The sequence below is a fragment of the Bradyrhizobium sp. 197 genome (assembly GCF_023073375.1).
Lineage (GTDB): Bacteria > Pseudomonadota > Alphaproteobacteria > Rhizobiales > Xanthobacteraceae > Bradyrhizobium.
In genome coordinates, this window is record NZ_JADPJJ010000092.1 from 120,001 (window position 1) to 232,502 (window position 112,502).

Sequence of the window (112,502 nt, forward strand, 5' to 3'; positions counted from 1 at the left end):
TCCTGACTGGTTCCGATTGTCTTTGATGTATCACTGGCCTGGTCCGCGTTCGCTCGCCACTACTAACGGAGTCTCTGTTGATGTCCTTTCCTCCAGGTACTTAGATGTTTCAGTTCCCTGGGTTTGCTTGAAACCTCCTATGTATTCAGAAGTCTCATACCTTCTCTTGATAACCGGAAATCCAAAACCTCTTCGATCGAAATCTAAAGGTCTAGGCATCTCACATTTCTGTTCGAACCCCACACCGATGTCTTTCGACAAAGGTCTTGGAGTTCCGGCTATCGAAGGTGGGTTTCCCCATTCGGAAATCCATGGATCAAAGCTTCTTCGCAGCTCCCCACGGCTTATCGCAGCGTAGCACGTCCTTCATCGCCTCTCAGCGCCAAGGCATCCACCGAACACCCTTAAGGCACTTGATTGCTCTCATTATCAATGTCCACACACTCGGCAGAATGTTGTCTGTACGATTGCCTTGCGGCGCGCGCCCTCGATGAACGCTACGTACAGCCGGACAATGATTAGAAAGACCAGCTTGCTTCGTAAGATCGTTCCGATAGCGAGGCGGTCAAGCTTCGCTAAAAGGATCATTTACAACTCGCTTGTCTTTCAATGCAGCCTTGTGAGCTACCTTGGAAGACGCACGAGCGCCGAAATGATCCGGAGATAATGGAGTACCGCGCAGAAATCTTCTGCACGATCCAACTCGGATCGATCTCCTCTTTACGATGTCAGAAATCACGCACGTCACTGTCCATCCGGACTAGTGGGTGCGAAGTGATGTTTCGCGGACGACGGTTGAGTTGTCGGTGATCAAACCATCTGGTGGAGCCAGACGGGATCGAACCGACGACCTCATGCTTGCAAAGCACGCGCTCTCCCAGCTGAGCTATGGCCCCGTAACCAGAAGACGAATGCTCACTCGATGAGTGTGGTGGGCCTGGGAAGACTTGAACTTCCGACCTCACGCTTATCAAGCGCGCGCTCTAACCAACTGAGCTACAAGCCCCTAACGCATATCCAGTTAAGGACCGGGATCCTGCAACCATGCAGGCCCAGCGCGTGTTCGTCCGCGAAGAAAGAGAAACGAAGACGGCGAAATCCCGCCAATGCAGCTCAACGATCCTGACGACCGTTGGCCACTGATGTTTCTAAAACGATCCGATAGTTAGCCGAAGCTAAACTGAAGGATCATCCTTAGAAAGGAGGTGATCCAGCCGCAGGTTCCCCTACGGCTACCTTGTTACGACTTCACCCCAGTCGCTGACCCTACCGTGGCCGGCTGCCTCCATTGCTGGTTAGCGCACCGTCTTCAGGTAAAACCAACTCCCATGGTGTGACGGGCGGTGTGTACAAGGCCCGGGAACGTATTCACCGTGGCGTGCTGATCCACGATTACTAGCGATTCCAACTTCATGGGCTCGAGTTGCAGAGCCCAATCCGAACTGAGACGGCTTTTTGAGATTTGCGAAGGGTTGCCCCTTAGCGTCCCATTGTCACCGCCATTGTAGCACGTGTGTAGCCCAGCCCGTAAGGGCCATGAGGACTTGACGTCATCCCCACCTTCCTCGCGGCTTATCACCGGCAGTCTCCCTAGAGTGCTCAACTAAATGGTAGCAACTAAGGACGGGGGTTGCGCTCGTTGCGGGACTTAACCCAACATCTCACGACACGAGCTGACGACAGCCATGCAGCACCTGTGTTCCAGGCTCCGAAGAGAAGGTCACATCTCTGCGACCGGTCCTGGACATGTCAAGGGCTGGTAAGGTTCTGCGCGTTGCGTCGAATTAAACCACATGCTCCACCGCTTGTGCGGGCCCCCGTCAATTCCTTTGAGTTTTAATCTTGCGACCGTACTCCCCAGGCGGAATGCTTAAAGCGTTAGCTGCGCCACTAGTGAGTAAACCCACTAACGGCTGGCATTCATCGTTTACGGCGTGGACTACCAGGGTATCTAATCCTGTTTGCTCCCCACGCTTTCGTGCCTCAGCGTCAGTATCGGGCCAGTGAGCCGCCTTCGCCACTGGTGTTCTTGCGAATATCTACGAATTTCACCTCTACACTCGCAGTTCCACTCACCTCTCCCGAACTCAAGATCCTCAGTATCAAAGGCAGTTCTGGAGTTGAGCTCCAGGATTTCACCCCTGACTTAAAGACCCGCCTACGCACCCTTTACGCCCAGTGATTCCGAGCAACGCTAGCCCCCTTCGTATTACCGCGGCTGCTGGCACGAAGTTAGCCGGGGCTTATTCTTGCGGTACCGTCATTATCTTCCCGCACAAAAGAGCTTTACAACCCTAGGGCCTTCATCACTCACGCGGCATGGCTGGATCAGGGTTGCCCCCATTGTCCAATATTCCCCACTGCTGCCTCCCGTAGGAGTTTGGGCCGTGTCTCAGTCCCAATGTGGCTGATCATCCTCTCAGACCAGCTACTGATCGTCGCCTTGGTGAGCCATTACCTCACCAACTAGCTAATCAGACGCGGGCCAATCTTTCGGCGATAAATCTTTCCCCGTAAGGGCTTATCCGGTATTAGCACAAGTTTCCCTGTGTTGTTCCGAACCAAAAGGTATGTTCCCACGCGTTACTCACCCGTCTGCCGCTGACGTATTGCTACGCCCGCTCGACTTGCATGTGTTAAGCCTGCCGCCAGCGTTCGCTCTGAGCCAGGATCAAACTCTCAAGTTGGACTTGAACTTTGAACCGGCTGATCACAACGTTTTGACGAGGTCCCACCATTTTTCATCGACCGAAGTCGATGAGCTGCCCGCGATTCACATCGCTGGCAACGATGGTGTAACCTTAAAACGTGTACCGCCGAAGTCTTTCGTCCGGTCCCGATCCAAAAAGCCGAAGCTCTTTAAATGCGAGACCCGCAAGGACTCCGCCGTCCACGTTTCTCTTTCTTCATCTTCACTTGTCAAACAGCCCAGGACCCAGGAGGCCCCAACCTTCCGCAGAGGAAGGGTTCCGACACCCTTACCGACGATGAATGAACTCCAATCGACTTACGTCGACTGTTGTGTCACTCAACAAGGTGAGGAGCATCAGTGGCGCGTTCGCTCGCCTTGGTCAGTGACCCGGCGGCGCCGCGCTCAGTGGTCGGGTTATAGGCCCCACCCATCGGAGTTGTCAACGACCATTGTCAGAAAATCGTCGCACGGTGGATTGTTCAAAAAAATCGCGTGATTCCATTGGGTTACAGGGGCGTGGGGCGAACGGGTTGGATCGGCGCGGTGAAAAAACCCAAAAAAGTTTGGGCCCGAGGGGGTCCGGAGGCCGCCTGCAGCGCCTCTCCAGGCACGTCCCTCGCGCCGGGCCGTTCAGGAAACTTTTCCATATTAGGCGCCGTACTTGAGCCACATTCCCGCGGCGTTCTGGTACAGGCAGAGCTTGAATCGCAGGAATGCCAGTGGGGGCTGCCGGCGGTTTGCTTGGGGTCAGAGGAAGGCGATCATAGGATGAAGCGGCCTTCTTCAGACGTTCGCGAGACATCGAGAGATCTTTTCCGCTTAGCTGTTCGTAGTTTCGGCCGGCTCGTCATCAGGGCCTTCTGACCGCGGACGCCTATGCGGCTTGCCCTTTTCGAGCGGTGCCCCTGAAGAGGGCGGCGTAAGAAGGGGCTCGAAACCGGCTCTTGGATCGTTGATTGGGGGATTTGGGTTGAACCAAAGGACGTCACGCGGCGCTTACGGGCGTGAGACCGGGATCATCGATCTCGGCCACGAGCCGCCGCTGTCCGTTGATGGTTCGGAAGCCGCGGTCATCGATCGCCGCCGTGTCTCGGTGCAATGGTTCAGCGGGACGATCTTGACCGGACTCTGCGGCGCAGCCCTGATCGGCGGCGCCGTTTTCGCATCGCTCGACGGCGAAATGACCTTCGCCAAGGTGCCGGAGCGGGTCGAAGGCGCGCTGCGCGGCGCATTCGGTGCGGCTGACCGCGCCGCCACGCTGCACAAGAGCGACCGCCTGCCACCGCCCAACGAATCCACGGCCTCGCGCAACATCGTGCGCGTCTCGACCGTCGCCCGCGTCGGTAGCCGCGACGTGATGCGGGTGCGCCCCTTCATCCGGATTGCCGGCAATCTGTCGATGACGACGAGCGACCTGTCGGCGAAGATCCCGCCGTTCAACGCCCAGCGCCTTCTCACCGATGTCGGCTCCGATCCGAAGACCGCATCCGACGATCCCAACAATCCGGAAGCGGTCGAACCCGACGCCGAGGTCTCCTTCGTCACCAAGGACCTGTCGCCGGTGCTGCCGAAGGCCAAGATTTCCGCAGTGGTGGCGCTCGACGACATCCTGATGCGGGTGCGCGATGCCGCCAACTGGCGCGGCAATGGCGGGGTGCGCTACGCCACGCTCGCCAATGCCGCCACCGACGTCTCCGGCGCGACCGGCCCGTCCGACATCAGAAGCGCCTACGCCACCGAAGTGTCGCCGTCCGATCCCTATGCCGGCTTCGAGACGCGCGTGGTGCCGGAAAACGTCACGCTGCTGCCGAAGACCAAGGAGCAGATCACCGGGGGCAATCCCAACGGCGAACGCGTCCACATGGTCAAGAAGGGCGACAGCGTCGCTGGCGTGCTGCGCGATCTCGGCGCCACGGCCGACGAGATCAAGGCGATTGCCGCGACGCTCGGGCCCCGCGGCCGCGACGGCGGCCTGAAGGAAGGCGAGAAGCTGCGCATCCTGATGGCGCCTGCAAGCCCTGGCGCCCGTCTGCAACCCTACCGCGTCGTCGTCGCCAACGAGACCATGGTTGAGGCGATCGCGGCGCTGTCCGATCTCGGCAAGTACGTCGCGGTCGACGTCTCCAGCATGAACACCGTCGCCGACGCTGGAGCCAACGCCAACAGCGACGACGATGACGACGATGACGGCACTGGCGTGCGGCTCTACCAGAGCATCTACGAGACCGCGATGCGCAACAAAGTGCCGATGCCCGTCATCGACGACATGATCAAGATCTACTCCTACGACGTCGATTTCCAGCGCAAGGTGGCGCCGGGCGATTCATTCGACGTGTTCTACGCCGGCGAAGACGAGGGCGTGACCGCGAGCGAAAAGAACGACGTGCTGTTCGCTTCGCTCACGCTCGGCGGCGAGACCAAGAAATACTACCGCTACCAGAGCCCTGACGACGGCGTCGTCGACTACTACGACGAGACCGGCAAGAGCGCGAAGAAATTCCTGGTGCGCAAGCCCGTCAACAACGCCATCATGCGCTCCGGCTTCGGCGGCCGCCGCCACCCGATCCTCGGCTATGTGAAGATGCACACCGGCGTCGACTGGGCCACCTCTTACGGAACCCCGATCTTCGCCTCCGGCAACGGCGTGATCGAGAAGGCCGGCCCCGAGGGCGGTTACGGCAAGTACATCCGCATCAAGCATAACAACGGCTACGAGACCGCCTACGGCCACATGTCGGCCTTCGCCAAGGGCATGGAGCCCGGCAAGAAGGTGCGGCAGGGCCAGGTGATCGGCTTCGTCGGTTCGACCGGCGCGTCGACAGGCCCTCACGTCCACTACGAAATCCTCGTCAACGGCCGCTTCGTCGATCCGCTGCGCGTAAAGTTGCCGCGCGGCCGTTCCCTGGAAGGCCCGATGCTGGCCGGCTTCGAGAAGGAGCGCGACCGGCTCGACGGCATGATGAGCGGCCGCGCCGGCGCCATCGCGAGGATGTCGGATGCGACGGGCGGGCCGTTGCAGGTCACCAACCGGTAGCCCACGGTCGTCGCCAATCGTCAGAGAACCGACCGGCGCCCGCCGGGCGTCGGCTCCAGAACCTTCCGTTCTGGAGTCGATTTGCGTTCTGCATCCGGTTTGGTTGGAACCGGCTGGGGCGCGAACCGGTTGGTTTCCCACTAGGCAGGGGCTGAATGGAGGATGTTATGGACAATTGGACGAACGCAAAGCTGTGCGACGTCGCCAACCTGATCCTCGGCGCATTCCTGTTCTTCTCGCCGTGGATCTTCGGCTTCGACGCCGGAAGGCCCTCCCAGAACGCACATATCGCGGGCATCGTGATCGCAATTTTGGCCATCGCGGCGCTTGCCGCCTTCGCAGTATGGGAAGAATGGCTGAACCTGATCGTCGGCCTGTGGACTCTCATTGCGCCTTGGGTCCTCGGATTCGAGGGGGCCAAGACGGCGATGACGATCCACGTCGTGGTCGGCATCGCAGTCGCCGTGCTTGCCGCCATCGAGCTCTGGATCATGTCACAGAACCCGCCGCGGCTGACCGCAGGCCGCTAGTAGACTGCCCCGCCCCACGCACGGGCGGGGCCACGATTGGAGCGGCGCTACGGCAACGCAGCTGCGCGCACGATCACGAAGACGATCCCTATCGCCGTAAGACCAAACGAGACGGCCATGAGCGGCAGCAGGACATCGATCGCGGCATCGGTGCCGTGAAGCGTTGCACCCCAAACCTTGAAGTCGCCGGCTTCCCAATCATGCAATGAGGGCTGCTGTGGATGCGGCTTATCGGACACGTGGTGCCTCCAGACCCGCGACAATATCCACGGAATGCCCGCCGCGACCAGGAACAACAGGCTGACAAACGCAAGCAACAGGCTGACATCGCTGCTGCGATCGAACAGTACCCAAGCCATCAGCGCGAACCAGGCGACAAGGACGACCGCGGCACCATAGATCTTTGGATGAAGCTCGTCGAAGGCCGGTCGGTTGCGGGAGACAAGATCCTTGTTCATGGCGATACCCCACATTTGCGGGATTCGCCGGGAACCCATGGCAAGTGCCTTAGCAGCCGACAAGAACTATCAGACGCGACGTCGGTCAGCTCCGACGCCGGATTGGTGCGTCCAACCGACGGATCCATGTGGGGGCAACCTGGCCCGGTCGCAGCAGTTTCATTAAATATTCCCAACTCGAGCCAGAGCGGGCGAGATGCTTCTGTTAGCGGAACCAACCAATGGTCACCACGATTGGTTTTGGTGGCGGTTTCCTGCCTGTTCAGTCAAGAGGAGGACAATCCATGCAGCGCCTCTCACGTGACGACGTGATCAAGGCCGTCAGCGGAGCTGACGACGTCACGATTGCACAGATCATCGGAACCGGCGCGACAGTCGAGGAGCTTGCCGAGGCCCAGGCATGGCTCGCCAACGACGAGCCCATGATCAACGACCTCCGTCCGCTGGCGCAGGGCCGGGTGCGCGAGCTCGTGGATATCCTTTCGGAGCTTGAACAAGAAGGCGACGAGGAAGGTCCGGCCGATCCCGGCTCTGCGCCCGCAGTCAGTTAGCAAGCCGACCGAGTTGACCAAACATTTCGCCCCGGAGAGGCATCGCCTTCCGGGACGTTTTTCATTTTGCGGTGAGCGCCAGGTTCAGTTGAGCTTGCGCTTCGACACGGGCACGTCGAACTGGGCGATTTCCGCAGTCTGCGCCGCCTTGCCGTTGAAGGTCAGCACGTTGCCTGCCGATGAAATCGCAACCGCATCGCCGTCCCTGACGTCGCCGCCGAGGATCATCTCGGCGAGCGGATCCTGGACGTAGCGCTGGATCACCCGCTTCAGCGGCCTGGCGCCATAGGCGGGATCCCAGCCCTTTTCCGCGAGCCAATCGCGCGCCTTGCCATCCAGCGTCAACACGATCTTGCGATCGGTCAACAGGTTCTGGAGCCGCGCGAACTGGATCTCGACGATCCGGCCCATCTCGCTCTTCTGCAAACGATGGAACAGGATGATTTCGTCGACGCGGTTGAGGAATTCGGGGCGGAAATGTCCGCGCACCGTCGCCATCACGTGCTCACGCACGGCGGAGGTATCCTCGCCCTCCGGTTGATTCACCAGAAACTCCGAACCGAGGTTCGAGGTCATGACGATCAGCGTGTTGCGGAAATCGACGGTACGGCCCTGGCCGTCAGTCAGGCGGCCGTCGTCGAGCACCTGCAACAGGACGTTGAACACGTCCGGATGCGCCTTCTCGACTTCGTCGAACAGCACCACCTGGTAAGGCCGGCGCCGCACCGCTTCGGTGAGTGCGCCGCCCTCGTCGTAGCCGACATAGCCCGGGGGCGCGCCGATCAGCCGCGACACCGAATGCTTCTCCATGTATTCGGACATGTCGAGGCGGACCATCGCGGTCTCGTCGTTGAAGAGATACTCCGCGAGCGCCTTGGTCAGCTCGGTCTTGCCGACGCCGGTCGGACCCAAGAACATGAACGAGCCCATCGGCCGGTTCGGATCCTGAAGGCCTGCGCGCGAGCGGCGCACGGCGGTCGCGACCGCACGCACGGCCTCAGCCTGCCCGACGACGCGTTGTCCGAGCTGCGCCTCCATCCTCAGGAGCTTCTCCTTCTCGCCTTCCAGCATCTTGTCGACGGGCACGCCGGTCCAGCGCGAGACCACCTGCGCGATATGATTGGCGGTAACCGCCTCCTCCATCATCTCGCCGGAGCTCTGCGTTGTATTTTCCTTGGCCTCGATATCCGCAAGCTGCCTCTCGAGCTCCGGAATTCGGCCATAGGCCAGCTCACCTGCGCGCTGGAATTCGCCGCGCCGCTGGGCGTCGGCGAGATCGACACGCAAGCTGTCGAGTTCAGCCTTCAGCTTCTGGGCGTTGGAGAGCTTGTTCTTCTCCGCGCTCCAGCGCGCTGTCAGCGCCGCAGACTTCTCCTCAAGCTCGGCCAGCTCCTTCTGCAGCGCTTCAAGACGGGACTTGGAGCCGAGGTCGCTTTCCTTCTTGAGCGCTTCCTGCTCGATCTTGAGCCGGATGATCTCGCGGTCGAGCGAATCCAGCTCTTCCGGCTTGGAATCGACCTGCATCTTCAGCCGCGCGGCCGCCTCGTCCATGAGATCGATAGCCTTGTCCGGGAGGAAGCGGTCGGTGATGTAGCGGTTGGACAGCGTCGTCGCCGCCACGAGTGCGGAATCGGCGATCCGCACACCATGGTGCTGCTCGTATTTGTCCTTCAGCCCGCGCAGGATCGAGATCGTATCCTCGACCGTGGGCTCACTGACGAAGATCGGCTGGAAGCGCCGCGCCAGTGCCGCATCCTTCTCGACATGCTTGCGATACTCGTCAAGCGTGGTCGCGCCGATGCAATGCAGCTCGCCGCGCGCAAGCGCGGGCTTGAGCAGGTTCGATGCGTCCATCGCGCCATCGCCCTTGCCCGCGCCAATCAGCGTGTGCATCTCGTCAATGAACAGGACGAAATTGCCGTCGCTCGCGGTCACCTCCTGAAGCACGGCCTTCAACCGCTCCTCGAACTCGCCGCGATATTTCGCGCCGGCGATCAGCGAACCGAGGTCCAGCGACAGCAGCTTCTTGTCCTTCAGGCTCTCCGGCACGTCGCCATTGACAATGCGCAGCGCCAGGCCCTCGGCGATGGCGGTTTTGCCGACGCCGGGCTCGCCGATCAGGACAGGATTGTTCTTGGTCCGGCGCGACAGCACCTGGATCGTACGGCGGATCTCCTCGTCGCGGCCGATGACCGGATCGAGCTTGCCGTCGCGCGCCGCCTGGGTCAGGTCGCGCGCATATTTCTTCAGCGCGTCATAGGCGTTCTCGGCGGTCGCGGAATCCGCGGTCCGGCCCTTGCGCAGCGCCTCGATCGCCGCATTGAGGTTTTGCGGAGTGACGCCGCCCTTGGCGAGGATCGCGCCGGCCTCGCTGGTCTTCTCCAGCGCGAGGCCAAGCAGCAGCCGCTCGACGGTGACAAAGCTGTCGCCGGCCTTCTCGCCGGCCTTTTCGGCGGCGTCGAAGGTGCGGGCGAGCTCGGGCGCCAGATAGATCTGGCCGGCGCCGCCGCCAGAGACCTTCGGCACCTTGTTAAGAGCGTCCTCGGTCGCCCTCAGAATTGCGCGGGAATTGCCGCCGGCACGGTCGATCAGGCCGGCAGCGAGGCCTTCATTGTCGTCCAGCAGCACCTTCAGCAGGTGCAGGGTCGAAAACTGCTGGTGCCCTTCGCGCACCGCAAGCGATTGCGCGGACTGGACGAAGCCCCTGGAGCGTTCGGTATATTTGTCGATGTTCATTTATCTTCTTTCCCTCGGCCTGCCCCAGGAGCCCTCTAAGGCACTCCAAACGGCATCTTCATTGGGTTTCCGATGACCGCATTGACGTTTCTCAACCGGTAACGGTCGTTATCAGCCGGCGCTGGCGCCGGCCTGACCCAGATGTGGGAAGCGTGCCCTTGGACCGGAAGAGGCGAGTTCACAATTTCGTGCGCGGATCTGCCAGCTTGGCACCGGTGGGTCGAATCCCCTAAGTAGCGGCATGACAGCTAGCGCAATGACAGCCAACCAGATCGCCGAGATCACCGGCCTCTACCGTTATCCAATTAAAGGCCTGACGCCGGAGTCCCTGCCCCGGATCTCACTGCGATCCGGCCAGACCCTGCCCGCCGACCGCCGCTACGCCATCGAGAACGGCCCGAGCGGGTTCGACCCTGATGCGCCCCAATGGAAGCCGAAAATCCAGTTCCTGATGCTGGCGCGCAATGAGCGGCTGGCTTCCCTCGACAGCCGTTTCGAGGACGCGACCAACCGCCTGACTATCCGCAAGGACGGCCAAATCGTCGCCAGCGGCGATCTCGAGACCGCGGCCGGGCGCGCCGCCATCGAGGGCTATTTCAGCGAGAACTTTCAACCGGAGTTGAAGGGCCCGCCCAAGGTCCTGTCCGGCCGCGACCACAGCTTTTCCGACGTCGCTCGCAAGGTCGTGTCCATCATCAATCTCGACAGCGTCCGCGCGCTCGAGACTATGCTCGGCGCCGCGGTCCACCCTCTGCGTTTCCGCGCCAATCTCTACGCGAAGGGCTGGCCGGCCTGGTCCGAGCTCGACCTCGTCGGCCAGACGCTCGCGATCGGGCGGGCCCGGCTGGAAGTGGTCAAGCGCATCAAGCGCTGCCCGGCCACCAATGTCGACCCTGATACCGCAAGGCGCGATCTCGAAATCCCGGCCACGCTCTCAAGCAATCTCGGCCACATGGACTGCGGCATCTATGCCGAGGTGATCGCCGACGGCGAGATCGGCGTCGGCGATCAGATCGCGGTGGAAGAGCCGAAGCTGGTGTGACGCGGCGCCGGCTCCACGTACTCCGTCATTGCGAGCGCAGCGAAGCAATCCAAATATCTATCTGTTGAGGCAGTCTGGATTGCTTCGTCGCTTCGCTCCTCGCAATGACGGGGCAGAACCTCAGTTCGGCATCACATAGGCATAGATCCGGCCGCGCGAGATCGGCGCTTCGCGGACGCGGTTGCCGTTGTTGCCGGAGATCATGATCGGATTTCCCTGCGCATCGACGCCGGTGATGATGCCGACATGGCCGCCGCCGCGACCGCGCGACATGACCGCGATGGCGCCGACCTGCGGGCCCGAGACGCGCGTGCCATAGCGCGCAAACGAACTCGCCATGTCGGAGCCCGTGCCGCGATGGCCAGTATGCTCGAGCACCATGTTCATGAAACGCGCGCACCACAGGCTGCCGCGGCCGGTCGGATTGCCGCCGACATAGCGGCGTGCCTCGGACACGAGGCCCGACCCGCCGCCGCCGCTGCTCATCGCCACGCCTTCGCCGCTCGCGGCCACTCCACCGCTACGGCTCATGGCCATCCGACGGCTAACGCGCGGGGTCGTTCCACCGCCACCGCTCATGGCAATGCCGCCGCTGTTGGCGTTCGGATCATAGCTGGCGAAGGCGTTGCCGAAGCCGCTCGCCTGCAATTGCGCCGCGCCGCGCTCGAAGCGCGAACTGCGTGCATGATGCCGATAATGATGATGTCTGCTGGCGTGATGCGCGTAAGCGTGCCGCTCTGCGCTATGACGATGAGACCGTGCTGACGCCGGAGAGGAGAACGCGGCGACCGCCGCGAAGAAAACAGCCAGCGCGACGACACAACGCGACAGGCGAGACGCAAACAACTCGAACATTCTTCATCCTTTTGACACCCCCACTTCCCAATCGGCCTGTGCGGTGGCCGACATCCGCCGGCTGTATCAGTATCCCGATGTGGCGAGAACAAGACGGGGTCGCGAAGATTTTGGACGATGATTAACGAGTGTTAGGGTGCATGCGCTGACCGCAGAGCGGCATTCCAATGCCGCAACCACCTCAGGGAGAAACCGGATGCCGTACGCCCTCACGAAGGACAACCACCGTCTCTATTTCGAAGAAGCAGGCGCGGGCACGCCGATTATTTTTCTGCACGAATTCGCGGCCGACTACACCAATTGGGAGCCGCAGATGCGCTACTTCTCGCGCGGCCATCGCTGCATCACCTATTCGGCGCGCGGCTACACGCCATCGGACGTGCCTGATGGCGAAGTCTACAGCTACATGCATTTCTACACCGATGCGCTCGCGGTGCTCGATCATCTCAAGATCGAACGCGCGCACCTCGTAGGACTGTCGATGGGCGCCTATTCGTCGCTCCAGATCGGGCTGAACGCACCGCAGCGCGCGCTATCGATGACGCTCGCCGGCGTCGGCTCCGGCTCGGAGGTCGAGAACCTCGACGCCTGGCGCAAGCAGTGCCGCGCCAACGCGGAGCAATTCGAGACGCTCGGCTCCGCGGAAGTCGCGAAAGTCACGCGCGAAGCGCCAAGCCGGATTCCCTTCCTGATGAAGGACCCGCGCGGCCACGCCGATTTCTACGCCGCACTGGCACGCCACGACGCCAAGGGATCGGCGCGCACGATGCGCGGCTTCCAGGGCGGCCGCCCCTCGATCTTTGCGATGACGGACGCGATCAGAGGCGCCGCGACGCCGGCACTCATCATCTGCGGCGACGAGGACGATCCGTGCATCGCGCCGAGCCTGTTCCTGAAGAAGCATCTGCCTGCGGCAGGGCTCGCGATGTTTCCGAAGTCCGGCCACGTGCTCAATCTCGAAGAGCCGGCGCTGTTCAACGAAACGGTGGAACGGTTCGTCACGCTGGTCGAAACGGGAAGATGGCCGGCGCGCGATCCGAGGTCGCTGGCGGCGCATTAGAGCAAGGGCGTCACCACACGCTCCGTCATTGCGAGCGCAGGCGAAGCAATCCAGAATCCCTCCGCGGAAAGACTCTGGATTGCTTCGCTACGCTCGCAATGACGAAAACTACTTCCTGCCGCCCCGCGTCAGCAGAAACACGCCCTGCTCGCCGAACAGATTCCACACCCACCACGGCATCCGCAGCCGCAGCGGGCGGCCGTAGAGGTCGAGCGCCTCGGCACGTTCCATCTTGACGTCGATCGCGTCGCAGAGCTCGACGAAATCCTTGATGGTGCAGAAATGAATGTTGGCGGTGTCATACCAGCTTGCGGGCAGATTTTCCGTGCGCGGCATGTGGCCTCCAATCAGGAGCTGGAGCCGCATCTTCCAGAAGCCGAAATTCGGGAACGACACGATGGCGCGGCGGCCGATGCGCAGGAGGTTCTCCAGCACGACCTTGGGCTGCCGCGTCGCCTGCAGCGTCTGCGACAGGATCACGTAGTCGAAGGCGTCGTCGGGATAATTGATGAGGTCGGTGTCGGCATCGCCCTGCACCACCGCGAGCCCCTTGGCGACGCAGCGGTTGACGCCCTCGCGCGACAGCTCGATGCCGCGTCCGTCGATGCCGCGGGTCTCCAGCAGCTGCAGCAGGTCACCCTCGCCGCAGCCGACGTCGAGCACCTTCGAACCCGGCTTGACCATCTCCGCGACCAGCAGATGGTCGGCGCGAAACTGACCGGATTGCCCGGTGGCAAGACCGCCCAGCGGCAACGCTTCCTGTACAGACATGGCTATCCGTCCCTGAGGGTGAGTCCGCGGGCCTTGCCTGCCGATTGCAGGAAGGCGCGGGAGATATCAAGGAATTCGGGCACGTCGAGCAAGAAGGCGTCGTGGCCGCGATCGGTCTCGATCTCGGCGAACGACACCCGCGCGCTCGATGCGTTCAGCGCATGTACCAGCGCGCGCGATTCCGAGGTCGGGAACAGCCAGTCGCTGGTGAAGGAAACCACGCAGAAGCGGGTCTGGATTGCCGCGAACGCCTTCGCCAGCACGCCGCCATGGTCGCCGGCGATGTCGAAATAATCCATCGCCCGCGTCAGATAAAGATAGGAATTGGCGTCGAAGCGCTCGACGAAGGACGAGCCCTGGTAACGCAGATAGGACTCGACCTGGAAGTCGGCATCGAACGAGAAGGTCGGCAGTTCGCGGTCCTGCATGCGCCTGCCGAATTTGCGATGCAGCGCGGCGTCCGAGAGATAGGTGATGTGCGCCGCCATCCGCGCCACAGCGAGGCCGCGATGCGGATGGAGGCCGTGCTCGGCATAGCCGCCACTGTGCCAATCGGGATCGGCCATCACGGCCTGCCGGCCAAGCTCGTGGAACGCGATGTTCTGCGCCGAGTGCCGCGTCGAGCAGGCAATCGCCAGCGCGGAGAACACGCGGCTCGGATACGCCGCGGTCCATTGCAGCACTTGCATGCCACCCATCGAGCCGCCGACCACCGCGAACAGCGTGTCGATGCCGAGCCGGTCAATCAGCATGGCCTGCGCGCGCACCATGTCGGGGATGGTGATGACAGGAAAATCGAGGCCCCAGACCTTGCCGGCCGCGGGATTGATCGAAGCCGGACCGGTCGAGCCCATGCAACCGCCGATCACGTTGGAGCAGATGATGAAGTAGTGTTGAGGATCGATCGGTCGGCCGGGGCCGACCAAGGTGTCCCACCAGCCGGGTTTGCCGGTGACGGGATGGACGTTGGCAACATGCTGGTCGCCGGTCAGCGCATGGCAGAGCAGAACAGCGTTGGAGCGATCGGCGTTGAGCACGCCATAGGTTTGATAGGCGATCTGGAACGGGCTGAGATCGACACCGCAATCGAGCCGCAGCGGCTGCTCCGTGCCGAACTGCGCGACCTGCGAGCTCGGATGATCCACCTCGTGCGACCGCTCGTCGGCAGTGATCGCGGGACTCGGAATTGACTGGACGCCAACCATCTGACCATCGACCTTGTTTGCGATCGTAGTGGTGACCGCATTGACATCAGGCCATAAAAAACCCGGCCTGAACGATAGGTTCGGCCGGGATCGAAAGGGTCCCCGGCCTGTTTAGCGAGTTTTTTAACGTGGCTGCAAGCCGGCCGGCTCAAATGACCACGGAACGCGTAAAAGCTACCGTCTTGGACGGTTTTCGTCAAGTCGCGGCCCGGATCAACCAAATTCGCCTGTCGCGCCATCGGCGGAACGGGTCCCATTTCCCTTTGCATTTCTCTTTGCTTTCGCGGCCCTGACTGCCTAATCAGGACAGATAGCAGCGGTGTCGGCTCGACTGATCCGCATTGGAACGCCCTCAACAACGCCTGTCAGACATGTCCCAACGTCCGCCCGCGCCACCATCTCTCCAGGAATTGCGCAAGGAGATCGACGCGATCGACGAGGGCATGCACCGTCTGTTGATGCAGCGCGGCGACATCATCGATCGCCTGATCCAGGTGAAGCAGACCCAGGAGGTCGGCTCGGCGTTCCGTCCGGCGCGCGAGGCTTCCATGATGCGTGACCTCGTCCAGCGTCATCGCGGCATCCTGCCGCTCGACACGGTCGAGAGCATCTGGCGCGTCATCATCGCGACCTTCACCTATGTCCAGGCGCCGTTCTCGGTGCACGCCGACATCTCGGCAAGCGAGCCGGCCATGCGCGATTCCGCGCGATTCCATTTCGGCTTCACCGTGCCTTACGTCGCGCATTTCAGCGCGCAGGCGGCGGTCGAGGCCGTCGCGAAGTCCAAGGGCGATCTGGCACTGGTCTCGGCGACCTCGAGCCGCACGCCATGGTGGCTGTCGCTGGAAGAAGCCGGTGCGCCAAAGATCATCGCGCGGCTGCCCTTCGTCGAACGCGCGGACCATCCGGCGGCGTTGCCCGTGTTTGCGGTCTCGCGCGTCGCCGACAGCGCCCTGGTGACGGAGGTCGAGACCTTCAGCGTGCGCGTGTCGGGGTGGAACGCCGAGGTCGCGCGCGCCCTGTCGCCGCTCGCCGAGATCGTGGCCGTGCCCGATACCGCCTTCGATGGCGCCGCGCTGCTGGTCTCGGTCACCGCGACGAGCAGCCTCGACAAAATCAAGACTGCCCTGATCGAGGCGGGGGCCTCGGTGCGCTCCACGGCCCTCGTCGGCAGCCATGCAACGCGCTATACGGTGCCCCCGACCGGGTCGAAATCGTAAGTCGCGAACCGCCTAAGCCACTCCGGAGTTGAAGATGTCCCGCCCCGTGCCGAATCCCGGCATTCTCGATATTGCGCCCTACACGCCCGGCAAGAGCCCGGTGGCAGAGCCGGGCCGCAAGGTCTTCAAGCTCTCGGCCAACGAGACGCCGTTCGGGCCGTCGCCGAAGGCGATCGAGGCGTTCAAGCACGTTGCGGATCATCTGGAAGACTATCCTGAAGGAACCTCGCGCGTGCTGCGCGAAGCGATCGGGCGCACCTTCGGGCTCGATCCCAATCGCATCATCTGCGGCGCCGGCTCGGACGAGATCCTCAATCTGCTCGCCCACACCTATCTCAGCCAAGGCGACGAGGCGATCTCCACCACGCACGGCTTTCTGGTCTACCCGATCGCGACCATGGCGGTCGGCGCCAGGAACGTCGTTGCAGCGGAGAAGAACCTCACCTCCGACGTCGACGCCATTCTCAAGGCCGTGACGCCGCGGACAAAACTGGTCTGGCTCGCCAACCCCAACAACCCGACCGGCACCTATCTCCCGTTCGACGAGGTCAAGCGCCTGCGCGCCGGCCTGCCCTCGCACGTGCTGCTGGTGCTGGACGCAGCCTATTGCGACTACGTCTCGCGCAATGATTACGAGATGGGGATCGAGCTCGTCGCCACCACCGAGAACACGGTCGTGACGCACACCTTCTCCAAGATCCATGGTCTTGCGGCGCTGCGCATCGGCTGGATGTTCGGCCCCGAGCACATCATCGACGCGGTCAACCGCATCCGCGGGCCCTTCAACGTGTCGACGCCGGCGATGTACGCTGCCGTTGCCGCGATCGAGGACACCGGCCACCAAGCCATGTCGAAGCAATTCACCGAGGCCTGGCGCAACTGGCTAACCGAGGAGATTGGCAAGCTCGGGCTGAAGGTGACGCCGAGCGTCGCCAATTTCGTGCTGATCCACTTTTCGACCCAGGGCAAGACCTCGGACGCGGCCGACGCCTTCCTCACCAAGCGCGGGCTGGTGCTGCGCGGGTTAAAAAACTACGGCCTGCCGCATTCGCTGCGCATGACCATCGGCACCGAGGAGGCCAATCGTCTCGTCGTCGAGGGCCTGCGCGACTTCATGGCCGGCAGATGAGCGCGACCCCGCACTTCCAGCGCGTCGCGCTGATCGGCTTCGGCCTGATCGGCGGCTCGATCGCCCGCGCCGCGAAGCTCCAGGGCCTGGCCGGCGAAATCGTCACCACCGCGCGCTCGGAGAAGACGCGTGCACGCGTGATGGAGCTCGGCATCGTCGACCAGGTCGTTGCGACCAATGCGGAAGCGGTGAAGGACGCCGATCTGGTCATCCTTTGCATTCCCGTCGGCGCCTGCGGGCCGGTGGCGCAGGAGATCGCCGCGCACCTCAAGCCCGGCGCGATCATCTCCGACGTCGGCTCGGTCAAGGGCGCCATCGTCAGGGACATGGCGCCGCATTTGCCGAAAGGCATCCATTTCGTGCCGGCGCATCCCGTCGCAGGCACCGAGCATTCGGGCCCCGATTCAGGCTTCGCCGAGCTCTTCATCAATCGCTGGTGCATCCTGACGCCGCCGGAAGGCGTTGATGCCGCTGCCACCGATCGCCTGCGCGCGTTCTGGACGGCGATGGGTGCCAAGGTCGAGGTCATGACGCCGGATCATCATGATCTCGTGCTTGCGATCACCAGCCATCTGCCGCATCTGATCGCCTACACCATCGTCGGCACCGCCGACGAGCTCCAGCAGGTGACGGAGTCCGAGGTCATCAAGTTCTCCGCCGGCGGCTTTCGCGATTTCACCCGCATCGCCGCGTCCGATCCGACGATGTGGCGCGACGTGTTCCTCGCCAACAAGGAAGCCGTGCTGGAGATGCTCGGCACCTTCACCGAGGACCTCGCCAAGCTGACGCGTGCAATCCGCCGCGGCGACGGCGAGGCGCTGTTCGACCATTTCACCCGCACCCGCGCCATCCGCCGCGGCATCGTCGAAATCGGCCAGGATTCGGCCGCGCCCGACTTCGGCCGGCCGCATGCGGCGCTGAAAAAGCCGTAGCCACGCTCTCACCTCCTTATTGCGAGGAGCGCAGCGACGAAGCAATCCAGACTGTTTCCGAGGAGAAAGTCTGGATTGCTTCGCTTCGCTCGCAACGACGGAGGAATCAATACAGCGGCGGGATCTGGCCGACCTTGATCGGGCCGAGCAGCACAGCGCCGTCGACGAATTTCAGCGGGAAGCTGCGGGCCTTCTTGCCTTCCAGCGTGCTCTCGGTGCCGATCGAATTGATGCCGACGGCAACGCCGGCATTGGCGTTCTGCTTGATGACCTTGCCGAGCCCGGGAACGGCACGGTCGAGTGCACCGAACAGATTGTTGAGGTCCTGCGACTTCACGCCGGGGGCGACGCGATCGAGAGTGGCCTGCGGCACACCCTCCTCCAGCATCTTCTCGATGCCGAGCGCGGGGATCACGCGCTCGAGGCCCGTCACCGTCATCTGCAATTCACCGTCGAGTCGGCCATTGGCCGAGAGCCCGAGCGTGCCGGCCGCGACCGCGATCATCTCGCCCTGCTGGATCCGCGACTGCACGATCTCGATATGGCCGCCGGCGGCCTGGATCTCGCGGAAGCGCTGCGGCCACGGCTTTGGCGTGAGGTCGGACAGACCGGTGATCTTCGCGCGCGTGTCGGCCTCGAACGGCTCGGCGAGCAGCGGATGAACGCCCTGGATGCTGCCCTGCGCGATCTGAAACACGGTCTCGATCACGGGATGATCGGACGGCGATCCGTCCGCGAGGCGTCCATGCAGCTCGACCTGTTTTGCGCGCGCGAGCGGCACCTGCACCGTGCGGTCGAGCCGGTTGACGGTGGGATCCTCGAACACGACGGAGGCGCGCTCGGGCACGGCGGGCAGGCCGACCACGCTGCTGCGGCCCTTGCTCCAGTTCACCACGAAAGTGCTTTGCGTGACGCCGTCGGTGAGCGTTGCCGGCGCAGAGAACTCGGCGATGATGCGCTTGGGATCGTAGACCTGGGCGACGACCAGGATGTTGTCGAGCTTCGCCGTGAACGGCGTCTTGCTGGCGTTCTGCGATACCAGAGCGACGCTGGCGCCGGAACATTGGACCTCGAAGCGGAACGGGAAGCCTGCGATCGAGCGCTTGGCGCAATCATAGATGCGGCCGGATTTGGCCTCCTGCGCGCGCCAGGCGTCGGCGGCGATTTCGGCCTGCGACGCGGCATAGAACCAGAAGCCGCTCCACGCGACGGCGAGGATCAGGAGGATAACGGGGGCAATGAAAAGGCCCCAACGGGAGCGCCGGCCTGCGGCAACGGTCATATCGGACATGCGGCGATCCCTTTGACCCCTGATTTTGTCAAATGTAAGCGAGGTACAGCCACGACGAAAGACGGAGAATTCGCTTCGCTTGCGAGCGCGGTTCTGGTAGCCGTGCCCGAAATGTCGGAAATCACCCTTCCCTCCGTCACCGCAGCCAAAGGCGACCTCTGGGTGTTCGGCTACGGCTCGCTAATATGGCGGCCGGGCTTCGAATTCGAGGAACGCGTCCCGGCGCGGCTGGTCGGCGAGCATCGCGCGCTCTGCGTCTATTCATTCGTGCACCGTGGTACGCCCGAAAAGCCGGGTCTGGTGCTTGGGCTCGACCGCGGCGGCGCCTGCCGCGGCATCGCCTTCCGTGTTGCCGAGAAGAGCCGCGTCGATGTGGTCGCCTATTTGCGCGCGCGCGAGCAGGTGACGTCGGTCTATCGCGAAGTCATGCGCTCGGTGTGGCTGGAGAACGACGCGCGGCAGCGCGTCTCCGCGCTCGCCTATGTCGTCGACCGCGGCCACGTGCAATATGCCGGTCGGCTGTCGCTCACCGACCAGCATCGCCACGTGCTCCAGGGCCACGGCCAGTCCGGCGCCAACCGCGACTACGTGACCGCGACGGTGAAAGCAATTGAGGCCGAAGGCTTTCGCGACACGCAGCTGCACCAGCTCGCGACCATGCTGCATGGTGATGCGCATTCCCCGCACGCGCCGGCTCCCACAGAAGATCGAGAGAGCCGCTAATTCTCCGACGGCGCATAGCTCGGCGAATTGCCCATCAACTGCTCCTGCTCCTTGCGGCCCGCTTCGACGAGGCGGCCGGTCGCGTCTTCGATCGCCGTTTGCACGCGGGAGAGAAACTCGTCCTTCCGCAGGCCCGGCGGCAGCGGATCGAGGAACTCCACCACCAGCGTGCCGGGATAGCGCATGAAGGTGCGGCGCGGCCAGAACAGGCCTGAATTGAGCGCGATCGGCAGGCACTGCGCGCCGCAGGACGAATAGATCTGCGCAAAGCCGGTCTTGTAGTCCGGTGGCGCGCCCGGTGCGCGGCGCGTGCCTTCGGGAAAGATCACGAGCTGCGCGCCGCTGCGCACCGCCTCGCGCGCCCGCCGCGTCATGTCCAGCAGCGCCTTGACGCCGGCGTTGCGGTCGATCGCGATCATCCCGGTCTTGACCAGGAACTGGCCGAACACCGGGATCTGCATGAGCTGACGCTTGAGGATGAAGATCGGGCGATCGAAGAAGCCGGGCAAGACGAACGTCTCCCAGAACGACTGGTGCTTCGCCACGATCACCAATGGCCCCGTCGGGATCTTCTCGACGCCGCGGAATTCCACCTTGATGTTGCAGACCGCCCGCATCAGGAACAGCGTCGCCTTCGCCCACCATTGCGCGACCGTGAGCATGGCGCGCGGCGGCAATGCGAAGGTCGGCAGCGCAACGATCGCGAGGCACACCAGCACGGTGTAGAACAGCACGTTGAACACGAGCGATCGCAGGAAAATCAAGAACATCGAAGATCCAATCAATTGCCGATCAATTGGCCTGTGCGGTGGCGGGACGCTTCGGCTGCAGCCCGGGAGGCTGCTCCGACATCTCGGGCGAAAGGTCAATCCCGAAATCCTCCAGCCGCACCCTGAGCTCGGCCGCGATGTACTTGACATATTCGGACAGCAGCAGCCGCAAGGTGGACGCCGAGGTCCACCACGGCTCCTCGCGCCATTTTTCGCCGACCACCACGAACGGGATCAATGTAGTCTCCGGCATCGCATGCGAGAATTCCACCAGCGCGCGGGGCATGTGATAGTTCGAGGTGACCACGATCAGCGATTTGAAGCCGCGCCCCTCGGCCCAGCGCCGCGCTTCCGCGGCATTGCCGCGGGTCGAGACCGCGGTGCGGTCGAGATCGACGCAGCAACGCATGAAGGACTGGCTCTCCGGCAACGTCCGGGAGATGTCGCTCGCCGTCGAGGTCGGGTGCACGCCGGAGATCAGGAGCCTCCTGCCGTAGCCGGCAGCGAGCAGCTCCATCGCATCCGAGACCCGCGAGGAGCCGCCGGTCAGCACCACGATCCCGTCCGCCTTGCGGTCCGGCGCGATCTCGGCGCCGCGCAATTGCGACAGGAACGCGACGAAGCCCGCCGCCGCGCCGACGAAGGCGAGCGCAATCGTCGACATCACGGCCGCGCGCAGCCAACCGCGCGGCAGTTTCGGCGATCGATCGTCGGTCGGCGCGGTCATGCGATGTCGGTGGTCCCTTCCCCGAATGATTTTAGGACGTTTTGAGGCGAAGTGGAGTCCGGTTTATCGGCCTCAATCGACATCGTTCAGTGTCGCGAAGAGTGTCTGGCGCGAGGCGACTGCGGTGATGGCGCCGATCAGCACGGCCTGCACCGCGAGCACGATGTAACCCGACGGTCGTAGCGAGAAGGTGCCGAGCAGCGCGGCGAACTGGTCGCCGACGGGGGTGCCGGAAAACCAGCCTGCAATCGACTCGGAGAAGCCGAACACCAGCATGGCGGCGCCGCCGCCGATGACGCCGCCCTCCAGGCCCAGCCTGAGGAAATGGCGCAGGAAGCGGTTGGCGATATAACGGTCGCTGGCACCGACGAAATGCAGCACCTCGACGATCGGACGATTCGCCGCCATGGCGCCGCGGGTCGCGAACGACACCGAGATGATGGTGGCGATGATGACGAGCGCGAGGATGCCGAGGCCGGCGAGCACGGTGGCGTTGGTCATCGAGCGCATGCGCTCGATCCAGGCGCGGTGATCGTCGACGCTGGCGCTTGGCGCCACCTGGGTCACGCGGGCGCGCAAGGCGCCGAGATCGAGCGGCGTGCCGGGTTGCACGCGCGCGATGATCATGCGCGGCACCGGCAGATCGTCCAGCGACAGGCCGGTGCCGAGCCAGGGCTCGAGCAGCTTGCCGCTCTCGTCCTTGGTGAACGGCTTGACCTCGACGATGCCGGCTTGCGCGCGCATGGCCTCGGTCACCGCCGCGGTGTCGCGTTCAAGATCGCGTCCCGTCTGCGGCCGGACCTGGATGGTGATTTCGCTTGCAACGTCCGACTGCCATTCGGCGGCGGAGGCGCTCACCAGCAGCACCGTGCCGGTCGTCATCGACGCCAGGAAGGTCATGATGGCGACGACGGCGACCAGCGCGCGGCCATGGATCGAGGCGCGCGGCACGATCGGCGACATGTTGCGCGCCTTGGCCGGCAGCTGCGGACGCTCCTGCCCGAGGTCGACCAGCACGCCACGCTCGTCGGGCCTACTCATAGACGTGCAGCCGTCCCTGGTGCAGCACGAAGCGGCGCGCCTCGTACTGGTCCATCAGGGCGATATCGTGGGTGGCGATGATGACGGCGGTGCCCGATTTGTTGAGCTCGATGAACAGCCGCAGCAGGCGGCGGCCGAGCGTCGGATCGACGCTGCCGGTCGGCTCGTCTGCCAGCAGCAGCTGCGGCCGCGAGATCACGGCGCGCGCGATCGCCGCGCGCTGCTTCTCGCCGCCGGATAGGATCGGCGGCAGCGCGTCCATGCGCTCGCCAAGCCCGACCCATTTCAGGAGGTCGATGACCTCCTTGCGGTAGCTCGATTCGCTGCGGCCCATGACGCGGAACGGCAGCGCGACGTTCTCATATGTCGTCATGTGGTCGAGCAAGCGGAAATCCTGGAGCACGATGCCGATGCGCTTGCGCAGATCCGCGACCTCGTCCTTGCCGAGTTGCGAGATGTCGTGGCCGAACAGATTGACGAGGCCGCGCGTCGGTCGATGCGAGAGGAACAACAGGCGCAGCAGCGAGGTTTTGCCGGCGCCGGACGGGCCGGTGAGAAATTGAAAGGAATGCGCCGGGATATGGAAGCTGAGGTCGCGCAGGACCTCGGGCCCCAGGCCGTAACGCAGTCCGACATTTTCGAACCGAACCAAGTTCAGCTCCGTTCGAGAGAGGGCGCGGGCGGCGCGGCTGTGCTCCGCCACACGCGATCAACGGGTTTTGCGACCGTTATGGTTTCCGGTTCGTTAACGGTCGCCCTGTAGCATAATTGGCAGCATTCCTGCCCCTCGGTTCTGCGCGACCGTGTCATCGTCAAGTCCCGTCCATGCATCAAGGCTCGTCCATGCATATCGTCTGCCCTCATTGTACGACATCCTACGCCATCAAGCTTGCGAGCCTCGGGGTGAACGGACGGACGGTCCGCTGCTCCCGTTGCAAGGAGACCTGGGTTGCCCATGCCGAGGATGCCATCGAGGAGGCGTCCATCCCGGCAATGGCCGCGGCCAGCCAGGCCGACGACCAGTCCGATCTCGCCGAGCAGTGGAACTCCTATGCCCGGGACGACGGCGCCGCCGATGCGCCCGTTGTCGACAGCCCCTCGATCGCCAGTGGCTGGCCGGACGAGGAGGCGAGGGACACTGAGGACGAATGGTCGGCGGCGGCCCGGTCCGCCGAGGAGGAAGTCGTCGGCGAACAGCACCAATCCTGGTTCCGCGGCCTGTTCGGCCGCCGGCGCGGCGCGCGGGTGAGCCGTCCGGTCGCCGTCACGGCGCCGCGAAAATCCCATTTCGGCGTGCCGACAGCCTGCGCCGCCATGGGCGCGCTGGTGCTGGCGCTGGTGATCTGGCGCGGCGACATGGTGCGGCTGCTGCCGCAGACAGCCGCATTCTACAAGATAGTCGGCCTCGAGATTAACCTGCGCGGCCTGGCCTTCAAGGACGTCAAGCTCTCCAGCGAGACCGTGGACGGTAAGCAGGTGCTGGTGATCGAGGGCGTGATCGTGGGCCAGGGCAAGAAGGCGCTCGACATTCCCAGGCTGCGCTTCGCGGTGCGCGACGCGCAAGGCGCTGAGATCTACGCTTGGAACACGGTTCTGGAGCAGACCGTGCTACAGCCCGGTGAGCGCGCCTTCTTCCGCTCGCGCCTGGCCTCGCCGCCGCCGGAGGGCCGCAATATCGACGTTCGCTTCTTCAACCGGCGCGACATCACCGGCGGCAGCGTATAATCGATTTCGCAGGTCTCGCAGGAAGAGCTGGTCGCGAGGTTGGTCCCAAGGTTGGTCTCAAGGTTGGTCTCAAGGTTGGTCTCAAGGTTGGTCTCATGCCCAAAATCCTGATCGCCGACGACGAGGATTCGATGCGCCAGCTGGTGGCGCGCGCCATCGCCATGGACGGCCATGAGATCGTCACCGCGCAGGACGGCGCCGAGGCGCTTGAAATCCTGACCCGCGCGGACGGCGCATTCGACCTGCTGCTCACCGACATCCAGATGCCGGTGATGGACGGCATCGCGTTGGCGCTTTCCGTCGCACGCGATTTCCCCGACCTGACCATTCTGCTGATGACCGGCTTTGCCGACCAGCGCGAACGCGCCTCGAACCTCAACGCGCTGGTGCATGACGTCGTGACCAAGCCGTTCTCGGTCGCCGACATCCGCACGGCGGTGGCAGATGCGCTGGCGGCGAAGAAAGCATAGCGGCGGGCAGGATTGTAGCCCGCATGAGCACAGCGACATGCGGGACCGGCGGCCCCGGATATCGCTGCGCTCATCCGCGCGACGAAAGCTGCGGCAGCCTCTAAAAATCCTTCAGCAGCCGCTCGATATAGTCGAGCTCGATCTGCGGGCGCGAGCTATCCCCCAAGCGGCGGCGGAGCTCTTCGAGGATGCGGCGGACGCGCTGGGCGTCGATCTCGCCGGGAATCTTCACCGTGTAGTCGTCGCTCAGATCGCGGCCGTGAAGGGGGCGACCGAGCGGATCGGTCTGATTGCCGCCGCTCTGCTGGCGACCGGCACGATTGCCGGGACCATCGCCCTGCCCGTCGCCATCGCCCTGCTGCATCGCCTCGGCCATCTTCTGCGCGCCCTTGCGCAAGGCGTCGAGAGCTTTCCCTTGCGCGTCCACGGCACCGTCGGAATTGCCCTCGCCGAGCTGCGAGCCGGCATCGCCCATGGCCCCGTCGGCGGCGTCCAGACTGCCGTCGTCATCACCCTGGTCGCCGTCCTGATCGCCATCCTGGCCCGGCTGTCCCTGCTCACCTTGCTGACCCTTCTGGCCTTTCTGATTCTGACCCTTCTGCCCCTTCTGCGTGAGGCCGCGCTTGGCGAGCTCGTCCTGCAGCTTCTTCAGGCGGTCGCGCAGCGACTGCTGATCCTGCTGGAGGTCCGACATCGACTGGTCGCCCTGCTGCTTGCCGCGCGAGCGCTCACGCCGGGAGTCCTGGCCCTGCTTGAAAGTCTTGTCGCGCAATTGCTGCTGCTTGCGGATCATGTCGCTGAGCTCGTTGAGCGCCTGCTCCATGTCGCTGTCGCCGGATTGCCCGGGCTGCGCCATCTGGAGATTTTCCATGATCTGCGCGAGCTGCTCGAGCATGCGCTGGGCCGCCTCGCGATTGCCTTCGCGCGCCGCCTTCTCGATCTGTTTCAAGAGCTCGTCCAGGTCGCGTTGCGTGATGACGGAACGATCGCGATTGGAGGATTGGCTTTTTTCCGTCGCGCGCTTGTAGTCCTCGAGCTTCTGAATCGCATCGGATTGGTTGTTCAGGCTGCGTCCGGACTCCTTTTGCCTGAGACTGTCGCCGGACTCCTGCATCGCCTTTTCCGCGCTGTCGAGCAGCGCGTCGGGATCCTGATCCTGCTGCGCCGAGACCGCAGCGGGAAAGCCTCCCAGGAGGAGGGCGAGACAGGCGATCGACATCGCCTTCAAGGCTGGCACGCGCGCTAGCTTCCGCATTTCCGGTCCCGCGTAAACTGATTGGCCCCGTCCTCGCCCCCCTTCGCCCGGCTGCCCGCCGACTTCCGATAGGCCTGCAGCTGCTGGCGCAAGACGTCCTGCTGCTGCGCCAGCTCTTCGAGCTGCTCGGGCGTGGCATGCTGGGTCTTTTGTCGCAGCTCGACCGACTTGTCGAGAATGAGCTGAACCTCTGCGGGGAACGGCTGCCGGGGTCCAAGCGGATTCTGCTCGGCGCGCCGCGCGAGATCCCGCACCTTGCCGGCCATCGCCTCGCGCAGCTTTTGCGTCAGCGCCTTGATCTCCTCCTCGCTGGCGCCGCGTTCCAGCGCCCGCTTGAGCGCATCCTGCGCGGAGCGCAGCGCGGCGTTGACGCTGCCGGCGACACCGTCGTCCTCGATGGTGACCGCAAACGCCCACATGCTTCCCACCACCTCGCGCAGCGCGTCGTCGGTGCGGGCGGCTTCCACCTGGAGCGCCAGGCTGCGCAGGCCGAGATAGCAGCCTGCATCCGGCGTGAACAATTCGGGCGCGATCATCAGCGCGTCGAGCGCGGCATAGACATCCGAGTTCTTGTTGGCGTCGAGCGCGAGGATGCGGCGCTGCTCGATCAGCGCGCGCGCGAGCGAGTTGGTGAACAGCCGCTCGGGCAGGCGCATGTTGAAGGGTTCGCTTTTGGCCTCGTTGCCGGCCTCGTCCTTGGCGGTGAGGGTCAGCGTGACGTCGGCGCCGGCATAGGGGTCCTCGCTGAGGTCCTTCACCGTCTGGCCGACGCCGTTGCGGGTGCGCGCATTCGGCAGTACGAGCGGGAATTGCGGCGGCTGGAATAGCGGCCGCGCGGCGACCTTGGTGTCGGCTTCCTTGGTGTCGGCGTCCTTGCTGCCGTCTTTGGCTTCGGCGGGGCGCAGGCCGATTTGCGCGGCGGCGCCGGTGACGCCGTAATCGTCCTCGATCTTGTAGGAGAGCTGGAGCCCACCGCGGGCCTGACGCTCGGGATCCTTCGCAAGGGCGATCGTCGGCGCGCGGTCCGGCGTTGCCGCAAACGCCCATTGCGGCTGCCCGGAGGGCGCGCGGACATGCGCGGTGCCGTCACCGGTGATGGCAAAATGCTTCTCGTTGGTGCCCTTGGGCGTGGCTTCAGCGGGGGCGACCTCCTTGAGGCCGCCGGAGATCACGACATCGAGGCTGCCGCCGGAGGAGCGCACGATCAGGGTCGAGCCGGCGGGAACGGCAAGCGGGCCGCTGGCGGGCAGCGCCGCGGCCTCCTTGTTGGCGGCCGACAGGATGACCGGCGGCTTGCCGGTGTAGAGCGGCGGCGTGACCCAGGCGTCAACGCGAACGTTGGTCGGCGCCAGCACGCCGTTCCAGTCGAAGGCTGCGCCCAGCCGCATCGCACGCTCGTCGCCGGCGGCGAAGAAGGTCGCTACCAGCATCACCATGACCAGCGCGCGGAGCGCCCAGGGATCATGCAGAGCGAGCCGCGGGTTCGGCAGACCGGCGCGGATGCGCTTGATCGAAGCCAGCGTGCGCTCGCGCTGTGCCTGCCACAACGCCTGCGCAACCGGATCCCGCGAGCTCAACGTGTCCGTGAGGGTGGTGGCCGGCCGATGACGGATGCCGGAGCCGCGGTCGAGCCGGGCAAGCGCCTCCTCGCGGCTCGGCCAGCGGAAGCGACGCACCGGGAACAGGACGGCAATCGCCATTCCGGCGAAAACGACGAGACCGATAGCGCGGGCAACGAACGGCAGCACCAGCCAGAGGCCGGCCCAGGACACCACCAGGAACAGGCCGACGACGGTGAGAAGCCGTGCCAGATTCGGCCAGCCACGCTCCCACGCGATGGCATAAGTGGCCCGCTTCAGGGCCTGCGCCAGCTTCAGCCGCGACAGAGCGTCGCCATCGCGGATCGGGTCTGACGGCTCGGGGATGACGCCGTTCAATCAACTCTCCAGGTTGCCCGGTAGAGAAGCTACCACAACGGCAGCACTGAGGCATCCGTTCCTGTGCGGGAGACACCCCTTTTCCCGCATAACACGAGGACGTGACTGCCCCGCCGCAACCCCCTAATTTCCGCGCCGCCATCCAAGGAACCGAAGGAAACGCCATGGACAAGATGCACGACAAGGGCCTGGAAGTCCGCAAAGCGGTGCTGGGCGAGGCGTATGTCAACAACGCCCTGAAGAGCGTCGATGATTTCAACCGTCCGTTCCAGGAGATGCTCAACGAATATTGCTGGGGCACGGTGTGGGGCCGCGAGGAGCTGCCGCGCAAGACCCGCAGCATGCTCAACATCGCGATGATCGCGATCCTCAACCGCCAGCACGAATTCCGCGCCCATCTGAAGGGCGCACTGACCAACGGCGTCTCCCGCGACGAGATCCGCGAAATTCTGATGCAGGTCGCAATCTATGGCGGCATGCCGGCAGCAGTCGACAGCTTTCGCATCGCGCGCGAGGTGTTCGCGGACATCGATGGGAAGGCGTGAGCTAGACTAAACCGCTCTCAACTCTATTGCTCCGTCGTTGCGAGCGAAGCGAAGCTTCGTCGCTTCGCTCCTCGCAATGACGACGGGAAGGAAAACACCATGGACATCGGATTCATCGGCCTCGGAAACATGGGTTTCTCGATGGCGCGGCGGCTGATCGAGGCGGGACACAAGCTGATCGTGTTCGACACGCGCCAAGAGGTTCTCGACAAGCTGGTGGCGCGCGGCGCCAGCGCTGCGACATCACCGAAAGACGTGGCCGACCAGGTCGAGACAGTCATGGCCAGCCTGCCCTCGCTGCAGGCTTCGCTCGCGGTTGCGACGGGACCGAACGGCGTGATCGAGGGAAGCCGCGTAAAACGCTTCATCGATCTCTCCACCGTCGGCTCGCAGATGGCGGCGAAGATTCACGGCCTGCTCGCCAAGCATGACATCGTGCAGATCGACTGCCCTGTCTCCGGCGGCGTCGGTGGTGCCGAGAAGGGCACGCTGGCGGTGATGGTCTCGGGGCCGAAAGCAGACTTCGAACTGCTCAAGCCCGCGCTCGACGTCATCGGGAAGGTGTTCTTCATCGGCGAGAAGCCAGGCGCGGCGCAGACCATGAAGCTCGCCAACAACTTCCTATCGGCAACCGCGATGGTGGCGACGTCGGAAGCCGTCGTGATGGGCGTGAAAGCCGGGCTCGATCCCGCCGTGATGATCGACGTCATCAATGCCGGGTCCGGCATGAACACCGCGAGCCGCGACAAATTTCCGCGCGCGGTGCTACCGCGAACGTTCGACTTCGGTTTCGCCACCGGACTGATGGTGAAGGACGTGCGGCTGGCGCTGGAGGAGATGAAGCAGCTCGGCCTGTCGATGGAGGTCGCCGATGCGGTCGGCCGGTTGTGGGAGACCGTGATCAGCGCCGAAGGCGCAGAGTCCGATTTCACCGCGGCGATCAAGCCGATCGAGAAGAAGGCGGGTGTTGTGGTTGGCGGGACAATTGCCCGCAGCTAGCACCGGCGCAAGCGCAGCGCTGGTGACTGGCACTGCGCTGCGCTGCTTGGCTCGGTCGATCGAGCGTGGAAGGAAGCCTATGTGTGGGCCGGGCATAGTGTGCGCCTGCGCCCGGGTCCGATATCTTACGAAGATGCGGTTCAAGCCTTGGCGAGGTAGGGAATCGTGCCGGCCAGATCGGTGTCGTCGATCAGCTGGAAGCGGCTCTCGCTGCCGCCCCGGCGCGCCGCGGCGAAGCGGCCATAGGCCGGATCGGTCACGAAGGATTCCGCTGCCTTCGCCGTGGGAAACGACATGATAGCAATCAGGGAGGTGTCGAGGGGAGCACCTTCGAGGGTTTTCACGTTGCCGCTGCGGGAAAGATATTTGCCGCCGTGCTTGTGCACCAGTTCGTGGACGGACGCCGCGTAATCCGGCACCCACTTTCCGTCAGTCACTTTAATGTCCGCGATCAGATACGCTGTCATGTCGTGTCTCCTGGCTCGAGTTCAGCTCCGCCTTGATAGGGGCGGGCATGACTTGGGTGCCAGAACACGGCGGCGGCTCGCCAGTACGGGAACTGTAGCGGGGCGATACAAATACTGAATCGAGCCGCCCTGCATCAGCTCGCCAGCTTGCGTTCCTTGGCGAACGGGCTGAGGCCCAGCCAGCTTTGCATGGCTGCGGCAAGCTGCCTTTCGCCGGTAAGCAGCATCCGCCGGCTGGCGATGGCCGCGCGCACGGTATCGAGCCCCATCCAGATCGCCGTCATGGTGCGCAGATCAACCGACACGTAAAGATCGACGTCGAAACCGGGATCAATCGAGCAGAGGTCGACGCTGTCGTCGGGATCGACAATCAGCCACCACAATCGCTGCGTTGAAGGCAATTCCGGATAGGCGAACTGCAGCACGCTGCGGTGGCTCGGCATCGGAGTCGTGTTCAGATTCCGCCGCATGTCCCACATCAACAGCTGGACATCGAGATGCTGAAGCGACAGATCCGATTCGATGCGGCGCTGCCCCCAGATGCCGAACGCCTCGACGATGGGACCGAGTTCGCGTCCGGCGGCGGTCAGCTGATACTCGATCACGCCGCGCTCGGAAGCCGACGGCTGGCGGATGACGATGCCTGCGGCTTCGAGCTCCTTCAGGCGCTGCGAAAGCAGCGCAGGCGACATGCGCGGAACGCCGCGGCGCAACTCGTTGAACCGGGTCGAGCCGGCGACGAGCTCACGTAGCAGCACGACGGTCCAGCGCGTGCATAATATCTCGGCCGCCATCGCGACCGGACAGAACTGCCTGTAGCTGCCGATGGTCATGCGGGCCTCCGTGACAAGCGAGAGCGGAACCTTAGGGCCGATGCGCGCGGCTTCCTAGTTCAGATTCTGTATTGCGCTCGGTTCATTTGCTGAACTGGCCGCGGGCGGCGGACATCGTCTATCCGACCGGCATTGCAAGCCAGACCGGCCGCCGTCGCGGTCCATCAGACAACGGAGATTGATATGAAGAAGCACGTTTCAGCGGCGTTCAGACCCCTTGCCTCGCTAAACAAGGCGGCGATTTGCGTGATCGGCCTCGGCGCCGGCGTGATGCCGGCTTCCGCAGCCAACCTGACGCGCAGCATTGAGGTCAGCGGCGCAGCGGCCGAGGTGTGGTCTGTCATCGGTCCATTCTGCGCGATCAAGGACTGGCTGCCGCCGGTCGGCATGTGCATCGAGGACGGCAAATCGCCGCCGACCCGAACGCTCGTGACCAAGGACGGAAAGGCCGCGTTCGTCGAGGCGCAGACCGGGCGCGACGACAGAAGCTACAGCTATTCCTACGCGTTCCTAACCAGCCCGTTGCCGGTGAGCCAGTACAAGTCGACCATCAAAGTCACCGCGAGGGGCGAGGCGGTATCGGTGGTGACCTGGACCGGAATCTACACGCCCGTTCCCGGCAAGGAGAAGGACGCGATCGACGCTTTGAGCGGCGTCTACGATTCCGGCCTCGCCTCGATCAGGGACAAGTTCAAGAAGTAGGCCGGACACCCGACCGGCTGGATGAGCGCGGACGGTGTCTGCGCTCATCGGGCGCAAGGCGCCGACGTGATGCTCACAGCCACGGCGCCGGCGTATCCATCGCGATCAGCTGCTCGACCTCGATGCGCGGACGCACGACCGCATACTGGTCGCCCTTCACCAGCACCTCGGGCACCAGCGGCCGCGTGTTGTAGGTGCCGGCCTGCACCGCGCCGTAGGCGCCTGCGGTCATGATGGCGAGGAGATCGCCAGGCTTCGGCGTCGGCAAAGTGCGATCGAGGGCGATGTAGTCGCCGGTCTCACAGACCGGGCCGACGACGTCAGCCGCGATCGTGGCCGCGCCCTTCGCCGGCTGTGTCACCGGCAAAATGTCGTGATGGGCTTCATACAGTGTCGGACGGATCAAATCGTTCATGGCGGCGTCGATGATGACGAAGTTCTTGCCGTCACCGTGCTTCACATAAATGACCTTGGCGACGAGGATGCCGGCATTGCCGACGATCATCCGGCCCGGCTCGAACATCAGCGTGCAGCCGAGATTGTGGCTGACGCGCTTGACCATGGCGGCATAGACGTCCGGCGCCGGCGGCGCCTCGCGATCCATGTAATAAGGAATGCCGAGACCGCCGCCGAAATCGACATGCGAGATGTTGTGGCCGTCTGCGCGCAGCGTCTGCACGAATTCGGAGAGGATGCGGAACGCGATCTCCATCTTGGAGAGGTCGGTGATCTGGCTGCCGATATGCACGTCGGTGCCTGTGACCTCGATGCCCGGCAGCTTCGCGGCGCGCGCATAGACCTCGCGGGCATAGGCGATGGGGATGCCGAACTTGTTCTCGGACTTGCCGGTCGAAATCTTTGCGTGCGTGCCGGCATCGACATCAGGATTGACGCGGATCGAGATGCGCGCGGTCTTGCCCGCCTCGGTCGCGAGCCGCGACAGCAGCTCGAGCTCGGGCTCGGATTCGACGTTGAGGCAGAGGATGTTGGCGGCCAGCGCCGCTCGCAGCTCGTCTTCCGTCTTGCCGACGCCGGAGAACAGGATCTTGCTTGCCGGGATGCCGGCGGCCAGCGCGCGCTTCAATTCGCCGCCGGAGACCACGTCCGCGCCGGCCCCCAGCTTGGCCAGCGTGCGCAGCACCGACTGGTTGGAGTTCGCCTTCATGGCGTAACAGACCAGCACCTTCTCGCCGGCGAAGGCGTCGGTGAAAACGCGATAGTGCCGCTCAAGCGTTGCGGTCGAATAGCAATAGAACGGCGTGCCGACGGTTGCAGCCAGCTCGGACAGGTTAACCGCCTCGGCGTGCAGCACGCCGTTGCGATAGTCGAAATGGTTCATGGTGTTGGCTCGGTTGCCCCAGCCTATCGGCTGGGTCTTTCGTCCAGGAGCGGGTCGAGGATGAACGGTCTCTTTTTGCCCTTGGTCGCCGCCGGTGCGGCGTCCGCGCCGTAGGTGGGATTGAACACGCTCGGCGTCTTCTGGGCTTCGGTCTCGGTGTCGGTCGGCGGCGCGACGTTGGCCGTGGACGCGCTGGAGGCGGTCGGCGGCAGATCCAGCGGGCCCTTGCGGCCACAGCCGGCAAGCGCGAGCGCCATCAGGCTCAAGACAATGATGGCCCACCCCGAGCCGGCCGGGCGAAACTTTGACGTCACGACGAAATCCCCACTATGCGGCGCACCATACAGAGATTGGCGCGCTCTGGCGAGAGCCGGATGACCATGAAACATAAGCGAAATTTTGCCCCTCAGCCCAATTTTCGCTCTTTTTCCAACCGCCTCAGCCAGGCCTTGGCCTGCGATGCCACGTTCTTCGGCGCGGTGCCGCCAAAGCTGGTCCGGCTCTTCACCGACGATTCGACCGAGAGCACGCCGAGCACGTCCTTTGTGATGTCAGGTTCGATCGCCTGCATCTCCCTCAGCGGCAGCTCGTGCAGTGCCACGCCGCCCTCGGCGGCTTTCGCGACGATGTGGCCGGTGACGTGGTGGGCCTCGCGGAACGGCATCTTCAGCGTCCGCACCAGCCAGTCGGCAAGGTCGGTCGCGGTGGCGTAGCCTTCGCCTGCAGCAAGCTTCATCTTCGCTTCATCGGGGACGAGATCGCGGACCATGCCGGTCATGGCGCGGATCGCGAGCGACAGCGCGGCGAAGCCTTCCATGGCGCCCTGCTTGTCCTCCTGCATATCCTTTTGATAGGCGAGCGGCAGACCCTTCATCACGATCAGCAGGCCGTTGAGCGCGCCGATGACGCGGCCGGTCTTGGCACGCACCAGCTCGGCGGCGTCAGGATTCCGCTTCTGCGGCATGATCGAAGATCCGGTGGTGAACTTGTCGCTGAGGCGGATCATGCCCACCAGCGGCGAGGTCCAGATCACGATCTCCTCGGCAAAGCGCGACATGTGCACGGCGCAGATCGAGGCCGCCGACAGCGTCTCCAGCACGAAGTCGCGATCGGAAACCGCATCGAGCGAGTTCGCCATCGGACGATCAAAACCGAGCGCCTTCGCCGTGGCGTGCCGATCGATCGGGAATGAGGTGCCGGCGAGCGCGGCAGCTCCGAGCGGAGATTCGTTCAGCCGCTTGCGCGCATCCTGGAAACGGCCGCGATCGCGCGCGGCCATCTCGACATAAGCGAGCAGATGATGACCGAAGGTCACGGGCTGCGCGGTCTGCAGATGAGTGAAGCCGGGCATGACCGTTCCGGCATGCTCCAGCGCGCGCTCCACCAGCGCCTGTTGGAACGCGGCGAGCGCGGCGTCGGTCGCATCGAGAACATCGCGGACATAGAGACGGAAATCGGTCGCGACCTGATCGTTGCGCGAGCGCGCGGTGTGGAGACGGCCGGCGGCCGGGCCAATCAGCTCGGACAGGCGGCTCTCGACATTCATGTGAATGTCCTCGAGCGCACGCTTGAATTCGAAGCTGCCCTTGCCGATCTCTGACAAAATCGTGTCTAGACCCTTGCCGATATTTTTCGCATCAGAGGCCGTGATGATGCCCTGTGCGGCAAGCATCGCGGCGTGGGCCTTGGACGCGGCAATGTCCTGGGCAAAGAGGTGACGATCGACGTCGATGGAAACGTTGATCTCTTCCATGATCTCATCGGGACGTTCCGAGAACCGGCCGCCCCACATCTTGTTGCTCATGATCGCCTGCTCACGCCTTGCCTGTCGCCGCCGCACGTTTGCTGACGGCTGCCAGCCGTATTAAGAGGCCTCTGATAGCCATATCTGCGACCGGATGACAAACGATATGCTCGACCCCAACGACATGCTCGACCCAAGGAAAGCGCGGTTAGCCACGCGCCGGATCCCCGTCGTCATCGCCACCGTGGTGGTCGGGGGCCTGGCAGGCTTTGCTGCGCTGTACGGGCTGGGCCTGAGCCGGGCTCCATCCGGCGATCCGGCCTGCCGGGCGGCCGTGGCGACGGCCTCGAGGATCGCCCCCCTCGCCCATGGCGAGCTGGCGGCCCTGACCATGGCGAGCGCGCCGTTGAAGCTGCCGGACCTCGCCTTCGAGGACGCCGACGGCAAGCCGAAGAAGCTGTCCGACTTCCGCGGCAAGACGCTTCTGGTAAATCTCTGGGCCACCTGGTGTGTGCCCTGCCGCAAGGAGATGCGGGCGCTGGACGAGCTTCAGGGCAAGCTTTCAGGCCCCAATTTCGAGGTGGTGGCGATCAATATCGACACCCGCGACTCCGAGAAGCCCAAGACCTTCCTGAAAGAGGCCAGCCTGACCCGGCTCGGCTATTTCAACGATCAGAAAGCCAAGGTTTTTCAGGATCTTAAGGCGATAGGCCGGGCGCTGGGCATGCCCACCTCGGTGTTGGTCGACCCGCAAGGTTGCGAGATCGCGACGATCGCGGGACCTGCGGAATGGGCAAGCGAGGACGCGCTCAAGCTGATCCGGGCTGCGACAGGCAAAGCCGCCGCGGCGTTCTAGGCGGAAATATTGAGATTGCCGCCGACGCCGGCACCGACATTGGCGAGCGAAGGTTGTCCGGCGCCGAGCAGCGTCAGGACGGTGGATTTCTCCGCATCCGCGCTCTGCTTCATCAGCGTCGCCGAGATATTCGACTGCAGCGCGCCTTGCTGAGCGGCCAGCATGCTGCTGACCATCGCCATCATGTCCATTACGCGAACCCTCGTACTGGGCGTAACCTAGAGGCGAGCGGTTAACGCGACATGAATTGTCACGAAGCGGATGCAGGCAGGATGGGCGGTGCCCGCGTCCCGGACGCGGCGCGGCATGCTATGACGCGACGCAGAGCCGGGATCCATGCTTCAGCCTGCACGCGGCCTCTGGGCTCCCGGCCTGCAGCGGTTCGTGCTGCGTCCGGGGCACAAGACCCCTCTACCTTGTCGGAACCGGCTTAGCGCCGCGGTAGTCGTAGAAGCCGCGCTGGGTCTTGCGGCCGAGCCAGCCCGCCTCGACGTATTTCACCAGCAGCGGGCACGGACGATATTTGGAGTCGGCGAGACCCTCGTGCAGCACCTGCATGATGGACAGACAGGTATCGAGGCCGATGAAATCGGCGAGCTCCAGCGGGCCCATCGGATGATGCGCCCCGAGCTTCATCGCCGCGTCGATCGCCTCGACGTTACCCACGCCTTCGTACAGCGTGTAAATCGCCTCGTTGATCATCGGCAGCAGGATGCGGTTGACGATGAAGGCCGGGAAATCCTCGGAGACCGCGACCTGCTTGCCGAGCTTGGCGACGAATTCCTTGGACGCCTCGAAGGTGTGGTCGTCGGTGGCGATGCCGCGGATCAGCTCCACCAGCTCCATCAGCGGCACCGGATTCATGAAGTGAATGCCGATGAAGCGCTCGGGCCGGTCGGTGGCGGCGGCAAGCCGCGTGATCGAGATCGAGGAGGTATCGGAGGCGACGATCGCCTCCGGCTTCAACACCGCACAGAGCTCGTGGAAAATCTTGCGCTTGACCTCTTCCTTCTCGACCGCGGTCTCGATCACGAGATCGCAGTCCGCGAGATCGTCCAGCTTCTCGCCGGCCACGATACGCGCCATCGCCGTGGCTTTGTCGTCCTCGCTGACGGCCTTCTTGGAGACCTGGCGCGCCAAATTGCCGTTGATCGTGGCCATGCCTGACTTGAGGCGGTCGGCCGAAATGTCGTTGAGCACGACGTCGAAACCGGCCAGCGCAGCGACATGCGCGATGCCACTGCCCATCTGCCCAGCGCCGATCACGCCGACCTTCTTGATTACTGCCGCCATAATATCATCCACCGGAACGGCGCGCTGCTAACCGCGCCTGCCTATCCCCTGAGCCGGGAAGTCTGATTTAATCAGAAACTCGATTAGATCAGAATCCTGCCTCGAAACCTAGATTGGATCGCTTCGAAGGCGTGCCCCACGCCAAAGAAAACGCCTCAAAAAGCAACACCGGCCGGAGTTTATACCTCCGGCCGGTGTTTTTACGCGTTTTACTTGCCGAGCTTGCCGAGTTCGGCCGTCAGCTCCGGAACCGCCTGGTAGAGGTCAGCGACCAGGCCGTAATCGGCAACCTGGAAGATTGGCGCGTCCTCGTCCTTGTTGATCGCGACGATCACCTTGGAGTCTTTCATACCGGCCAGATGCTGGATCGCGCCTGAAATGCCGATCGCGACATAAAGCTCGGGGGCCACGACCTTGCCGGTCTGGCCGACCTGCCAGTCGTTGGGCGCATAGCCGGCATCCACCGCCGCCCGCGAAGCGCCGACGCCGGCGCCGAGCTTGTCGGCGAGCGGCTCGATGTACTTTGCGAAGTTCTCACGGCTCTGCATGGCACGACCACCGGAAACGATGATCTTGGCCGAGGTCAGCTCCGGACGGTCGCTCTTGGCGACTTCCTCGCCGACGAAGGACGACAGGCCCGGATCGGCGGCCGCTGCGACGCTTTCGACCGACGCGTTGCCGCCTTCACCCGCCGCAGCGAAGGTGGAGGTGCGCACCGTGATGACCTTCTTGGCGTCCTTCGACTTCACCGTCTGGATGGCGTTGCCGGCATAGATCGGGCGCTCATAGGTGTCGGGGGCGACCACCTTGGTGATCTCCGAGACCTGCATGACGTCGAGCAGCGCGGCGACGCGCGGCATCACGTTCTTGAAGCGCGAAGTCGCGGGAGCGACGAACGCGTCATAGGACGGGGCCAGCGAGACGATCAGGGCGGCCAGCGGCTCGGCAAGATCGTGCGCGTAGAGGTCGCCCTCGGCGACGAGCACCTTGGCGACTCCGGCAAGCTTCGCGGCAGTATCCGCCGCAGCCTTGGTGCCCTGCCCGCCGCCGGCAACCAGCACGTGGACGTCACCGCCGAGCTGGGAAGCTGCGGTCAGCGCCTTGTTGGTGGAGTCCTTGAGGACCTCCTGTTCGTTTTCGGCAATCAGCAACGTCGTCATCAGAGCACCCCGGCTTCGTTCTTGAGCTTCGACACCAGCTCGGCGACGTCCTTGACCTTGACGCCGGCCTTGCGGCCCGCGGGCTCCGTCGTCTTGAGAACTTCGAGGCGTGCGGTGACGTCGACGCCGTAGTCGGCAACGCTCTTGTCCGCGATCGGCTTCTTCTTGGCCTTCATAATGTTGGGCAGCGAGGCGTAGCGCGGCTCGTTGAGACGGAGATCGGTGGTGACGATCGCCGGTCCCTTCAGCTTCACTGTCTGCAAGCCGCCGTCGACTTCGCGGGTGACCTTGAAGTCAGAACCATCGACCTCGAGCTTCGATGCAAAGGTCGCCTGTGACCAGCCGAGCAGCGCGGCCAGCATCTGGCCGGTCTGGTTGCTGTCGTCGTCGATCGCCTGCTTGCCGAGAATGATCAGGCCCGGCTGCTCTTCGTCTGCGATCTTCTTCAGTATCTTGGCGACCGCGAGCGGCTCGACCGCGCCGTCGGCCTTCACCAGGATGCCGCGATCGGCGCCCATGGCGAGACCGGTGCGGATCGTTTCCGACGCCTGCGCCGGTCCGATGGAGACCACCACGACTTCGGTCGCCTTGCCGGCTTCCTTCAGGCGCAGCGCTTCCTCGACTGCGATTTCGTCGAACGGGTTCATCGACATTTTGACGTTGGCGAGTTCAACGCCCGATCCATCGCTCTTGACGCGAACCTTGACGTTGTAATCGACCACCCGCTTTACCGGCACCAAGACCTTCATCGATCCTCTTTCACTCAATTCAGGAGGGGGTTATCAACTGGCGCGGAACCTAAAGGCCTGATCAGGCCCGGTCAACGCGCGAAGGGGGCTAATTTTGCCCCCAGAAGTATGCCCCTCAATGGGTCAGCGATTCTGCCCGGGAACCCAGAGCACGTCGCCGGCGCCGTCATGGTTGGCAGCACGGCTGGCCACGAACAGAAAGTCGGACAAACGGTTCATATACTGGATGCCAGCCGCGCCGACGGGCTCGCCGGGCCGGGCTGCCAGTTCCACCATCACGCGTTCCGCCCTGCGGCAAATCGTACGGGCGACGTGTAGGTAGGCGGCGACCGGCGTCCCGCCCGGCAGCACGAAGGAAGTCAGCGGCATCAGCTTGTCGTTGAGCGCGTCGATGTCGCGCTCCAGCCGCTCAACCTGGCTCGCCACCACCCGCAGCCGCTCGGCTTTGCCTTCACGCTCCGGGACCGCAAGGTCGGCGCCGAGATCGAACAAATCGTTCTGGATCCGCCCGAGCATCGCGTCGAGCTCGGACGCGTCCTTTGTGTACAGACGAACGACGCCGATCGCAGCATTGGTCTCGTCGACCGTGCCATAGGCCTCGATGCGCAGATCGTATTTCGGCCGGCGCTCGCCCGAGCCGAGCGCTGTCGTGCCGTCGTCACCGGTTTTCGTATAGATGCGGTTGAGCACGACCATGTTAACGCCCCATCGCCCACACGGCGAGCATCGCGATGACGATCGCCACGAACTGAAGCAGCACGCGCCAGCGCATCAGCTTCTGCGAGGTGTTGGGCGAGCCGCCGCGCATCATGTTGATGAGACCGAGCAGCAGCACCAACGCCACGGCGCCGACCGCGATCGGCAGGATGAAAGTACTCAGGAGGGATGCCATCCGAGGGTAGATAACACCCTGCGCGCCGGTCCGCCATGGCGTTCCCGATCTGGCTTTTAAGCCAATAATATCAGAAGCTAGCTGGATGAATCTGGATTTGCGCGAATTGCCCATCCTCCTCGCCGATCCCCGCTTGCGGGGCGAGGCCGGAATGCGCTCCCCGCGCGCGGCAAGAAGAAGTGGCAACAGCAGTGTAGGTGGCGCGTGAAGGCGATCCGCACCATCTACGTCGTCGTGATGGACGCGTTCTACACGTTCCTGGCCGACGATGGCTGGGCGATCGCGAGCCACATCGCACTGTCGACGCTGATGGCGCTGTTCCCGTTCCTGATCGTGCTGACCTCGCTGGCCGGCTTCTTCGGCTCCAAGGAACTCGCGGACCAGGCCGCAAGCCTGATGCTTCAGGTCTGGCCCAAGCAAGTCTCCGATTCGATCTCGGGCGAGGTGCACGACGTTCTCACCACGACCCGCTCCGGCGTACTGACCGTCGGCGCAGTGCTGTCGGTCTACTTCGCGTCGAACGGCGTCGAGGCACTCAGGGTCGCGTTGAACCGCGCCTATGCGGTGGTCGAGATGCGGCGCTGGTACTGGCTACGTCTGGAGTCGATCGGCTACACGCTGGTCGCCGCCTTCACAGCACTTGCCATGGCGTTCCTGATCGTGCTCGGCCCGCTCCTCATCGAGGCGGCGCGGCGCCACATTCCGCTGTTCGTCGAGTCCAACGAGAGCATCCTCACCTGGCTGCGCTACGGCATCACCGTGGGCGCGCTGGTGGTGGCGCTGCTCATCCTGCACGCCTGGCTGCCGGCGGGGCGGCGCGGCTTCCTCCAGATCCTGCCCGGCATCGTGTTCACCATCGTGGCGTCGCTGATATCAGGCATCGTGTTCGGGCAATATCTGGCGCGCTTCGCCAACAATTACGTGACGATGTATGCGGGGCTCGCCTCGGTGATCATCGCGCTGGTGTTCCTGTACTTCATCGCCGCGATCTTCGTTTTCGGCGGCGAGCTCAACGCCGCGATCATCAAGTCGCGGCTTCCTCACGGCGTGTCGCTTCAAGCAGCGCAGTCGCTAAAGCCCGCGGAGACACAGGCTTGACCAGAAAAGCGTCGGCGCCGGCCTCGCGTGAGGCGACTTCGTCCTCGCCGCGACCGGACACCCCGATGATGGGGATCTGAGCCAGCGGCGTTGCCATGGTGCGGATCCGTCTGATCGCCTCGACGCCATTGATGCCAGGCAACACCATATCCATCAGCACCGCGTCGAACGCACCCTGCGCGAGCCGGTTCACCGCGTCTTCGCCGCGCCCGATGAATTCGGCATGATGGCCGAGCTCTGTCAAAATGGTGTTGAGCACGACGCGGCCGAACGGATTATCCTCGACGCTGAGCACGCGCAGCGCCGCGACCGCATCCGCCTCGGCTTCGCCCTTCGATTTGCGGGGCTTGCCCGATCCCGTCGCGTCCAGTGACATCGTCAGCGTGAAGGTGGCGCCGCCACCACGACGTGGGGCGACGGTGATGTCGCCGCCCATCGCGCGCGCCAGTTGCTTCACCGAGGACAGGCCCAAGCCCGCGCCGCCGAAGCGCGAGGCGATGGTGACATTGGCCTGGGTGAACGGGCGGAACAGCCGCTTGATCTCGGCCATGGTGAGGCCGATGCCGCTGTCGGACACCGCGAAGGCGACACCGACCCTGCCTTTGCCCTTTGTTTTGCCCTTGCTCTTGTCCTTGCTCTTGGCGGAACGCCAAGGCGCGACCGCGAGCGCCACGCCGCCGTGCTCGGTGAATTTCACGGCATTGTCGATCAGATTCTCGAGTGCTGCCCGAAGGCGGACGGGATCACCGACCACCAGCCCCGGCAGCTTCTCGGAGATGTCGACCTCGGCCTGGAGGCCCTTGGCCGCAGCGCGACCGGCCAGCGAATCGCCGGCGTTGCGGGCCAGCGTCCGCAGGTCGAACAAATCCTGCCGCAGCGTGCTTCCACCCCCGACCCCCTTGCCGGCCCCCTTGCTGGATCTGGCCGCATCCACGAACAGAGTGGCAAGGCTGGCCAGATGCTCGGCACCGGCCTTGATCGTGTCGGCCCAGCGCCGTTCCCGCTCGCCGAGATCGGAGGTCGCGAGCAGGTCGCTGATCGCGAGAATACCGGTCAGGGGGGTGCGGACTTCATGGGCAAAGGCGGCAAGCGCGGCCTGGACTACGTCCGGCTTGGCCGCCTTGGTGCTGCGCTTAGGCAGCCGGGCGGCCGGCCCTGACCGCTTCCGAGCCACTCGCTTGGACGTCCGCGTAGTGCGCGCTGCGCGCGTTTTCGCCGCCATAACTCCCCTTCGAAGTATCCCCTTCGAACCCCGGGCCGTCGCGCGAGCATGGCATGGCGGCACGCCCGGAGTCACGGCGGCGTTTGGCTAACCCCCAGAGAAACTTAACCTAATCCCACCAACCGGCGGATACCGGCCGGCGTGACGTCTGCCGCGCGCAACTCGCGCAGACCGGTCGCCCGGGTCGATTTCGACAGCTTCCGCCCCATCTCGTCGCAAATCAGCCGGTGATGGTGGTAGGCGGGCTCCGGCAGGCTGAGCAGTATCTGAAGCAGGCGGTGCACCGAGGTGGAGTGAAACAGGTCCTGGCCCCGTACGATCTCGCTGACGCCCTGGAGCGCGTCGTCGACGACCACCGACAGATGGTAGCTGGTCGGGGTCTCCTTGCGGGCCAGAATGACGTCGCCCCAGGCTTCTGGCCGCGCCGGGACGATGCCGCGCTCACCATCGGGCCCCACGCCCAGCTCGTTCCAGGTCAGGCCGGCGGCGCGGCGGCAGGCGGCCGCCATGTCGAGCCGAAGCGCATAAGGCGCACCGATGTCGATGAGCCGCTCGCGCTCGCCGGCGGACAGCGATTTTCCGTCGCCGGGATAGAGCGGCGCGCCGTCGGGATCGCGCGGCCATGGCCCATCCGCTTCGCGGGCCGCAACCCGCCTTGCGATCTCGGCGCGGCTTTCGAAGGCGGGATAGACCACGCCGAGCGCCGAGAGCCTGTCCAGCGCCGCGCGATACTCGCCGAGATGCTCCGACTGCCGCCGCACCGGCGTCTCCCAGGCGATGTCGAGCCAGGCGAGGTCCTCGTAGATCGCCGTCTCGAACTCCGGCCGGCAGCGCGTCGCATCGATATCCTCGATCCGCAGCAACAGCCGCCCGCCGGCGTCGCGCGCGCGGTCGGAATTCAACAGCGCCGAATAGGCGTGGCCGAGGTGCAGGTAGCCGTTCGGACTGGGGGCAAATCGGAAAACGGGTGGCGACATATGCACAGATCTCGTCATGGCCGGGCTTACCCGATCATCCATCTTCCAAGACTCTGTTACGATAGGAGATGGATGCGCGGGTCAAGCCCGCGCATGACGAGTTGAGCAAGCAATGACCATCCACCTCGAAACCCAGTCCGATCTCGAAGAGGCCGTCCACGCTCTGATCAAGCGCGATCCGCGGCTCAAGCCGGTGCTCGCGACGGCCGGCATGCCGGCATTGCGGCGGCGCGAGCCGGGTTTTGCCGGGATCGCGCATATCATCTGCGGGCAGCAGCTCTCGACCGCGAGCGCCGCGGCGATCTGGGGGCGGCTGTCCACAGCGTTTGATCCGTTCGATCATGAGGCGGTGCGCCGCGCCCGCACCGACCGGCTAGGGCGGCTCGGTCTGTCCGCCGCCAAGATCAAGACGCTGAAACATCTTGCGCGCGAGATCATCGCGGAGCGCGTGAACCTCGACGTGCTGGCGGAGGAAGATGCCGACGCCGCGCATCACACGCTGATTTCGCTGCCCGGCATCGGCCCCTGGACCGCAGACGTCTATCTGCTGTTCTGCCTCGGCCATGGCGACGCCTGGCCGGCCGGCGACCTCGCCGTGCAGGAAGGCATCCGCATCGGGCTGGGTTTGCCGGCGCGGCCGACGGAGAAGCAGATGGTGCCGCTCGCCGAACCCTGGCGTCCCCTGCGCGGCGCCGCCGCGCATCTGTGGTGGAGCTACTACCGTGCGGTGAAAAAGCGCGAGGGCGTGCTGACGGCCTGAGCAGCCGAACGGCGTTTTAAACTATGTTGCTGTTGCAAAAGCATCATCGGTGAATGATGAGATGCCGACGAACAGAGCCGGGATCAAAGCCATGACATCGATCGACTTCGTCGTTGCGAAAGATGACCTCGACCAGTGCAAGGTGATCGCGACCGAGCTTCCCGGCGCGGATGCGCTGCCGCCTGACGCCCTGCTCGTGAAGGTCGAGCGCTTCGCCTTCACCGCCAACAACATTACTTATGCGGTGATGGGCGACGAGTTGAAATACTGGCAGCTCTTTCCCGCGCCGAACGGTTTTGGCAACATTCCGGTGTGGGGCTTTGGCGAGGTGATTGCCTCCAGGCATCCGAACGTCGCCGTGGGCGAGCGGCTGTTCGGCTATTTCCCGATGGCGACGCATCTCGTCATTGAGGCCGCGGACGTCAACAAGCGCGCTCTTCGTGACGGCGCCGAGCATCGCAAGCAGGTGTCGCCGGTCTACAATCTCTATTCCCGCGTTACGGGCGATCCTGCCTTTGCCGGCCATCAGGGCGACCTTCAGGCGCTGCTGCGGCCGCTATTCATGCTGTCGTTCCTGGTCGACGATTTTCTCGCCGAGAACGACGATTTCGGCGCGCGGACCGTGCTGCTGTCGAGCGCTTCAAGCAAGACCGCGTTCGGGCTCGCACATCTCCTGCACACGCGCGGCCGTAGGGTGATCGGACTGACCTCGGCCGGGAACACGGACTTTGTCACGTCGCTCGGCCGCTATGACCAGATCGTCACCTATGACCGCGTGACGTCGCTGCCGCCGGACGTTCCCGTCGCCTTTGTCGACATGGCCGGCAACAGTGCGTTGCGCGCCGGACTGCACCGACATTTCGGTGAGCGGATGAAATGCTCGGTGCGCGTCGGATTGACGCATCGCGCCACTGACGCCGACGAAGGCGAATTACCCGGTGCCAAACCGCGCTGGTTCTTCGCGCCCGACCAGATCCGCAAGCGCGCCAAGGAATGGGGCCCGGGCGGCATCGAGCAACGTTTTGGTACGGCATGGTCCGGCTTTGCGTCGCTCCTGGAGAGAAGCCTGACCGTGGTCGATAGCCACGGCCCCGAGGCGGTGCGACAAATCTACCTCGACACGCTGAAGGGCCGTATTCCGCCTGAGCAGGGCCACATGCTCTCGCTGCTCGGGTAAAGCGCTTTTGGCGTAGGCTTATCCAGTATAGCGTCGACCTCAGAGGAAACGCCGCGAAGACGGCAAGAGGTCGCGCATGCTCGACAAGACCAAGGATATTTATGCATCTGCGCAAGCCTGGCTTGATCAGTTCGAGCGCACGCTGGGTGAGGCCGGCACGCTGGATGGGCTGTTCCTGGTCGAAAGCTATTGGCGCGACGTGCTGGCACTGAGCTGGAACCTGCAAACTATCGCCGGCCGCGACTCGATCAAGCGGGAGCTGACAACGCTTGCGGCAAAGGTCGCGCCGGGCAGCTTCAAGATCGCACCGAACCGTGCGCCGCCGCGCTGGGTGACGCGCGCCGGCACCAGCAATATCGAAGCAATCTTCAATTTCGAAACCGTACTGGGACGCGGCAGCGGCATCGTCAGGCTTATGCCCGACGCTGCCGACGGCGACCGGTTGAAAGCGTGGACGCTGCTCACCGCGCTCGACGAGCTCAAAGGGTTCGAGGAACAGCTCGGCACCTCGCGGCCGCGCGGCCAGGCCTATTCGCGCGACTTCCGCGGGCCGAACTGGCTCGACCTGCGCAACGCCTCGTGTGACTACACTAATCGCGATCCCATCGTGCTGGTGGTCGGCGGCGGCCAGGCCGGCCTTGCGATTGCGGCAAGGTTGAAGCAGTTGGGGGTCGACACCCTGATCGTCGATCGCGAGGCGCGGATCGGGGACAATTGGCGCAAGCGCTATCACGCGCTGACCCTGCATAACCAGGTGCAGGTCAATCATTTGCCCTACATGCCGTTTCCGCCGAGCTGGCCGACCTATATCCCCAAGGACAAACTCGCCAACTGGTTCGAAGCTTACGTCGATGCGATGGAGCTGAACTTCTGGACCGGCACCGAATTCGAGGGCGGCGCCTACGACGATGCAAAAGGCCACTGGACGGTCACACTGCGGCACGCCAACGGCAGCAAGCGCATCATGCATCCGCGCCATGTGGTGATGGCGACCGGCGTCAGCGGCATCGCAAATGTGCCTGTTATTCCGACCCTCGATAACTTCAAGGGCACGCTGCTGCATTCGAGCCGCTACGAGGACGGCGAGAACTGGACAGGCAGGCGCGCCATCGTCATCGGCACCGGCAATAGCGGCCACGACATCGCGCAGGATCTTCATTCCAGTGGCGCGGAAGTAACGCTGGTGCAGCGTTCACCCACGCTCGTCACCAATATCGAGCCGTCGGCCCAACTTGCTTATGCCACCTACAACGAAGGCACGCTCGAGGACAATGATCTGATCGCGACCTCGATGCCGACGCCGCTCGCGAAGAAGACCCATGTGATGCTGACGGAGCAGTCGAAGGAGCTCGACAAGGAGCTGCTCGACGGACTCTCCCGCGTCGGCTTCAGGCTCGATTTCGGCGAGGCCGGCACCGGCTGGCAGTTCAAATACCTCACCCGCGGCGGCGGCTATTACTTCAACGTCGGATGCTCCAACCTGATCGCCGAAGGCGCGATCAAGCTCAGGCAGTTTTCCGATATCGAGGGTTTCGTCACCGAGGGCGCGCGAATGAAGGATGGCACGACCCTTCCGGCCGACCTGATCGTGCTCTCGACCGGTTACAAGACGCAGGAATATCTGGTGCGGAAACTGTTCGGCGACGACGTCGCCGACCGGGTCGGCCCGATCTGGGGCTTTGGCGACGGCCTCGAGCTGCGCAACATGTATGCGCGCACCAGGCAGCCCGGCCTCTGGTTCATCGCCGGCAGCCTCGCACAATGCCGGATCAACTCGAAATATCTCGCACTCCAGATCAAGGCGATCGAGGAAGGGATTTTGGCGCGTGAGGCGGGCGCAACTTGAGCCTCTCCGTCATTGCGGATGCAAACGAGCACGACAGAAATAGCTATAGGAAGGGACCACCCATGCCAGCCATTCTCGGCACCGGCGAACACCGCTACCGCGTCGTCGAAAATTTCGCGAAACTTCCCGACGGATGGCAGCTCACCGACGTCGCTTCGGTCGCGGTCGACAGCAAGGACCGCGTCTACGTCTTCAATCGCGGGGCCCATCCGATGGTCGTACTGGACCGCGAGGGCAGTTTTCTCGGCAGTTGGGGCGAAGGTCTGTTCTCGCGCGCCCATGGCCTGCACATCGATGCCGACGACAATCTCTATTGCACCGACGACGGCGACCACACCGTGCGCAAATGCACCACCGACGGCAAGGTGCTCCTGACGATCGGCATTCCCGAAAAACCATCACCGTTCATGAGCGGCGATCCCTTCCACCGCTGCACCCACACCGCGCTGTCGCCGAAGGGCGAAATCTATGTCTCCGACGGCTATGGCAATGCGCGCGTGCACAAGTTCACGCCCGATGGCAAGCTGATGAAGAGCTGGGGTGAGCCCGGCACCGATCCCGGCCAGTTCAATATCGTGCACAACATCGCCACCGACTCCGACGGTTTTGTCTATGTCGCCGACCGTGAGAACCACCGCGTGCAGGTGTTCGACGGCAACGGCAGGTACGAGACGCAGTGGAACAATCTGCACCGCCCCTGCGCGCTGTGCTGTTGCGGCGGCGGCAAAACCCCGACCTTCGTCATCGGGGAACTCGGCCCCGGCCTCGCCGTCAACCGCAAGGTGCCCAATCTCGGCCCGCGGCTGTCAATCGTGGATGCGAAGGGCAACCGCATCGCGCGGCTCGGCGGCGAGGAAGGCCCCGGCGTTGCGAGCGGAAAGTTCTTGGCCCCGCACGGCATCGCGCTGGATTCTAGAGGCGACATCTATGTCGGCGAGGTCGGCGTCACCGACTGGAAGACCAGCTTTCCGGACGAGGAGATGCCGGCGGCGGTGCGCGGGACGCGATGTTTGCAGAAGCTGGAGCGGGTGCGGGAGTAGCTGCCCCAGCAACGCCGCGACGCGCTGTCAGGAAGACGCCGGCTCCCCCGACGTCGTCCTCATTCCCGCAAATCACGGCGTTTTTGAGCGCTTTGCCACTTCCCGGCCGCATTGCTTTGCGCCGGAATAACTCGCTCAACGGGCTTCACAATCCCGTCACGCTGCATGTAGTATGTCAGTACATGCTGCTTCGCAGCGTACATTGGAGGCCAGGAGCGTTACTTGAACGCACATGTCTCGCAAGGTCATTGGCCGGTGTTGGTGCTGAATGCGGACTTCCGGCCGCTGAGTTACTATCCACTGTCTTTGTGGTCGTGGCAGGACGCGATCAAGGCGGTGTTCCTCGACCGCGTCAACATCGTCGCGCATTACGATCAGGCGGTGCATAGTCCCACGCTGCAAATGCAGCTGCCGAGCGTCGTCTCACTCAAATCCTTCGTCAAGCCGACCACCCACCCCGCCTTCACCCGGTTCAACGTCTTCCTGCGCGATCGCTTCAACTGCCAATATTGCGGCTCGCCCGAAGACCTCACCTTCGACCACATCATCCCGCGCAGCAAAGGCGGCCAGACCACTTGGGAGAACGTGGTCGCGGCCTGCTCGCCTTGTAATTTGCGCAAGGGCAATCTCACGCCGGTCCAGGCAAAAATGTTTCCGCGCCAGCACGCCTTCGCGCCGACCGTGCACCAGCTCCACCGCAACGGCCGGCTGTTTCCGCCAAACTATCTGCATGATAGCTGGCTGGATTATCTCTACTGGGACACGGAGCTGGATCCGTAGGGTTCAGAGGCAGCGCCTCACACCCCGATCGCATTCCTTGCCACCACGTCGCGATAGAACGCCGCACTGAGTTTGGGCACGCCCGCCTGCGTTTCGAAATCGACCCGGTACATCGGAACGGGCAAGAGCAGCCCCGCGACCGTGCACCAATTCGGGAGCGCAGTGCGCAGGCGCGACCCACATTTCCGTGCGCTTAAAAAAAGAAGCCACGGCCATGGACAGGGTCTAGCGGGGCGAGCGCCGGGGGACGGAACCCGAAGCGCCGGCATCCGTTCAGAGTCGAGGCTGGATGTCTTGCGAGCGCCGACTGTCCGCGACAGACATAGGCGGCTTCGCCACAGCAAAAGGGGAGAATGGTTATGCCTACAAGCGAGACGGATCACGTCTACAAAATCCTGGAACTGGTCGGATCGTCGGAGACCTCGATCGAGGATGCGATCAAGAACGCGATCAGCCGTGCCGCCAAGACTCTTCGCGAGATGAAATGGTTCGAGGTGGTGCAGACGCGCGGCCACATCGAGAACGGTGCCGTGCGCCACTACCAGGTCACACTACGCGTCGGCTTCACGCTGGATGGATGATACGGCAACGGGCGAAGCCGTCACGCCCCGGCGGCGTAGCGAATGAACGCCGCCTCAAGCGATTATCAGCGCCGTACCCCCCGGCCTCACGCCAGATGGCACGCCACAAAATGCCCGCCTGCGCCTTCCCTCAGCTCAGGGGCGCTCTCCGAACAGCGCGGCTGGGCGATCGGACAGCGGGTGTGGAAGTGGCAGCCTGACGGCGGCTTCATCGGACTCGGGACGTCGCCCTTGAGACGGATGCGCTCGCGCTTGAGCCTGGGATCGGGCACTGGCACCGCGGACAACAGCGCCCTGGTGTAGGGATGCTGCGGGTTACGATAGAGGTCGCTGGCCTTGGCAAGCTCGACGATGCGGCCGAGATACATCACCGCGACGCGGTCGGAGATGTGCTCGACCACCGACAAATCATGCGCGACGAAGAGATAGGTGAGGTTCAACTCGGCCTGAAGATCTTCCAGCAGGTTGATGACCTGGGCCTGAATCGACACGTCGAGCGCCGACACCGGTTCGTCGCAGACGATCAGCTTCGGCTCGACCGCGAGCGCACGCGCGATCACGATGCGCTGGCGCTGGCCGCCGGAGAATTCGTGCGGATAGCGGCGCATATGCTCGGCTTTGAGCCCGACCTTCACCAGCAGGCTCGCGACGCGATCCTCACGCTCCTTGGCCGATGAGCCAAGCTTATGGATGATCAGCGCCTCGCCGAGGATCGCGCCGATCGTCATGCGCGGGTTGAGTGAGGCGAAGGGATCCTGGAACACGAGCTGCATGTTCCGCCGCATCGCGCGCAAATTGGTGCCGCCGAGCTGGCGGACGTCCTGGCCGTCGAACACCACCTCGCCGTCGGTCGGCTCGATCAGGCGCAGCACGCAGCGTCCCGTCGTCGACTTGCCGCAGCCGGATTCGCCGACGAGGCCGAGCGTCTCGCCGCGATTGACCGAGAACGAGACGCCGTCGACCGCGTAGACGCTGCCGACCTGGCGCGACAACAGCCCGCCGTGTACGGGGAAATATTTCTTCAGGCCGCTGACGCGCAGCAGGGGTTCGCTCATGCCGCACCTTCCAACTGCGTATCGCCGAGATGACAGGCCATGCGGTGGCCGGGCGCGATCTGGCGCAGCAGCGGCTCCTTCTCGGTGCAGACGTTCATGGCGTGGCGGCAGCGCGGGGCGAAGCGGCAGCCGACCGGCGGATTGATCAGGATCGGCACCGAGCCGCCAATCGCCTCCAGGCGCGTCTTGTGCTCGCTGTCGAGATCGATGCGCGGGATCGAGCGGATGAGTCCTTGCGTATAGGGATGGCCGGGATTGCTGAAGAGGTCGTCGACAGGCGCCTCCTCCACCACCTTGCCGGCATACATCACGACGACCCGCTGCGCGGTCTCGGCGACGACGCCCATCGCATGGGTGATCAGCATCACCGCCATGCCGAAGCGTTCCTTCATATCCTGGAGCAGGTCGAGGATCTGCGCCTGGATGGTGACGTCGAGGGCCGTGGTGGGCTCGTCGGCGATGATCAGCTTCGGCTTGCAGGCGAGCGCCATCGCGATCATCACGCGCTGGCGCATGCCGCCGGAGAACTGGTGCGGATAGTTGTGCACGCGGCCTTCGGCGTTGGGAATCTGCACCAGCTTCAACATCTCGATGGTGCGCTCGAGCGCCTGCTTCCTGGTCACCGCTTCGTGGCGGCGCAGGCTCTCGGCGATCTGCTCGCCGATGGTGAGCACCGGATTGAGCGAAGTCATCGGCTCCTGGAAGATGAAGCCGATTTCCTTGGCGCGGATCTCGTCGAGCTGGCGGCTCGTCAGCGGCACCAGATCGCGGCCCTCGAAGATGATCTCGCCCGCAGCGATGCGGCCCGGCGGCATCGCGATCAGCTTCAGGATCGACATCGCGGTGACGGTCTTGCCGCAGCCGGATTCGCCGACGACACAAAGCGTCTCGCCCCTGTTGATGGAGATGTCGACGCCGTCGACGGCCTGGAGGATGCCGTCGTCGGTCGAGAAGTGGGTCTTCAGTCCCTTGATCTCGAGCAGCGGCGCCATCAGATCACCCGCCGCGCATCGAGCGCATCACGCAGGCCATCGCCGATGAAGTTGATGGCGACCACCGCGATGAAGATCGCGCCGCCCGGAAACAGAGCCCAGTGCGGCCCGATGTCGAGGAAATCCTTGGCGTCATAGAGCAGCCGACCCCAGGTCGGTGTATCCGGAGGGAAGCCGAGGCCGAGGAAGGACAGTGTCGATTCCGCGATGATGGCGGCGGCGACGTCGATGGTGCCGGCGATGATCACCGGACCGAGCGCATTGGGCAGGATGTGGCGGACCACTTGCCGCACCGGGCTCGCCCCGAGCGCGCGCGCGGCTTCGACGAATTCCTTCTCACGGATCGACAGGAACTGCGCGCGAACGAGCCGGGCGACCGGCATCCAGCGCAAGCCACCGATCACGAGCACGATCAGGATGAAAATGCCGCCCTCCGGGCCGAACGCGGCCTTTAGCCCGTCGCGGAACAGATAGATCAGCAACAACAGCAGGGGCAATTGCGGCAGTGACAAAAAGAGATCGGTGAGCCACATCAGCCCATGGCCGAGCGCACCGCGCGACATGCCGGCAAGCGAGCCGATCAGCACACCGACAAAGACCGAGACCAGCATCGCGGCGAGGCCGACCGCGAGCGAGATGCGCCCGCCATAGATCATGCGGGCGAGGATGTCCTGTCCGAGATCGTCGGTGCCGAAGGGATGGACCAGCGACGGCCCCTGCATGCCCGCCACGATATCGATGTCGTCGATCTTGACCCGCCAGACAAAGGGGCCGGCCACCACCGCCAGGATCAGAATGAGGAGCAGGAACGCACTGACCACGGCAAGCTTGTGGCGGCTATAGCGCCGCCACGTCTCGCGCCAGGGCGAGTAGACCCGCCGCTCAGCGGAGGGAGATGCGAGGGTCAAGCCAGCCATAAAGAACGTCCGCGATGAGATTGAACAGCACGACGAGGCACGCAAAGACGAAGGTGACGGCCATCACCACCGGCGTGTCGTTTGAAAGGATGGAGGAGATCAGCAGCGAGCCGATGCCGGGGATGCGGAAAATCTGCTCGGTGACGATGGCGCCGCCGAACACCGCCGGGATTTGTAACGCGATGAGCGTGACGACCGGGATCATCGCGTTGCGCATCACGTGCTTGACGATCACCCGTCGCTGGCCGATGCCCTTGGCGCGCGCGGTGGTGACGTAATCCAGCCGGATCACGTCGAGCATCGCCGAGCGCACGAAGCGCGTCATCGACGCAGCCTGGAACAGGCCGAGCACCGCTACCGGCATGATCGCCTGACGGATCATCTCCAGCACCCAGTGAATCCCCGTACCCTTGATATCGGTCGTGTAGACGAAAGGCAGCCAGTCCAGCGTGACCGAGAAGATCAGGATGAACAGGATGCCGGTGAAGAAGGTCGGCAGCGAGAAGCCGACAAAGGCGAGCGTGTTGGCGACCTGGTCGAACAGCGAATAAGGTTTCGTCGCGGCATAGACCCCGACCGGGATCGCGATCAGGAGCGCCAGAATCTGCGCCGAGCCGATTACGTAAAGCGTCGTAGGCAGTCGCTGGAGAATGAGCGTGTCGACGTTCATCCGGCTGACGAAGGAGAAACCCCAGTCGCCGTGCAGCATGGCGTTGAGCCAGTGCAGGTAACGAAGGTAGATCGGATCGTCGAGGCCGAACCTCGCCCGAAGCGCGGCTTGCACTTCGGGCGGCACGTTCGGATTGGTCGCCAGTTCCGAGAACGGATCGCCCGGCGCTAGTGCGAGCACGACGAAGAGCACGAGCGAAATTCCGAGCAGGCTCGGAATCGCGATCAGGAGGCGACGCAGGACATACTGACTCATGAGAGAAGGACCCGCTCTAGGCGCGCGTGATCATTCCTCGCGATACCAGTCGAACAAATTGTCGGTCTCGTTGGCCCAGCCGGAAATGACCGGGCGCAGATTGGTGGCGGCCGCCTCGACCTTCAGGCGGTGCTGCACCGGGATGAACACGGTGTCCTGGTACATGAGGTCATTGGCCTTGATGTAGAGCGCCGCGCGCTTGACCGGATCCATCTCGCCGTCGGCGGCCTGGATGGTCGCGTCGTAGTCCTTGTTGACCCAGCGCGGGAAGTTGGTGCCCTGCCACTTGTTCTCCTTGGTGGCGACAAGGTTCGAAAGGTAGCGACGCATGTGTTGCGACGGATCGGGCTGGCTCAGCGGGATCTGGAACATCTCCATGTCGGCGTAGAACTTGGAGTAGGTATCGGGATTGCCGACGTCGGAGGAGAAGAACACGGAGGCGACGACCGATTTCAGCTCGACTTCGATGCCCGCCTTCTGGCAGGCCTGCTTGACGATCGCCTGGGTCTTCTGGCGCGGGCCGTTGATCGAGGTCTGGTAGACGAGCTTCAGCTTCTTGCCGTCCTTCTCGCGGATGCCGTCGGCGCCCGGCTTCCAGCCGGCATCGTCGAGGATCTTCGAGGCCTTCTCCACGCTGAACTCCCATGAGGTGTTCTTGGAGACGAATTTTTCCGGCCCGTTGAGGAAGTTGGCGGAGGTGCGGCCGGCGCGGCCGTAGATCGCCTTCTTGACCGACTCGCGATCGATCAGCAACGAGAGCGCCTTGCGCACCGCCGGATCGGAAAACAGCGGGTGCTTGGTCTTCATCGAAGAGCGTTCGCCATCGACCTCGGTGTTGGGATCGGTGAAGTTCAGTGCGATGAATTCAGTGTCGCCGCCGACTGCGTAGACGGTCTTTCCCTTGCCGCCCTTCTCCAGGCGCAGCAGCACGTCGTCCTCGACCTGAATGTTCCAGCCGAAATCATACTCGCCGGTCTGGATCACCGCGCGCGCGGCAGAGACGGCATCGCCGCCGCCCTTCATCTCGATCGAATCGAAATAGGGGCGGTTCGCCATGTGATAATCGGGATTGATCACGCCGCGGACAACATCGCCCGGCTTGAACTCGACGAACTTGTAGGGGCCGGTGCCGACCGGCGAGAGGTTGCTCGGCGCCTCCCGCGATTTGGACCCCATATAGTCCTTGAACAGATGTTTCGGGATGAGGGTATTGGGAGCCCCGACAAAGGCGTCGGCCCAGAACGGCGTCGGCTTGTTGAAGACGATGCGGACCGTGAGGTCGTCCACCTTCTCGACCGTGATGTCGCGGAGCGTCCCGATCGTCAGCGCGGAGGTCGCCGGATCCTTGCCATATTCCCAGTTGAACACGACGTCGTCGGCTGTGAACGGCGTGCCGTCATGCCATTTGACGCCGGGTTTGAGCTTCCAGGTCACCGACTTGCCGTCGGCGGCGAGGCCGCCGTTCTGGATCGAGGGAATTTCGGCGGCCAGAACCAGCTTCATGTTGCCGTCGGGATCCCAACAGGCGAGCGGCTCGTAGAACAGGCGCGCGCCGTCCTGGTCCTTGGTGCCGGTGGCAAAATGCGGATTGAGCAGGGTCGGCCCCTGCCACCACAGCAGCTTGAGCGCACCACCGCCGCCGCGCTTGGTCGGCTTGTAGGTCGAGACGCCCTCAGCCATCGCGACACCGCCAAGCGCGAGAATCTGGTTGGCCAGAGGCGCGGTGAGACCCACGGCAGCCAGGCGCTGAATGAAGCCGCGGCGATCCATCCGCCCGTCCTTCACGTCACCGATCATCGAACGTAGTTCTTTATCCAGCATGGTTGTCCCCCGTCTGGTTCCCGTATGGATGCAGGCGGTCGCGCGAGGCGACCACCGGGCTTGGCTGGCGGTAGATGGCACACCGAATGGGGTGCGCGTCAACAGCGAGCGTGTGTATGCAAACGGTCTTCTGACTGTCTGTTGGGCAAAACCATATTCCGCAGCCCATCCGTTCGGCAATCCAGCATCAAAACAAGCTGGATTCCGCGCTGCACTGCAGAAAATTTGTTCGCCGGATCAGACGAAGTATCGAGGCGAAATTCTACGCCACGGACATGTCGAGCGGTGGCGCGATGTGGTCCGGCAGCGGACAGACGTAAGGCGTCTTGGCCGTCCGCTTCTCGAGGTCAGCCTTGGCGGCCTTGATCAGCTCCGGCTCCGTCAACGCCTTGATGCCGATGCCGGCCATCGCCTTGGCGGCCTGCACCATGGCCTTGTGCGCATGCGCGCTCTTGCCCTGCGCAACCACCTGCCAGGTATGGAAAGGCGTGCCGATTGCAACCGTGGGTGAATGGACCTGCACGGTCGGCACCACCCAGCTCACATCACCCACATCGGTCGAGCCGACCTGCGGGTTACGCTTGGCATCGAGCGGCACCAGGAAGTCGGCCAGCGGCCGATCGGTCGGCTCCATGCCGATCGCATAATAGACCGCGGCGATGTCCTTGTCGCTCAGCGTCGCGCGGATTTGGGTCGCGAAGGTCTTGTCGGCGTCGTCGAAATGCGGCGGGCCGAGCTCTTCCATGACCCGGTGCAGCGCCTGCTCCAAGGGAGCATTGGGCAGGATGTTGGAGACCGCGGAAATGACCTTCATCTCCATCTTGGTCTCTGTCATCAGGGCTGCGCCCTGCGCGATCTTGTTCACGCGCCCGACCAGCTCGTTCATGCCGGACAGGTCGCGGGCGCGGATCGAATAGCGCACACGCGCGTGGGCCTGCACCACGTTCGGCGCGATCCCGCCGGTATCGAGCACCGCGTAGTGGACGCGAGCATCGCTCGGCATGTGCTCGCGCATATAGTTCACGCCGACATTCATCAGCTCCACCGCGTCGAGCGCGGAGCGGCCGAGATGCGGCGAGGCTGCCGCATGCGAGGTACGGCCGGTGAAGATGAAATCGGCGCGCGTGTTAGCGAGGGACGGCGTCACCGCCACCTCCCATAAGCTGCTCGGGTGCCAGGTGATGGCGACATCAGCGTCCTCGAACGCGCCGGAGCGGACCATGAATGCTTTTGCTGCGCCGCCTTCTTCCGCCGGGCAGCCGTAATAACGCACGCGGCCTGGCAACTTGTTCTCGGCGAGCCAGTCCTTCACCGCGGTCGCGGCCAGCAGCGCCGCCGAGCCGAGCAGATTATGACCGCAGCCATGGCCATGGCCACCGGTCTCAATTGGCCGATGTTCCGCGACGCCCGCCTCCTGGCTCAGGCCCGGCAGCGCGTCATATTCCCCCATGAAGGCAATGACCGGTCCGCCCTCACCCCACTCGCCCAACACCGCGGTCGGAATGTCCGCGACGTTCTCGGTGATGCGAAAGCCCTGATGACGCAACTCGGCGAGATGCTCTGCGGCTGACCGCGCCTCGGTGTAGCACACCTCGGGCATGCCCCAGACTTTGTCGCTGAGGTCGATGAAACGCGCCTTGATCGTGTCGATGCCACGCCAGATGTCGCTGCGGTTGTCCATGCTTCGGTCCGTGATCCCTGCGTCAAACGAAGCGGCAATGGTTAGCAGCTTCATTGTACCGCGCCTAGCACCTCGCCGAACAGCAGCCATGCGGCCAATGCCGGAGGCCGCCCTGCCGACCGAGCATGAACCGTTCCATTGCCGTTCAAAGATTTCACACGGCGTTCTCCGGAATTGTTGGGGAACGAGGCTTTCAAGACGGCCTCCTCCAGCCTAAATTATGCGTGCTTCGCGCGCCGTTCCGCTAGCCACGGCGGAGCAATGCTCTCAGCCAGGAGAACTCGATGCCCGCCCTGACCGAATGGAGAGTACCGCTGGCCAATCAGCCGCGTGCGAGCGATTATGGTTTCGATCTCGACCGCGCGCTCGCGTCCGTGGTCGGCCTGCATGCCATCATCCCGCCGGACGCCTTCAGCGCCGAGACACTGGGCACCGAACGCGCCGGCAACGGCGTCGTGATCGACGACGGGCTGGTGCTCACCATCGGTTATCTGATCACCGAAGCAGAGTCCGTGTGGCTGCATGTCGGAGACGGGCGCGTGGTGGAGGGACATGTGCTCGGCTTCGATGCTGTCACTGGCTTTGGCCTGGTGCAGGCGCTCGGCCAACTCGACGTCGAACCCTTGCCGCTGGGTATCTCGGCCGAGACCCGGCTCGGCGACCGCGTCGTGGTCGGCGGCGCCGGTGGACGCACGCGTTCGGTTGCGAGCCAGATCGTGGCCAAGCAGGAGTTCGCCGGCTATTGGGAATATCTGCTGGACGAGGCCATCTTCACCCTTCCCGCACACCCGAACTGGGGCGGCACGGCGCTTCTCAACGAGCGCGGCGAGCTGATCGGCATCGGCTCGCTCCAGCTCGAACGCGAGCGCGACGGCAAAGCCGAGCACGTCAACATGATCGTGCCGATCGACCTGTTGAAACCGATCGTGGACGATTTGCGCAAGTTCGGCCGCGTCAACAAGCCGCCACGGCCATGGCTCGGGCTCTATTCGACAGAGATCGACAACCGCGTGGTGGTGATCGGGATCTCCGCCAACGGCCCGGCCGCCCGTGCCGAGCTCAAGACCGGCGACGTCATCCTTGCCGTGGACGGCGAGAAGGTCACGAGCCAGACCGGCTTCTACAACAAGATGTGGGGGCTGGGCGCAGCCGGCGTCGACGTGCCGCTGACTGTCCATCATGAAGGCGTCACCTTCGACGTTACGGTGACCTCGACCGATCGCTTCAAGCTCTTGAAGGCGCCGAAGCTGCACTGACAAACCGAACTCAAGCAAGGAAGCGACGATGACCGAGGCCGTCGTTGACGACATCGTGGCCGTGTTGCCGCCGCTGCTCAACGCGCTGGAAGCACTCGGCTTCTTCCAGCGACATTTGCACCCGCCGGCCTTTGCCACCGTGATGAATGCGATCGGCGCGCCGGATGAGGCGCTGCAATCAGCCCGCGCGGCGATCAACGCCTGGCCGGAACAGTTCACAGGACTGTGCGAGCGGCTCGATCGTGCCTGCGACGAGACGCTCGCCGCCTTTGCCGGAATACGCGAGGTCGAGCGCGGCAATGGCGATTTCGTCGCGGTCTTCCGCGCGCTACGCCATGTGCCGCGCGCGCAGGAGGCACTTTATCCGCTGACGGCGCAGTTTCCGCCGGTGAGCGGCTTCTTCCTCAACGCCGCCAATCGCGAGAATGTGGACCTGTTGTCGCGGCTGGAAGCCGGCGCGGGCGAGCACACCGGCATCATCCACGACCACAACGAGCCCGGCAGCCGCGGCGGCTTTTCGGTCTACGTGCCCGAATATTACACGCCCGACCGCGCCATGCCGCTGGTGATGGCGCTGCACGGCGGCAGCGGCAACGGCCGCGGCTTTCTATGGAGCTGGCTGCGCGACGCCCGCAGTCTTGGTGCGATCCTGGTGGCGCCGACCGCGACGGGCCCGACCTGGGCGCTGATGGGTGACGACTCCGACACGCCCAACCTCATGCGCATTCTCGAAACCGTGCGCAACCGCTGGACCATCGACGCCTCGCGCATGCTGCTCACCGGCATGAGCGACGGCGGCACCTTCTGCTACGTCACCGGGCTAGAGGCCGCCTCGCCCTTCACACATCTCGCGCCGGTGTCGGCGACCTTTCATCCGCTGATGGCGGAGATGGCCGACGCCAAGCGCCTGCAGCGTCTGCCGATCTTCATCACCCACGGCAAGCTCGACTGGATGTTTCCGGTGCAGACCGCGCGGCAGATCCAGGCCACGCTCTCCGCCGCCGGCGCCGTCATCACCTATCGCGAGATCGACGACCTCAGCCACACCTATCCGCGCGAGATCAACGCGGAGCTGCTGGGGTGGCTGAACGGCTGATGAACAAGCCGACCTTATCCGCGCCGCACTGCCGCGGAACCATTGCTCCGGGCCGACGTTATCGCCCGTCACCGGAGGTTCGCCATGCAGACTTTTTTCGGAATGATCTTGGGCGCGCTGCTGCTCGGCTGCGGCGTGTACGTCTATGACTCCATGCAGACGTCGTCGGTCGCCAATGGCGAGGTCGCGACGACCAATCGCACCATCGTGAACTGGGATATCGCCAAGGCCGACTGGGACGCGCTGCGCGATCGCGCGCACAAGGACTGGGTCCGCATCTCCTCGAAGTAACAACACCGTATCGAGAATGAGGCGCCGTCGCGGGTCCGCAGCGGCGCCTTTCTGTTGCGCAGTGAAGATCGCTCGCGTCAGTTCATCTTGGCCTTGCGGGCGTCGGCGATGATCCGCTCGAAGTCGTTGATGCTGAGCACGCCAGGCACGCGGTACTTGCCGACGATAAAGGACGGCGTGCCGCGGAAGCCGAAGGCCTCAGCCTGTTCGTTATTGCGCTTGAGCACGGCATCGATGTCCTTGCCATGGTCGGTGAGATCGCGCTTCAGGCGGTTCATGTCGACGCCGGCGGCCGCGAGCAGCTCGTCAATGCGCGACTCGGTCAGGCGCGAGCTGACACCCATCATGGCGTCGTGGGCCGGATGGTATTTGTCCTGGTATTTTGCCGCGAGAGCGATCCGGGCGGCCGTGACCGAAACGGGCCCGAGAATCGGCCAGTCCTTCATCACCAGCCTGACCTTGCCGTCGTCCTGGACGACCTGACGCAGCTCCGGCTCGAGCTTGCGGCAATAGGGGCAATTGTAGTCCGACCATTCGATAATGCTGATGTTGCCGTCGGGATTACCGGCGACGGGAACGTCGGGGTCGCGCAGCACCTTGGATTCGGTCAGCACCTCGTCATTGTCGGTGGCCGCCAACGCCGAGGCGATCGCGCCTGTCGCGAGCGCGCCGGCTCCGATCAGCGTCAATGCCGCGCGCCGCGTCGGCAAAAGGCTCTTATTCCTGATTCCGGCCATATCTCGCCCCGTTTCGGTCCCATCGCCGCAAATACGGCTCGGGGCCGGGAATTGTTACGCGTCATATAATGCGTTGCGGGCGCGATGTCATCGCCGCGCTATGCGGGGATCGCGGCCGGAGCTTGCGAAGCCGTAACGCGGGGCAGCATCGCCATCAGCGTTCCGGTCATCGTGGCGATCAACTTGCTCTTGCCGTCCTGCTCGGCAAACGCCTTGGCCTCGCAAAAGGTCAGCGTGCGGCCGGGCTTGACCACCTCTGCCTTGAAGACGAAACGCTCGCCCCGGGCCGGTGCGAGCAGCGTCGTCTTAAACTCGACGGTGAGGATGTCCGCCTCGCGCGGCATCAGGGTGAAGGCGGCGACGCCGCAGGCATTATCGAGCCCAGCTGTAATAATGCCGGCGTGGATAAAACCGTTCTGCTGCGTGAGGGCCGGCGAGTGCAGCATGGCCAGCTCAACCTCGCCCGGTGCCAGGCGGACGATCACGATGCCGAGCGTGTGCATCGCCGGCTGGCCGTCGAACGTGGCGACGGCAGCCGCGCGATAACCCGGGTTCTTCGGCTCGTATGCGGCCATGGCTCAGGCCTCCGCCGGCTCGGCGAGATGCCTCATGGCGGTCTCGCGGATGGCATCCGTGAACGGCACCGATTTGCGCTGGCTACGGTCCATGCGCGCGACCGTGATCTCGCAGAATGCGTCGGTCTCGGCATTGGTCATGTCGTGCCGGAAGCGGATCGATTTGTCCCGGATCTCGAGCAGATGACTGCGGATCCCGACGATGTCGCCGGCGAGCCGCTCGCGCTTGTAGGTGACGTTCTGCTGCACGGCGGCCATGCCGCGGCCGGAGCCGCGCAGATAGCTCGGCGTCAGCCCGAGACGGGCGAACAGATTCCAGTTGGCCTCGTCGAATTTGCCGACATACCACATGATGTTCATGTGGCCGACGTGATCGCACTGCCACGGATAGACCGTGCCGCGATAGGTCGCCTCCTGCTCCATCGCAATTTCTCCCTGCCCTTTTCCGGCCTTTGATTGCTGATACGGTAGCGTATCAGCCTCCTCCCGCGCTAGCAATACGGCACCGTATCAAGCACCGGTGAGGCTTCCTTCATGAGCGACGGCAAGGGCGATGTCTGGGTCGAGGCGGGGTTCACCGAGCTCGCCCGATCGGGGGTCGAGGGGGTGCGGGTCGAGGTGCTCGCCAAGAACCTGGGCGTCACCAAGGGCGGCTTCTACCGCCGCTTCGCCGACCGTGCCGCACTGCTCGGTGCCATGCTGGAACGCTGGCGCGAGGGGCGCTCAATGGCGATCGCGCAGCAGACCAGCCTCGATGGCGAAGAGCCCCGTGAGCGGCTGAGGGCTGTGATCCAGCTCTATTCCGAGCGGCTCAATCCGGACGGGATGGCCATCGAGCTTGCGATCCGGCAATGGGCCCGTTCGGACGAGGGCGCCGCGGCAGCGGTGGCAAGCGTGGACGCAGCGCGGCTGAAGCACGTCGCCGAGCTCTACCGCGCGACTGGCCTGGAAGCCGAGGCGGCTGAAGCGCAGGCCTTCCTGTTCTACTGCTTCATCTTCGGCCAGAGCCTGCTGTTCGTCGAGCGCGGCCCGCGCAAGCGATCGCAGCTCGTGGCGAAATCGGCCGAGAAACTACTGGATTAACGCAAGAGGCCGGAGCTTGGCCCCGGCCTCTGCATCGACGCGAAGCGTCAGGCGGCGCCCTTCAGCTTCTTGTTGCATTCGCTGTAATAGCCGCCGCCCTTCTCGATCCACTTCATGCCGCCATTGCCGTTGGTGGCCTTGTTGGCGTTGTACTGGTCGACGCAGGTGTGCAGGCGACCTTTGCCGGGGGTCTCCTTGGCGTATTTCGGATCGACCGCGTTCGGATAGATCGCGGGGCCGGCCGGCAGGGTCGGTGCCGGAGCGGCAGCGGGGGCGGCTTCCTTCTTCGCCTGCTTCGGCTCGGCGGGAGCGGCGGGCGCAGCAGGAGCGGCCGCGCTGGGCGCAGCCGCGGGTGTTGCGTCCGCACCGCACTGGGCCTTGCGGAAGTCATTCCACTTCGTGGTGCCGAGCGAGCCGTCCTTCTTGGCTGCCTGATATTTCGCGCTGCACTCCTGCGAGGTCAGCGCCTGCGCCGGCGCACTCGCCACCAAAGCGGCAAAGCCCGACAGCGCAACTGCACACAGCAACTTTGATTGAATGGTCATCCTTGATCTCCTCCTTGATCTTCCCCCGAGGGAAGTTGACCGAGGATTGCTATCCTAGCGTGCTGCCGGCTCGCGACAAGGAAGCGATGGCTCCTGCCGCTAAAATATAGTGGTCCCGCCCGTTCGAATTATTCATGTCGCGTTCAGCAAGGCGAGCCGACTTTCGCGCCCTTCGCAATTCCCGCAAGAAGAGTGCAGCACCATGACCTTCACATCTCGCCTCGCTGTCGTCGCCCTCGCCTCCCTGCTCGCCACCGGCACCGCCTTCGCGCAGACTGCCGCGCCGGCGGCCAAAGCCGACACCAAGACCACTGCCGCGCCCGCCGATAAAAAGGCGCCGAAGGAGCACTCGGCCGAGTCACTCGAATGCTCGAAGCAGGCGGATGCCAAGGCATTGAAGGGCAAGGAGCGCAAGAAATTCCGCCGCGAATGCATGAAGGAAGCCAAGGCCGGCACGACCGCCGCCCCCGCTGACAAGAAGTAAACCCATCACGGTCTTTGCCGGCTCTCGGCGAGAGGCGCGCGCATTGCGGCATGACGTGGCCGCAATTGTGCGCCTCTTGCTGATTTGCGATAAGGCGGTGTGAAGCAAATCACCGCCTCCCTGCCGTTCGAGTTGCCAAGCCGTGCCAAGATCTTGAGCACAGTGGAAACGCTCGTCATCGGCACCGCGGGAGGCCTCGCGTTTCTGCTCGCGGGCCTTCCCGGCGGATTGATCTCGGGCTCGATGATCGCGGTCGGGATCGCTGCGATCGCCGGACGCCAATTGACGCTGCCGCCGATCCTGACCCAGACCGTGCTGGTGCTGCTCGGCATTTCGTTAGGGTCCGTCGTCTCGCGCCATCTGCTTCAACAGGTCGGCGCCTATCCGCTCACCATCGGGCTGCTTGCGCTCGCGACTTTCTGCTCGACCTTCGGCTCGAGCTATTATCTTCAGCGCGTCCACGGCTGGGACCGCACCTCGGCCTTCCTCGCCGGCAGTCCCGGCGCGCTGTCGCAGATCACGATTTTGGCGGTCGAGCGCGGCGCCGACCTGCCGGGCATCGCGGTGGTGCAGACCATGCGCGTGATCATCCTCACCGCGGCGCTGCCGATGGTGCTGGCGTTCTCCGGCGTCGCGGCCTCCGTCGCACCGTCGCTGACGACGACGATCGCCTCGCCGCTCGACCTCGTCGAGTTGGTCGCGGCCTCGCTGGCCGCGGCGCTCCTCCTGCGGCTGATCAAGTTTCCGGCGAGCTGGATGTTCGGTGCGATGATCGGCTCGAGCGTGCTGCATGGCGCAGGCTGGGTCGAGGGCGGCCTGCCGGACTGGGTGCGCGGCGTGGCGCTGGTCGGCATCGGCGCCTTGATCGGCAGCCGCTTCGCGCGGATGCGGATCAAGACGCTCGCCGGTCACATCAATGCTGCGCTGGGCTCGTTTACTGTCGCCATCGCCGTCTCCGCGATCTTCGTCGGCATCGTGGCGCTCACCACACAGGTGAAGTTCTCCGACGTCGTGGTCGCCTACGCACCAGGCGCGATGGACGCCATGCTGGCGCTGGCCCTGACGCTGCACATCGACCCGATCTTCGTCGGCGCACATCACCTCTCGCGTTTCGTCTTCGTGACGATCGCGACGCCTGGCATTGTGCACCTGTTCGGCCGCACGCAGGACGACGTGGATGATTGAGCCTTAGCGCTTCGCCGCCGCCACAAATCCCCACGCGGCGATCGCGGCCATCAAGAGCGAGATCAGCAAATTGTAGCCCGCAAGCGAGAGGCCGAGGAAGCGCCACTGCACCTCGTCGCAGCGGACCACCTTCACGCTGTCGAGCCGCGACAGCAGGTCGGTGGCGCTGCCGAGATTGCCGACGGGACCGGAGCAGTCCGTCGGTCCCTTCCAAAAGCCCCATTCGACGCCGGCGTGATAGCTGCCGAGCCCGGCATTGGCGAGACTCGCCAGCGCAAGGATCGCAAGGCCCGCGAGCAGCAGCGGCCGCGGCGCACCGCCCCGCGCCGCGAGAGCGATGAGCAGGCCGAGCGGGATCGCGAGGTAATAGGCGTAGCGCTGCTCCAGGCAGAGCGGACAGGGCACGATCCCGAGCACCAGTTGGAAGAACCAGGCGCCCGCGATGGTCGCGGCTGCAATCAGCGTCACCGCGAGCGAAGCGGTCAGCGCTGGGTTCGTGGCCGCCGGTTTGAACGCAGGTATTGCGGCACTGTGGCTCGTCACGGCAGCCTCTTTCGGATGGACCCAGACCTAAGCCTCTAGCTCCGCCCCATGCGGCTGTCGAGAACGCTGGGATCACTTTGGCGCGGGTTGACCCCGTCCGGTCCATGGCTATAGTCCGCCGGCTTCGCGACGCCCTGTTTGGGGCTGACCGAGGGCCCCTGTGGCGGAACTGGTAGACGCGCTCGACTCAAAATCGAGTTCCGCAAGGAGTGCTGGTTCGATTCCGGCCAGGGGCACCAGCCTTCGCTGCTTCGCAGCTACGGCTTGGCAAGCCAGGCTAAATCCTATCCATGCGAAGCAGCGAGGGCTGTCCCGCCGAAGCCTTGGCGGAGGCGGACTGGGTCAACAGTCCGATATTCCCTCCCTAGCAACCGTCACCTCCCTCCTGTATAAACCGGCAGCTTCTTCCGCAATTCGAAGGAGCGCATATGAACGTCCTGCACGCGTGGCTTTCCGAACAGCACCACGGCCTGCGGACCTTCCGTATCTTTCAGCAAAAGCTCGAGACGCTCGGCCGGGACGATCCCTCCCAGCGCGGCCTGTGCCGCCTGTTGAACGGTCTCGTCGGCAATTATGTCGAGGCCTTCGACGAGGCCCCGCTGCCGGTCGAAATCGCCGATGGCGCGTATCACCGCCTCCTCACACTGGTTGAGGGCATCGACCTTCAGGGCAATGCCGACCGCCGGCTCGCGGACATCAACCGCGTGGCGGCCTGCGAGCTGCAGCGGTGACTGACAGGACGAGTGCGTGCACACTTCAATTTTCAAATAACCGCAAGACGCGTCTGTACAGCCTCGCGACGCATGGCGCCCGAGTCTTGCGCTTCTCTTGACGCCCCCTCCTTGGAAAGGGCGCAGGGAAGGACGGGTGCCGGCTGGCACCCACGGTCCGCTGTGCGCAAATTGCGAAGACAAATGCACAGCGGCATACAGGGCAGCCTGGACATCCCGGCCTCCCCTGCGCAGTGGTTTGACGGCTTATGACGTGCTCTCCCCGGGGAGCGTTGCACTATTGCCCCCGTCACCTTGCGGATGGCTGACGCGCGGACCCGGTCGGGCCGCCACATCACCGCAAGACTTGGCGCACAGACCCCGGGCGCCAGGACGACACGCTTTTGCCGTACGCGGACCGCACCGGTCGTTCGCGCGCCGCTCAACCGCTCACGGGAAACCCGCCCTGCGATTGCTTGCGCGCCGATGCCTCCACGTCCACCGCCACCCCGCCCGCGTATCGTGACGATCGCGAAACGCCCCTTATCCTTGGGCCGGGATGAGCGGCAAGATACGATATTTCCGAATTTCGGTCAATCGGAATCTTTTCTGAGAGGATTCTTGGTATTGGCTGCACGACCGGCGGTGTTTCGCCACACGAGCAAAGAAGGATTGCAAGACATTCTGAATATTCGCCGCTTCCGCTCGGGCACCACGGCGAGCAGCTATATCGCAACCATATTGAGTACACCGTCATCGGAATCCTACTTGCGCGCGGCAACTAGAAGGCGCATTTTTTCATTGCATTTACAAAGGAATAGCACGCCCAATATGGACGCCCATACGGCCAAACAACTATCGGAGATGACGGACGACGGCGCCTTCGAGCGCCTCGCCACCGCGGTATTGCGCGAGGCGGACCCGCGCTATACGGCTCTCGCCCATCTCGGCGTAAATGCGGACGGCAAGACCATCAAGGCTGCCGTTGACGGGATTGCCTTTGTTCAAGGCGCTACGCCTCGGCACCTTGTCGCCGCACAACACACGACGACGGTAGCAGCGGGTCTTGCAGGAAAGTGGCTTCACGACCCAGGCAAGGTCAAGACCAAGAAGGCGAAGCCGACCGCCCCCGCCGGGGATCTCATAAAGACCGGCGAAATCGTCCGAAAGGAACGTGAGCGCGATCCTAGCGTCATTGCGACACTGGTACTGACCACGAATCAAGAACCTTCTGAAGAGGTGGTGCGAGATGTCGATGCGGCTGCGCGCCAACTCGGAATGGAAGCCGATATCTGGTCGCGCTCGCGCTTGGCCCACTTTCTCGATAGCCCGCGCGGCCAATGGATTCGCCAATCATACCTCGGTATCCCACAAACACGCCCCTCCAAGGAACTGCTCGCCAAACTATCGAGAGACAGCCTCGCGATCTTTCAGCCCCCGGGTGACAAGCCCGAGGCGTGGATCGAGCGTTCCATCGATCGGACCCTCGCCGCGGCGCGCCGCGAGATCGTTCTGTTAATCGCCGATGCCGGTCTCGGTAAATCAGTGGCAGGCTACAAGCTCCTGCAACGACACGTCGATCGGGGAGGGTTCGGTCTCGTCCTACCGCATGAGTCGGTCGACGGAAGTCTTTCGGTGGTCCAGGCGATCGATCAAGCGTTGCGCCAACTTCATCCGCATCTTGCGCCAGACGCGGGAGCAGAGGCTCTGGCCTTATGTGAACCGGCGCTCCCATTCCTGATACTGGTGGAAGACATCAACCGGTCCGGCAAGTCATCCGAGTTGCTGGCGCGCATTGCAAGCTGGCGGCGGAGCGACAAGAAAGGGGCATCCCCCGCGCGCTGTCGCGCTATTTGCCCGGCCTGGCCTCAGGCACTGTTTCCACTCAAAGACCAGCAGCGAAAGGAATATGATGAACTGATCATCTTGTGCCCGCCGATGACACCAGACGAGAGCCGTGCCGCTGTGCGCCAACGCGCCTCGCTACAAGGTCGCACGGTGAGTGCCATGGATGCCGATGCTGTTGCAGTCGCGCTAGGACATGATCCGCTGTTGATTGCGTTGCATGAATTCGGGCAAACGCCGGATGCGCACAGTGTCATTGCGCGCTTCATCGAGTCGTCCATAGAACGAACCGTCGGGCGCGCCGAATTTACGGTCGCAGACTATCAAGATGCTTTGCGGTCGCTTGCGCAGGAGATGCTCGATCGCCGCACCCTAACCCCCAGTTGGGGTGACATTCTGTCGTGGTTCGGCGCATCCAATGCGATCACATCGATTCTGCGCCACCTAACCGCGCAGGGCGAAATCATTAGGCTCCCTGTTGGCACGGGCAACAATCGAATTGCCTTTCGCCACGACCGCGTGCGTGATGTGCTTTTGGCATCGGCTCTTGCAGCCCGTATCAAGGACAGTCAGCCCGACGATGAACTCTTGCGTGATCCCTTCTTCGCCGAGATTCTCGGTAGCATACCGGTTGATAGCGAATCATCAGATGCCCTGATCACCATGCTTGAGCGGACGAACCCGTTGGCATTGTTCTATGCCTTAGCAAACGTATCTCAACCGGAAAACCCGGTACACGCTAAACTCGTAGCAGCAACTTCCCGCTTCTTGACGAGTGCGGAAGGGAGGAGCCAAGCGAAGCAACGTCTTCGATGGTACGCCGAGTATATCTTATCGCAGTTCGACTCACCCAGCACTAATGGCATCATCGCTCTATTTCAAGAGCAAGGTTGGTATAGTTGGGGAGCACGCTTTCGAAACGGCGACGTGAATGCCGGGCTTGAGCTTTGCGCACGATTAGACCTTGGGTCGACTGATCCATGGCGCGACCGTCTCATGGAACACGTAAAGCTTCGATTCGGCAAAAAGCTAACGGCTGCTATCGTGGACCTGTTGCGCAAGGAAAATCTGTCTGAGGTGGCACGGCTTGCAGCGATACGCATCTCGTCCAGTATTGCCGATCCCATACTAGCTGAGGCCATTGAAACAAGCTGGGCCAACGACGCGGACCGGTTGAATCATCTTGATGATTACTTGATAGCCGCAGCCTACTGCTGTGAGGCCGATCCTGCTCGTTTCCTTGGACCGATATGCGATGCCTGGGCCTCACTACCGTCCGATCCGAAAGAAAAGGGCCTACCATCCGAACGTGATGATCTCGCAGCCAACGGCGTGCGGTTTGCCTTTCGATCGCAACCACCCTTGTTCGCGATCGAGTATCTGATCAAGCGTGCGGCGAACGACGACCTGCGATGGCCGATCACCTACCTTCTGCATGAGGTCGACAATCCAGATGCCATCGAGTTCACAGCCCGGGAGCTTGCGGCGATCCAGACTCGGGTAGAACAATCGGACAGCTTTTCGCCCTTCGTCAGCTCGGCCCCTGATCGATGGTCACGGTACGAGAACCGTGACGCAAACCCAATGTCGCCGCGGTCGAAGGATCGACTTCTTTCGCTTTGGAATAATCCGTCAAATGAAGAGCATTTGCGACAGCAAGCATTCCGGCTCTGGGCAGCAGCGCGGACGGATGGTGATCTTGAAGCCCTGAAGTTGATTGGCCCCACCGAGCTTCTCTTCGATCGGGCACTCTTTGCACGACTTGAACGCGGTGACCACACAGCAATTCCTGCACTCGAAGACAAGCTTCGCGGCAAGAACGACGCCTATTGGTGGCAAGCTGGCCGCTACCTATGGTCGGATCGACTTACTGTCGCGCTGGACGAGTCGCTTGGGCGGCGCGCCGATCTTGTTGAGCGCAATTGGGAGCAGAAGGGTGTCGATGCCGATTGGATTACCGCAGAAATGATGAACCGGCTTCCCTCCCAGATTGCCGAAGGACTTCTTCTGAAGCATTGGGATCACTTGCGCTTCAGCCACAACTTCCTTCACGCTGCGCTCTATACGGCAACTCCTACACTCGTTTCTCGCGTCGCTGATGCCATGGACGCATGCCCGGACCAGAAGAAGGCCATGGAACATATCGACTATCACTACGGCATCGGACGCCAAGGCCGGGAAGGCGTTACGCGGATCGCTCAAGTGGAGTCACTCCTCCCGTATCTGCACTTGTTGTCGGAGTTGGCCGTGATGCACTTTTGGGACGTTTGCAGCGCACAAGGCTGGCTGGATTTTCGGCGAACCCATCTCGATCCATTGTTCAAGAATTCGCGCTACTCAAGGCTCTTCGGTGAAGAACGTGCCTTCAAAGCTCTCGACGACATGATCGAGAAAGACCGCGTTTATGCACTGGATGTTTGGATAGACCGCAATCTTAAGGGGGGCACCAGTCTTGAAGTGCTTATGCAACTACTTGGAAAATGGTTGCTGGCAAACCAAAATATGGCCTCGCTCGTGCTTGTTGCCAACGGAATTGCTCAGTTCGGACATCGAAGACATATAAGCCTGCTCGATGCCACTGGCATCGAGCAGAAAGACCAAGCCGCCGCTTTGATTGAAGACGCAGAGTTTGCCGTGAAACGCCGTACTCTACAGTGAACGGGCTGACAGTATAGTTCAACAGAACTGCCTAGCTCGGCGCTTCCTCTTTCGTTGACGGCAATGAAGTCCAAGGAGGCTTACGCGACAAGAAGCTCGCGCCTCCAATAACTATCTTCCGCTTGAACGACTGCCCTTCAGGTGCGTGTCTCGCCCGCGAGATCGAGAATGGCGTCGATAAATTCGCGCAATGCGGCTTCCTGGGCTGCCTTGCCGAGATCATTAAGCACCAACCGAATCTCGTGGCGGTCCTGATGGATCGAACCAACGACCGAGTTGTTGAATCCTACAACAGCCTCTTGAAGACCGACCTGCATACGTGGCTTTCGCAACAGCACCACGGCCTGCGCACCTTCCGGACATTCCAGCAGAAGCTCGAGACGCTCGGCCGGGACGATCCCGCTCAGCGCGGCCTGTGCCGCCTGTTGAGCGGCCTCGTCGGCAGCTATGTCGAGGCCTTTGACGAGGCCCCGCTGCCGGTCGAAATCGCCGACGGCGCCTATCAGCGCCTGCTGACGCTGGTTGCGAGCAACGATCCAAACGCCGACGCAAATCGCCGGCTCGCCGACATCAACCGCGTTGCGGAGAGTGAGCTCTGGCGGTGAAAGGCGGACGGCCGTCGCAATCGCGCCGGCCTGATCACGACGGACGCGTGTAGGTCGTATTCATCGTGTAGTCCTTGCTTGGACCCGACACGACATGACGGACAACGAACGTTCCGTCCGGCAGGAACATGTAGGCCGACTGATAGTTGTCGCGCTTGCAAAGATGGCGCGCACGTCCGCTCAGCTCTCCTCGGCAAGATGCGGACAGCGAAATCTCGTGAAACAGCCGCGGTGGATCTTCCCTGAAGAAGACGCTGAATCCCCCGTCGCTGCTGCGAAAGACGTATTCGCGTTCGGCCTGCACAATGGTGCCGTTCGCAAGCTTCAGATACCCCTGCTCGCGATAGGCCAACCACCCGCTGTCCAGTGGCGTGAAGACCGCGATGCTCTGCATCGTGGCCTGGCCTTCGATGACCCGGTCGAGGGACCACGAGCCGATCAGCTTTTTCGTGACGTTCGAGGCGCCGCCCCAGCCATCGAACCCGGCTTCGTTCATATCTTCAGACCTGCGCATTAGCCAACCGGTCCAGCCTCACAGGACCCGCGGCCGGGAGTTCGACTTCAGCGAGCCGATACCTATATCCTACCGCAACGGATGGTGATGCAGCGAGCAGCTTCAATGGCCAGGAGACGCACGACGGAAGCGGACGCCGACGACCTCCCCCGCTTCTTCGTCTGGGTCCGGGGCCTCGAAGGCCCCGAGCCGCAAAAATGGATGGCGATGGATTTCGGCGTCCGCGACTGGAAGCGGCCGCTGGTGCTGGCGTATCTGGAGCTGCCGGAGGGCGAGCGACACTTGCCGTTGTCGGCGCTGGCCCGGCGATATCCGGCGCCGCGGGGAGAGGCTTCGTAGAGATGCCTTTCGGGATACGCTCAGGAGAGATTTCGAGGGTGTCCTCCCGTAAGTCAACCCATCTGTGGCCTACCTCAATTCCCCCGTGCCGCCGTCGGCGTCAGGCCGAACCTCCGGCGGAAGCAGCGGTTGAAATAAGACAGGTCGTTGAAGCCACAGGCGAAGGCGATGTCGCTGATGCGGTCTTCGCGATGGGCGAGAAGATCGGCGGCCTTGCGCAGGCGCAGCTCGTTGAGGCGCGTGGTGAAGCTGGCGCCGGCCTCGAACAGCAACTCGTTGACGTAGCGTTCGGAGAGGCCGGCAGCGGCGGCGAGTCTTTGCGCGGAAAAGTTTGGCTCGTGGAAGCGCGCCTCGAGGATCGACAACACGGCTTTCAGCCGCACGGCGCGGAGGCCCCTGCGTCGCGCGGCGACGGCGACATCGCTGCGGGCGCCGAGACCGATCGCGGCGAGATCGAGCAGATGGGCGGCGATCGCCATGTCGGCTTCGTCGACGGCTCCGGGATAGCGAAGCAGCAGATCGCTGTAGTCCATCGCCAGCGTCAGCGCGCCGCCGGGTTCGAGTTCACAGCCGACGAGATTGTCCACGTTGGCGACCATCGCGCGCAGCGTGTCGACCGGCAGATGCACGTTGGTGAAGCGCTTGTGGCTCGCGCCGTCGGCGGCGAAGAACGGCTCGTCCAGCTTGAGCAGCACCATCGATCCCGGCCGCATGGTGAATTCGCGGCCGCGATGGACCACCCGCGAAGGACGATCGCCGGTGTTGCGGGCGAGGCAAAAGCGGTCGTCGCCGGTCTCAAGCACCTGGCGCTTTTCGCGCCGGACCGTGACGAAGCTGCCGTCGCAGCGTCCGAGCATGGTGGTGCCGATATGGATCGAGTTCATCGTGGCGCGAAACGGCACGTCGGACGCCGGATCGAGCTCGCCGGTGTTGGAGAAATGCTCGAACAACTCGGCGAAGCGGATGAAGCGCTGCCGGTCGGACAGGTCCCGTGGCAACATGTCGGTCGAAAGCGTCTTCCGGATGACGGACATCGAAAGACCTTCCAAAAGGACGTTTGGGAAAAGCTCATGCACGGAAGCGTGCCGAAGCCTGGCAGGTCTAAAATGAACGCCTGCCAAACACCGGCAAGCGCAGGCTATCAGCACGCCAACGTGAATCAAGCTGCGCCGGTCAGTCCAAGCCGCGCCGCCGTCGGCGCCGGACAGTCCAAGACGGCTCGCACAAGCGGGCCCTATTCAGGCGGCGGGTGCGACTTCCCGGCACATAAGGGTCCGCATCCGGGCAAACGGGCGGCCCAGCCTGACGCCCGCTGGAGGAGACGACGACATGCGAACCTCTCTACCCCGCAGCCTCGTGCTCGGCGGCGCCATCGCGACCAGCCTCTGCATCGGTTACGCGCTGGGCGCGCAGCCGCACATGGACGAAGCCATCGCGATCCTGCAATCGGCGCGCGTCGAGCTCGGCAAGGCCGAGCCGAACAAGGGCGGCCATCGCGAGAAGGCGATCGGGCTGATCGACCAGGCCATCGCCGAAGTGCGTGCCGGCAGTGCGTTCGCCGCCGGCCATTGAAGCAGCGTCATTCGGGAGGACAAGACATGATGCGAACAATGTTTGCCGCAGCTCTGGCGCTCGGCGCGATCACAGGCTCTGCTCAGGCCATGCCGCTCGCCCCGCTCGGTGCGGGCGCGAATGGCGACGTCATCGCAGTCGCCGGCGGCTGCGGCGCCGGCTGGCACCGCGGTCCCAATGGCGGCTGCCTCAGGAACTATGCCAACCCGGCCGCGCATGCTTGCCCGCGCGGCTACCATATCGGCCCCGGCGGCGCGTGCCGTGGCAATGGCCGGTAAAGGCTGAACACTCCGCCTCTCCCCGTTCGCCGGGGCCCCTGCCGCGACGGCGCGTTCCTGCTTGCTACCTCAGCGGGATCGTGTGCAGAATGCACTTGCATTTTCACGACGCAATTATTGCATCCGTTAATTGACTCCGGGGAGTGCTGCCCGGCTCGGGCCTGAAGCGCGTCCCCGTCGAATTGCCGGAGGGGCTCATGCCACACCAGGATGGTGCGCCGAACGCCGATTCTGCCGGACCGGAACACGCGCATATCGAGACGCATGCCGGCGGGACCACCACTGCCATCCCGCCAAAGCGCAAGCTGGTGCTGTTCGCCGACGGCACCGGCAATGCGTTCACCACCCAGGAATCCAGCGTCTGGCGTCTCTACGAAGCGCTCGACCACACCCAGCCGGACCAGATTGCCTACTACATCAAGGGCGTCGGCACCGCCGGCTGGGCGCCGCTCGCCGCGCTCGACGGCGCCACGGGCATCGGCGTGCCCGGCAACGTCCGCAAGCTGTACCGCTTCCTGTGCTGGAATTGGCGAGAGGGCGACGAGATCTACATCTTCGGCTTCAGCCGCGGCGCCTTCACCGCGCGCACCCTGGCATCGCTGATCGCGAGCCAGGGCCTGGTGCCGGCGGAAATCAAGGGCGAGCCGGTCTCGCATGCCGAGATGGCCCGCAACGCCATGACGGCTTGGCGGAAGTACCGCAGATCGAGCGTACCGTTCTACAAGACCCTGCCGACGATCTGGATCGCCCGAATAATCCGTGACGTTCTGCTCTTTGTCTATCACCGCCTGTTTTTCCACCGCTTCTACCGCACGGTCCGCAAGGCCATGGCCGGCCGGAAGAACGTCAAGATCGAATTCCTCGGGCTGTTCGACAGCGTCGAGGCTTTCGGCGTGCCGATCGAGGAACTGCGTGTCGCGATCGACTGGTCGATCTGGCCGATCTCGTTCCGCAATCACCGGCCTTCGCGCAAGGCGAAGCACATCTGTCACGCGCTCGCGCTCGACGACGAGCGCACCACTTTCCACCCACTACGGATCGACCAGAGCGCGTTAGCGGAGGGACAGACGGTCAAGGAGGTCTGGTTTGCGGGAGTCCATTCCGACATTGGCGGCGGCTATCCGGACTCCACCCTCTCCTTCGTTCCGCTGGTCTGGATGGCCGAGCAGCTCGGTGGCCAATTGCGCTTCCAGAAGGACACGATCGAGCGTTTCCGCGAGTACCAATCGGCGATCGGGCCAAAGCACGATTCACGCAGCGGCGCCGCCGTGCTTTACCGCTACGGTCCGCGGCCGATCCTCGAAGGCGATGCGAACGGCGGCAAACCGGTGGTTCACTTCGCCGTGGTCGAGCGAATGCTGTTCGGATGCGACGATTATGCGCCGATCATGCTGCCAGCAAACGCGCGGGTGCTGATGCCCGACGGCAGCATCAGGGAACTCACCAATGGCAGCGCGCACCAGGCCATGCACGACGCCTATGTGAAAAAAGCGAAGGGCCCGATAAGCAAGGAGGAATCCGACGCCTTCACTGGGATGAATGCGCCAGACGCGAACATGGCGAATCTCGCGCGCGGTGCCGTGTGGTGGCGACGCGTGGCCTATTTCTCGCTGCTGATCATGACGGGGATCATTGCCGCCTGGCCGTGGATCGCCCACAAGATCATAGATACATCCGGCAAGAGCCTGCGCGCGTATGTCAGCAACATCGACTGGGGCTTCAGCGCCGTGCTCGGCACCTTTGCGAATCTGCTCAAGAGCTTGTTGTCCTCCTATGCAGCGCCATGGCTCAATATCGCACTGTACTATCCTGTCGCGACCTCGCTCGTCGTGCTCGCCACGTGGTGGGTCTGGCACATCAACTCCTCGCTTCGTGACGGCATCCAGGAGCGCGCGCGGCTCGCCTGGTACCGGCCGGAGCGCAAGGCGAGCGCAAAAAATCTCAGCCGGATGAGCCTGTTGTTCAAATTCGGCGGCTTCATGCAGAGACAGGCGTGGTGGATGAGCTTTCCGTTCACCAAAATCATCTTTCCCATCGCCTCTATCGCTGCCATCTACGCCGCGGTCGTCCTGTTGGCTTCGAGCAGCTTCTTCACCTGGCGCGTCGCGACCGGACAGGTTTGCGAGACCCCGGAAACAAAGGCCGCAGAGGCGAAGAAAAAGGGCGCGAACATCTCGACGGACATTCCGCCGGCCAAGCCGGTGGGCGACAGCGCGCTTCCCGCGACCGAGCTGTTCAATGTCAACCAGTTCTGCTGGGCAAGCAGGCTCACCGTGGAGAAGGGCCGCAAATACCGGGTCTGGATCGATATCGACCAACGCTGGTTCGACCGCACGATCATGACCGGCGTCAACGGATTCCAGACCTACGAAAATCACCACTACCTCGCTCTGCCGACCCGGCGACTGCCCGGTGCGGATTGGTTCCAACCGGTTGTGCGCGTCGGCGAGAAGGGCCTGAACGATCAGCCGCTGCTGGCCGTGAACGCGATGTCGGCAGATGAGCTGCCGCGCCGCATTGACCCGACGCTTCCCGAGGAAAACGCTCGGGATGAGCCGAAGAACAGATATCCCGTCCGCATCGAAAACACCGAGGAATCAGGCACGGTCGATGCGACGAAGCTGACGAAACTCAAGGCTGATATCGCGACGATCGGCACGTTCGATGCGCTTCCGCCAGACGAGACGGCGCGCAAGCTTTGGGACACGCAGAAACTTGCAGACCGGATGGTGGCCGAATTCATCGCACCCGATTCCGGCGAGCTGTTCTTCTACGTCAACGACGCCGTACAGATCTACCCGGGCTTCCTGAGATGGCTGGTTCCGGCGAAAGACGCCGACTATTTCGGGCCGGACGAACAATACTACAAGAACAACAGCGGCACCGCGCGGATCACGGTACAGCGTCTGCCTGCGCCGTCGACGCCATCGGCCGCGGCAAAGAATTAGGCGCCGTCCACGAGGGAGCGGAAGAGTGACAATGCGCCCCCATGATTATGGGTGTCGCGGTGTCCGCGCCGCGGCTAAGCTTGACCTTGCGCCGCGGGGGACACGCGGTGCGGGACGATGATCATGACCGAACGGGGCGAGACGGGTGAAGCCATCACCATCCTCCTCGTCGAGGACGACGCGCCGACTTGCTGGCGGCTCCAGGACGCGCTGGTGAAGGCCGGCTACGAGGTGCGCAGCGCCGGCACGCTCGCAGAGGCCCGCTCGGGGCTCGGCGAGCGTGCGCCGCGCGTGCTGCTCACCGATCTGCGGCTGCCCGACGGCCATGGCGTCGAGCTGATCCGCGAAACGAGACGGCGCTTTCCCGACACTGAGATCATGGTGATCTCGGCGCTCGGCGACGAAGAGAGTGTGATCTCCGCGATCACGGTCGGCGCCACCGGCTATCTCCTGAAGGATGCGTTCCCCACGGATATCGCCACCACCGTGCGCGATCTGGTCGCGGGCCATTCGCCGATCTCGGCCTCGATCGCCCGCTTCATCGTGCGCAGAACGCAAGGGACCGCGCAGAATGCAGCCGAGCCTCCGCCGGGTCCGGCGCTCAACACCGCAAGGCTTACCCCACGCGAGATCGACATCCTCTGGGGCATAGCGAAAGGCTTCAGCTACGCGGAGATCGCAAGCCATCTCGGCCTGTCCAGGCAGACCGTGCCCGGCCACATCAAGAACATCTATCGCAAGCTCGAGGTGCACACCCGCGGCGAAGCGGTGTTCGAGGCGGTACAGCAGGGCCTGATCAAGCTGTGAGCGAGATCGCGGCGAAGGCACCGGTCAAACCCGCGCGGCGCCGGCTGCTGGTCTCGCGTCTCGTGCCCTATCTGCTGCTCCAGGCGCTGATATTGGTCGTCACCATCCTCGGGCTGCGGCTGCTCCAGCCCAGCGACCCCGACGACTTCGCGCTGAGCGAATTCGCGCTGCGCGAGGACGGCATGGCGCGTCCCGTGACACTGCCGCATTTCACGTCGTCACGCTATTCCCTGACCGACCCGCCGCTCTACACCGGCGCCTTCGCGCTCAACCGCGGCGATATGGCGTCGGGATGGTCGGTATTCCTGCCGCGCTTCAGCAACGCGGTGGAAGTCGCCGTCAACGGCGTCGTCATCCTGGATTCTCGACGCGATGCCAATGCCAACCGGCCCGACCGCAACACGCCGCAGATCGGGTCGATTCCCTCCTCGCTGCTGCGCGAGGGCGCGAACGAAATCACAGTGCGGCTGCTTGTTTGGGGACCGCTCAAGGGCTTTCTCGACACCGTCTATGTCGGGCCGGATACCGAATTGCGGCCCGCCTACGAGACACGCACGCTGCTGTTCGTCACGTTACCCGTGGTGTTCTCCGCCTGGCAGGCGATCCTCGCCGTCATCCTCGCGATCATGTGGCTGATGCGCCGCCGCGAGCCGGTTTACGGCGTGCTGGCCGTGGCGATGGTCCTCGGCGTGGTGCAGGCCTTCGCGCCGCCACCGGTGCCCCCCCCGTCAACACATTCCGGCTCGCCGCGGTGCTGCTTGCGTCCGCACCGATCGAGAGCGGCCTGGTCGTCGTCTTCGGCGTGCTGTTCTTCGGTTGGCGCTGGCCGCGCTACGGTATGCTGCTGTTCGCGCCGGGGCTCGTCGTGTTCGGTGTCGGGCTGATCGCAGGTCCGCCGCTGCCGCGCATTCTGTTTCTCGTGCTCGGCATCCCCACCGTCGGGCTCTGCCTGTTCCTGATGGCCTGCGTGACCGCTGCCGCGGTGGTGCGGCGGCAGGACGCGGCAAGCTTCACGCTCGGTTGCGCGGTGACCATCGTGCTGACCTGCTGGGCCCACGACATGCTTTCGGCCTTCGAGATCATGCCCAACGAGCGCATCTTCCTCTCGCGGCTGTCCTATTCGGCGATGCTGGTCGCGATCGGCGCCGGCTTGACCTGGCGGTTCGCGCGCGCACTGAACCAGGTCGACAGCTTTGCCGGGCAGCTCGTGACGCGCGTGCGCGAGGCCGAGGAGCGGCTGAAGGCAAGCTTTGCCCGCGAGGAGGAGCGCGCCCGGGCAGCGGCGCTTGCCAATGAGCGCACGCGGCTGATGCGAGACCTGCATGACGGCCTCGGCGGCCAGCTCGTCAGCATCGTCGCACTCTCCGAGCGCGGCCATGAGGGCCCCACCATCACCGACGCCGCCCGCGCCGCGCTGAAGGACCTGCGCCTCGTCATCGATTCCATGGACGACATCGGCGGCGATCTGATGCTCGCACTCGGCTCCTGGCGCGAGCGCGCGACCGCGCAATTGCGCCCGCACGAGATCGCGCTCGACTGGCAGGTTGCGACGCCGCAGGGGCTGCCGCTGCATCCCGAACTCAGGCCATGGCACGTCATCCAGATCGTGCGCATCCTCGACGAGGCCGTAACCAATGCAGTCAAGCACGCAGAGGCCCGCCACATCGCGGTCACCATCGAGACGGTCGACGAAGGTCAGGGACCATACGGTGTGATCAGGGTCGCGGATGACGGCAAGGGTATTGCCAATGCCGGCGACGGGGCCGCGGAGGCGAGCCAGACCGCGCGGGGCCTGCGCAACATGAGGAGCCGTGCCGCGCGCTGCGGGGCGACACTCAATCTCAGTTCGGATTCCTCAGGCACGCGCGTGCGGCTGCAATTGCCGCAGATTTTTCCCGACAGCGATGCCGCCGCCGGCTGAAATGCCCCCTCTCCGTACGTGTGGGACGCGCGGAGAGAGGGACGGGCCGGATAATTTGCCTGCGGAGGACGGGGGGTTCGTCCGCAAGGCTCCTTCGCACGAACTCTTTCGTCGTTCTCAGCGCACGCCGACGCGATTGACCGGACCACCGCGATTCATCGGCGTGCCGGCGCGCACGCCGACACCGGGCGCACCGACACCCGGCGTCGCCACCACGACCGCGGCGGCCGGCGCAACCACCACCGCTGCTGTCGGCCGCACCACGCAGCCCTTGGGTATGCCGACCGTCTTGCAATAGACCACAGCTTGCGCCGGGCTCGTGCCCAGCGACACCATCGCCGCACCTGTCAGCGCCAAAACCGTCAGCCCGCCGCTCAGCGCTCCCGCTCTTTTCGACATCTTGCTCTCCTGCTTCCCGTTCGGCGTCCCGATGCAATCACCGGGTCTCGCAGCCGACGTGCAGCCTGAATGACAAATGACGGCGCGCGGATATATGCCATGAAAATGGGGGTACGGCGGCGGAGCGGGCGGGCCGATGCCATGAACATGGCATGGACCTGCGTCCGGCCTTCGCGAGATGGTCCGGCTCGCTTGATCCCAGGCGAGGCCAACGACCTTCTCAAAGAGGTGTTTTATGAAAGTTTCGATTCTTACCGCGCTGCTGCTCGCCACCACCGCCCTGCCCGCCGCTGCGCAATCCGGTCCGACCCCGCAGGAGCAGATGGCCTGCCGCAGCGATGCCGGCAAATTCTGCGCCGAACACATCGGCAAGCCGCCGCAGATGAATGCCTGCCTGCGCGAGAACAAGTCGAAGCTTTCGGATGGCTGCCGCAAGGTCGTGGATTCCCACGGCGGGTGAGCACTTGCGTCCACCGCACAAATCTCGCCGGCGCTATTGGGTCAGGCCGTAGACGTCGATGCGCCCGTCATAGGTCGGGCGATAGATGCGGCCTTTCCAGACGATCGGACGATTGAACTTGGGATGCGTGAAGGCGTGCTCGGGTCCCCAGTTCTCGCTGTCCCAGATCACCTGGAGCCGCTTGGAGCCGTCGGGATTGGTGGCGAAATTCTGCGCGTCGTAGATCAGGAAGCGGCCCGGACTGAGCAACATGTTGCTGTCCTGATAGGGCACCATCGCCACGATGATGCCATCAGCGCCGTTGTTGGCGGCAAGCGTGATGCTCCAGCCGGGCATGCCGCCCGGCGGACGCGGCGATTGCGGCGAGGCGATCTCATTGCCACCGGCGAGATAGGCCGTGGTCCCGTCGGCTGCGATCGACCACGCCCGCAAGGCGCTGTTCTCGCCGCCGACAAAATGCATCGTGCCGTGGACGGCGGACTGAAACAACAATGGCGTGCCATGCAGGTGACGCGTCGCGCCGCCCGGAAACAGGTTCAGCTCCATCGGTGACGCCGGCGCCGGCGGCACGCCAGGATCGAAATACGTGTACAGGATCGGCGGCATGCGAAGCTTGTCGTAGTTCGCCGCAAAATGGCCGGCCGCAAGATCGCCCGGTTGCGTGTCGCCAAGCGCATTGGCATTGCCGGTGTAGAGGACTCCATCCTTGCCCGCTGCCAGCACGGCATGGGCGGAAGCGACATAGACCGGACCGCCGGAACCGAAATCCTGGTCGCTCCACATCGACTCGTTCATCGCCTCCATGTGATGCGCCACGATCGGCGCGATCTGCGCATCGGTTGCACTGCGACCTGACGTGACCGCGACATGCGGCATCTCGCGCGCATGACGAGGCTTGAGCGGCATTCCCATGCGCCTGGCATGCGCAATCACGGAAGGCAGGGATACGTTGGACGGCAAGGCCGCCTCGTCATCGTCGTCCGCGGCCGCTGCGACCGCGGCGGCGCCGACCCGGTTAGCGTCGGTCCATGGCGCCCACCACGACGTGACCTCGAAATGCGCGTGGTTTCCCGTGCGCAAGGCGAGCCGCACGATGCTCTCGCCGAAGTCGCCATGTTGCGGCGAGAACGCCCCGTTGCCGGTGATGACATAGATCGAACCGTCGGGAGCAACGGCAGGTCCCGCCCCGCTCTGCCACAATCCGCCGCCGGAGCCGGTGACGGTGGAGCACCATGTGGCAGCGAGCCGCCAGGCATGGACGTCCACCGCAATCAACCAACCACGCGCCGTCTTCGACGTCTCCGCGATCGTGCCGAAGGGAATCAGCACGTGGTTCCGCGTCAGCGTCAAGGCGCTGCGCTGCTTGCGTTGCGCCGAGACGAATTTCTGCACCGGCAAACCGCCCGGCGGCGTGTAGACCGCGCCCTCGAGATTCAAGAGCCCGTGCACCTTCGAGCCGTCGCGAATCCGCAGCGCTGCAAGAAAGTGCTGCCCCTTGGCGACGCTGCCGTCGTTGCTGATCCAGGCGCAGGCATAGAGAATACCTGCGCCTTCATCGATCACGGGCGTCGAGAGAATGCCCCAACGGACGTTGGTCATGTGGCCGTCGATCGCCCTCGTTCCGACGATCGGGCGTCCGAGATTCGTCGCCCAGATCTGGTGGCCGGTCACAGCGTCGAATGCATAGACCCAGTTGCCCATGCTGGCCTGGAAGATCAAATCGCGGGTCTTGCCATCGGCCATGTGCACGCCGCCGACCGCCAGCGGCTGCGCCTCGAGCCTTGGATCGTCGGGAATCCGAAGGCTGAAGAGTTTGACGATGCCCTTCGTGCGGATGGCGGTCGCCGTCAGCACCGTTTCCAAATTGTTCGCACCGGTACGGGCGTGGTCGTAGCTGCGGGTCGTGACGGAAGTGGGCATGGTTAGCCCCCGAATGCCAAAACGCTTCCAGCGACAAGCAGACAGGTCCCGGCGAACGACCGTCCGCTTTCGAGACTCGCGTTGCACCAACCGGACGCCACGGCTCCGCACGAAAATCCGAGGCCAGCCATCGCGGCGCTCGACAGCGCCACAAGACCGACATGGTCCGGCGCGTGCGACACGACATTGTCGATCGCAAGCAGCGGCGGCAGGACGTAGACCCAGCCCGCCGCCTGTGTCAGGCGATGTGCGACCGGAAGACGCAGGACCAACAACGCGCCACACGAGATCAGCGCGACCGCGGCAAGACCGCCTTCGGCCGGCACACCGACACCGAGCGCAGAGCCTAGTGCGTCACAAACGCCGAACATCAGAATCAGAGGCAGCACATGCCATCGCGGAACGATGAATGCGAGCGCGAAGGCCACGATGAGGCTATCGGCGGACGTCCACAACAGATGCACTGACATGGAAACCATGACGCGGCCTCTGGCTGGCTACGTCAATCATGCATTGAACGGAGATCGTCTGGAAGTTGAAAGTGGAGGCAAGCGCCTCCCCAGAACGAACCGCCGCTCACGATCGCGTGCGCGGCGGCGAACAGGTGGTGTCAGGCGCTAATCGTCGTCGGCACCGAACATCCTGATCTGCGGGAAGCCACTGCCCGGACGGATCACGACGTCCCGAGTGCTGGAATCTTCACGAACGTTGCGCGCGACGTCGTCCCAATCGGTCTGATCGCGCATGCCGCGTTGCTCGCGGGGGTCGTAACGACGGCGCTCGGCCCAACGTTCGCGGCGATCCATCCGGCGCCGTTCGGACGTGGCACGCTTCACGTCAGAATCCCTGGCCTTGGCACTGGCATTGTCCTTGGCATTGTCAGATGAAGAGGACGGCACCGTCGAAGCCTGCTGCTCGGCGGGTTTTACGACTAGCGGAGGCGAAGCGGCTGCCGGCTTGAATTGCTCCTTGGGCGGCTCGACTGCGGCTGCTTGCGAGGGATGCGGCGCGGGCGATTCAGCGTTTGCCTGGGTAGTCTGCGTCTCGGATTTGGGCTCAGGCTTTGCTTCGTCCTGCGCCTGCGCAGGCACGACGACTATCGCGCCGAACGTTTTTGAGCCGGTGAGATATTGGACGCGCTCCGAGGGCGCACTCGTTGTTGTCGGTGCGGCGACTGGTTCAGCACGCTGCGCCATCTTGCCGGTATCAGGCCCCTGCTTGGGCGCGATTGGGTGCATGATATTGCCGGCGACGATGCCGCCGCCGAGACCAATCGCCATGGCGGCGACGATCGTTCCGGCACCGACGAAATAAGCTATCGAGGCGCGCATCGATCCACTCCCTCTTTGGAGCGGGTAACGTCTTGGGATTGCCCGATGTTCCAGAAGCGAGCGCGCGGTTCCCTAACCTATGCGTCAGATTTGCTGCGCGACCTTCTCGAGCCCGATGATGCGGGCAAGCTTGCGCACTTCCTCTTTCTGGTCGTCACGCAGCTGGAACAGCAGCGGCATCGCGGCCGACTTCAACTGCTGGACCTCGTCGCAATTGGGATCGATCGGCACGCCCTGCACGTTCGGATTGGACAGCTTGTTTGCCGAGATCTTGCGGACAACGTTGCGCAGCGCTGTCTCGACCGAAGGCCAGTAATATTCCTGCGACGATGACAATTTCAGACGGTCCCGGATGCCCGAGATCTGCACGTCGGAAAGCAGCGAATAGGATTTCTGCGGCTGCGGCTTGGCCACGACCTTCGGCTTGGCCGGGACTTCGACGGCCGGAACCTCTGAAGCGGCCGGAGCCTCGTTCACGTTCGCCTTGGATGTCGGGAAATCGGACGGCGTGGCGGCAGCGAACGCCTGGCGCAGCGGCTCGGCCAGCACGGGCGTTTGCGAGAGCTTGTCGGCTGGAACCTGAACCGGGTCGATTGCGGCCGAAGCCAGCGCCAGCGTCGGAACCAGACGGTCGGCCTTGGCAGCCCGGTTGGTTGCAAGCGGCTTAGGCGGCGTCTGCGAGATCATCTCAGCGCTGACGCTTGGCACGCTGTCACGGCCGAGAATGGCAGTGGTGGCGGCGCCGAGGACGAGGAAGCAGGTCAGCACGACGATGGTGATGGCTTTCGACAAACGTCTCTCCGCGTCCGACTTCAAGTCCACGTGATCACTGCTTGGAAACTGGGCGATAATTAAGGCCTAACCGAGCCATTGCGGCGGCAATCGCGCAGGCTGCGGCGACATCGCCCGAAAAACTCAAGAAGATCAGGCAGCTAGCGCCAGATCGTAGGCGTCCTGGATGTCGGCCACGATCTCCGAGGCCTCCCAGACGCCGCGCGGCTCGACCGATTGCAACGTCACCGTCCAATTGCCGCCCCGGCGGGTGCGGGGGACACTGACAATGTCGAAGCGCACACTGCGGCACAGCGGATGGCGGGCCAGCGCATGGGCTACGCGAACGCGAATTTCGTCCAGTGAAGCCGCCGTCTTGGCGTTGAGATAGTCGAAGTCCATCGCCTGTCCCTCTCGGTCCTGATTGGCGCCGTGAGAGGGATTCTTGCCGGGCGTTGGTTAATCTGCCGTTAAGTGAGGGGCTTCGAAGGAGCGCTCGATTAACTGTGATGGGGACAAAAGGCCCCTGCCGGCCACCGCAGTTTTACGGGGAGAGGCGGTCACCCCGCCTCTCGATACTCGGCGACCGTCCGCGCGACGAGATCGTCGACCGCCATCACGTCGGTCACGCCCGATATCGAATGCCCGCCGCTCCAGATATCGCGCCAGCGCTTTGGGCGGCTCTCGCGTGCGTTGACGTCGATGTCCTTGCCGATGTCGATCGCGCCCCGCGCCGGCAGATCGTCGGGGTCGAGACCGGCTGCCACGATCGACGGCTTGAGCATGCTGGTCTGCAGGCCCGTGAACGCGGTGGTCAGCAGAATGTCGTCCGCGCTGCCGTCGACCAGCATTCGCTTGTGACGCTCGTCCGCCATGCTCTCGCGCGTCGCTATAAATTTTGTGCCCATGTAGCCAAGATCGCAGCCGAGCACTTCGGCCGCATGCAGCGCGCGACCGTCGCTGATGCCGCCCGCGAGCACGACGATGCCATCGTAGAATGCGCGCACCGCGCGGACGAAGGCAAACGGGTTGAGCCAGCCGGTCTGCCCGCCGGCGCCCGCGGTGAGCAGTACGAGCCCGTCGGCGCCGGCCTCCGCCGCGCGCTGGGCGTGGCGGATCGAGGCCACGTCCGCCAGCACCAGCGCGCCAGCTTCATGCAGCGGCTTCAACACCGGCTCGGGCGATCCAACGGAGGTAATGACGATCTCCGGCTTGTGGCGCAGCAGCACAGTGAGATCCTGCTCCAGCCGAGCGTTGGAGCGATGCACGATCAGGTTCGGGCAGAGTGGCGCGGCCGTGCGACCGGTTTGATCCTCGCGATGCCGCAGCCGCGTCTCAATTTCGGTGAGCCACGCCTCAAGCTGTTCCGCGCTACGGCAGTTCACAGTAGGGAAGCTGCCGATCACACCGTGCCGGCAGGCCGCGACCATGAGCTCGACGCCCGACACCAGAAACATCGGCGCCGCGATCAAAGGCAGACTGAGACGATCGCGAAAGCGTTGCAGTCGATCGGACGTCACAAGCCTCCCTGTCACTCTTGCCTCCTTGCGCGGGCTTTGTCGTTCCATCCCGCATTCCCTGTGCTAGCCTTCCGCGCAACATTGGCACGTCAAAAGCCGATGACAAAGCAATGAGGAAACATATGTCCGATCCGCTCCACGCATCGTCTCCGGCTTGTGCGCAGACGCTACGGGCACTGTCGCGCTATCCTGGACGCACCGCTTTCGCCTGGCCCGGCGGATCGCTGAGCTATCAGGGCACAATCGACCTGATCGGACGGATCCAGAGCGTATTCATGCGCCTTGGATTGCAGCCCGGCGCGCGTGTCGCTCTCCTCACCGCCAATCGCGCCGACACCTGGTGCGCCGGTGTCGCCGCGCAATTGTCCAGACTCTGCATCACCTGGCTGCACCCTCTGGGATCGCCAGGGGACCAGCTCTTCCAGCTCGAGGATTCCGGGGCCGAGATGCTGGTGGTCGATGCGGCCTCCTTCCGCGAGCGCGGTGGCGAGCTCGCCGCACAGGCGGGGCAGCTCAAGGCGGTCTTCACCATGGGACCGGCCGACTATGGCGTCGACCTGTTGCAGGCGATCGAGATCGAAGGCCACGCCACCGCGCTGTGCCTCGCCGGCGCCGACGATCTCGCGACGCTGAACTACACCGGCGGGACGACCGGAAAATCCAAGGGCGCGCTGCGCTATCATCGCGAGAACAGCGGGGCGGCAGGTGCGATCCTCGCCGACTTCGAAATTCCAGAGGCGGCGCGCTATCTGACGGTCGCTCCGATCAGCCATGTCGCGGGCACAAAGGTGCTGCCGACCCTGATGCGCGGCGGCACCGTCCACATGCTGAAGGGTTTTGATCCCGAGGCGGTACTGGCCACCATCGCGCGCGAGCGGATCAATTTCACATTGTTCGTGCCCACCATGATCTACGTGCTGCTCGATCATCCCGCGCTGGGCAAGACCGACCTCTCCTCGCTCGAGCTTGTGCTCTATGGCGCCTCCGCGATGTCGCCGAGCCGGCTGATCGAGGGGATCGAGCGCATCGGGCCGGTGTTTTCGCAGCTCTACGGCCAGACCGAATGCTATCCCGTCTCGGTGCTGCGCAAGGCAGATCACAATCCCAAGACGCCGGAGCTGTTCCTGTCCTGCGGTTTCCCGATCGCGGTTTGCGAGGTCGAGATCCTCGACGACAACGACCAGGAGGTGAAGACGGGCGAAGCCGGCGAGATCTGCGTGCGCGCTCCACATGTCATGGCGGAGTACTGGAAGCGGCCGGACATCACCGCCGAAACGCTGAAGAACGGCTGGGTGCATACCGGCGACATCGCGCGCAAGGACGATCGCGGCTACATGTTCATCCTCGACCGCAAGAAGGACATGATCGTCTCTGGCGGTTTCAACATCTTTCCACGCGAGGTCGAGGACGTGCTGTCGCAGCATGCGGACGTGGCGATGGTCGCGGTCGTCGGCATCCCCGACGAGAAATGGGGCGAAGCCGTCACCGCCGTCGTCGTCCTGCGCGAGGGCGCAAAACCTGATGCCGATGAGTTGATCAATCTGGTGAAGACGCGAAAGGGCTCGGCGCATGCGCCGAAGCAGATCCAGTTCGTCAAGCAACTGCCGATGACCAGCGTCGGCAAGGTCGACAAGAAAGTACTGCGCGCGAGCTTTTGGGGCGGGCGGGACCGGATGGTGGGATAGACACCCCGGAATTCTACGGTGTCATTGTGGCCCCGGCACCACAACGCGCAACGGAGTGAGCGCCGGCGATGCGCACGCAATTGCGGGCGAATCAGGGAATCAACTAGACCGCTAGCGGGGCTGGGAAGCGGAGTGTGAAATGAGAGTCGCTTCCCTGGAAAGTGCGTTGGCCGCGGTCACGTTGATCACGGCTATCATCGTGGTGCTGTGGGAGATCAAGATCTTCTACGGCGTGTGAACAGGCAGGATGCCGCGCCGAACAAGAGACCTTCGAACAGAAGGCTCGCGACCAGGCATCCCTTCCGCGGCGGCGGAAGCCTGCCGTTCAACCGGCCAAGGGAGCGATCGCGGCGCTCGCCGTCACGCTCACCGCTTCTCGATCACCAGGCTTTGCACCGCGCGGCCGAAATAGCCCTGCCGGTCGGCGAGCCGCGACATCGCAAGCCCGGCGCCGTCAGGACCGATCCAGGAGTCGCCGTCGAGCAGGATCCATTCGCCGATCGGCTGGCGCGAAAAGCTGACGGTGAGGTCGGCGTTGATGTAGGTCCAGGCGCGGAAGTCGAGCGTCGAGGCGGTGCCGTTGGAGAAATCTGCGGCGACCACGGCGCGCATCGCCTGCGAGAGCGCTTCGCCTGCGATCAGGGGATGGTCGACCCGAAACCAGATCGCGCCCGCGCCGGCCTGGCCGAAGCGGCCGCGCGCGGCGCGCATCGAGACCGAACGTACGAACGGGCTGGTGGCGGCATGACCGTCCTCGACCAGCGAGTCCTCGGGCGACGGCAATTCGACCGGCAGCGCCTTGACGTCGTCGGGGAGCGCCAGCGCCTGGCGCTTGATCTTGAGCACGGTCGCGCCGACGACCTGCACGCCGTCGGCGAGCAGCTTGACCCCGCAGAGCTGGATCTTGCGGCCCTCGCGCAAGATCTCGGTCGCAATCGTGAGCGGCGCCACCGGCACGGGGCGCATCAGATCGATGGTGACGCGCGCGATGTCCATCGTTACAGGCGTCGGAATGCGCTCAGCCGCCCACGTCACCAGCGAGGCCGGCGCCGAACCGTGCTGCATACGCCGGTCCCACGGGCCCGCGGCGTCCGGGCTGGTGACGACGCTGTTGCCGTCGACGCGGTAAATAGGGGTCATGTCGTACTCGATCTCGGGTGGCGTTCCCCGGACGCAGCGTAACGCTCTTGCGGTGCGCTGCTGATCCGGGGTCCAGTTGTCGTGGCGATGGGTCCCGGCTCTGCGGCGCGGCACCATAGCGCGTCGAAGACGCGCGTGAACGCGCTTATGACGCCGCAGCGGGTCCGGGACACCACAGCGATCACAACGGCGGATCGACCGCTTCGTCGTATTCCTTCTTGAATCGCGCGATCATTTCGGCGGCGGGCACGATGCCGTCGATGCTGCCGACACCCTGGCCCGAACCCCAGATTTCCTTCCAGGCTTTTGGCTTGGCGCGCTCGCCGGAGGCGTCGGTGCCGAAGTTCATCTTGGAGGGATCGGAGGTCGGCAGGTTTTCCGGATCCATGCCGGCGGCGAGAATCGACGGCTTCAGATAGTTGCCGTGCACGCCGGTGAAGAGGTTGGAATAGACGATGTCGTCGGCGTTCGCGCCCGCGATCATCTCCTTGTACGTCTCGACCGCATTGGCTTCCTTGGTGGCAATGAAGGCCGAGCCGATATAGGCAAAGTCGGCGCCCAGGATGCGCGCAGCGCGGATCGCCTTGCCGTTGCCGATGGCGCCTGACAGCGCGATCGGGCCGTCGAACCATTTTCGCGTCTCGGCAACGAAAGCCAACGGCGAGATCGTGCCGGCATGGCCGCCGGCGCCGGCCGCGACCAGGATCAGGCCGTCGGCGCCCTTCTCGATCGCCTTGTGCGCGAATTTCTGGTTGATCACGTCGTGGAAGACGATGCCGCCCCAGCCGTGCACGGCCTGATTGAGCTCTTCGCGAGCACCGAGCGACGAAATGACCATCGGCACCTTGTACTTGGCGCAGAGCTGCATGTCGTGATCGAGCCGGTTGTTCGATTTGTGCACGATCTGGTTGACCGCGAACGGCGCCGACGGCTTGTCGGGATGGGCGCGGTCATAGGCCGCGAGCTCTTCGGTGATCCGCGCCAGCCACTCGTCGAGCAGTTCCGGCGGCCGCGCGTTCAGCGACGGAAACGATCCGACCACACCCGCCTTGCACTGCGCGATCACAAGATCGGGCACCGAGATGATGAAGAGCGGCGAACCGATCACGGGGATCGACAGGCGTCCCTTGAACAAGGCAGGCATGGACATTGCGAGAAGGTCCTCTGTTGGCGGTCAAATGGAAGTTGGGGGCCATACCAACAAGGCAATCTTTCCACTGTCAAGTATTGCGTTCTGACGCCGTGGCGGACGCCGTTACCGCAATTCCAAGCTACGGAATTCGCTGCGGGACGACGACATCACGCAATCAGATCCGGATTGATCAGCCGCTCGAATGAGAACATCTCGTCCCATGTCTCCTGCGTCAGCAGCTTGCGCTCGACCACGACGATCTGGTGCAGCGATTTGCCGCTCTTGTAGCCCTCGCGCGCGATCTCGGCGCATTGCTTGTAGCCGAGCAGCGGCTTCAGCACGGTGACGATGCCGAGCGAATTGAGCACCATGTTGCGGGTGTGCTCTTCGTTGGCAGTGATGCCCACGACGCAATTCTCGCGCAGGCTGTTGACCGCGCGCTCCATGGTACGGATCGAGAAGAACAGCGCGAACGAGATCACCGGCTCCATCACGTTGAGCTGGAGCTGGCCGGCGGACGCTGCGAGCGTCACCGTGGTGTCGAGCCCGATGACAAGGAAGCTGGTCTGGTTGACGACCTCGGGGATCACCGGATTGACCTTGCCGGGCATGATCGAGGAACCCGGCTGAAGCTGCGGCAGGTTGATCTCGTTGAAGCCCGCACGCGGCCCCGAGGCGAGCAGGCGGATGTCGTTGCAGATTTTTGTCAGTTTGCTCGCGGTGCGCTTGAGCACACCGGAGAGCTGCACATAGGCGCCGGTATCCGACGTCGCCTCGACGAGGTCGCCGGCGAGGATGAAGTCGATGCCGGTGAGCGCGCTCAGGTGCCGGACCGCAAGTTTTGGATAGCCATGCGCCGCGGTGACAGAGGTGCCGATCGCAGTGGCGCCGAGATTGACCTCGCGCAGCAACGCGCGCGCCTCCGAGATGCGATCGACCTCCTCGCCCATCGTGGTGCCCCATCCGCGGAATTCGGCGCCGAGCGACATCGGCACCGCGTCCTGCAAATGTGTGCGGCCCATCTTCAGCACGCGCTCGAACTCCCGGCCCTTGGCGAAGAACGCCTCCTGGAGCTGGCGTAACGCGGTCATGTAGCTCTCGAGCCGCAGGATCAGCGCCAGCCGAAAGGCAGTCGGATAGGTGTCGTTGGTTGACTGGCCGTAATTGACGTGATCGTTGGGGCTGACATGCTGATAGTCGCCCTTGGCAAAGCCGAGCGATTCCAGCGCGAGATTGGCGATCACCTCGTTGGCGTTCATGTTGGTGGAGGTGCCGGCGCCGCCCTGGATGAAGTCGGTGACGAACTGGTCCATCATGTCGCCGGCGATGACGCGGTCGCAGCCCACGATGATGGCTTCCGCGACTTTGGTGTCCACCGCGCCGAGATCGCGATTGGCCATGGCCGCAGCCTTCTTCACGTAACCGAGCGCCTTCACGAAGTAAGGCTCCTGGTTCATCGGAATGCCGGTGATGTGGAAGTTCTCCTTCCCGCGGATGGTCTGGACGCCGTAATAGATGTCATCGGCGATCTCACGCTGTCCGAGGAAGTCCTGCTCCGTACGGCTCATGGGCGCTCCTTGCTTGCTCGCGCGACGTCCTCAGTTCTGGCACAGCGCGCTGGTGACGAAGGTATCAGTGCGGCAGTCGTCCGGCTTGCGTTGCCTGCCCGGGATCAGAACCTTGGCCGAGCATTTCTCCGCGGAATCGGCATTCAGGCTCTTGCCTTCCGTGTAGCCCTTGCTCTGGCAGAGTTTGTCGGCGGCGAGCTTGCAGTCGGGCGCGCCGTTCGACGAGGCCGGACAGGCCACGCGTCCCGACACCATGCTCGACAGCTTCGCCAGGCGCGACAAATCGTTGATGGTCTCGCTCGGGCTTTTGATCGGCGGCAGGATCGAGGGCAGCTTGTCGAACAGCTTGCCCATTTCGCTGATCAGCCCGGGATTGTCCTCACGCGCCGGCGGTGACGAAGGAGCTGATGTCGAGGGCGGCGGCGCGGCCTGCGGTCCTTGCTCCTGCAAGCCGAGCGCTGGCGGCGCGGATTGCGGCCATCCGGTACCGCCGGCAGCCAGCAGGAGCGAAAGCACCGCAATTATCAGCGTCCCCGGTCGCAGGACCGGAATGCCGGATCGAAGCATCATGACGGCAACCGTAGCCGAACCTGGCGCGGCCGCAAAGCGCCTCGGGTTAGATCAATTTGGGTTAGATCAACTTGATCGCGATCACAAAGCCGAGCACCAGCACGGCGGCGCCGATCGCCACAAAGAGACCGAGATGCTTCTCGATCCTGACTCGGATCCAATCGCCATAGCGATTGAGCAGGATCGCGACGATGAAAAAACGACCGCCGCGCGCGACGATCGAGCAGATCATGAACAGGACGAGATTGTAGCCGGCAAAGCCCGAGGTGATCGTGACGAGCTTGTAGGGGATCGGCGTCAGTCCCTTGAGCAGGATGATCACCGCGCCCCACTCGGCATAGGAGGCGCGAAAGGCATCGACCTTGTCGCCGAGGCCATAGACCTGGATCAGCCAGTGACCGACCGAGTCGAACAGCAGCGCGCCGATGGCATAGCCGAGCAGGCCGCCCAGCACCGACGTCGCGGTGCAGATCGCCGCATAGACCCAGGCGCGCTGCGGGCGAGCCAGCGACATCGGAATCAGCATCACGTCCGGCGGGACGGGAAAGAAGGAGCTTTCTGCGAAAGCCACGGCACCCAGGATCCAGAGCGCGTAAGGCTTGTGAGCGGCGTCGATGCACCAATCGTAGATACGTTTCAGCATGGCGCCGCGATGAAGCACCATCGGACGGATTTGTCCATCGCCAGTTTTGTGACGTTTCTAGTGGCGCTTCCGCGCCACGCGACCCTCGATCGCGACAATTGGCCGCCTGGCGGCCACGCGCGGTGACGCAACTTTGGGCAGCTTCATCGCCGATTTCGGCAGCTTCTCGGCGATGCCGAGCATGTCTTCCCGCCGGGTCATTTCGCGCCAGACGTCCTCGGGACGCACGCCGGCCGAGGCCCAGAGCACAGTGAGATTGTAGAGCAGATCGGCGCTTTCCCGGATCACGGCTTCGCTGTCGCCATTGACCGCATCGATGACGACCTCAATGGCCTCTTCGGCCAGTTTTTTCGCCATTTTGGAGGGCCCACGCTGAAACAGCCGGGCTGTACGCGATGTTGCCGGATCAAGGTCCCTGGCCGCGAGTACAGCCAGATATAGCCGCTCAAGCGAATCACTCATGGTCCTGAAAACTACTCTAAACCAATGGCGGGCGCGTTAACGTCTGACAATAAACGGCCAAACAGGCCATCGCGGCAAGCGCGACGGCCTGTTGTGGTCAATTCTACGTAGCCGGGCTTAGTAGCAGGTCGAGGCGTAGCCTTGGCCGCCCTGCGCGGACTGATAGGGACCGCCGCAACGGTGGAACGGGCGCGGACCAATATACGAGTCGCCGCTGTAATAGACTGGGCCGTCATCATAGTAGGCCGGACCACCACCGTAATAGGCCGGGGCATCATAGGCGTAGGCGTCACGGCTCGCGGCGATCGCAAGCCCGGTGCCGATGGCGCCGGCAATGGCCGCGCCGGCAAGGGCCGCACCACCACCACCATGCCAGTGGCGGCCGCCGGCGTATGAGGCGGTCGGGGCGACCGCGGTCAACGCCAGCACCGCGGCAGTGGCAATAGCGGCCTTGCGGCCGGCAAACTTCGAAAAGCTGTCAAACATGTCCTGGACCCTCCTTGGGACCTCGAATGGTGCCTGACGACAGGCTCATGTCTCTCAAACACCCACATCCCATGTTGGGTTCCCCAACCCCAACACAAGCTGAACGGGGTTGCGTGATCGTGACGCAACCGCCGCTCATCCGCCGTTCATGTTGGCGCGGAGAGACTGCTCCGCCAGCCGGCGCTGCGAGCGTCACGAGATCACAACAAGGCGAGACCGGCGCGACTGATGTTCAGATTCAAGACGACCGCCCTTCGCTGCCTGCAAGCCCTTGCAATCTCGCTTGCCGCGCTGACTGCACGCGATGTCACGGCGGCTGAGACCGCCGCGCCCTCTATTGCGATCCACTTCGCCTTCGACCGTCCGATCGATGCAAGCATGGCGCCGTTCTTCCTGGCTGCAAAGGACGGCAGCTTCGGCGCCGAACGTCTCAACGTCTCCTTCAGCAGCACGGCCGGATCGCCGGAGGCGCTCGCGCGCGTCGCCAAGGGCGAAAGCGAGCTCGCGCTGGTCGACATCAATGAGCTGATCCGCTTCCGCGACAAGGACGATGCGGCACCGGTCAAGGCGGTGTTCGTGCTGTTCAACCGTGCGCCCTACGCGATCGTTGCCCGCAGGAGCCGCGGCATCCATCTGCCGCCCGATCTCGACGGCAAAACCGTCGGCGTCGCCGATAGCGACCTGTCGATGCGGCTGTGGCCGGCGCTGGCGCAGCAGAACGGCATCAACACGGCGCACATGAAATTCCACAGGATCAGCGCCGCCGTGCGCGAGCCGATCCTCTCCGCGGGAAAGGTCGATGCCGTCGCCGGCTTCAGCTATCTCTCGGGAGTGAACCTGCGCGATCGCGGCGTACCCGGCGACGATCTCGTCGTGCTTCGCTATGCCGACTATGGCTGCGAGGCTTATGGCTTTGCCGTCGTGGTCAACCCGGCTTTCGCCGCGGCCAAGCCGGACGCCGTGAAGGGATTCGTGCGCGCATTGATCGCAGGCATCAACGCGACCGTGAAAGAGCCGGCGCGTGCGGCGGACGAAGCCGCGAGCCGCATCGACGACGGCGACCGCAATCTCGAATTGGCGCGCCTGCGCACCGTCCTCGTCGACAATATCCAGACCGACGAAGTCCGTCGCAACGGCCTCGGCGGCATCGACCCCGCGCGCATGGACCGCTCGATCGACCAGATCGCGCAGGATTTCAAATTCCGCAAGAAGCCGGTTGCGGGGGATATCTTCGACGACCGGTTCCTGCCGCCGGTTGCAGGGCGGCTGATCAACTGAACATCGTGGTGCATCACTTTCGAATTTGAAAACGGTGATGCCTATCGGGTCGATTTCGAGCAATATCGCTAACACCGAGCCGAGATTGACTCGGCGTGGAGCTGCCATGGTCGAATATCCTGCCAAGCGAAATCCCCGCCGCTGTCCCGTTCATCCCGGCGCGGTGCTTCGCGAGGACATGCTGCCGGCCTCAGGCAAGACCAAGGTTGAGATCGCGCGCCTGTTAGGCATCTCGCGGCAACATCTTCACGATATCATGGAAGAGAAGAAGCCTCTGTCGCCGGAGGTAGCGGTCCGTGTCGGGAAGCTGTTTGGAGGCGGCGCCGGGATCTGGGTCCGGATGCAGGCTGCCCACGACACCTGGCACGCGGAACAGACGGTGGACGTCAGCCATATCCCCACGTTGAAGGTGGCCTGAGCCGTCCACACCAATGTAGTCTTGCAGCCGTTCAACTGGTTGACTGACGACCTTCCCACGGTTCAGCGTATCGCATGCCCATCCTCCGTCTCTACACCCGCGTTCTCGAACTGCTCGGCAAGGAAGCAGGGCTCGGCTGGCTGCTGGCGTTTGCCAATCTCCTGCTTGCCGCCTCGCAGTTCGCAGAACCCGTGCTGTTCGGCCGGATCGTCGACGTGCTCTCCGGCAAGACGGTTGCCGGATCGGACTCGGCCTGGCCGTTTCTGATGGCCTGGGTGGCATTCGGGCTGTTCACCATCGCCTGCAGCGCGCTCGTGGCCTTGCAGGCCGACCGGCTCTCGCACCGCCAGCGCCAGGCGGTGCTGACCGACTATTTCGAGCACATCCTGCAATTGCCGCTGACCTTCCATTCCGGCACACATTCGGGCCGGCTGATGAAGGTGATGCTCAACGGCACCGATGCGCTGTGGCGGCTCTGGCTCGGCTTCTTCCGCGAGCACTTTGCCGCGATCCTGTCGGTCGTGGTGCTGCTGCCGCTATCATTGTACCTGAACTGGCGGCTCGCGATCCTGCTGTTCGTGCTTTGCATCGTCTTCACGGCGCTGACGACCTTCGTGGTGCGCAGAACCTTCGGCATGCAGATGGAGGTGGAGGAGCACTATAGCGAGCTCTCCGCGCGGGCTTCCGACGCCCTCGGCAACGTCGCGCTGGTGCAGAGTTTCGTGCGCGTCGAATCCGAGGTGAAGGGCTTGCGCTCCGTCGCCGACCAGTTACTCGCGGCGCAAATGCCGGTGCTGTCGTGGTGGGCGCTCGTCACCGTCATCACGCGCGCCTCCACCACCATCACCGTGCTCGCGATCTTCACACTGGGCATCTCGCTGCACGACCAGGGGCTGACCTCGGTCGGCGAAATCGTGATGTTCGTGAGCTTCGCGACGCTTCTGATCCAGAAGCTCGAGCAGGTCGTGAGCTTCATCAACAACGTATTCATGGAAGCCCCGCGCCTGCGCGAGTTTTTCAACGTGCTCGATGCCGTGCCCGCGGTGCACGACCGACCCGATGCGATCGACGCGGGTCGGCTCTCCGGCCTCGTCGAATTCAACGACGTCACCTTCTCCTATGACGGCAAACGGCCGGCGATCGAGGATCTCTCCTTCACCGCGCTGCCAGGCCAGACCATTGCGCTGGTCGGCGCGACCGGCGCCGGCAAGTCGACGGCGATTGCGCTGCTGCATCGCGCCTTCGATCCGCAGTCCGGCTTCATTAGGATCGACGGCATGGACGTGCGCGGGGTGACGCTGACATCGCTGCGGCGGAACATCGGCGTGGTCTTTCAAGAGGCGCTGCTGTTCAATCGCTCGATCGCGGAGAATCTGCGCGTCGGCAAGCCGGACGCCACTGAGGCGGAGATGCGCAAGGCGGCAGGGCGCGCACAGGCGCTCGAATTCATCGAGCGCAGCGGCGGCTTCGAGACCAATGCCGGCGAGCGCGGCCGCATGCTGTCCGGCGGCGAGCGCCAGCGGCTGTCGATCGCCCGCGCATTGCTGAAAGATCCGCCGCTCCTGATCCTGGACGAGGCGACCAGCGCGCTCGACGCCGTCACCGAGGCCAAGGTGAATGCCGCTCTCGACGAAGTGATGAAGGGGCGCACCACCTTCGTGATCGCCCACCGTCTCTCCACCATCCGCAATGCCACGCGGATCCTGGTGTTCGAGAACGGGCGTGTGATCGAAAGCGGAACTTTCGATGAACTCGTGGCCAAAGGCGGCCATTTCGCCGAACTCGCCAGGGCCCAGTTCATGGTTCGGGAGAACGCACGGGCCAGCGTGACAGCAGCTGAGGCTGCCGCGACTGCCGCCCAGTCGCCTTAGCAAGTCTTCATGGGACCGTCGAAATTCGGCCTATTTCATTGCGGAATACCCCGCTGATGCCCCTATTCCCGACGCACCAGCCGGTATAGGTTTGCGACGCCGCAAGCGGCGGCGCTGGATTCAGAACCGAACATCAGATCACGAGAGCCGACCGGAACCGGCGGGTCTCCAAGGACCGGAATCGGATAGTGCACGCTCTTCGCCCGCTGCTTCGTAAATCCCTGTTCAACCTGTTCGCTGCGACACTCGCATGCGCCGCATCGCTCGCGCCGCGCGCGGCGAGCGCCGAAGCATTGCTGCTGATCGAGGCAGACACCGGCAAGGTGTTGCAGGCGGAAAACGCGACCATTCCCTGGTATCCGGCTTCCGTCACCAAGATCATGACCGCCTATGTCACGCTGAAGGCGGTCAAGGACGGCAAGCTCACGCTCGACACGCTGATTACGGTGTCGCCGACAGCGGCCTCGCAATCGCCCTCGAAGATGGGATTCCGTCCGGGAACACAGCTCACCGTCGACAATGCGCTGAAGATGATGATGGTGAAGTCGGCGAACGACATGGCCGTTGTGCTCGCCGAAGGCGTCGGCGGCTCGATCGACGGCTTCTCCGCGATGATGAACGACACCGCGCAGAGACTCGGCATGACGCAGACGAGCTACGTCAATCCGAACGGTCTGCCCGCCGACGGCCAGATCACGTCGGCGCGCGACCTCGGCATTCTCGCGCGCTCGTTCCTGCGCGACCTGCCGGAATACGAATACTTCGTGCACATCCCGGCGATCCGCTTCGGCAAGCGCGTCACTGGCAATTTCAACAAGCTGATCGGCCGCTATCCCGGTGCCGATGGTTTCAAGACCGGCTTCATCTGCGCCTCGGGCTACAACCTCGTTGCGTCGGCGACACGCAATGGCCGGAGACTGATTGCGGTGGTGCTCGGCGCCAATTCCGGCACCGCGCGCGCGGTGAAGGCAGCCCAGCTGCTCGAGCGCGGCTTCTCGCAAGACAATCTCACCTGGCTCCGCCCCTCGCTCGGCACCGTCGAAAAGCTGGTGCCGGTCGACGCCTCGCCGCCGAACCTGCGCGAGGACATGTGCGGCGGCCATCGCAAGCGGCCCGCCAGCGATGACGACGACGCACTGATCGCCACCAATGGCGGCACGAGCGGATCGGCCTCCGCCACCGGCGGCGAAGCCCAGGTGACGTTCTTCACCGCTGGGCTTCAACCACCCTTGATGAAGGCCTCCGAGCTGATGGCCACGGCCGCGGCGGCCGCGGAGCCCGTGCTGGTCTATACCGGCCCGACCCGCACCGGTACCGCCCTGATCGCCGCGGTCGCGGCCGATGCCGACCAGCAGGCCACCCCAAAGCCGCGTGGCAAGAAGTCGCGCGTCGCCAAGAAGCCTGACGCGGCCGACAAGCCGAAGGATGCCAAGACGGACGCCAAGACCGAGGCCAAGACCGCGGCGGCGAAGCCGGTTGCCAAGCCAGCCGACGGCAAGAGCGCTGCCAAGCCGGCCGGGACCAAGCACGCTGCGGCCAAGTCGGATTCAGCAAAGTCCGATGCGGCGGCAAAACCTGCGGCAAGCGGCGATCAGGCACCCAAGCCCGCCAAGCCAAAGGCAGCGACCAAGCCCGCCGCCAAGCCGGCCAACAACAGTTAGCGGCGCGCCGAGCTGAGACCACGCCCACTTTGCACTGCGGCCGCGCGGTTTGGCAGGATTCCGGTAGCCACTCCCTGGCCTTTGCCCTAAGTCACGACGACTTGCCACCCGTTCCGGCAAGCTCGATACTGGCGGCAATGAGGCAAGCCCGAGACACAACGGGCTCTGGTAAATGAGGGGAGTTTTCGATGGAGCGCATCTGGCTCAAGCAATATCCGCCCGGCGTGCCTGCTGATATCGAGCCGACGCAATACTCATCGCTGGTCGACCTGTTGGAGGAGAGCTTTTCGAAGTTCGCCGACCGCAAGGCGTTCATCTGCATGGACAAGTCGATCAGCTATCGCGACCTCGATCAGATGTCGGTCGCGCTGGCCGCATATCTGCAAGGCCGTGGGCTCCAGCGCGGTGCTCGCGTCGCCCTCATGATGCCGAACGTGCTGCAATATCCGGTCGCGACCGCCGCGGTGCTGCGCGCCGGTTTCGCCGTGGTCAACGTCAACCCGCTCTACACACCGCGCGAGCTCGAGCACCAGCTCAAGGATTCCGGCGCCGAAGCCATTATCGTGCTGGAGAATTTTGCCCATACCGTCGAGCAGGTGATCGCGAAGACGCAAGTGAAGCACGTCATCGTCGCCAGCATGGGCGACCTGCTCGGCTTCAAGGGCGTGATCGTCAATCTCGTCGTCCGCCGCGTCAAAAAGATGGTGCCGGCCTGGTCGCTGCCGGGCGCGGTGTCGTTCAACGATGCGTTATCGGCTGGCCGCGGCGCGACGTTCAACAAACCGAAACTGTCGCCCGGCGACGTCGCCTTCCTGCAATATACCGGCGGCACCACCGGCGTCTCCAAGGGCGCCACCCTGCTCCACCGCAACATCGTCGCCAACGTGTTGCAGAACGACGCCTGGCTCCAGCCGGCGATAGTCGCACCCCCGCATGTCGATCAGCTCATGATCGTTTGCGCGCTGCCACTCTACCACATCTTCGCGCTGACGGCCTGCTACCTGCTCGCGGTGCGCGCCGGCGGCTGTAATCTGCTGATCCCCAATCCGCGCGACATCGCAGGCTTCGTCAAGGAGCTGGCAAAATACCAGGTCAACAGCTTCCCGGCTGTGAACACGCTCTACAACGGATTGATGCACCATCCCGATTTCAAGAAACTCGACTTCTCCAAGCTGAAGATTTCCAACGGCGGCGGCATGGCGGTGCAGCGCCCCGTGGCCGAGCAATGGAAGGAGGTGACCGGCTGCTTCATCGCCGAAGGCTACGGCCTGTCGGAGACATCGCCGACGCTGACCTGCAATCCCGCGACCACGACCGAGTTCTCGGGATCGATCGGCATTCCCGTGCCCTCGACCTGGATTTCGATCCGCGACGACGACGGCAACGAGCTGCCGCTCGGCCAGCCCGGCGAGATCTGCGCCAAGGGCCCGCAGGTGATGTCGGGCTACTGGAACAGACCGGACGAGACCGCGAAGGTGATGACCGCCGACGGCTATTTCCGCACCGGCGACATCGGCGTGATGGACGAGACCGGCTACACCAAAATCGTCGACCGCAAGAAGGACATGATCCTGGTCTCCGGCTTCAACGTCTATCCCAACGAGATCGAGGAAGTGATCGCGAGCCATCCGGGCGTGCTCGAATGCGCCGTGATCGGCATTCCCGATTCCAAGTCGGGCGAGGCGGTGAAAGCGTTCCTGGTCAAGAAGGATCCGAATCTCACGGCCGAAGCCGTGATCAAGTTCTGCCAGGAGCAGCTCACCGGCTACAAGGTGCCCAAGCAGATCGAATTCCGCACCGACCTGCCGAAGACCAATGTCGGCAAGATCCTGCGCCGGCAATTGCGGGACGAGAAGAAGGCGGAGGCGGCGTAGGCCGCTCCCTGGATTCATGACTGACGTAGGCGACATTACGCCGGCCGGCATTCTCGCGTTCTGGCGGGAGGCCGGTCGCGAGCGCTGGTACAAGCACAGCGACGCTTTCGACGCGGAGGTCAGGCGTCGCTTTCTTCTGCTATGGAAGAGGGCAACCGCCGGCGAGCTGGCCTCCTGGGAAGACAGCGACGAGGGCGCGCTGGCGCTCGTCATTGCGCTCGACCAGTTTCCCCGCAACATGTTCCGCGGCACGGCGGAAGCCTTTGCCAGCGACGCGCTGGCGCGCAACGTCGCCCGCCGCGCGATCGAGAGGGGCACAGATCGCAGGATCGATCCCATCCTGCTCGAATTCCTCTATTTGCCCTTCATGCATTCCGAGCACCTATCCGACCAGTTGCATTGCGTCGCGCTGTTTCAGAACACCGACAATGCCGAGAACCTGAAATACGCGCGGGAGCACGCCGACATCATCCAGCGGTTCGGCCGCTTCCCCCACCGCAACCGGCTCCTGGGACGCGAGACCACCGAGGACGAACAGGCCTTCCTCGACGGCGGCGGTTTTGCCGGCTGATGACATAACGGTGAAGGGCCGCGACCCTCGCCGCCTCCCAACCTGCAACATTGTGCAGCGCCGCCGCACGGTCTAAAAAGCGGGACCGATTTTCAGGGAGACTGACGATGGCGATCCAGACTGGCGACAAGCTGCCCGAGGCGAAATTCCGCGTGATGACGGCGGAAGGTCCGCAGGTGAAGACCACCGACGATATCTTCAAGGGCAAGAAAGTGGCGCTGTTCGCGGTGCCCGGCGCCTATACCGGCACCTGCCACAAGATGCATCTGCCGAGCATCTTCCTCAACGCCTATGCCATGAAGGACAAGGGCGTCGAGACCATCGCCATCGTCTCCGTCAACGACGCCTTCGTCATGAACGCCTGGAAGCGCGACACCGACCAGCGCGACGAGGCCATCTTCCTCGCCGACGGCAATGCCGACTTCGCCAAGGCGATCGGCATGGAGCTCGACGCCTCCGGCAACGGTCTCGGCATCCGCTCCAAGCGCTATTCGATGCTGGTCGAGGACGGCGTGGTCAAGAAGCTGAACCTCGAGGCGATGCCCGGCAAGGTCGAGGTGTCCGGCGGCGATACGCTGCTCGGGCAGTTGTAAGGCGGCCAGCGCTTTTAGCCTTAACCACAACTGTCATCGCCCGCGAGAAAGCGGGCGATCCAGTACGCCGAGACCTCTCGGCTGAATGATAAGCGTCTCTGGGATCGCCCGGTCAAGGCCGGGCGATGACAGTTGAGAATGAGGCGACGACGCCTCGCGCTATTCCGCCACCCGCTGCTGCAACCGCGCCTTCACGATCCCGTCGCGCGCGAGCTGATCGGCGCGTTCGTTCTCGGGATGCCCGGCGTGGCCCTTGACCCAGTGCCAGCGCACGTGATGCGCCTTCAGCGCGGCATCGAGGCGCTGCCATAGCTCGACATTCTTCACCGGCTTCTTGTCGGCGGTGCGCCAGCCATTGCGCTTCCAGCCATGGATCCAGCCGGTGATGCCCTGACGGACATATTGGCTGTCGGTGTAGAGATCGACGGTGCACGGTTTCTTCAGTGCTTCCAACGCGGAGATCGCCGCCATCAACTCCATCTGGTTGTTGGTGGTGTGACGCTCGCCGCCGTTCAGCTCCTTTTCCTTGTCGCCGAACTTGAGGATCGCGCCCCAGCCGCCGGGCCCGGGATTTCCCGAGCAGGCGCCGTCGGTATAGATCGTGACAACTGGAATCTCGCTCACGCGACCAGTCCTGACGGCATCAGCCCATAGTCGCGCACGGTGGAAACACTCTGGTGGAAGCGCAGCTTGCGGACATATTCCAGCGGATCCTTTGGCCGAACCAGTGCGCCAGGCGGAACGTTGAGCCAGTCGACCAGCCGCGTCAGCAGGAAGCGGATCGCGGCGCCGCGCGCCAGCAGCGGCAGTGCTGCCTCTTCCGCCTCGGAGAGCTTTCGCACGCGGCCATAGGCATTGAGGAAGGCGCGCGCCTTGGTGACGTTGAAGGAATGATCCGGCTCGAAACACCAGGCGTTGAGGCAGATCGCGACGTCATATGCCAGCATATCGTTGCAGGCGAAGGTGAAGTCGATGATCCCCGAGAGCTGGTCGCCGAGGAAGAAGACGTTGTCGTTGAAGAGGTCGGCATGGATCACGCCTTCGGGCAAAGGCTTCGGCCAGACCCCGCTCTCGAGGTAGTCGAGCTCGGCGGCGAGGAACGCGCGCAGGCCGGGTTGCACCTCGTCGGCCCGGTGTGACGCCGCATCGAACAGCGGCCGCCAGCCGGAGACCGAGAGCGCATTCGGACGCTTGATCGCGAAATTGGCGCCGGCCAGATGCATCTTCGCCAACGCCCCGCCGACGCCCGCGCAATGGGTCGCGCTCGGCTTGCGCGGCCAGACGCCTTCGAGAAAGGTGATGATCGCGGCCGGCCGGCCCGACAGCTCGCGCAGCGCCTCGCCGTCTCTGCCCTTCACCGGCAGCGGGCAGTTGATGCCGTGCTCGGCGAGATGCGTCATCAGCGCGAGAAAGAACGGCAAATCGTTCTTCGCCACGCGCTTCTCATAGAGCGTGAGGATGAAGGAGCCCTGGGTCGTATGCAGCAGGAAGTTTGAATTCTCGACGCCCTCGGCGATGCCCTTGTAGGAGAGCAATTCGCCGAGATCGTATTGGTTCAGGAAGTCCGCAAGCTCGTCGGCGGCAACGTCGGTGTAGACCGCCATGAAAGTCTACTCGGCGGCGGCTTCGGGGCGCACCTGACGCGGCAGCGGGAAGAACTCGTTCTCTTCCGCGGCCGAGACCGTCTCCACATGCAGCGTGAAGCGCTCGGCGAACGCGTCCATGATCTCCTCGACGATCACTTCCGGTGCCGAGGCGCCCGCGGTGATGCCGAGGCTGGTGATGTTCTCGAAACGCTTCCAGTCGAGGTCGGCGGCGCGCTGCGCCAGCACCGCGATCGGGCAGCCCTCGCGTTCCGCGACTTCGCGCAGGCGCTGCGAGTTCGACGAGTTCGGCGCACCGACCACGATCAGGGCATCGACCACCGGTGCCACCTTCTTCACCGCGAGCTGGCGGTTGGTGGTGGCGTAGCAGATGTCTTCCTTGTGCGGCCCGTTGATGTTCGGGAAGCGCTCCTTCAGGAGTGCGACGATCTCCGCGGTGTCGTCGATCGACAGCGTGGTCTGAGTCACGAAGGCGAGGTTGTTCGGATCCTTCGGAGCGATGGTCTTGGCGTCCTCGGCGGTCTCGATCAGGGTGACGGCGCCGACGGGGAGCTGGCCGAGCGTACCGACCACCTCAGGGTGATGGGAATGGCCGATCAGGAAGATTTCGCGGCCACGCTTGAAATGGATCGCGGCCTCGCGGTGCACCTTGGTCACCAGCGGGCAGGTCGCATCCAGCGAAAACAGATTGCGGGACGTGGCGTCGGCCGGAACGGATTTCGGCACGCCATGGGCCGAGAACACCACCGGCGCGGTGGTGTTTTCCGGGATCTCGGCAAGCTCCTCGACGAAGATCGCGCCCTTCTTCTTCAACCCGTCGACGACGTATTTATTGTGCACAATCTCGTGGCGAACATAGACGGGGGCGCCGTATTTATCGAGCGCCCGTTCCACGGTGTCGATCGCCCGGACCACCCCGGCACAGAAGCCACGGGGAGAACAAAGCACGATCTTAAGGTCTGGTTTGGCTGACATTGAGCGATCTCGGGACCGAATCACCTCGCCAAATGGGCGGGAAGCGGTCGATGGATGAATAGGGCTTGGGAACGAGCTTACAGCGACTTCAGAGGGAATTGGGCCCCCTTTCGGGCGCTGTCAAGGCACTATCTATAGCAGAACCATTGCGTGACTACCCCCTCCGGGCTTATATAGCCCGAATTCCCAGTCATCGCTGATGACCACCGGTTTCGCCTCCAAAAGGGGTGGGCGAAGCACAAAGGAGATTTGCCATGAGCAACGCACCGCTGATGCCCAAGGCGACCGCCGTTTGGCTGCTCGACAACACCGCGCTGACCTTCGACCAGGTCGCCGATTTCACCAAAATGCACCCCCTTGAGGTGCGCGCGATCGCCGACGGCGACGCGGCGCAGGGCATCAAGGGCATGGATCCCCTCTCCAACGGCCAGCTGACCCGCGAGGAGATCGAGAAGGGCGAGAGAAGCCCGGACTACCGGCTCCGCCTCCAGGAGAGCAAGGTGGTGCTGCCACCGCAGCCCAAGCGCAAGGGTCCGCGATACACCCCGGTCTCGCGCCGCCACGAGCGCCCGAGCGCCATTCTCTGGCTGCTGCGCAACCATGCCGAACTCAAGGACGCCCAGATCATGCGCCTGGTTGGTACCACCAAGAGCACGATCGCCAGCGTCCGCGACCGCACCCACTGGAATACCTCGTCGCTGACCCCCATCGACCCCGTGACCCTCGGTCTCTGCTCGCAGATCGAACTCGATTTCGAGGTCGCGCGCGCCGCCAAGGAAAAGCCGATCGACGCAGCCTATGGCGGCGCAACCCTGCTGCCGGCCTCCGAGACCACCAAGAAGGACGAGTTCGAGCCGGCGGAGAAATCCAGCGACGACCTCAACGTCGACGCCGTGTTCGCCAAGCTCAAGACGCTTGGCGGCAAGAAGCAGGAGGAAGATGGGGAGTAATCCTTCGTCTTCAGTCGTCATCGAATGCAAACGCGGCGGGAAAACCCGCCGCGTTTTTTTAGTGTGACGCAAGGACGGAACAGGTGGAAGCAGCCTCTACGGCCGGTCCGGATGGTTCAGCATGTATTCGCCGAGGTCGCGCTGGCGACGGTCGGCCCGGGTGGTCGCGGCGCTGCGCTGGACGTCGCGGTCCTTGCGGCAGGCCACGTATTCGGGCGAGCCCAGCGCATTGCCACGGCTCTGGCAGACCGCGTCGTCATCGTCGCCGCCCATCGCCACCGGCGTCTGGTAGCGCGCGGAGCAAGCGGAGAGGGCGATGGCGAGCAGGACAGCTGCAAGCAGGCGCGGCGTGGCGGCGAGTGGCATACGAGATCCTTATTGGCCGGCCTTGTTTAGCGCGGAATGAGGAGATTGTAAGTCGTTTGCACCGTCATTCCGGAGCGGTCCGCAGGACCGAACCCGTAATGACGACGGAGCTCACACCCTCCCCTTCAGCGCCTCCCCGATCTCGTCGAGCACCTTGGGGTCCTCGATCGTCGCTGGCACCGTCCAGGTCTCGCCATCAGCGATCTTCTTGATGGTGCCGCGCAAAATCTTGCCCGAGCGCGTCTTGGGCAAGCGGCCGACAATGATGGCGAGCTTGAACGCGGCGACGGGACCGAGCTTGTCGCGCACCAGCGCGACGATCTCTTTCTCGATCTCGGCGGGAGCCCGCTTCACGCCAGCCTTGAGCACCAGGAAGCCGCAGGGTACCTCGCCCTTGATCGCATCCTTGACGCCGAGCACGGCGCATTCGGCGACATCGGCATGCGAAGCCAAAATCTCCTCCATGCCGCCGGTCGAGAGCCGATGGCCGGCGACGTTGATGATGTCGTCGGTGCGGCCCATGACGAAGACATAGCCGTCCTGATCCTTGTAGCCGGCATCCGAAGTTTTGTAGTAGCCGGGAAATTCGGTGAGATAGGCTTCCTTGAATCGTTCGTCCTGATTCCACAGCGTCGGCAGGCAGGCCGGCGGCATCGGCAGCTTGATGACGATCGATCCCATGGTGTTGGGGCCGACCGGCTTTGCGGCCTCGTCGACCACGTCGACCTGATAGCCCGGCATCGGGACCGTCGGTGAGCCGTGCTTCACCGGCAGCATGCCGAGCCCCACCGGATTGCCGGCGATGCACCAGCCCGTCTCCGTCTGCCACCAATGGTCGATGACAGGCACTTTCAACTGCTGCTCCGCCCATTCCACCGTCGGCGGATCGGCGCGCTCGCCGGCGAGGAACAGCGTGCGGAATGTCGAGAGGTCGTATTGCCGGATGAATTTTCCTTCCGGATCATCTTTGCGGATCGCGCGGAACGCGGTCGGCGCGGTGAAAAAGGCGACCGCCTTGTGCTCGCTGATCACGCGCCAGAATGCCCCCGCATCGGGCGTGCCGACCGGCTTGCCCTCGTACATGATCGAGGTCGCGCCGTGCAGCAGCGGACCGTAGACGATGTAGCTGTGGCCGACCACCCAGCCGATGTCGGAGCCGCACCACCAGACCTCGCCCGGCTTGACGCCATAGAGGTTGAACATGGACCATTTTAGCGCGACGAGATGGCCGCCATTGTCGCGCACGACGCCCTTGGGAATGCCGGTCGTGCCTGACGTATAGAGGATGTAGAGCGGATCGGTGGCCGCGACGGGCACGCACGGCGCCTTCTTGCCGTCGTTCATCGCCTTGCGGCGCAGGGCCGCCCAGTCGTAGTCGCGTCCTGGCGTCAGGTCGCAGATGAAGTGCGAACGTTGCAGCACGATGCAGGCCTTCGGCTTCACACCTGCAAGCCTGATCGCCTCGTCGAGCAGCGGCTTGTACTGCACGATGCGCCCGGGCTCGATGCCGCAGCTCGCCGACAGAATCAACTTTGGCTGCGCATCGTCGATGCGGCTGGCGAGCTCCTTCGCGGCAAAGCCGCCGAACACCACGGAGTGCACCGCGCCGATGCGCGCGCAGGCGAGCATCGCAACGACGGCCTCCGGTACCATCGGCATATAGAGGATGACGCGATCGCCCTTGGCGACACCAAAATCCTGCATGATGGCGGCGAGCGCCTGCACCTCGGCCAGCAGTTCAGCATAGGTGAACCTGGTGACCGTGTTGGTCAGCGGCGAATCATGGATCAGCGCGACCTGGCCGGCGCGGCCGCTCGCGACATGGCGGTCGAGCGCATTGTAGCAGGTGTTAACCAAGCCGCCGCTGAACCAGCGGCCGTAGACGCCCTGCGAAGCATCGAAGATCGCCTTCGGCGGCTCGATCCAGTCGATCTCCTTCGCCGCCTCGGCCCAAAAGCCCTCAGGGTCGGCCAGCGAGCGCGCATAGACGTCGTGATAGCTGCTTTTCCCCTGGACATTCATGCTTGCGCTCCCGTTCCCTTTATTCGCCTGGCCTTGACCTTTGGCGGGACAAACGTCCCGCCATGACAGGGATCAAGTACCGGGCTTGTTTGGGGGGTATTTTCCCGGGAACGGGCCGCGGTTCAAGCTGAAAGAACGGTGCTCAGCTATCCATCGCATTCAGCCGCTGTAACCGCTCCTGCATGACCTTTCTCAGGTCATAGCCCGGCCGGCGGAAGCTCGTATTGCGGGTGGCGAGGAAATCCCGCTGGGTGCGGCGGAGGTCGCCGGCCGAGCGGGAGCCGGCCGACTTCAATACGCGTTCGTAGGTCTCGGCAATCTGGCGGTCGAGCACGCCCAACTGTGGATCGGCGCAGATCATCTTCTCGACCTCGCGCTTCGCCGTGGCACAATCGAACGACGGGCCATTGCCGGAATTCGCCGCGAGCGGCCGCAGCGGCTCGACGCCGAATTTCGCGATCTCCGCGATCATGGTTCGGCGGCCGCTGGCGGCATTGTCGTTGCCGGGATCGAGCCGTAGCGCGGTCTCGTAATCGGCCAGCGCCTTCTTGCGCTCGCCCATCTTCTTGTAGAGCACGGCGCGGTTGTTGTAGGTCTGCGCGAAATTCGGGTCGAGTTTCAGCGCGGCCTCGTAATCGCTGAGCGCAGCACCAAGCTCGCCCTTGAGATGGTAGGAATCGCCGCGATTGGTGAAGAAATTCGGCCGCGGTGCCAGCCGCAGCGCCTGATCGTAATCGGCAATCGCCTTGTCGTACTCGCCCATCGCGGCCAGCGACAGGCCGCGATTGTCGTAATATTCGGGCACCTTCGGATCGAGCCTGATCGCCTCGCCGTCGTCGGCAACCGCCTTGTCGAGCTGGCCGAGCTTCTTGTAGGCGGCGCCACGATTGGTGTAGCTGCGCGGCCGGTTCGGATCGAGCCGCAACGCCTCGCTGAGATCGCGAATCGCCTTGTCGTTGTCGCCGCCGAGATAGTAGGTCACGCCGCGGTCGGACCAGGTCTGCGCATTGTCAGGCTTCAGCTTGATCGCCTGATCGTAATCGGTAAGCGCGCGGTCGAGCCGGCGCTGGTTGGTGTAGACCACGCCGCGCAGCTCGTAAGACTCCGCATCCTGCGGATCGAGCTCGATGGCCTTGCTGAGATCCGCCGCGGCGCGGTTGAGATCGCCGCCGGCCTCGAGCAGGAGATCGCCGCGCAGGCGCCAGGCTTTTGCATTTCGGCCCTCGAGCGCGATGGCGCGGTCGATATCCCTCAGCGCCTGCGTGACGCCGCCCGAGGTCCGCGCATTGGCGTCGGCGCGCACCAGCAATGCCGCGGCGCGATCGGAGGATGGATTTGAGGCCTGGTCGATGATGGCGCTGCATGCCGGGATCAGCTCGGCCGGAGCGGCCTTGCTCCCCATCACGCAATCGACGCCGGCCAAGGCAGGAGCGACGAGGACGACGCTCATTGCCGCGCTGAGCAGGAAGGAGCGAAGCGAGATTTTTGCAAACGAGAACATTTGCGCGGAAAGATGCGTACCGCACATGGCATAGGGCTCCGAGACATCAGGCTTTCACCATTGTCGCGGCGGCCAAAGAATCGGTTCAAATCGGGCGTGTCAGGGGCGCACCGACCCCTCCCTCCCTCGCCCCGCCCTTGAGGCGGCAGACGAGGAGCCTCAATAGCCATCCACCCCGTTCAGCCGCAGCAGCCGCTCCTGCATCGCCTTCTTCAGATCGTAGCCGGGCCGGCCATATCCGGCATTGCGGCGGGCAATGAAATCGTCCTGCTCGCGCTGAAGCGCCTTCGCTTCGCCCGCATTGCGGGCCTCGCGGAGCACACGGGCATTGGAGGCAAAAACCTCGCGGTCGAGATCGGCGAGCTCGCGGTTGGCGCAGATCGCCTTCTCGACGGGGCGGCGCGCACCCTTGCAACTGAAGCTGGGCTTGCCTGCGACCGCCATCTGCGCGCCGATCCGCTCGATCTCGCGCGCCATCGCCTTGTGATTGACCTTGGCCTTCTCGTGGTTCGGATCGATCTTCAGCGCTGCGCCGAAATCCTGCACCGCCTTGGGCTTGTCGCCCTTCCTCAGCCAGAGCTCGCCGCGCGCGTTGAAGATATCGGCGAGGCCGGAATCAAGCAGAACAGCGCGGCTGTCGTCGGCGATCGCGCGGTCGACCTGGTCGTGCCGTGCATAAAGCCCGCCGCGCGCGATCAGCGCCTTGATCAGGTCGCCTTTTGCCGCCTTCTCGTTGTCGATCACGGCGGCGCAGGCCGTGGCGGCCTTGTCGATGTCGTCGGCCGCTGCAGCAGCAAGGCACGGCGCGACGTCGACCTGCGGGACCGCGGCCGGTTCGCCGCCGGTCGCGGCATGAGCCGCGGCGAACGAGAGCGCAAAGAGCAACCCGGCGCCGGACCATTGAATGAGAAAACGCATGCTCGTCACAATCGGAAAGGCCTGAGTTAAGGTCCGGGTTAAGGTCTTGCCTCGGGGCCGCACTATCCATCATACGGCCGGATTGGTGCTAGCTTGTGGCGCCGCTCAATCGGGTTCGGGCATCAACGTGTCGACATTCGAATGGATCATCGTGCTTCTGCTCGGCGCCGTTGCATTATCGGCGCTGGCGCGGCGGATCAAGGTCCCCTACCCGACCTTTCTCGCGATCGGTGGCGCGCTGATCGCCTTTGTGCCGTCGAGCCCGTCCTGGACGCTGGAGCCCGACCTGGCATTGGCTCTTTTTGTCGCACCGGTCCTGCTCGATGCCGCCTTCGACACCTCGCTGCGCGATCTCCGCAACAATTGGGTTCCGGTCTCCACCCTGGTCGTCGCCGCCGTCGGCCTGACCACAGCCGGCGTGGCCTACGTTGCGCACCGGCTGATGCCGGACATGCCCTGGGCCGCCGCGGTTGCGCTCGGCGCCATCGTGGCCCCGCCGGATGCTGCCGCCGCGGTCGCAATCCTGAGCCAGGTGAAGTTGCCCTATCGGATGGTCAAGGTTCTGGAAGGCGAGAGCCTGCTCAACGACGCGACCGCGCTCTTGATCTATCGCATCGCGGTCGGCGCGGTCGCCACGGAGCATCTGGCATGGAGCCAGGTCGCGCCGACCATGGCGCTGGCGCTGGTCGGCAGCGTCATCGCGGGATTGGTCGCAGGCCGCATCATCCCGCTGTTCATGGAACGGGTAAAGGAAGCGCCGAGCGCGATCATCGTGCAGTTCGCCACCACCTTCATGGTCTGGATTGCCGCCGAGCATCTCGGCCTTTCCGGCATCCTCACCATCGTGGTCTACGGCATCACCATCGCGCGCACGGCGGGGGCACGCATGCCGGCGCGGCTGCGGGTGCCGTCCTATGCGGTGTGGGAGACCATGGTGTTCGTGCTCAACGTGCTCGCCTTCATGCTGATCGGCATGCAGATGCGGCCGATCTGGACGCGGCTCAATGCGGACGTGCGCTGGGAGTATTGCGTGGCCGCGGCCTGGATCCTGCTCACGGTGGTGCTGGTGCGGCTCGCCTGGATCACATTCTACCGCACGACGCTGCGCGCACTGATCGCGCACGGGGTCTATCACCCAAAGGATCCGAAGCAGGTCGCCTCGCCCAAGGGCGGCCTCATCGTCTCCTGGTGCGGCATGCGCGGTCTCGTCACGCTCGCGACCGCCTTTGCCCTGCCGGAAAACTTTCCCTATCGCGACTTCATCGTCTTTTCGGCGTTTGCGGTCGTGCTCGGCACGCTGGTCGTGCAGGGCCTGACGCTGCGGCCGCTGATCCTGGCGTTCGACCTCAAGGACGACGATCCCGTCGGCATCGAGGTCGCGCGCGCCCGCGCCATCGCCTATCGCGCGGCGCTCGACGCGATCGAGGACGATCCGTCGGAGGAGGCTGAAATCCTGCGGCTCGAATATCGCGCCATCCTGATGCAGACGGACGACGATCCGAACGGCGGTGTCGCCAACGGCGAATTGCCCGCCGATCCCCTGCGCCGCCGGGGTATCGCGGCCGCGCGAAAGTCGATCTTCGACCTCCGCGCCACCGAAGTAATCGGCGACGATGCATTTCATCGGATCGAGGAAGAGCTCGATCGCGCAGAATTGAGCGCGGGGGGTTAAATCCTGTCGCCCCTGACATCCGCCCCGCCTGCACAGGTGGCCAGGGGCTTGAACCAAACCGCGCCTCTTCAGACTCATTCCAGATGACGACCCTAATCGACGACCGTCGTGTGCGCGCGCGAGATGCGTCGCCCGCACGATATTTTTATCTCCACATGGCACTGGCCTGCGCGGCCACCGCTTTTCTCGGCTTCGCACCGACCTATTTTGTGCCGCTCGCGCAACGGACATTGTCCGCAAGCCCCGTGATTCATTTTCACGGTCTCTTGTTCTTCACCTGGTCTCTCTATTTCGTGATCCAGGCCTGGCTCGCGGCCTCAGGCCGCGTGCTCAATCACCGCGCGATCGGCATCGCCGGCGTTTCGCTCGCGACCGCGATGACGATCTTCGGCTTCCTCGCATCGGTGCATGTGATGCAGCATTCCGCCGCGCTCGGACAGAAAGGGGCCGGCATCGCCTTCTCGATCGTGCCGATGAGCGGGATCGCGTTCTTCGCAGTGGTGTTCATGCTCGCGATCATGAACACGCGAAAGCCCGAGATTCACAAACGCCTGATGCTGCTAGCCGCGGTCTCCATCCTCGATGCGGCGATCGCGCGCTGGTTTCTCACCTTCCTTGCGCCTCCGGGACCGCCCGGGCCGCCGCCGGTGCCCGTTACCATCGCGCCGGCCGTGGTCGCTTCGCTGCTGCTCGTCGTCGCCATGGTACGCGACTGGCGCACCGAAGGCCGCGTGCATCCGGTGTACATCTACGGTACGCTCGCGATGCTGGCGGTGAAGGTGCTGAACTGGCCGATCAGCGAGACTGCGGCGTGGCATTCGTTTGCCGGCGGGATTCTGGCGCTGGCGCAGTAAGGGCCCGGGCTGTCGTCCTGGCGCAAGCCAGGGCGACGAGGAAGGGAGCTACGCCCCCGCCTTGCACGTGATCCCGCCGTCCACCACCAGCTCGATCCCCGTCACATATTTCGCTTCGTCCGACGCCAGGAACAGCGCGGCGTTGGCGACGTCCCAGGCCTCGCCCATGTGGCCCATCGGCACCTGCGCATCGCGGGCGCGCCACATCGCCTCGACATCGCCCTTGGCGTAGCTTTTCGCAAGGCCTGCGGAATGTTCCACCATCGGCGTCTTCATCAGGCCGGGCAGGATTGCATTCACGCGCACATGGTTCTTCGCGAACTCGATCGCGGTGGATCGCGTCAACTGGTTCATCGCCGCTTTGCTGACGTTGTAGCTGATATAAGAAATCCCGACATGGCGGATCGATGCGATCGAGGAGATGTTGATGATCGAGCCGCCGCCCTGCTTCACCATCACGGGGATGACGTGCTTCATGGCGAGATAGGCGCTCTTGAGGTTCACGGTGAAGACGCGGTCCCAGCTCTCCTCGGTCACCTCGACGACGCTGCCCATCTCGGCGATGCCAACATTGTTGTCGAGCACGTCGATGCGGCCGTGTGCCTTGAGGCATGCCGCAACCATCGACTCGATCTCGCTGGCGCGCGAGACGTCGGCCGTGAACGCGGTCGCCTTGCCGCCTTCGTCCGT

110 protein-coding genes, 3 tRNA genes, 2 rRNA genes and 1 riboswitch (2 of these 116 only partly in view) are annotated in these 112,502 nt (G+C 63.9%); of the genes, 51 read left to right on the top strand and 64 right to left on the bottom strand.

Annotation, left to right across the window (positions count from 1 at the left end; translation table 11 throughout):
- The 4 genes from IVB27_RS20955 to IVB27_RS20970 form a co-directional block, all read right to left on the bottom strand.
- Positions 1-419: ribosomal RNA gene (locus IVB27_RS20955) — 23S ribosomal RNA — on the bottom strand (it extends 2,454 nt beyond the left edge of the window).
- Between the two features lie 401 nt (positions 420-820).
- Positions 821-896, bottom strand: a tRNA-Ala gene (locus tag IVB27_RS20960).
- 33 nt (positions 897-929) lie between these two features.
- Positions 930-1,006: transfer RNA gene (locus tag IVB27_RS20965), tRNA-Ile, on the bottom strand.
- 192 nt (positions 1,007-1,198) lie between these two features.
- Positions 1,199-2,687, bottom strand: a 16S ribosomal RNA gene (locus IVB27_RS20970).
- Together the 16S and 23S rRNA genes with 2 tRNA genes alongside form the textbook arrangement of a ribosomal RNA operon.
- Before the next feature lie 975 nt (positions 2,688-3,662).
- On the opposite strand from IVB27_RS20970, the gene IVB27_RS20975 reads away from it, so the two are divergent.
- Together IVB27_RS20975 and IVB27_RS20980 are read left to right on the top strand one after the other, a co-directional pair.
- Positions 3,663-5,726 (top strand): M23 family metallopeptidase, encoded by a 2,064-nt coding sequence (locus IVB27_RS20975; protein WP_247445151.1) that lies wholly within the window; start codon positions 3,663-3,665, stop codon positions 5,724-5,726.
- 167 nt (positions 5,727-5,893) lie between these two features.
- Positions 5,894-6,256 carry an SPW repeat protein gene (locus IVB27_RS20980; protein ID WP_247445152.1) on the top strand — a complete coding sequence of 121 codons (363 nt, stop codon included), beginning with the start codon at positions 5,894-5,896 and terminating at the stop codon, positions 6,254-6,256.
- 47 nt (positions 6,257-6,303) lie between these two features.
- Here the strand turns inward: IVB27_RS20980 and IVB27_RS20985 are convergent, their stop codons facing one another.
- The gene (locus tag IVB27_RS20985; RefSeq protein WP_247445153.1) at positions 6,304-6,714 is read right to left on the bottom strand and encodes a hypothetical protein; all 411 of its coding nucleotides are present in this window, start codon (positions 6,712-6,714) and stop codon (positions 6,304-6,306) included.
- 221 nt (positions 6,715-6,935) lie between these two features.
- Between IVB27_RS20985 and IVB27_RS20990 the strand changes: the two genes are divergently transcribed.
- Positions 6,936-7,265: a hypothetical protein gene (locus tag IVB27_RS20990; protein WP_247445154.1), complete on the top strand. Its 330-nt coding sequence runs from the start codon at positions 6,936-6,938 to the stop codon at positions 7,263-7,265.
- An 84-nt stretch (positions 7,266-7,349) separates the two neighbouring features.
- On the opposite strand, the gene clpB is transcribed toward IVB27_RS20990, so the two are convergent.
- Complete coding sequence (gene clpB, locus IVB27_RS20995; RefSeq protein ID WP_247445155.1) at positions 7,350-10,001, bottom strand: ATP-dependent chaperone ClpB; 2,652 nt, start codon at positions 9,999-10,001, stop codon at positions 7,350-7,352.
- A 256-nt stretch (positions 10,002-10,257) separates the two neighbouring features.
- Between clpB and IVB27_RS21000 the strand changes: the two genes are divergently transcribed.
- The gene (locus tag IVB27_RS21000; protein ID WP_247339968.1) at positions 10,258-11,043 is read left to right on the top strand and encodes an MOSC domain-containing protein; all 786 of its coding nucleotides are present in this window, start codon (positions 10,258-10,260) and stop codon (positions 11,041-11,043) included.
- Between the two features lie 120 nt (positions 11,044-11,163).
- Here IVB27_RS21000 and IVB27_RS21005 read toward each other — a convergent pair whose 3' ends face one another.
- Positions 11,164-11,898: a TIGR02594 family protein gene (locus IVB27_RS21005; protein ID WP_247445156.1), complete on the bottom strand. Its 735-nt coding sequence runs from the start codon at positions 11,896-11,898 to the stop codon at positions 11,164-11,166.
- 196 nt (positions 11,899-12,094) lie between these two features.
- Here IVB27_RS21005 and IVB27_RS21010 point away from each other — a divergent pair, with 196 nt between their 5' ends.
- Positions 12,095-12,958, top strand: a complete 864-nt coding sequence (locus tag IVB27_RS21010; protein WP_247445157.1) for an alpha/beta fold hydrolase — start codon at positions 12,095-12,097, stop codon at positions 12,956-12,958.
- A 108-nt stretch (positions 12,959-13,066) separates the two neighbouring features.
- On the opposite strand, the gene metW is transcribed toward IVB27_RS21010, so the two are convergent.
- Positions 13,067-13,729, bottom strand: a complete 663-nt coding sequence (gene metW / locus IVB27_RS21015) for a methionine biosynthesis protein MetW (RefSeq protein WP_247339962.1) — start codon at positions 13,727-13,729, stop codon at positions 13,067-13,069.
- Positions 13,730-13,731: 2 nt separating this feature from the next.
- Complete coding sequence (gene metX / locus IVB27_RS21020; protein ID WP_247445158.1) at positions 13,732-14,934, bottom strand: homoserine O-acetyltransferase MetX; 1,203 nt, start codon at positions 14,932-14,934, stop codon at positions 13,732-13,734.
- 90 nt (positions 14,935-15,024) lie between these two features.
- Positions 15,025-15,104, bottom strand: a riboswitch (SAM riboswitch).
- A gap of 201 nt (positions 15,105-15,305) precedes the next feature.
- Between metX and IVB27_RS21025 the strand changes: the two genes are divergently transcribed.
- Genes IVB27_RS21025 through IVB27_RS21035 form a run of 3 tightly spaced genes read left to right on the top strand, consistent with a single transcriptional unit; the run spans position 15,306 to position 18,215 of the window.
- Positions 15,306-16,154 (top strand): chorismate mutase, encoded by an 849-nt coding sequence (locus tag IVB27_RS21025; protein WP_247445159.1) that lies wholly within the window; start codon positions 15,306-15,308, stop codon positions 16,152-16,154.
- A gap of 34 nt (positions 16,155-16,188) precedes the next feature.
- Positions 16,189-17,283, top strand: a complete 1,095-nt coding sequence (gene hisC / locus IVB27_RS21030; RefSeq protein WP_247445160.1) for a histidinol-phosphate transaminase — start codon at positions 16,189-16,191, stop codon at positions 17,281-17,283.
- Positions 17,280-18,215 (top strand): prephenate/arogenate dehydrogenase family protein, encoded by a 936-nt coding sequence (locus tag IVB27_RS21035; RefSeq protein WP_247445161.1) that lies wholly within the window; start codon positions 17,280-17,282, stop codon positions 18,213-18,215. The genes hisC and IVB27_RS21035 overlap by 4 nt, the downstream gene beginning before the upstream one ends.
- 106 nt (positions 18,216-18,321) lie before the next feature.
- On the opposite strand, the gene IVB27_RS21040 is transcribed toward IVB27_RS21035, so the two are convergent.
- A complete protein-coding gene (locus IVB27_RS21040; protein ID WP_247445162.1) occupies positions 18,322-19,506 on the bottom strand; it encodes a DUF2125 domain-containing protein in 1,185 nt (394 codons plus the stop codon).
- Positions 19,507-19,617: 111 nt separating this feature from the next.
- On the opposite strand from IVB27_RS21040, the gene IVB27_RS21045 reads away from it, so the two are divergent.
- Positions 19,618-20,229 carry a gamma-glutamylcyclotransferase gene (locus tag IVB27_RS21045; RefSeq protein WP_247445163.1) on the top strand — a complete coding sequence of 204 codons (612 nt, stop codon included), beginning with the start codon at positions 19,618-19,620 and terminating at the stop codon, positions 20,227-20,229.
- Here the strand turns inward: IVB27_RS21045 and IVB27_RS21050 are convergent.
- The 4 genes from IVB27_RS21050 to ftsE form a co-directional block, all read right to left on the bottom strand.
- A complete protein-coding gene (locus IVB27_RS21050) occupies positions 20,226-20,999 on the bottom strand; it encodes a lysophospholipid acyltransferase family protein (RefSeq protein ID WP_247339929.1) in 774 nt (257 codons plus the stop codon). The two genes, IVB27_RS21045 and IVB27_RS21050, sit on opposite strands and share 4 nt — an antisense overlap.
- A gap of 22 nt (positions 21,000-21,021) precedes the next feature.
- Positions 21,022-21,726, bottom strand: coding sequence for a YdcF family protein (locus IVB27_RS21055; RefSeq protein ID WP_247445164.1), 705 nt, complete (start codon positions 21,724-21,726; stop codon positions 21,022-21,024).
- A 72-nt stretch (positions 21,727-21,798) separates the two neighbouring features.
- Positions 21,799-22,767 carry a cell division protein FtsX gene (locus IVB27_RS21060; protein WP_247445165.1) on the bottom strand — a complete coding sequence of 323 codons (969 nt, stop codon included), beginning with the start codon at positions 22,765-22,767 and terminating at the stop codon, positions 21,799-21,801.
- A complete protein-coding gene (gene ftsE, locus IVB27_RS21065; protein WP_247339925.1) occupies positions 22,760-23,419 on the bottom strand; it encodes a cell division ATP-binding protein FtsE in 660 nt (219 codons plus the stop codon). Before ftsE ends, IVB27_RS21060 begins: the two co-directional genes overlap by 8 nt.
- Before the next feature lie 191 nt (positions 23,420-23,610).
- On the opposite strand from ftsE, the gene IVB27_RS21070 reads away from it, so the two are divergent.
- Complete coding sequence (locus tag IVB27_RS21070; protein WP_247445166.1) at positions 23,611-24,492, top strand: MJ0042-type zinc finger domain-containing protein; 882 nt, start codon at positions 23,611-23,613, stop codon at positions 24,490-24,492.
- 95 nt (positions 24,493-24,587) lie between these two features.
- Complete coding sequence (locus IVB27_RS21075; RefSeq protein ID WP_211381237.1) at positions 24,588-24,962, top strand: response regulator; 375 nt, start codon at positions 24,588-24,590, stop codon at positions 24,960-24,962.
- A 100-nt stretch (positions 24,963-25,062) separates the two neighbouring features.
- Here IVB27_RS21075 and IVB27_RS21080 read toward each other — a convergent pair whose 3' ends face one another.
- On the bottom strand, positions 25,063-26,217 hold the full coding sequence (locus IVB27_RS21080; protein ID WP_247339921.1) for a DUF4175 family protein: 1,155 nt from the start codon (positions 26,215-26,217) through the stop codon (positions 25,063-25,065).
- Positions 26,205-28,154 carry a TIGR02302 family protein gene (locus IVB27_RS21085; RefSeq protein WP_247445167.1) on the bottom strand — a complete coding sequence of 650 codons (1,950 nt, stop codon included), beginning with the start codon at positions 28,152-28,154 and terminating at the stop codon, positions 26,205-26,207. Before IVB27_RS21085 ends, IVB27_RS21080 begins: the two co-directional genes overlap by 13 nt.
- Before the next feature lie 164 nt (positions 28,155-28,318).
- Between IVB27_RS21085 and IVB27_RS21090 the strand changes: the two genes are divergently transcribed.
- Positions 28,319-28,699 carry a carboxymuconolactone decarboxylase family protein gene (locus tag IVB27_RS21090; RefSeq protein ID WP_247445168.1) on the top strand — a complete coding sequence of 127 codons (381 nt, stop codon included), beginning with the start codon at positions 28,319-28,321 and terminating at the stop codon, positions 28,697-28,699.
- 99 nt (positions 28,700-28,798) lie between these two features.
- On the top strand, positions 28,799-29,698 hold the full coding sequence (locus IVB27_RS21095) for an NAD(P)-dependent oxidoreductase (RefSeq protein ID WP_247445169.1): 900 nt from the start codon (positions 28,799-28,801) through the stop codon (positions 29,696-29,698).
- 140 nt (positions 29,699-29,838) lie between these two features.
- Here the strand turns inward: IVB27_RS21095 and IVB27_RS21100 are convergent, their stop codons facing one another.
- Both IVB27_RS21100 and IVB27_RS21105 read right to left on the bottom strand, forming a co-directional pair.
- A complete protein-coding gene (locus tag IVB27_RS21100; RefSeq protein ID WP_018453248.1) occupies positions 29,839-30,165 on the bottom strand; it encodes a DUF1330 domain-containing protein in 327 nt (108 codons plus the stop codon).
- A gap of 134 nt (positions 30,166-30,299) precedes the next feature.
- Positions 30,300-30,998: a winged helix-turn-helix transcriptional regulator gene (locus IVB27_RS21105; protein WP_247445170.1), complete on the bottom strand. Its 699-nt coding sequence runs from the start codon at positions 30,996-30,998 to the stop codon at positions 30,300-30,302.
- A gap of 183 nt (positions 30,999-31,181) precedes the next feature.
- Here IVB27_RS21105 and IVB27_RS21110 point away from each other — a divergent pair, with 183 nt between their 5' ends.
- Complete coding sequence (locus IVB27_RS21110; RefSeq protein ID WP_247445171.1) at positions 31,182-31,700, top strand: SRPBCC family protein; 519 nt, start codon at positions 31,182-31,184, stop codon at positions 31,698-31,700.
- 73 nt (positions 31,701-31,773) lie between these two features.
- Here IVB27_RS21110 and lysA read toward each other — a convergent pair whose 3' ends face one another.
- From lysA to argH, 3 genes are all read right to left on the bottom strand, one after another.
- Positions 31,774-33,039, bottom strand: a complete 1,266-nt coding sequence (gene lysA / locus IVB27_RS21115) for a diaminopimelate decarboxylase (RefSeq protein ID WP_247445172.1) — start codon at positions 33,037-33,039, stop codon at positions 31,774-31,776.
- Between the two features lie 23 nt (positions 33,040-33,062).
- Positions 33,063-33,353, bottom strand: coding sequence for an LPS translocon maturation chaperone LptM (lptM, locus tag IVB27_RS21120; RefSeq protein ID WP_247445173.1), 291 nt, complete (start codon positions 33,351-33,353; stop codon positions 33,063-33,065).
- 92 nt (positions 33,354-33,445) lie between these two features.
- Positions 33,446-34,843 (bottom strand): argininosuccinate lyase, encoded by a 1,398-nt coding sequence (gene argH / locus IVB27_RS21125; RefSeq protein ID WP_247445174.1) that lies wholly within the window; start codon positions 34,841-34,843, stop codon positions 33,446-33,448.
- A 106-nt stretch (positions 34,844-34,949) separates the two neighbouring features.
- Here argH and tlpA point away from each other — a divergent pair, with 106 nt between their 5' ends.
- On the top strand, positions 34,950-35,639 hold the full coding sequence (gene tlpA, locus IVB27_RS21130) for a thiol:disulfide interchange protein TlpA (protein WP_524536497.1): 690 nt from the start codon (positions 34,950-34,952) through the stop codon (positions 35,637-35,639).
- Here tlpA and IVB27_RS21135 read toward each other — a convergent pair.
- The 6 genes from IVB27_RS21135 to IVB27_RS21160 all read right to left on the bottom strand — a co-directional run bounded on the left by IVB27_RS21135 (position 35,636) and on the right by IVB27_RS21160 (position 39,733).
- Positions 35,636-35,830: a hypothetical protein gene (locus IVB27_RS21135; RefSeq protein WP_247339907.1), complete on the bottom strand. Its 195-nt coding sequence runs from the start codon at positions 35,828-35,830 to the stop codon at positions 35,636-35,638. The genes tlpA and IVB27_RS21135 overlap by 4 nt on opposite strands.
- 220 nt (positions 35,831-36,050) lie before the next feature.
- A complete protein-coding gene (locus IVB27_RS21140) occupies positions 36,051-36,932 on the bottom strand; it encodes a 3-hydroxybutyryl-CoA dehydrogenase (RefSeq protein WP_247339905.1) in 882 nt (293 codons plus the stop codon).
- A gap of 209 nt (positions 36,933-37,141) precedes the next feature.
- The gene (locus tag IVB27_RS21145) at positions 37,142-38,092 is read right to left on the bottom strand and encodes an electron transfer flavoprotein subunit alpha/FixB family protein (protein ID WP_247339904.1); all 951 of its coding nucleotides are present in this window, start codon (positions 38,090-38,092) and stop codon (positions 37,142-37,144) included.
- Positions 38,092-38,841 (bottom strand): electron transfer flavoprotein subunit beta/FixA family protein, encoded by a 750-nt coding sequence (locus tag IVB27_RS21150; protein WP_247339903.1) that lies wholly within the window; start codon positions 38,839-38,841, stop codon positions 38,092-38,094. Before IVB27_RS21150 ends, IVB27_RS21145 begins: the two co-directional genes overlap by 1 nt.
- 123 nt (positions 38,842-38,964) lie before the next feature.
- A complete protein-coding gene (locus tag IVB27_RS21155) occupies positions 38,965-39,537 on the bottom strand; it encodes a cob(I)yrinic acid a,c-diamide adenosyltransferase (protein ID WP_247339901.1) in 573 nt (190 codons plus the stop codon).
- A gap of 1 nt (position 39,538) precedes the next feature.
- Positions 39,539-39,733 (bottom strand): twin transmembrane helix small protein, encoded by a 195-nt coding sequence (locus tag IVB27_RS21160; RefSeq protein ID WP_247339988.1) that lies wholly within the window; start codon positions 39,731-39,733, stop codon positions 39,539-39,541.
- Between the two features lie 204 nt (positions 39,734-39,937).
- On the opposite strand from IVB27_RS21160, the gene IVB27_RS21165 reads away from it, so the two are divergent.
- On the top strand, positions 39,938-40,831 hold the full coding sequence (locus tag IVB27_RS21165) for a YihY/virulence factor BrkB family protein (RefSeq protein WP_247339897.1): 894 nt from the start codon (positions 39,938-39,940) through the stop codon (positions 40,829-40,831).
- Here the strand turns inward: IVB27_RS21165 and IVB27_RS21170 are convergent.
- Both IVB27_RS21170 and gluQRS read right to left on the bottom strand, forming a co-directional pair.
- Positions 40,758-42,053, bottom strand: coding sequence for an ATP-binding protein (locus IVB27_RS21170; protein ID WP_247339895.1), 1,296 nt, complete (start codon positions 42,051-42,053; stop codon positions 40,758-40,760). The genes IVB27_RS21165 and IVB27_RS21170 overlap by 74 nt on opposite strands.
- Before the next feature lie 104 nt (positions 42,054-42,157).
- Positions 42,158-43,030 (bottom strand): tRNA glutamyl-Q(34) synthetase GluQRS, encoded by an 873-nt coding sequence (gene gluQRS / locus IVB27_RS21175; RefSeq protein ID WP_247445175.1) that lies wholly within the window; start codon positions 43,028-43,030, stop codon positions 42,158-42,160.
- Positions 43,031-43,142: 112 nt separating this feature from the next.
- Between gluQRS and IVB27_RS21180 the strand changes: the two genes are divergently transcribed.
- The 6 genes from IVB27_RS21180 to IVB27_RS21205 all read left to right on the top strand — a co-directional run bounded on the left by IVB27_RS21180 (position 43,143) and on the right by IVB27_RS21205 (position 49,214).
- Positions 43,143-43,790 carry a DNA-3-methyladenine glycosylase family protein gene (locus IVB27_RS21180; protein WP_247445176.1) on the top strand — a complete coding sequence of 216 codons (648 nt, stop codon included), beginning with the start codon at positions 43,143-43,145 and terminating at the stop codon, positions 43,788-43,790.
- A gap of 91 nt (positions 43,791-43,881) precedes the next feature.
- Positions 43,882-44,967, top strand: coding sequence for a DUF2855 family protein (locus IVB27_RS21185; RefSeq protein ID WP_247445177.1), 1,086 nt, complete (start codon positions 43,882-43,884; stop codon positions 44,965-44,967).
- A gap of 76 nt (positions 44,968-45,043) precedes the next feature.
- A complete protein-coding gene (locus IVB27_RS21190; RefSeq protein ID WP_247445178.1) occupies positions 45,044-46,813 on the top strand; it encodes a flavin-containing monooxygenase in 1,770 nt (589 codons plus the stop codon).
- A gap of 62 nt (positions 46,814-46,875) precedes the next feature.
- Positions 46,876-47,853: a peptidyl-alpha-hydroxyglycine alpha-amidating lyase family protein gene (locus IVB27_RS21195; RefSeq protein WP_247445179.1), complete on the top strand. Its 978-nt coding sequence runs from the start codon at positions 46,876-46,878 to the stop codon at positions 47,851-47,853.
- A gap of 222 nt (positions 47,854-48,075) precedes the next feature.
- Positions 48,076-48,633, top strand: a complete 558-nt coding sequence (locus IVB27_RS21200; RefSeq protein ID WP_247445180.1) for an HNH endonuclease — start codon at positions 48,076-48,078, stop codon at positions 48,631-48,633.
- A gap of 359 nt (positions 48,634-48,992) precedes the next feature.
- Positions 48,993-49,214, top strand: coding sequence for a dodecin (locus IVB27_RS21205; protein ID WP_247339886.1), 222 nt, complete (start codon positions 48,993-48,995; stop codon positions 49,212-49,214).
- 86 nt (positions 49,215-49,300) lie between these two features.
- Here the strand turns inward: IVB27_RS21205 and IVB27_RS21210 are convergent, their stop codons facing one another.
- The 6 genes from IVB27_RS21210 to IVB27_RS21235 form a co-directional block, all read right to left on the bottom strand.
- Entirely contained in the window at positions 49,301-50,269 is a 969-nt protein-coding gene (locus tag IVB27_RS21210) for an ABC transporter ATP-binding protein (protein ID WP_247445181.1), read from the bottom strand.
- A complete protein-coding gene (locus tag IVB27_RS21215; protein WP_247339882.1) occupies positions 50,266-51,261 on the bottom strand; it encodes an ABC transporter ATP-binding protein in 996 nt (331 codons plus the stop codon). Before IVB27_RS21215 ends, IVB27_RS21210 begins: the two co-directional genes overlap by 4 nt.
- Complete coding sequence (locus IVB27_RS21220; protein WP_247445183.1) at positions 51,261-52,178, bottom strand: ABC transporter permease; 918 nt, start codon at positions 52,176-52,178, stop codon at positions 51,261-51,263. Before IVB27_RS21220 ends, IVB27_RS21215 begins: the two co-directional genes overlap by 1 nt.
- Positions 52,144-53,103 (bottom strand): ABC transporter permease, encoded by a 960-nt coding sequence (locus IVB27_RS21225; protein ID WP_247445184.1) that lies wholly within the window; start codon positions 53,101-53,103, stop codon positions 52,144-52,146. The genes IVB27_RS21220 and IVB27_RS21225 overlap by 35 nt, the downstream gene beginning before the upstream one ends.
- 30 nt (positions 53,104-53,133) lie before the next feature.
- Complete coding sequence (locus IVB27_RS21230; protein ID WP_247445185.1) at positions 53,134-54,924, bottom strand: peptide ABC transporter substrate-binding protein; 1,791 nt, start codon at positions 54,922-54,924, stop codon at positions 53,134-53,136.
- 262 nt (positions 54,925-55,186) lie between these two features.
- Positions 55,187-56,605 carry a M20 family metallopeptidase gene (locus IVB27_RS21235; RefSeq protein WP_247445186.1) on the bottom strand — a complete coding sequence of 473 codons (1,419 nt, stop codon included), beginning with the start codon at positions 56,603-56,605 and terminating at the stop codon, positions 55,187-55,189.
- Between the two features lie 284 nt (positions 56,606-56,889).
- Here IVB27_RS21235 and IVB27_RS21240 point away from each other — a divergent pair, with 284 nt between their 5' ends.
- From IVB27_RS21240 to IVB27_RS21250, 3 genes are all read left to right on the top strand, one after another.
- Positions 56,890-57,861, top strand: coding sequence for a S1C family serine protease (locus tag IVB27_RS21240; RefSeq protein WP_247445187.1), 972 nt, complete (start codon positions 56,890-56,892; stop codon positions 57,859-57,861).
- A 28-nt stretch (positions 57,862-57,889) separates the two neighbouring features.
- On the top strand, positions 57,890-58,957 hold the full coding sequence (locus IVB27_RS21245) for an alpha/beta hydrolase family protein (protein WP_247445188.1): 1,068 nt from the start codon (positions 57,890-57,892) through the stop codon (positions 58,955-58,957).
- An 84-nt stretch (positions 58,958-59,041) separates the two neighbouring features.
- A complete protein-coding gene (locus IVB27_RS21250; protein ID WP_247445189.1) occupies positions 59,042-59,248 on the top strand; it encodes a hypothetical protein in 207 nt (68 codons plus the stop codon).
- A gap of 77 nt (positions 59,249-59,325) precedes the next feature.
- Here the strand turns inward: IVB27_RS21250 and IVB27_RS21255 are convergent, their stop codons facing one another.
- The 3 genes from IVB27_RS21255 to IVB27_RS21265 form a co-directional block, all read right to left on the bottom strand.
- Positions 59,326-59,985 (bottom strand): DsbA family protein, encoded by a 660-nt coding sequence (locus IVB27_RS21255; RefSeq protein ID WP_247445190.1) that lies wholly within the window; start codon positions 59,983-59,985, stop codon positions 59,326-59,328.
- Positions 59,986-60,083: 98 nt separating this feature from the next.
- Complete coding sequence (locus IVB27_RS21260) at positions 60,084-60,560, bottom strand: PaaI family thioesterase (RefSeq protein WP_247445191.1); 477 nt, start codon at positions 60,558-60,560, stop codon at positions 60,084-60,086.
- A 3-nt stretch (positions 60,561-60,563) separates the two neighbouring features.
- Entirely contained in the window at positions 60,564-60,983 is a 420-nt protein-coding gene (locus IVB27_RS21265) for an acyl-CoA thioesterase (RefSeq protein WP_247445192.1), read from the bottom strand.
- Positions 60,984-61,094: 111 nt separating this feature from the next.
- Between IVB27_RS21265 and IVB27_RS21270 the strand changes: the two genes are divergently transcribed.
- Positions 61,095-61,643, top strand: a complete 549-nt coding sequence (locus IVB27_RS21270) for a TetR/AcrR family transcriptional regulator (protein WP_247445193.1) — start codon at positions 61,095-61,097, stop codon at positions 61,641-61,643.
- A 47-nt stretch (positions 61,644-61,690) separates the two neighbouring features.
- Here IVB27_RS21270 and IVB27_RS21275 read toward each other — a convergent pair whose 3' ends face one another.
- Positions 61,691-62,188, bottom strand: a complete 498-nt coding sequence (locus IVB27_RS21275; protein ID WP_247445195.1) for a hypothetical protein — start codon at positions 62,186-62,188, stop codon at positions 61,691-61,693.
- A 202-nt stretch (positions 62,189-62,390) separates the two neighbouring features.
- Here IVB27_RS21275 and IVB27_RS21280 point away from each other — a divergent pair, with 202 nt between their 5' ends.
- Both IVB27_RS21280 and IVB27_RS21285 read left to right on the top strand, forming a co-directional pair.
- The gene (locus tag IVB27_RS21280) at positions 62,391-62,672 is read left to right on the top strand and encodes a PsiF family protein (RefSeq protein ID WP_247445196.1); all 282 of its coding nucleotides are present in this window, start codon (positions 62,391-62,393) and stop codon (positions 62,670-62,672) included.
- 99 nt (positions 62,673-62,771) lie between these two features.
- Complete coding sequence (locus IVB27_RS21285) at positions 62,772-63,857, top strand: AbrB family protein (RefSeq protein ID WP_247445197.1); 1,086 nt, start codon at positions 62,772-62,774, stop codon at positions 63,855-63,857.
- A 3-nt stretch (positions 63,858-63,860) separates the two neighbouring features.
- Here IVB27_RS21285 and IVB27_RS21290 read toward each other — a convergent pair whose 3' ends face one another.
- Complete coding sequence (locus IVB27_RS21290; RefSeq protein ID WP_247445198.1) at positions 63,861-64,400, bottom strand: disulfide bond formation protein B; 540 nt, start codon at positions 64,398-64,400, stop codon at positions 63,861-63,863.
- A 154-nt stretch (positions 64,401-64,554) separates the two neighbouring features.
- Here IVB27_RS21290 and IVB27_RS21295 point away from each other — a divergent pair.
- The 4 genes from IVB27_RS21295 to IVB27_RS21310 all read left to right on the top strand — a co-directional run bounded on the left by IVB27_RS21295 (position 64,555) and on the right by IVB27_RS21310 (position 70,218).
- Positions 64,555-64,639, top strand: a tRNA-Leu gene (locus tag IVB27_RS21295).
- Positions 64,640-64,828: 189 nt separating this feature from the next.
- Complete coding sequence (locus tag IVB27_RS21300) at positions 64,829-65,131, top strand: hypothetical protein (protein ID WP_247445199.1); 303 nt, start codon at positions 64,829-64,831, stop codon at positions 65,129-65,131.
- Between the two features lie 600 nt (positions 65,132-65,731).
- The gene (locus IVB27_RS21305) at positions 65,732-69,613 is read left to right on the top strand and encodes an NACHT domain-containing protein (protein WP_247445200.1); all 3,882 of its coding nucleotides are present in this window, start codon (positions 65,732-65,734) and stop codon (positions 69,611-69,613) included.
- A 254-nt stretch (positions 69,614-69,867) separates the two neighbouring features.
- Positions 69,868-70,218: a hypothetical protein gene (locus IVB27_RS21310; RefSeq protein WP_247445201.1), complete on the top strand. Its 351-nt coding sequence runs from the start codon at positions 69,868-69,870 to the stop codon at positions 70,216-70,218.
- A 34-nt stretch (positions 70,219-70,252) separates the two neighbouring features.
- Here IVB27_RS21310 and IVB27_RS21315 read toward each other — a convergent pair whose 3' ends face one another.
- Positions 70,253-70,714 (bottom strand): DUF6314 family protein, encoded by a 462-nt coding sequence (locus tag IVB27_RS21315; protein WP_247445202.1) that lies wholly within the window; start codon positions 70,712-70,714, stop codon positions 70,253-70,255.
- Between the two features lie 123 nt (positions 70,715-70,837).
- On the opposite strand from IVB27_RS21315, the gene IVB27_RS21320 reads away from it, so the two are divergent.
- Positions 70,838-71,071, top strand: a complete 234-nt coding sequence (locus IVB27_RS21320) for a hypothetical protein (RefSeq protein ID WP_247339847.1) — start codon at positions 70,838-70,840, stop codon at positions 71,069-71,071.
- A gap of 74 nt (positions 71,072-71,145) precedes the next feature.
- Here IVB27_RS21320 and IVB27_RS21325 read toward each other — a convergent pair whose 3' ends face one another.
- The gene (locus IVB27_RS21325; protein WP_247445203.1) at positions 71,146-72,105 is read right to left on the bottom strand and encodes a helix-turn-helix transcriptional regulator; all 960 of its coding nucleotides are present in this window, start codon (positions 72,103-72,105) and stop codon (positions 71,146-71,148) included.
- A gap of 295 nt (positions 72,106-72,400) precedes the next feature.
- Between IVB27_RS21325 and IVB27_RS21330 the strand changes: the two genes are divergently transcribed.
- The 6 genes from IVB27_RS21330 (at position 72,401) to IVB27_RS43315 (ending at position 78,597) form a co-directional block, all read left to right on the top strand.
- Complete coding sequence (locus tag IVB27_RS21330; RefSeq protein ID WP_247445204.1) at positions 72,401-72,643, top strand: hypothetical protein; 243 nt, start codon at positions 72,401-72,403, stop codon at positions 72,641-72,643.
- 26 nt (positions 72,644-72,669) lie between these two features.
- Positions 72,670-72,921 (top strand): GCG_CRPN prefix-to-repeats domain-containing protein, encoded by a 252-nt coding sequence (locus IVB27_RS21335; RefSeq protein WP_502916572.1) that lies wholly within the window; start codon positions 72,670-72,672, stop codon positions 72,919-72,921.
- A 197-nt stretch (positions 72,922-73,118) separates the two neighbouring features.
- Entirely contained in the window at positions 73,119-75,869 is a 2,751-nt protein-coding gene (locus tag IVB27_RS21340; RefSeq protein WP_247445205.1) for a T6SS phospholipase effector Tle1-like catalytic domain-containing protein, read from the top strand.
- 123 nt (positions 75,870-75,992) lie between these two features.
- On the top strand, positions 75,993-76,676 hold the full coding sequence (locus IVB27_RS21345) for a response regulator (protein ID WP_247445206.1): 684 nt from the start codon (positions 75,993-75,995) through the stop codon (positions 76,674-76,676).
- Positions 76,673-77,560: a hypothetical protein gene (locus tag IVB27_RS43310; RefSeq protein ID WP_247445207.1), complete on the top strand. Its 888-nt coding sequence runs from the start codon at positions 76,673-76,675 to the stop codon at positions 77,558-77,560. The genes IVB27_RS21345 and IVB27_RS43310 overlap by 4 nt, the downstream gene beginning before the upstream one ends.
- Before the next feature lie 584 nt (positions 77,561-78,144).
- A complete protein-coding gene (locus IVB27_RS43315; RefSeq protein WP_247445460.1) occupies positions 78,145-78,597 on the top strand; it encodes a sensor histidine kinase in 453 nt (150 codons plus the stop codon).
- A gap of 117 nt (positions 78,598-78,714) precedes the next feature.
- Here the strand turns inward: IVB27_RS43315 and IVB27_RS21360 are convergent, their stop codons facing one another.
- Positions 78,715-78,996, bottom strand: coding sequence for a hypothetical protein (locus IVB27_RS21360; protein ID WP_247445208.1), 282 nt, complete (start codon positions 78,994-78,996; stop codon positions 78,715-78,717).
- A 235-nt stretch (positions 78,997-79,231) separates the two neighbouring features.
- Between IVB27_RS21360 and IVB27_RS21365 the strand changes: the two genes are divergently transcribed.
- Positions 79,232-79,456, top strand: coding sequence for a cysteine rich repeat-containing protein (locus IVB27_RS21365; protein ID WP_247445209.1), 225 nt, complete (start codon positions 79,232-79,234; stop codon positions 79,454-79,456).
- A 33-nt stretch (positions 79,457-79,489) separates the two neighbouring features.
- Here IVB27_RS21365 and IVB27_RS21370 read toward each other — a convergent pair whose 3' ends face one another.
- From IVB27_RS21370 to IVB27_RS21395, 6 genes are all read right to left on the bottom strand, one after another.
- The gene (locus IVB27_RS21370; RefSeq protein ID WP_247445210.1) at positions 79,490-81,376 is read right to left on the bottom strand and encodes a PQQ-binding-like beta-propeller repeat protein; all 1,887 of its coding nucleotides are present in this window, start codon (positions 81,374-81,376) and stop codon (positions 79,490-79,492) included.
- Between the two features lie 2 nt (positions 81,377-81,378).
- On the bottom strand, positions 81,379-81,855 hold the full coding sequence (locus tag IVB27_RS21375; RefSeq protein WP_247445211.1) for a hypothetical protein: 477 nt from the start codon (positions 81,853-81,855) through the stop codon (positions 81,379-81,381).
- A gap of 138 nt (positions 81,856-81,993) precedes the next feature.
- Positions 81,994-82,707 carry a hypothetical protein gene (locus IVB27_RS21380; RefSeq protein WP_247445212.1) on the bottom strand — a complete coding sequence of 238 codons (714 nt, stop codon included), beginning with the start codon at positions 82,705-82,707 and terminating at the stop codon, positions 81,994-81,996.
- Positions 82,708-82,791: 84 nt separating this feature from the next.
- Complete coding sequence (locus IVB27_RS21385; RefSeq protein ID WP_247445213.1) at positions 82,792-83,499, bottom strand: hypothetical protein; 708 nt, start codon at positions 83,497-83,499, stop codon at positions 82,792-82,794.
- A gap of 132 nt (positions 83,500-83,631) precedes the next feature.
- Positions 83,632-83,880 carry a hypothetical protein gene (locus IVB27_RS21390; RefSeq protein WP_247339825.1) on the bottom strand — a complete coding sequence of 83 codons (249 nt, stop codon included), beginning with the start codon at positions 83,878-83,880 and terminating at the stop codon, positions 83,632-83,634.
- Between the two features lie 158 nt (positions 83,881-84,038).
- Positions 84,039-84,998 (bottom strand): NAD(P)H-dependent flavin oxidoreductase, encoded by a 960-nt coding sequence (locus IVB27_RS21395; RefSeq protein ID WP_247445461.1) that lies wholly within the window; start codon positions 84,996-84,998, stop codon positions 84,039-84,041.
- A 122-nt stretch (positions 84,999-85,120) separates the two neighbouring features.
- Between IVB27_RS21395 and IVB27_RS21400 the strand changes: the two genes are divergently transcribed.
- Positions 85,121-86,683 (top strand): AMP-binding protein, encoded by a 1,563-nt coding sequence (locus IVB27_RS21400; protein WP_247445214.1) that lies wholly within the window; start codon positions 85,121-85,123, stop codon positions 86,681-86,683.
- A 366-nt stretch (positions 86,684-87,049) separates the two neighbouring features.
- Here the strand turns inward: IVB27_RS21400 and IVB27_RS21405 are convergent, their stop codons facing one another.
- From IVB27_RS21405 to IVB27_RS21435, 7 genes are all read right to left on the bottom strand, one after another.
- Positions 87,050-87,823 (bottom strand): thioesterase family protein, encoded by a 774-nt coding sequence (locus IVB27_RS21405; protein WP_247445215.1) that lies wholly within the window; start codon positions 87,821-87,823, stop codon positions 87,050-87,052.
- Between the two features lie 181 nt (positions 87,824-88,004).
- Positions 88,005-88,973, bottom strand: a complete 969-nt coding sequence (locus IVB27_RS21410; protein ID WP_247339822.1) for an NAD(P)H-dependent flavin oxidoreductase — start codon at positions 88,971-88,973, stop codon at positions 88,005-88,007.
- Between the two features lie 149 nt (positions 88,974-89,122).
- Positions 89,123-90,523 (bottom strand): aspartate ammonia-lyase, encoded by a 1,401-nt coding sequence (locus tag IVB27_RS21415; protein WP_247339821.1) that lies wholly within the window; start codon positions 90,521-90,523, stop codon positions 89,123-89,125.
- A gap of 30 nt (positions 90,524-90,553) precedes the next feature.
- Complete coding sequence (locus IVB27_RS21420; protein ID WP_247445216.1) at positions 90,554-91,093, bottom strand: hypothetical protein; 540 nt, start codon at positions 91,091-91,093, stop codon at positions 90,554-90,556.
- A 61-nt stretch (positions 91,094-91,154) separates the two neighbouring features.
- Complete coding sequence (locus IVB27_RS21425) at positions 91,155-91,757, bottom strand: YqaA family protein (RefSeq protein ID WP_247445217.1); 603 nt, start codon at positions 91,755-91,757, stop codon at positions 91,155-91,157.
- A 36-nt stretch (positions 91,758-91,793) separates the two neighbouring features.
- Positions 91,794-92,198, bottom strand: a complete 405-nt coding sequence (hisE, locus tag IVB27_RS21430) for a phosphoribosyl-ATP diphosphatase (protein ID WP_247445218.1) — start codon at positions 92,196-92,198, stop codon at positions 91,794-91,796.
- A 117-nt stretch (positions 92,199-92,315) separates the two neighbouring features.
- Positions 92,316-92,684: a hypothetical protein gene (locus tag IVB27_RS21435; protein ID WP_247445219.1), complete on the bottom strand. Its 369-nt coding sequence runs from the start codon at positions 92,682-92,684 to the stop codon at positions 92,316-92,318.
- A gap of 228 nt (positions 92,685-92,912) precedes the next feature.
- Here IVB27_RS21435 and IVB27_RS21440 point away from each other — a divergent pair, with 228 nt between their 5' ends.
- From IVB27_RS21440 to IVB27_RS21470, 7 genes are all read left to right on the top strand, one after another.
- The gene (locus IVB27_RS21440) at positions 92,913-93,962 is read left to right on the top strand and encodes an ABC transporter substrate-binding protein (protein WP_247445220.1); all 1,050 of its coding nucleotides are present in this window, start codon (positions 92,913-92,915) and stop codon (positions 93,960-93,962) included.
- Between the two features lie 106 nt (positions 93,963-94,068).
- On the top strand, positions 94,069-94,380 hold the full coding sequence (locus IVB27_RS21445) for a HigA family addiction module antitoxin (RefSeq protein ID WP_247445221.1): 312 nt from the start codon (positions 94,069-94,071) through the stop codon (positions 94,378-94,380).
- 74 nt (positions 94,381-94,454) lie between these two features.
- Positions 94,455-96,251 carry a glucan ABC transporter ATP-binding protein/ permease gene (locus IVB27_RS21450; RefSeq protein WP_247351215.1) on the top strand — a complete coding sequence of 599 codons (1,797 nt, stop codon included), beginning with the start codon at positions 94,455-94,457 and terminating at the stop codon, positions 96,249-96,251.
- Positions 96,252-96,439: 188 nt separating this feature from the next.
- On the top strand, positions 96,440-97,912 hold the full coding sequence (locus tag IVB27_RS21455) for a D-alanyl-D-alanine carboxypeptidase family protein (protein WP_247445222.1): 1,473 nt from the start codon (positions 96,440-96,442) through the stop codon (positions 97,910-97,912).
- A gap of 188 nt (positions 97,913-98,100) precedes the next feature.
- Entirely contained in the window at positions 98,101-99,786 is a 1,686-nt protein-coding gene (locus tag IVB27_RS21460) for a long-chain fatty acid--CoA ligase (RefSeq protein WP_247351218.1), read from the top strand.
- Between the two features lie 16 nt (positions 99,787-99,802).
- Positions 99,803-100,357: a DUF924 family protein gene (locus IVB27_RS21465; protein WP_247445223.1), complete on the top strand. Its 555-nt coding sequence runs from the start codon at positions 99,803-99,805 to the stop codon at positions 100,355-100,357.
- A gap of 107 nt (positions 100,358-100,464) precedes the next feature.
- On the top strand, positions 100,465-100,950 hold the full coding sequence (locus IVB27_RS21470; protein ID WP_247445224.1) for a peroxiredoxin: 486 nt from the start codon (positions 100,465-100,467) through the stop codon (positions 100,948-100,950).
- Between the two features lie 159 nt (positions 100,951-101,109).
- Here the strand turns inward: IVB27_RS21470 and rnhA are convergent, their stop codons facing one another.
- The 3 genes from rnhA to ispH are packed head-to-tail and all read right to left on the bottom strand — an operon-like array spanning position 101,110 to position 103,529.
- Positions 101,110-101,574, bottom strand: a complete 465-nt coding sequence (gene rnhA, locus IVB27_RS21475; RefSeq protein ID WP_247445225.1) for a ribonuclease HI — start codon at positions 101,572-101,574, stop codon at positions 101,110-101,112.
- Positions 101,571-102,554, bottom strand: a complete 984-nt coding sequence (locus tag IVB27_RS21480; RefSeq protein WP_247445226.1) for a homoserine kinase — start codon at positions 102,552-102,554, stop codon at positions 101,571-101,573. The genes rnhA and IVB27_RS21480 overlap by 4 nt, the downstream gene beginning before the upstream one ends.
- 6 nt (positions 102,555-102,560) lie before the next feature.
- The gene (gene ispH, locus IVB27_RS21485) at positions 102,561-103,529 is read right to left on the bottom strand and encodes a 4-hydroxy-3-methylbut-2-enyl diphosphate reductase (protein WP_247351230.1); all 969 of its coding nucleotides are present in this window, start codon (positions 103,527-103,529) and stop codon (positions 102,561-102,563) included.
- A 254-nt stretch (positions 103,530-103,783) separates the two neighbouring features.
- Here ispH and IVB27_RS21490 point away from each other — a divergent pair, with 254 nt between their 5' ends.
- Positions 103,784-104,479 (top strand): DUF1013 domain-containing protein, encoded by a 696-nt coding sequence (locus IVB27_RS21490; protein WP_247445227.1) that lies wholly within the window; start codon positions 103,784-103,786, stop codon positions 104,477-104,479.
- A 96-nt stretch (positions 104,480-104,575) separates the two neighbouring features.
- Here IVB27_RS21490 and IVB27_RS21495 read toward each other — a convergent pair whose 3' ends face one another.
- The 4 genes from IVB27_RS21495 to IVB27_RS21510 form a co-directional block, all read right to left on the bottom strand.
- A complete protein-coding gene (locus tag IVB27_RS21495; RefSeq protein WP_247351234.1) occupies positions 104,576-104,845 on the bottom strand; it encodes a hypothetical protein in 270 nt (89 codons plus the stop codon).
- Between the two features lie 111 nt (positions 104,846-104,956).
- On the bottom strand, positions 104,957-106,867 hold the full coding sequence (locus IVB27_RS21500) for a propionyl-CoA synthetase (protein WP_247445228.1): 1,911 nt from the start codon (positions 106,865-106,867) through the stop codon (positions 104,957-104,959).
- A 142-nt stretch (positions 106,868-107,009) separates the two neighbouring features.
- Positions 107,010-108,395, bottom strand: coding sequence for a tetratricopeptide repeat protein (locus IVB27_RS21505; protein ID WP_247445229.1), 1,386 nt, complete (start codon positions 108,393-108,395; stop codon positions 107,010-107,012).
- A 132-nt stretch (positions 108,396-108,527) separates the two neighbouring features.
- The gene (locus IVB27_RS21510; protein ID WP_247445230.1) at positions 108,528-109,286 is read right to left on the bottom strand and encodes a tetratricopeptide repeat protein; all 759 of its coding nucleotides are present in this window, start codon (positions 109,284-109,286) and stop codon (positions 108,528-108,530) included.
- A gap of 127 nt (positions 109,287-109,413) precedes the next feature.
- Here IVB27_RS21510 and IVB27_RS21515 point away from each other — a divergent pair, with 127 nt between their 5' ends.
- Both IVB27_RS21515 and IVB27_RS21520 read left to right on the top strand, forming a co-directional pair.
- A complete protein-coding gene (locus tag IVB27_RS21515; protein WP_247445232.1) occupies positions 109,414-110,958 on the top strand; it encodes a cation:proton antiporter in 1,545 nt (514 codons plus the stop codon).
- 83 nt (positions 110,959-111,041) lie between these two features.
- Complete coding sequence (locus IVB27_RS21520) at positions 111,042-111,812, top strand: hypothetical protein (protein ID WP_247445233.1); 771 nt, start codon at positions 111,042-111,044, stop codon at positions 111,810-111,812.
- A 48-nt stretch (positions 111,813-111,860) separates the two neighbouring features.
- On the opposite strand, the gene IVB27_RS21525 is transcribed toward IVB27_RS21520, so the two are convergent.
- Positions 111,861-112,502: the 3' portion of an SDR family NAD(P)-dependent oxidoreductase gene (locus tag IVB27_RS21525; protein WP_247445234.1), read on the bottom strand. Its footprint extends 165 nt past the window's final position; 642 of the gene's 807 nt are visible here — the last part of the coding sequence; its start codon lies off the right edge, out of view — the gene reads right to left on this strand; the stop codon is at positions 111,861-111,863.

Coding starts and splice junctions, on each gene's coding strand:
- IVB27_RS20980 (WP_247445152.1), top strand. CDS start 5,894: ATGGACAATTGGACGAACGCAAAGCTGTGCGACGTCGCCAACCTGATC.
- IVB27_RS20985 (WP_247445153.1), bottom strand. CDS start 6,714: ATGAACAAGGATCTTGTCTCCCGCAACCGACCGGCCTTCGACGAGCTT.
- IVB27_RS20990 (WP_247445154.1), top strand. CDS start 6,936: ATGGTCACCACGATTGGTTTTGGTGGCGGTTTCCTGCCTGTTCAGTCA.
- clpB (WP_247445155.1), bottom strand. CDS start 10,001: ATGAACATCGACAAATATACCGAACGCTCCAGGGGCTTCGTCCAGTCC.
- IVB27_RS21000 (WP_247339968.1), top strand. CDS start 10,258: ATGACAGCCAACCAGATCGCCGAGATCACCGGCCTCTACCGTTATCCA.
- IVB27_RS21005 (WP_247445156.1), bottom strand. CDS start 11,898: ATGTTCGAGTTGTTTGCGTCTCGCCTGTCGCGTTGTGTCGTCGCGCTG.
- IVB27_RS21010 (WP_247445157.1), top strand. CDS start 12,095: ATGCCGTACGCCCTCACGAAGGACAACCACCGTCTCTATTTCGAAGAA.
- metW (WP_247339962.1), bottom strand. CDS start 13,729: ATGTCTGTACAGGAAGCGTTGCCGCTGGGCGGTCTTGCCACCGGGCAA.
- metX (WP_247445158.1), bottom strand. CDS start 14,934: ATGGTTGGCGTCCAGTCAATTCCGAGTCCCGCGATCACTGCCGACGAG.
- IVB27_RS21025 (WP_247445159.1), top strand. CDS start 15,306: ATGTCCCAACGTCCGCCCGCGCCACCATCTCTCCAGGAATTGCGCAAG.
- hisC (WP_247445160.1), top strand. CDS start 16,189: ATGTCCCGCCCCGTGCCGAATCCCGGCATTCTCGATATTGCGCCCTAC.
- IVB27_RS21035 (WP_247445161.1), top strand. CDS start 17,280: ATGAGCGCGACCCCGCACTTCCAGCGCGTCGCGCTGATCGGCTTCGGC.
- IVB27_RS21040 (WP_247445162.1), bottom strand. CDS start 19,506: ATGTCCGATATGACCGTTGCCGCAGGCCGGCGCTCCCGTTGGGGCCTT.
- IVB27_RS21045 (WP_247445163.1), top strand. CDS start 19,618: ATGTCGGAAATCACCCTTCCCTCCGTCACCGCAGCCAAAGGCGACCTC.
- IVB27_RS21050 (WP_247339929.1), bottom strand. CDS start 20,999: ATGTTCTTGATTTTCCTGCGATCGCTCGTGTTCAACGTGCTGTTCTAC.
- IVB27_RS21055 (WP_247445164.1), bottom strand. CDS start 21,726: ATGACCGCGCCGACCGACGATCGATCGCCGAAACTGCCGCGCGGTTGG.
- IVB27_RS21060 (WP_247445165.1), bottom strand. CDS start 22,767: ATGAGTAGGCCCGACGAGCGTGGCGTGCTGGTCGACCTCGGGCAGGAG.
- IVB27_RS21070 (WP_247445166.1), top strand. CDS start 23,611: ATGCATATCGTCTGCCCTCATTGTACGACATCCTACGCCATCAAGCTT.
- IVB27_RS21075 (WP_211381237.1), top strand. CDS start 24,588: ATGCCCAAAATCCTGATCGCCGACGACGAGGATTCGATGCGCCAGCTG.
- IVB27_RS21080 (WP_247339921.1), bottom strand. CDS start 26,217: ATGCGGAAGCTAGCGCGCGTGCCAGCCTTGAAGGCGATGTCGATCGCC.
- IVB27_RS21090 (WP_247445168.1), top strand. CDS start 28,319: ATGGACAAGATGCACGACAAGGGCCTGGAAGTCCGCAAAGCGGTGCTG.
- IVB27_RS21095 (WP_247445169.1), top strand. CDS start 28,799: ATGGACATCGGATTCATCGGCCTCGGAAACATGGGTTTCTCGATGGCG.
- IVB27_RS21100 (WP_018453248.1), bottom strand. CDS start 30,165: ATGACAGCGTATCTGATCGCGGACATTAAAGTGACTGACGGAAAGTGG.
- IVB27_RS21105 (WP_247445170.1), bottom strand. CDS start 30,998: ATGACCATCGGCAGCTACAGGCAGTTCTGTCCGGTCGCGATGGCGGCC.
- IVB27_RS21110 (WP_247445171.1), top strand. CDS start 31,182: ATGAAGAAGCACGTTTCAGCGGCGTTCAGACCCCTTGCCTCGCTAAAC.
- lysA (WP_247445172.1), bottom strand. CDS start 33,039: ATGAACCATTTCGACTATCGCAACGGCGTGCTGCACGCCGAGGCGGTT.
- argH (WP_247445174.1), bottom strand. CDS start 34,843: ATGAGCAACAAGATGTGGGGCGGCCGGTTCTCGGAACGTCCCGATGAG.
- tlpA (WP_524536497.1), top strand. CDS start 34,950: ATGCTCGACCCCAACGACATGCTCGACCCAAGGAAAGCGCGGTTAGCC.
- IVB27_RS21135 (WP_247339907.1), bottom strand. CDS start 35,830: ATGGACATGATGGCGATGGTCAGCAGCATGCTGGCCGCTCAGCAAGGC.
- IVB27_RS21140 (WP_247339905.1), bottom strand. CDS start 36,932: ATGGCGGCAGTAATCAAGAAGGTCGGCGTGATCGGCGCTGGGCAGATG.
- IVB27_RS21145 (WP_247339904.1), bottom strand. CDS start 38,092: ATGACGACGTTGCTGATTGCCGAAAACGAACAGGAGGTCCTCAAGGAC.
- IVB27_RS21150 (WP_247339903.1), bottom strand. CDS start 38,841: ATGAAGGTCTTGGTGCCGGTAAAGCGGGTGGTCGATTACAACGTCAAG.
- IVB27_RS21155 (WP_247339901.1), bottom strand. CDS start 39,537: ATGGTCGTGCTCAACCGCATCTATACGAAAACCGGTGACGACGGCACG.
- IVB27_RS21160 (WP_247339988.1), bottom strand. CDS start 39,733: ATGGCATCCCTCCTGAGTACTTTCATCCTGCCGATCGCGGTCGGCGCC.
- IVB27_RS21170 (WP_247339895.1), bottom strand. CDS start 42,053: ATGGCGGCGAAAACGCGCGCAGCGCGCACTACGCGGACGTCCAAGCGA.
- gluQRS (WP_247445175.1), bottom strand. CDS start 43,030: ATGTCGCCACCCGTTTTCCGATTTGCCCCCAGTCCGAACGGCTACCTG.
- IVB27_RS21180 (WP_247445176.1), top strand. CDS start 43,143: ATGACCATCCACCTCGAAACCCAGTCCGATCTCGAAGAGGCCGTCCAC.
- IVB27_RS21185 (WP_247445177.1), top strand. CDS start 43,882: ATGACATCGATCGACTTCGTCGTTGCGAAAGATGACCTCGACCAGTGC.
- IVB27_RS21190 (WP_247445178.1), top strand. CDS start 45,044: ATGCTCGACAAGACCAAGGATATTTATGCATCTGCGCAAGCCTGGCTT.
- IVB27_RS21195 (WP_247445179.1), top strand. CDS start 46,876: ATGCCAGCCATTCTCGGCACCGGCGAACACCGCTACCGCGTCGTCGAA.
- IVB27_RS21205 (WP_247339886.1), top strand. CDS start 48,993: ATGCCTACAAGCGAGACGGATCACGTCTACAAAATCCTGGAACTGGTC.
- IVB27_RS21210 (WP_247445181.1), bottom strand. CDS start 50,269: ATGAGCGAACCCCTGCTGCGCGTCAGCGGCCTGAAGAAATATTTCCCC.
- IVB27_RS21215 (WP_247339882.1), bottom strand. CDS start 51,261: ATGGCGCCGCTGCTCGAGATCAAGGGACTGAAGACCCACTTCTCGACC.
- IVB27_RS21220 (WP_247445183.1), bottom strand. CDS start 52,178: ATGGCTGGCTTGACCCTCGCATCTCCCTCCGCTGAGCGGCGGGTCTAC.
- IVB27_RS21225 (WP_247445184.1), bottom strand. CDS start 53,103: ATGAGTCAGTATGTCCTGCGTCGCCTCCTGATCGCGATTCCGAGCCTG.
- IVB27_RS21230 (WP_247445185.1), bottom strand. CDS start 54,924: ATGCTGGATAAAGAACTACGTTCGATGATCGGTGACGTGAAGGACGGG.
- IVB27_RS21235 (WP_247445186.1), bottom strand. CDS start 56,605: ATGGACAACCGCAGCGACATCTGGCGTGGCATCGACACGATCAAGGCG.
- IVB27_RS21240 (WP_247445187.1), top strand. CDS start 56,890: ATGCCCGCCCTGACCGAATGGAGAGTACCGCTGGCCAATCAGCCGCGT.
- IVB27_RS21245 (WP_247445188.1), top strand. CDS start 57,890: ATGACCGAGGCCGTCGTTGACGACATCGTGGCCGTGTTGCCGCCGCTG.
- IVB27_RS21250 (WP_247445189.1), top strand. CDS start 59,042: ATGCAGACTTTTTTCGGAATGATCTTGGGCGCGCTGCTGCTCGGCTGC.
- IVB27_RS21255 (WP_247445190.1), bottom strand. CDS start 59,985: ATGGCCGGAATCAGGAATAAGAGCCTTTTGCCGACGCGGCGCGCGGCA.
- IVB27_RS21260 (WP_247445191.1), bottom strand. CDS start 60,560: ATGGCCGCATACGAGCCGAAGAACCCGGGTTATCGCGCGGCTGCCGTC.
- IVB27_RS21265 (WP_247445192.1), bottom strand. CDS start 60,983: ATGGAGCAGGAGGCGACCTATCGCGGCACGGTCTATCCGTGGCAGTGC.
- IVB27_RS21270 (WP_247445193.1), top strand. CDS start 61,095: ATGAGCGACGGCAAGGGCGATGTCTGGGTCGAGGCGGGGTTCACCGAG.
- IVB27_RS21275 (WP_247445195.1), bottom strand. CDS start 62,188: ATGACCATTCAATCAAAGTTGCTGTGTGCAGTTGCGCTGTCGGGCTTT.
- IVB27_RS21280 (WP_247445196.1), top strand. CDS start 62,391: ATGACCTTCACATCTCGCCTCGCTGTCGTCGCCCTCGCCTCCCTGCTC.
- IVB27_RS21300 (WP_247445199.1), top strand. CDS start 64,829: ATGAACGTCCTGCACGCGTGGCTTTCCGAACAGCACCACGGCCTGCGG.
- IVB27_RS21310 (WP_247445201.1), top strand. CDS start 69,868: ATGGATCGAACCAACGACCGAGTTGTTGAATCCTACAACAGCCTCTTG.
- IVB27_RS21315 (WP_247445202.1), bottom strand. CDS start 70,714: ATGAACGAAGCCGGGTTCGATGGCTGGGGCGGCGCCTCGAACGTCACG.
- IVB27_RS21320 (WP_247339847.1), top strand. CDS start 70,838: ATGGCCAGGAGACGCACGACGGAAGCGGACGCCGACGACCTCCCCCGC.
- IVB27_RS21325 (WP_247445203.1), bottom strand. CDS start 72,105: ATGTCCGTCATCCGGAAGACGCTTTCGACCGACATGTTGCCACGGGAC.
- IVB27_RS21330 (WP_247445204.1), top strand. CDS start 72,401: ATGCGAACCTCTCTACCCCGCAGCCTCGTGCTCGGCGGCGCCATCGCG.
- IVB27_RS21335 (WP_502916572.1), top strand. CDS start 72,670: ATGATGCGAACAATGTTTGCCGCAGCTCTGGCGCTCGGCGCGATCACA.
- IVB27_RS21340 (WP_247445205.1), top strand. CDS start 73,119: ATGCCACACCAGGATGGTGCGCCGAACGCCGATTCTGCCGGACCGGAA.
- IVB27_RS21345 (WP_247445206.1), top strand. CDS start 75,993: ATGACCGAACGGGGCGAGACGGGTGAAGCCATCACCATCCTCCTCGTC.
- IVB27_RS43315 (WP_247445460.1), top strand. CDS start 78,145: ATGCTCGCACTCGGCTCCTGGCGCGAGCGCGCGACCGCGCAATTGCGC.
- IVB27_RS21360 (WP_247445208.1), bottom strand. CDS start 78,996: ATGTCGAAAAGAGCGGGAGCGCTGAGCGGCGGGCTGACGGTTTTGGCG.
- IVB27_RS21365 (WP_247445209.1), top strand. CDS start 79,232: ATGAAAGTTTCGATTCTTACCGCGCTGCTGCTCGCCACCACCGCCCTG.
- IVB27_RS21370 (WP_247445210.1), bottom strand. CDS start 81,376: ATGCCCACTTCCGTCACGACCCGCAGCTACGACCACGCCCGTACCGGT.
- IVB27_RS21375 (WP_247445211.1), bottom strand. CDS start 81,855: ATGGTTTCCATGTCAGTGCATCTGTTGTGGACGTCCGCCGATAGCCTC.
- IVB27_RS21380 (WP_247445212.1), bottom strand. CDS start 82,707: ATGCGCGCCTCGATAGCTTATTTCGTCGGTGCCGGAACGATCGTCGCC.
- IVB27_RS21390 (WP_247339825.1), bottom strand. CDS start 83,880: ATGGACTTCGACTATCTCAACGCCAAGACGGCGGCTTCACTGGACGAA.
- IVB27_RS21400 (WP_247445214.1), top strand. CDS start 85,121: ATGTCCGATCCGCTCCACGCATCGTCTCCGGCTTGTGCGCAGACGCTA.
- IVB27_RS21405 (WP_247445215.1), bottom strand. CDS start 87,823: ATGACCCCTATTTACCGCGTCGACGGCAACAGCGTCGTCACCAGCCCG.
- IVB27_RS21410 (WP_247339822.1), bottom strand. CDS start 88,973: ATGTCCATGCCTGCCTTGTTCAAGGGACGCCTGTCGATCCCCGTGATC.
- IVB27_RS21415 (WP_247339821.1), bottom strand. CDS start 90,523: ATGAGCCGTACGGAGCAGGACTTCCTCGGACAGCGTGAGATCGCCGAT.
- IVB27_RS21420 (WP_247445216.1), bottom strand. CDS start 91,093: ATGATGCTTCGATCCGGCATTCCGGTCCTGCGACCGGGGACGCTGATA.
- IVB27_RS21425 (WP_247445217.1), bottom strand. CDS start 91,757: ATGGTGCTTCATCGCGGCGCCATGCTGAAACGTATCTACGATTGGTGC.
- hisE (WP_247445218.1), bottom strand. CDS start 92,198: ATGAGTGATTCGCTTGAGCGGCTATATCTGGCTGTACTCGCGGCCAGG.
- IVB27_RS21435 (WP_247445219.1), bottom strand. CDS start 92,684: ATGTTTGACAGCTTTTCGAAGTTTGCCGGCCGCAAGGCCGCTATTGCC.
- IVB27_RS21440 (WP_247445220.1), top strand. CDS start 92,913: ATGTTCAGATTCAAGACGACCGCCCTTCGCTGCCTGCAAGCCCTTGCA.
- IVB27_RS21445 (WP_247445221.1), top strand. CDS start 94,069: ATGGTCGAATATCCTGCCAAGCGAAATCCCCGCCGCTGTCCCGTTCAT.
- IVB27_RS21450 (WP_247351215.1), top strand. CDS start 94,455: ATGCCCATCCTCCGTCTCTACACCCGCGTTCTCGAACTGCTCGGCAAG.
- IVB27_RS21460 (WP_247351218.1), top strand. CDS start 98,101: ATGGAGCGCATCTGGCTCAAGCAATATCCGCCCGGCGTGCCTGCTGAT.
- IVB27_RS21465 (WP_247445223.1), top strand. CDS start 99,803: ATGACTGACGTAGGCGACATTACGCCGGCCGGCATTCTCGCGTTCTGG.
- IVB27_RS21470 (WP_247445224.1), top strand. CDS start 100,465: ATGGCGATCCAGACTGGCGACAAGCTGCCCGAGGCGAAATTCCGCGTG.
- IVB27_RS21480 (WP_247445226.1), bottom strand. CDS start 102,554: ATGGCGGTCTACACCGACGTTGCCGCCGACGAGCTTGCGGACTTCCTG.
- ispH (WP_247351230.1), bottom strand. CDS start 103,529: ATGTCAGCCAAACCAGACCTTAAGATCGTGCTTTGTTCTCCCCGTGGC.
- IVB27_RS21490 (WP_247445227.1), top strand. CDS start 103,784: ATGAGCAACGCACCGCTGATGCCCAAGGCGACCGCCGTTTGGCTGCTC.
- IVB27_RS21495 (WP_247351234.1), bottom strand. CDS start 104,845: ATGCCACTCGCCGCCACGCCGCGCCTGCTTGCAGCTGTCCTGCTCGCC.
- IVB27_RS21500 (WP_247445228.1), bottom strand. CDS start 106,867: ATGAATGTCCAGGGGAAAAGCAGCTATCACGACGTCTATGCGCGCTCG.
- IVB27_RS21505 (WP_247445229.1), bottom strand. CDS start 108,395: ATGTGCGGTACGCATCTTTCCGCGCAAATGTTCTCGTTTGCAAAAATC.
- IVB27_RS21510 (WP_247445230.1), bottom strand. CDS start 109,286: ATGCGTTTTCTCATTCAATGGTCCGGCGCCGGGTTGCTCTTTGCGCTC.
- IVB27_RS21520 (WP_247445233.1), top strand. CDS start 111,042: ATGACGACCCTAATCGACGACCGTCGTGTGCGCGCGCGAGATGCGTCG.